This window comes from Arthrobacter sp. ASL1 (assembly GCF_056680475.1).
In genome coordinates, this window is sequence record NZ_CM155284.1 from 2,988,445 (window position 1) to 3,099,926 (window position 111,482).

The 111,482-nt window shown below is 67.5% G+C and carries 110 protein-coding genes (2 of these 110 only partly in view); 62 read left to right on the top strand and 48 right to left on the bottom strand.

The window, feature by feature from the left end; translation table 11 throughout:
• The 4 genes in view from topA to proC are tightly spaced (at most 33 nt apart) and all read left to right on the top strand, a layout consistent with a single transcriptional unit that may run on beyond the window.
• A protein-coding gene (topA, locus tag AC1MEQ_RS14120) for a type I DNA topoisomerase (RefSeq protein WP_479791603.1) crosses the window boundary here: on the top strand, window positions 1-431 show its end. Its footprint begins 2,308 nt before the window's first position; the window shows 431 of its 2,739 coding nt (coding positions 2,309-2,739); its start codon lies beyond the left edge, outside the window; its stop codon occupies window positions 429-431.
• Window positions 432-448: 17 nt separating this feature from the next.
• Window positions 449-1,468, top strand: coding sequence for a Ppx/GppA family phosphatase (locus AC1MEQ_RS14125; RefSeq protein ID WP_479791604.1), 1,020 nt, complete (start codon window positions 449-451; stop codon window positions 1,466-1,468).
• Window positions 1,469-1,485: 17 nt separating this feature from the next.
• Window positions 1,486-2,313: a sugar phosphate isomerase/epimerase family protein gene (locus AC1MEQ_RS14130; RefSeq protein ID WP_479791605.1), complete on the top strand. Its 828-nt coding sequence runs from the start codon at window positions 1,486-1,488 to the stop codon at window positions 2,311-2,313.
• 33 nt (window positions 2,314-2,346) lie between these two features.
• The gene (gene proC, locus AC1MEQ_RS14135; protein WP_479791606.1) at window positions 2,347-3,216 is read left to right on the top strand and encodes a pyrroline-5-carboxylate reductase; all 870 of its coding nucleotides are present in this window, start codon (window positions 2,347-2,349) and stop codon (window positions 3,214-3,216) included.
• Window positions 3,217-3,254: 38 nt separating this feature from the next.
• Here proC and AC1MEQ_RS14140 read toward each other — a convergent pair whose 3' ends face one another.
• Together AC1MEQ_RS14140 and AC1MEQ_RS14145 are read right to left on the bottom strand one after the other, a co-directional pair.
• Window positions 3,255-3,926 (bottom strand): potassium channel family protein, encoded by a 672-nt coding sequence (locus tag AC1MEQ_RS14140; protein ID WP_479791607.1) that lies wholly within the window; start codon window positions 3,924-3,926, stop codon window positions 3,255-3,257.
• Entirely contained in the window at window positions 3,919-5,313 is a 1,395-nt protein-coding gene (locus AC1MEQ_RS14145) for a TrkH family potassium uptake protein (protein WP_479796140.1), read from the bottom strand. Before AC1MEQ_RS14145 ends, AC1MEQ_RS14140 begins: the two co-directional genes overlap by 8 nt.
• 176 nt (window positions 5,314-5,489) lie before the next feature.
• Between AC1MEQ_RS14145 and AC1MEQ_RS14150 the strand changes: the two genes are divergently transcribed.
• The 7 genes from AC1MEQ_RS14150 to AC1MEQ_RS14180 all read left to right on the top strand — a co-directional run bounded on the left by AC1MEQ_RS14150 (window position 5,490) and on the right by AC1MEQ_RS14180 (window position 11,445).
• A complete protein-coding gene (locus tag AC1MEQ_RS14150; RefSeq protein WP_479796141.1) occupies window positions 5,490-6,686 on the top strand; it encodes an acetoin utilization protein AcuC in 1,197 nt (398 codons plus the stop codon).
• 56 nt (window positions 6,687-6,742) lie between these two features.
• Window positions 6,743-7,354, top strand: a complete 612-nt coding sequence (locus AC1MEQ_RS14155; protein ID WP_479791608.1) for an ArsR/SmtB family transcription factor — start codon at window positions 6,743-6,745, stop codon at window positions 7,352-7,354.
• A 156-nt stretch (window positions 7,355-7,510) separates the two neighbouring features.
• Window positions 7,511-8,851, top strand: a complete 1,341-nt coding sequence (gene gdhA / locus AC1MEQ_RS14160) for an NADP-specific glutamate dehydrogenase (protein ID WP_479791609.1) — start codon at window positions 7,511-7,513, stop codon at window positions 8,849-8,851.
• A gap of 85 nt (window positions 8,852-8,936) precedes the next feature.
• Complete coding sequence (locus AC1MEQ_RS14165; RefSeq protein WP_479791610.1) at window positions 8,937-9,485, top strand: flavin reductase family protein; 549 nt, start codon at window positions 8,937-8,939, stop codon at window positions 9,483-9,485.
• Between the two features lie 298 nt (window positions 9,486-9,783).
• Window positions 9,784-10,869: a 3-deoxy-7-phosphoheptulonate synthase gene (locus AC1MEQ_RS14170; RefSeq protein ID WP_479791611.1), complete on the top strand. Its 1,086-nt coding sequence runs from the start codon at window positions 9,784-9,786 to the stop codon at window positions 10,867-10,869.
• Window positions 10,870-11,006: 137 nt separating this feature from the next.
• Window positions 11,007-11,219 carry a helix-turn-helix domain-containing protein gene (locus AC1MEQ_RS14175; RefSeq protein ID WP_417220006.1) on the top strand — a complete coding sequence of 71 codons (213 nt, stop codon included), beginning with the start codon at window positions 11,007-11,009 and terminating at the stop codon, window positions 11,217-11,219.
• Between the two features lie 127 nt (window positions 11,220-11,346).
• Entirely contained in the window at window positions 11,347-11,445 is a 99-nt protein-coding gene (locus tag AC1MEQ_RS14180) for a 30S ribosomal protein bS22 (protein ID WP_003792170.1), read from the top strand.
• Between the two features lie 111 nt (window positions 11,446-11,556).
• Here the strand turns inward: AC1MEQ_RS14180 and AC1MEQ_RS14185 are convergent, their stop codons facing one another.
• Window positions 11,557-12,375, bottom strand: a complete 819-nt coding sequence (locus AC1MEQ_RS14185; protein WP_479791612.1) for an HAD family hydrolase — start codon at window positions 12,373-12,375, stop codon at window positions 11,557-11,559.
• 168 nt (window positions 12,376-12,543) lie between these two features.
• Here AC1MEQ_RS14185 and AC1MEQ_RS14190 point away from each other — a divergent pair, with 168 nt between their 5' ends.
• Both AC1MEQ_RS14190 and AC1MEQ_RS14195 read left to right on the top strand, forming a co-directional pair.
• On the top strand, window positions 12,544-12,798 hold the full coding sequence (locus tag AC1MEQ_RS14190) for a glutaredoxin family protein (protein ID WP_479791613.1): 255 nt from the start codon (window positions 12,544-12,546) through the stop codon (window positions 12,796-12,798).
• Window positions 12,795-13,445, top strand: coding sequence for a redox-sensing transcriptional repressor Rex (locus AC1MEQ_RS14195; protein WP_479791614.1), 651 nt, complete (start codon window positions 12,795-12,797; stop codon window positions 13,443-13,445). The genes AC1MEQ_RS14190 and AC1MEQ_RS14195 overlap by 4 nt, the downstream gene beginning before the upstream one ends.
• A gap of 24 nt (window positions 13,446-13,469) precedes the next feature.
• On the opposite strand, the gene AC1MEQ_RS14200 is transcribed toward AC1MEQ_RS14195, so the two are convergent.
• Entirely contained in the window at window positions 13,470-14,393 is a 924-nt protein-coding gene (locus AC1MEQ_RS14200; protein WP_479791615.1) for a hypothetical protein, read from the bottom strand.
• 45 nt (window positions 14,394-14,438) lie between these two features.
• Between AC1MEQ_RS14200 and AC1MEQ_RS14205 the strand changes: the two genes are divergently transcribed.
• The 6 genes from AC1MEQ_RS14205 to AC1MEQ_RS14230 all read left to right on the top strand — a co-directional run bounded on the left by AC1MEQ_RS14205 (window position 14,439) and on the right by AC1MEQ_RS14230 (window position 19,675).
• A complete protein-coding gene (locus tag AC1MEQ_RS14205) occupies window positions 14,439-15,101 on the top strand; it encodes a histidine phosphatase family protein (protein WP_479791616.1) in 663 nt (220 codons plus the stop codon).
• A gap of 4 nt (window positions 15,102-15,105) precedes the next feature.
• Complete coding sequence (locus AC1MEQ_RS14210; RefSeq protein WP_479791617.1) at window positions 15,106-15,729, top strand: TlpA family protein disulfide reductase; 624 nt, start codon at window positions 15,106-15,108, stop codon at window positions 15,727-15,729.
• Window positions 15,729-16,520: a cytochrome c biogenesis CcdA family protein gene (locus tag AC1MEQ_RS14215; RefSeq protein WP_479796142.1), complete on the top strand. Its 792-nt coding sequence runs from the start codon at window positions 15,729-15,731 to the stop codon at window positions 16,518-16,520. The genes AC1MEQ_RS14210 and AC1MEQ_RS14215 overlap by 1 nt, the downstream gene beginning before the upstream one ends.
• Window positions 16,520-18,193, top strand: coding sequence for a cytochrome c biogenesis protein ResB (resB, locus tag AC1MEQ_RS14220; RefSeq protein WP_479791618.1), 1,674 nt, complete (start codon window positions 16,520-16,522; stop codon window positions 18,191-18,193). Before AC1MEQ_RS14215 ends, resB begins: the two co-directional genes overlap by 1 nt.
• Window positions 18,194-18,210: 17 nt before the next feature.
• Window positions 18,211-19,251 (top strand): c-type cytochrome biogenesis protein CcsB, encoded by a 1,041-nt coding sequence (gene ccsB / locus AC1MEQ_RS14225; RefSeq protein WP_479791619.1) that lies wholly within the window; start codon window positions 18,211-18,213, stop codon window positions 19,249-19,251.
• Window positions 19,252-19,441: 190 nt separating this feature from the next.
• On the top strand, window positions 19,442-19,675 hold the full coding sequence (locus tag AC1MEQ_RS14230) for a hypothetical protein (protein ID WP_479791620.1): 234 nt from the start codon (window positions 19,442-19,444) through the stop codon (window positions 19,673-19,675).
• A gap of 15 nt (window positions 19,676-19,690) precedes the next feature.
• On the opposite strand, the gene AC1MEQ_RS14235 is transcribed toward AC1MEQ_RS14230, so the two are convergent.
• Window positions 19,691-20,116 carry a PLD nuclease N-terminal domain-containing protein gene (locus AC1MEQ_RS14235; protein ID WP_479791621.1) on the bottom strand — a complete coding sequence of 142 codons (426 nt, stop codon included), beginning with the start codon at window positions 20,114-20,116 and terminating at the stop codon, window positions 19,691-19,693.
• 54 nt (window positions 20,117-20,170) lie between these two features.
• On the opposite strand from AC1MEQ_RS14235, the gene AC1MEQ_RS14240 reads away from it, so the two are divergent.
• On the top strand, window positions 20,171-20,440 hold the full coding sequence (locus AC1MEQ_RS14240) for a DUF4229 domain-containing protein (protein ID WP_479791622.1): 270 nt from the start codon (window positions 20,171-20,173) through the stop codon (window positions 20,438-20,440).
• A gap of 12 nt (window positions 20,441-20,452) precedes the next feature.
• Here the strand turns inward: AC1MEQ_RS14240 and AC1MEQ_RS14245 are convergent, their stop codons facing one another.
• The 4 genes from AC1MEQ_RS14245 to AC1MEQ_RS14260 are packed head-to-tail and all read right to left on the bottom strand — an operon-like array spanning window position 20,453 to window position 23,970.
• Window positions 20,453-21,349: a 1,4-dihydroxy-2-naphthoate polyprenyltransferase gene (locus AC1MEQ_RS14245; protein ID WP_479791623.1), complete on the bottom strand. Its 897-nt coding sequence runs from the start codon at window positions 21,347-21,349 to the stop codon at window positions 20,453-20,455.
• 43 nt (window positions 21,350-21,392) lie between these two features.
• The gene (locus AC1MEQ_RS14250; protein ID WP_479791624.1) at window positions 21,393-22,511 is read right to left on the bottom strand and encodes an AMP-binding protein; all 1,119 of its coding nucleotides are present in this window, start codon (window positions 22,509-22,511) and stop codon (window positions 21,393-21,395) included.
• A gap of 9 nt (window positions 22,512-22,520) precedes the next feature.
• Window positions 22,521-23,474, bottom strand: a complete 954-nt coding sequence (locus AC1MEQ_RS14255; protein ID WP_479791625.1) for a 1,4-dihydroxy-2-naphthoyl-CoA synthase — start codon at window positions 23,472-23,474, stop codon at window positions 22,521-22,523.
• Window positions 23,475-23,526: 52 nt separating this feature from the next.
• Window positions 23,527-23,970, bottom strand: a complete 444-nt coding sequence (locus tag AC1MEQ_RS14260; protein WP_479791626.1) for a VOC family protein — start codon at window positions 23,968-23,970, stop codon at window positions 23,527-23,529.
• Window positions 23,971-24,181: 211 nt separating this feature from the next.
• On the opposite strand from AC1MEQ_RS14260, the gene AC1MEQ_RS14265 reads away from it, so the two are divergent.
• Window positions 24,182-25,633, top strand: coding sequence for an amino acid permease (locus tag AC1MEQ_RS14265; RefSeq protein ID WP_479796143.1), 1,452 nt, complete (start codon window positions 24,182-24,184; stop codon window positions 25,631-25,633).
• On the opposite strand, the gene AC1MEQ_RS14270 is transcribed toward AC1MEQ_RS14265, so the two are convergent.
• Window positions 25,624-26,133: a PaaI family thioesterase gene (locus AC1MEQ_RS14270; protein WP_479791627.1), complete on the bottom strand. Its 510-nt coding sequence runs from the start codon at window positions 26,131-26,133 to the stop codon at window positions 25,624-25,626. The genes AC1MEQ_RS14265 and AC1MEQ_RS14270 overlap by 10 nt on opposite strands.
• Window positions 26,134-26,164: 31 nt before the next feature.
• On the opposite strand from AC1MEQ_RS14270, the gene AC1MEQ_RS14275 reads away from it, so the two are divergent.
• Entirely contained in the window at window positions 26,165-26,698 is a 534-nt protein-coding gene (locus AC1MEQ_RS14275; protein WP_479791628.1) for an SRPBCC family protein, read from the top strand.
• Between the two features lie 74 nt (window positions 26,699-26,772).
• Here AC1MEQ_RS14275 and AC1MEQ_RS14280 read toward each other — a convergent pair whose 3' ends face one another.
• Window positions 26,773-28,197, bottom strand: coding sequence for an MFS transporter (locus AC1MEQ_RS14280; RefSeq protein WP_479791629.1), 1,425 nt, complete (start codon window positions 28,195-28,197; stop codon window positions 26,773-26,775).
• A 295-nt stretch (window positions 28,198-28,492) separates the two neighbouring features.
• On the opposite strand from AC1MEQ_RS14280, the gene AC1MEQ_RS14285 reads away from it, so the two are divergent.
• The 6 genes from AC1MEQ_RS14285 to AC1MEQ_RS14310 all read left to right on the top strand — a co-directional run bounded on the left by AC1MEQ_RS14285 (window position 28,493) and on the right by AC1MEQ_RS14310 (window position 33,845).
• The gene (locus tag AC1MEQ_RS14285; RefSeq protein WP_479791630.1) at window positions 28,493-29,716 is read left to right on the top strand and encodes an acetyl-CoA C-acyltransferase; all 1,224 of its coding nucleotides are present in this window, start codon (window positions 28,493-28,495) and stop codon (window positions 29,714-29,716) included.
• Between the two features lie 2 nt (window positions 29,717-29,718).
• Window positions 29,719-30,528, top strand: a complete 810-nt coding sequence (locus AC1MEQ_RS14290) for an enoyl-CoA hydratase/isomerase family protein (RefSeq protein ID WP_479791631.1) — start codon at window positions 29,719-29,721, stop codon at window positions 30,526-30,528.
• Entirely contained in the window at window positions 30,525-31,400 is an 876-nt protein-coding gene (locus AC1MEQ_RS14295; protein WP_479791632.1) for a 3-hydroxyacyl-CoA dehydrogenase family protein, read from the top strand. The genes AC1MEQ_RS14290 and AC1MEQ_RS14295 overlap by 4 nt, the downstream gene beginning before the upstream one ends.
• A 43-nt stretch (window positions 31,401-31,443) precedes the next feature.
• Window positions 31,444-32,145, top strand: a complete 702-nt coding sequence (locus AC1MEQ_RS14300; protein ID WP_479791633.1) for a tyrosine-protein phosphatase — start codon at window positions 31,444-31,446, stop codon at window positions 32,143-32,145.
• 10 nt (window positions 32,146-32,155) lie between these two features.
• On the top strand, window positions 32,156-32,761 hold the full coding sequence (locus AC1MEQ_RS14305) for a GNAT family N-acetyltransferase (protein ID WP_479791634.1): 606 nt from the start codon (window positions 32,156-32,158) through the stop codon (window positions 32,759-32,761).
• 82 nt (window positions 32,762-32,843) lie between these two features.
• Window positions 32,844-33,845: an NAD-dependent epimerase/dehydratase family protein gene (locus AC1MEQ_RS14310; RefSeq protein WP_479791635.1), complete on the top strand. Its 1,002-nt coding sequence runs from the start codon at window positions 32,844-32,846 to the stop codon at window positions 33,843-33,845.
• Window positions 33,846-33,852: 7 nt separating this feature from the next.
• On the opposite strand, the gene AC1MEQ_RS14315 is transcribed toward AC1MEQ_RS14310, so the two are convergent.
• From AC1MEQ_RS14315 to AC1MEQ_RS14325, 3 genes are read right to left on the bottom strand one after another with little or no spacing between them, the layout of a single operon-like run.
• Complete coding sequence (locus AC1MEQ_RS14315) at window positions 33,853-36,261, bottom strand: GNAT family N-acetyltransferase (protein WP_479791636.1); 2,409 nt, start codon at window positions 36,259-36,261, stop codon at window positions 33,853-33,855.
• Window positions 36,258-37,628 carry a lysine N(6)-hydroxylase/L-ornithine N(5)-oxygenase family protein gene (locus AC1MEQ_RS14320; protein WP_479791637.1) on the bottom strand — a complete coding sequence of 457 codons (1,371 nt, stop codon included), beginning with the start codon at window positions 37,626-37,628 and terminating at the stop codon, window positions 36,258-36,260. Before AC1MEQ_RS14320 ends, AC1MEQ_RS14315 begins: the two co-directional genes overlap by 4 nt.
• Window positions 37,628-39,187, bottom strand: a complete 1,560-nt coding sequence (locus AC1MEQ_RS14325) for a pyridoxal phosphate-dependent decarboxylase family protein (RefSeq protein ID WP_479791638.1) — start codon at window positions 39,185-39,187, stop codon at window positions 37,628-37,630. The genes AC1MEQ_RS14320 and AC1MEQ_RS14325 overlap by 1 nt, the downstream gene beginning before the upstream one ends.
• 308 nt (window positions 39,188-39,495) lie before the next feature.
• Between AC1MEQ_RS14325 and AC1MEQ_RS14330 the strand changes: the two genes are divergently transcribed.
• A complete protein-coding gene (locus AC1MEQ_RS14330) occupies window positions 39,496-41,193 on the top strand; it encodes an ATP-binding cassette domain-containing protein (protein WP_479791639.1) in 1,698 nt (565 codons plus the stop codon).
• A 54-nt stretch (window positions 41,194-41,247) separates the two neighbouring features.
• Here the strand turns inward: AC1MEQ_RS14330 and AC1MEQ_RS14335 are convergent, their stop codons facing one another.
• Together AC1MEQ_RS14335 and AC1MEQ_RS14340 are read right to left on the bottom strand one after the other, a co-directional pair.
• The gene (locus tag AC1MEQ_RS14335) at window positions 41,248-41,673 is read right to left on the bottom strand and encodes a hypothetical protein (RefSeq protein WP_479791640.1); all 426 of its coding nucleotides are present in this window, start codon (window positions 41,671-41,673) and stop codon (window positions 41,248-41,250) included.
• Window positions 41,674-41,907: 234 nt separating this feature from the next.
• A complete protein-coding gene (locus tag AC1MEQ_RS14340) occupies window positions 41,908-42,801 on the bottom strand; it encodes a serine protein kinase RIO (protein WP_479791641.1) in 894 nt (297 codons plus the stop codon).
• Window positions 42,802-43,020: 219 nt separating this feature from the next.
• Here AC1MEQ_RS14340 and paaZ point away from each other — a divergent pair, with 219 nt between their 5' ends.
• On the top strand, window positions 43,021-45,147 hold the full coding sequence (gene paaZ, locus AC1MEQ_RS14345) for a phenylacetic acid degradation bifunctional protein PaaZ (protein WP_479791642.1): 2,127 nt from the start codon (window positions 43,021-43,023) through the stop codon (window positions 45,145-45,147).
• An 87-nt stretch (window positions 45,148-45,234) separates the two neighbouring features.
• On the opposite strand, the gene AC1MEQ_RS14350 is transcribed toward paaZ, so the two are convergent.
• Complete coding sequence (locus AC1MEQ_RS14350; protein WP_479796144.1) at window positions 45,235-46,839, bottom strand: thiamine pyrophosphate-dependent enzyme; 1,605 nt, start codon at window positions 46,837-46,839, stop codon at window positions 45,235-45,237.
• A 301-nt stretch (window positions 46,840-47,140) separates the two neighbouring features.
• Here AC1MEQ_RS14350 and AC1MEQ_RS14355 point away from each other — a divergent pair, with 301 nt between their 5' ends.
• Window positions 47,141-47,743: a GNAT family N-acetyltransferase gene (locus tag AC1MEQ_RS14355; protein ID WP_479791643.1), complete on the top strand. Its 603-nt coding sequence runs from the start codon at window positions 47,141-47,143 to the stop codon at window positions 47,741-47,743.
• Between the two features lie 26 nt (window positions 47,744-47,769).
• Here the strand turns inward: AC1MEQ_RS14355 and AC1MEQ_RS14360 are convergent, their stop codons facing one another.
• The 7 genes from AC1MEQ_RS14360 to AC1MEQ_RS14390 all read right to left on the bottom strand — a co-directional run bounded on the left by AC1MEQ_RS14360 (window position 47,770) and on the right by AC1MEQ_RS14390 (window position 54,539).
• Window positions 47,770-48,378, bottom strand: coding sequence for a GrpB family protein (locus tag AC1MEQ_RS14360; protein WP_479791644.1), 609 nt, complete (start codon window positions 48,376-48,378; stop codon window positions 47,770-47,772).
• A 50-nt stretch (window positions 48,379-48,428) separates the two neighbouring features.
• Window positions 48,429-49,121 carry a nicotinamide mononucleotide transporter gene (locus tag AC1MEQ_RS14365; RefSeq protein ID WP_479791645.1) on the bottom strand — a complete coding sequence of 231 codons (693 nt, stop codon included), beginning with the start codon at window positions 49,119-49,121 and terminating at the stop codon, window positions 48,429-48,431.
• Window positions 49,122-49,256: 135 nt separating this feature from the next.
• Window positions 49,257-49,865: a TetR/AcrR family transcriptional regulator gene (locus AC1MEQ_RS14370; protein WP_479791646.1), complete on the bottom strand. Its 609-nt coding sequence runs from the start codon at window positions 49,863-49,865 to the stop codon at window positions 49,257-49,259.
• 9 nt (window positions 49,866-49,874) lie between these two features.
• A complete protein-coding gene (locus AC1MEQ_RS14375; protein ID WP_479791647.1) occupies window positions 49,875-51,194 on the bottom strand; it encodes an AMP-binding protein in 1,320 nt (439 codons plus the stop codon).
• 74 nt (window positions 51,195-51,268) lie between these two features.
• The gene (gene paaI, locus AC1MEQ_RS14380) at window positions 51,269-51,721 is read right to left on the bottom strand and encodes a hydroxyphenylacetyl-CoA thioesterase PaaI (RefSeq protein ID WP_479791648.1); all 453 of its coding nucleotides are present in this window, start codon (window positions 51,719-51,721) and stop codon (window positions 51,269-51,271) included.
• A 161-nt stretch (window positions 51,722-51,882) separates the two neighbouring features.
• Complete coding sequence (locus tag AC1MEQ_RS14385; protein ID WP_479791649.1) at window positions 51,883-52,821, bottom strand: MBL fold metallo-hydrolase; 939 nt, start codon at window positions 52,819-52,821, stop codon at window positions 51,883-51,885.
• A gap of 41 nt (window positions 52,822-52,862) precedes the next feature.
• Window positions 52,863-54,539, bottom strand: coding sequence for an FAD-binding dehydrogenase (locus AC1MEQ_RS14390; RefSeq protein ID WP_479791650.1), 1,677 nt, complete (start codon window positions 54,537-54,539; stop codon window positions 52,863-52,865).
• Between the two features lie 172 nt (window positions 54,540-54,711).
• Here AC1MEQ_RS14390 and AC1MEQ_RS14395 point away from each other — a divergent pair, with 172 nt between their 5' ends.
• The gene (locus AC1MEQ_RS14395; RefSeq protein WP_479791651.1) at window positions 54,712-55,341 is read left to right on the top strand and encodes a TetR/AcrR family transcriptional regulator; all 630 of its coding nucleotides are present in this window, start codon (window positions 54,712-54,714) and stop codon (window positions 55,339-55,341) included.
• A 95-nt stretch (window positions 55,342-55,436) separates the two neighbouring features.
• On the opposite strand, the gene AC1MEQ_RS14400 is transcribed toward AC1MEQ_RS14395, so the two are convergent.
• The 5 genes from AC1MEQ_RS14400 to AC1MEQ_RS14420 all read right to left on the bottom strand — a co-directional run bounded on the left by AC1MEQ_RS14400 (window position 55,437) and on the right by AC1MEQ_RS14420 (window position 60,266).
• Window positions 55,437-56,480 carry an adenosine deaminase gene (locus AC1MEQ_RS14400; RefSeq protein WP_479791652.1) on the bottom strand — a complete coding sequence of 348 codons (1,044 nt, stop codon included), beginning with the start codon at window positions 56,478-56,480 and terminating at the stop codon, window positions 55,437-55,439.
• Between the two features lie 91 nt (window positions 56,481-56,571).
• The gene (locus AC1MEQ_RS14405) at window positions 56,572-58,734 is read right to left on the bottom strand and encodes a S9 family peptidase (protein ID WP_479791653.1); all 2,163 of its coding nucleotides are present in this window, start codon (window positions 58,732-58,734) and stop codon (window positions 56,572-56,574) included.
• Window positions 58,735-58,802: 68 nt separating this feature from the next.
• Window positions 58,803-59,093 (bottom strand): DUF4190 domain-containing protein, encoded by a 291-nt coding sequence (locus AC1MEQ_RS14410; protein WP_479791654.1) that lies wholly within the window; start codon window positions 59,091-59,093, stop codon window positions 58,803-58,805.
• 57 nt (window positions 59,094-59,150) lie between these two features.
• Window positions 59,151-59,930, bottom strand: a complete 780-nt coding sequence (locus tag AC1MEQ_RS14415; protein WP_479791655.1) for an SDR family oxidoreductase — start codon at window positions 59,928-59,930, stop codon at window positions 59,151-59,153.
• Window positions 59,931-60,116: 186 nt separating this feature from the next.
• Window positions 60,117-60,266 carry a hypothetical protein gene (locus AC1MEQ_RS14420; protein ID WP_479791656.1) on the bottom strand — a complete coding sequence of 50 codons (150 nt, stop codon included), beginning with the start codon at window positions 60,264-60,266 and terminating at the stop codon, window positions 60,117-60,119.
• 131 nt (window positions 60,267-60,397) lie between these two features.
• On the opposite strand from AC1MEQ_RS14420, the gene AC1MEQ_RS14425 reads away from it, so the two are divergent.
• Together AC1MEQ_RS14425 and AC1MEQ_RS14430 are read left to right on the top strand one after the other, a co-directional pair.
• Complete coding sequence (locus AC1MEQ_RS14425; RefSeq protein ID WP_479791657.1) at window positions 60,398-61,114, top strand: ASCH domain-containing protein; 717 nt, start codon at window positions 60,398-60,400, stop codon at window positions 61,112-61,114.
• Window positions 61,092-61,802: an HAD family hydrolase gene (locus tag AC1MEQ_RS14430; RefSeq protein WP_479791658.1), complete on the top strand. Its 711-nt coding sequence runs from the start codon at window positions 61,092-61,094 to the stop codon at window positions 61,800-61,802. The genes AC1MEQ_RS14425 and AC1MEQ_RS14430 overlap by 23 nt, the downstream gene beginning before the upstream one ends.
• A gap of 93 nt (window positions 61,803-61,895) precedes the next feature.
• Here the strand turns inward: AC1MEQ_RS14430 and AC1MEQ_RS14435 are convergent, their stop codons facing one another.
• Window positions 61,896-63,527: an alkaline phosphatase D family protein gene (locus AC1MEQ_RS14435; protein ID WP_479791659.1), complete on the bottom strand. Its 1,632-nt coding sequence runs from the start codon at window positions 63,525-63,527 to the stop codon at window positions 61,896-61,898.
• Between the two features lie 86 nt (window positions 63,528-63,613).
• On the opposite strand from AC1MEQ_RS14435, the gene AC1MEQ_RS14440 reads away from it, so the two are divergent.
• From AC1MEQ_RS14440 to AC1MEQ_RS14450, 3 genes are all read left to right on the top strand, one after another.
• Complete coding sequence (locus tag AC1MEQ_RS14440; protein WP_479791660.1) at window positions 63,614-65,065, top strand: serine hydrolase domain-containing protein; 1,452 nt, start codon at window positions 63,614-63,616, stop codon at window positions 65,063-65,065.
• Between the two features lie 192 nt (window positions 65,066-65,257).
• Complete coding sequence (locus tag AC1MEQ_RS14445; RefSeq protein WP_479791661.1) at window positions 65,258-66,688, top strand: amino acid ABC transporter substrate-binding protein/permease; 1,431 nt, start codon at window positions 65,258-65,260, stop codon at window positions 66,686-66,688.
• A gap of 32 nt (window positions 66,689-66,720) precedes the next feature.
• A complete protein-coding gene (locus AC1MEQ_RS14450) occupies window positions 66,721-67,443 on the top strand; it encodes an amino acid ABC transporter ATP-binding protein (RefSeq protein ID WP_479796145.1) in 723 nt (240 codons plus the stop codon).
• Window positions 67,444-67,524: 81 nt separating this feature from the next.
• On the opposite strand, the gene AC1MEQ_RS14455 is transcribed toward AC1MEQ_RS14450, so the two are convergent.
• Window positions 67,525-67,983: an iron chaperone gene (locus AC1MEQ_RS14455; RefSeq protein ID WP_479791662.1), complete on the bottom strand. Its 459-nt coding sequence runs from the start codon at window positions 67,981-67,983 to the stop codon at window positions 67,525-67,527.
• Between the two features lie 231 nt (window positions 67,984-68,214).
• Here AC1MEQ_RS14455 and AC1MEQ_RS14460 point away from each other — a divergent pair, with 231 nt between their 5' ends.
• Both AC1MEQ_RS14460 and AC1MEQ_RS14465 read left to right on the top strand, forming a co-directional pair.
• Window positions 68,215-68,418 (top strand): hypothetical protein, encoded by a 204-nt coding sequence (locus AC1MEQ_RS14460; protein ID WP_479791663.1) that lies wholly within the window; start codon window positions 68,215-68,217, stop codon window positions 68,416-68,418.
• Between the two features lie 128 nt (window positions 68,419-68,546).
• Complete coding sequence (locus AC1MEQ_RS14465; RefSeq protein WP_479791664.1) at window positions 68,547-69,002, top strand: hypothetical protein; 456 nt, start codon at window positions 68,547-68,549, stop codon at window positions 69,000-69,002.
• A 71-nt stretch (window positions 69,003-69,073) separates the two neighbouring features.
• Here the strand turns inward: AC1MEQ_RS14465 and AC1MEQ_RS14470 are convergent, their stop codons facing one another.
• Both AC1MEQ_RS14470 and AC1MEQ_RS14475 read right to left on the bottom strand, forming a co-directional pair.
• Entirely contained in the window at window positions 69,074-69,787 is a 714-nt protein-coding gene (locus AC1MEQ_RS14470; protein ID WP_479791665.1) for a hypothetical protein, read from the bottom strand.
• Window positions 69,784-70,218, bottom strand: coding sequence for a PadR family transcriptional regulator (locus AC1MEQ_RS14475; RefSeq protein WP_479791666.1), 435 nt, complete (start codon window positions 70,216-70,218; stop codon window positions 69,784-69,786). The genes AC1MEQ_RS14470 and AC1MEQ_RS14475 overlap by 4 nt, the downstream gene beginning before the upstream one ends.
• A 153-nt stretch (window positions 70,219-70,371) precedes the next feature.
• On the opposite strand from AC1MEQ_RS14475, the gene paaA reads away from it, so the two are divergent.
• The 7 genes from paaA to AC1MEQ_RS14510 all read left to right on the top strand — a co-directional run bounded on the left by paaA (window position 70,372) and on the right by AC1MEQ_RS14510 (window position 76,435).
• A complete protein-coding gene (paaA, locus tag AC1MEQ_RS14480; RefSeq protein WP_479791667.1) occupies window positions 70,372-71,361 on the top strand; it encodes a 1,2-phenylacetyl-CoA epoxidase subunit PaaA in 990 nt (329 codons plus the stop codon).
• The gene (paaB, locus tag AC1MEQ_RS14485; protein WP_479791668.1) at window positions 71,362-71,685 is read left to right on the top strand and encodes a 1,2-phenylacetyl-CoA epoxidase subunit PaaB; all 324 of its coding nucleotides are present in this window, start codon (window positions 71,362-71,364) and stop codon (window positions 71,683-71,685) included.
• Entirely contained in the window at window positions 71,682-72,539 is an 858-nt protein-coding gene (gene paaC / locus AC1MEQ_RS14490; RefSeq protein ID WP_479791669.1) for a 1,2-phenylacetyl-CoA epoxidase subunit PaaC, read from the top strand. The genes paaB and paaC overlap by 4 nt, the downstream gene beginning before the upstream one ends.
• A 10-nt stretch (window positions 72,540-72,549) precedes the next feature.
• On the top strand, window positions 72,550-73,038 hold the full coding sequence (gene paaD / locus AC1MEQ_RS14495; RefSeq protein ID WP_479791670.1) for a 1,2-phenylacetyl-CoA epoxidase subunit PaaD: 489 nt from the start codon (window positions 72,550-72,552) through the stop codon (window positions 73,036-73,038).
• Window positions 73,035-74,222, top strand: coding sequence for a 1,2-phenylacetyl-CoA epoxidase subunit PaaE (gene paaE / locus AC1MEQ_RS14500; RefSeq protein WP_479791671.1), 1,188 nt, complete (start codon window positions 73,035-73,037; stop codon window positions 74,220-74,222). The genes paaD and paaE overlap by 4 nt, the downstream gene beginning before the upstream one ends.
• A 9-nt stretch (window positions 74,223-74,231) precedes the next feature.
• The gene (locus tag AC1MEQ_RS14505; protein WP_479791672.1) at window positions 74,232-75,011 is read left to right on the top strand and encodes an enoyl-CoA hydratase/isomerase family protein; all 780 of its coding nucleotides are present in this window, start codon (window positions 74,232-74,234) and stop codon (window positions 75,009-75,011) included.
• A 371-nt stretch (window positions 75,012-75,382) separates the two neighbouring features.
• Entirely contained in the window at window positions 75,383-76,435 is a 1,053-nt protein-coding gene (locus AC1MEQ_RS14510) for a Fic family protein (RefSeq protein WP_479791673.1), read from the top strand.
• Window positions 76,436-76,490: 55 nt separating this feature from the next.
• On the opposite strand, the gene AC1MEQ_RS14515 is transcribed toward AC1MEQ_RS14510, so the two are convergent.
• Window positions 76,491-76,901 (bottom strand): ClpX C4-type zinc finger protein, encoded by a 411-nt coding sequence (locus tag AC1MEQ_RS14515; protein WP_479791674.1) that lies wholly within the window; start codon window positions 76,899-76,901, stop codon window positions 76,491-76,493.
• A gap of 201 nt (window positions 76,902-77,102) precedes the next feature.
• Between AC1MEQ_RS14515 and AC1MEQ_RS14520 the strand changes: the two genes are divergently transcribed.
• Complete coding sequence (locus AC1MEQ_RS14520) at window positions 77,103-78,245, top strand: MFS transporter (RefSeq protein ID WP_479791675.1); 1,143 nt, start codon at window positions 77,103-77,105, stop codon at window positions 78,243-78,245.
• Window positions 78,246-78,271: 26 nt separating this feature from the next.
• Here AC1MEQ_RS14520 and AC1MEQ_RS14525 read toward each other — a convergent pair whose 3' ends face one another.
• Complete coding sequence (locus AC1MEQ_RS14525; protein ID WP_479791676.1) at window positions 78,272-78,721, bottom strand: Lrp/AsnC family transcriptional regulator; 450 nt, start codon at window positions 78,719-78,721, stop codon at window positions 78,272-78,274.
• A gap of 221 nt (window positions 78,722-78,942) precedes the next feature.
• On the opposite strand from AC1MEQ_RS14525, the gene pdhA reads away from it, so the two are divergent.
• The 4 genes from pdhA to AC1MEQ_RS14545 all read left to right on the top strand — a co-directional run bounded on the left by pdhA (window position 78,943) and on the right by AC1MEQ_RS14545 (window position 82,961).
• Window positions 78,943-80,130, top strand: a complete 1,188-nt coding sequence (gene pdhA / locus AC1MEQ_RS14530; RefSeq protein WP_479791677.1) for a pyruvate dehydrogenase (acetyl-transferring) E1 component subunit alpha — start codon at window positions 78,943-78,945, stop codon at window positions 80,128-80,130.
• A complete protein-coding gene (locus tag AC1MEQ_RS14535; RefSeq protein WP_479791678.1) occupies window positions 80,127-81,242 on the top strand; it encodes an alpha-ketoacid dehydrogenase subunit beta in 1,116 nt (371 codons plus the stop codon). Before pdhA ends, AC1MEQ_RS14535 begins: the two co-directional genes overlap by 4 nt.
• A gap of 2 nt (window positions 81,243-81,244) precedes the next feature.
• On the top strand, window positions 81,245-82,681 hold the full coding sequence (locus AC1MEQ_RS14540) for a dihydrolipoamide acetyltransferase family protein (protein WP_479791679.1): 1,437 nt from the start codon (window positions 81,245-81,247) through the stop codon (window positions 82,679-82,681).
• Between the two features lie 85 nt (window positions 82,682-82,766).
• Window positions 82,767-82,961, top strand: coding sequence for a hypothetical protein (locus AC1MEQ_RS14545; protein ID WP_479791680.1), 195 nt, complete (start codon window positions 82,767-82,769; stop codon window positions 82,959-82,961).
• Window positions 82,962-83,300: 339 nt separating this feature from the next.
• On the opposite strand, the gene AC1MEQ_RS14550 is transcribed toward AC1MEQ_RS14545, so the two are convergent.
• Window positions 83,301-84,242: an NAD-dependent epimerase/dehydratase family protein gene (locus AC1MEQ_RS14550; RefSeq protein WP_479791681.1), complete on the bottom strand. Its 942-nt coding sequence runs from the start codon at window positions 84,240-84,242 to the stop codon at window positions 83,301-83,303.
• 10 nt (window positions 84,243-84,252) lie between these two features.
• Between AC1MEQ_RS14550 and AC1MEQ_RS14555 the strand changes: the two genes are divergently transcribed.
• The 3 genes from AC1MEQ_RS14555 (at window position 84,253) to AC1MEQ_RS14565 (ending at window position 87,466) form a co-directional block, all read left to right on the top strand.
• Window positions 84,253-85,113 carry a TetR/AcrR family transcriptional regulator gene (locus AC1MEQ_RS14555; protein WP_479791682.1) on the top strand — a complete coding sequence of 287 codons (861 nt, stop codon included), beginning with the start codon at window positions 84,253-84,255 and terminating at the stop codon, window positions 85,111-85,113.
• 237 nt (window positions 85,114-85,350) lie between these two features.
• Window positions 85,351-86,190, top strand: a complete 840-nt coding sequence (locus tag AC1MEQ_RS14560; RefSeq protein WP_479791683.1) for an MBL fold metallo-hydrolase — start codon at window positions 85,351-85,353, stop codon at window positions 86,188-86,190.
• 49 nt (window positions 86,191-86,239) lie between these two features.
• Window positions 86,240-87,466, top strand: a complete 1,227-nt coding sequence (locus tag AC1MEQ_RS14565; protein WP_479791684.1) for an MFS transporter — start codon at window positions 86,240-86,242, stop codon at window positions 87,464-87,466.
• A 4-nt stretch (window positions 87,467-87,470) separates the two neighbouring features.
• Here AC1MEQ_RS14565 and AC1MEQ_RS14570 read toward each other — a convergent pair whose 3' ends face one another.
• Window positions 87,471-88,391: a phosphatase PAP2 family protein gene (locus AC1MEQ_RS14570; protein ID WP_479791685.1), complete on the bottom strand. Its 921-nt coding sequence runs from the start codon at window positions 88,389-88,391 to the stop codon at window positions 87,471-87,473.
• Between the two features lie 195 nt (window positions 88,392-88,586).
• Here AC1MEQ_RS14570 and AC1MEQ_RS14575 point away from each other — a divergent pair, with 195 nt between their 5' ends.
• The gene (locus AC1MEQ_RS14575) at window positions 88,587-89,525 is read left to right on the top strand and encodes an o-succinylbenzoate synthase (RefSeq protein WP_479796146.1); all 939 of its coding nucleotides are present in this window, start codon (window positions 88,587-88,589) and stop codon (window positions 89,523-89,525) included.
• A 1-nt stretch (window position 89,526) separates the two neighbouring features.
• Complete coding sequence (gene menD, locus AC1MEQ_RS14580; RefSeq protein WP_479791686.1) at window positions 89,527-91,341, top strand: 2-succinyl-5-enolpyruvyl-6-hydroxy-3-cyclohexene-1-carboxylate synthase; 1,815 nt, start codon at window positions 89,527-89,529, stop codon at window positions 91,339-91,341.
• A 59-nt stretch (window positions 91,342-91,400) separates the two neighbouring features.
• On the opposite strand, the gene AC1MEQ_RS14585 is transcribed toward menD, so the two are convergent.
• The 4 genes from AC1MEQ_RS14585 to AC1MEQ_RS14600 all read right to left on the bottom strand — a co-directional run bounded on the left by AC1MEQ_RS14585 (window position 91,401) and on the right by AC1MEQ_RS14600 (window position 95,323).
• Complete coding sequence (locus tag AC1MEQ_RS14585) at window positions 91,401-92,156, bottom strand: amino acid ABC transporter ATP-binding protein (RefSeq protein ID WP_479791687.1); 756 nt, start codon at window positions 92,154-92,156, stop codon at window positions 91,401-91,403.
• A 5-nt stretch (window positions 92,157-92,161) separates the two neighbouring features.
• Window positions 92,162-92,950 (bottom strand): amino acid ABC transporter permease, encoded by a 789-nt coding sequence (locus AC1MEQ_RS14590; RefSeq protein WP_479791688.1) that lies wholly within the window; start codon window positions 92,948-92,950, stop codon window positions 92,162-92,164.
• 68 nt (window positions 92,951-93,018) lie between these two features.
• Window positions 93,019-93,828 (bottom strand): basic amino acid ABC transporter substrate-binding protein, encoded by an 810-nt coding sequence (locus tag AC1MEQ_RS14595; RefSeq protein WP_479791689.1) that lies wholly within the window; start codon window positions 93,826-93,828, stop codon window positions 93,019-93,021.
• 139 nt (window positions 93,829-93,967) lie between these two features.
• Window positions 93,968-95,323, bottom strand: a complete 1,356-nt coding sequence (locus AC1MEQ_RS14600) for an isochorismate synthase (protein ID WP_479791690.1) — start codon at window positions 95,321-95,323, stop codon at window positions 93,968-93,970.
• A gap of 71 nt (window positions 95,324-95,394) precedes the next feature.
• Between AC1MEQ_RS14600 and AC1MEQ_RS14605 the strand changes: the two genes are divergently transcribed.
• Genes AC1MEQ_RS14605 through AC1MEQ_RS14615 form a run of 3 tightly spaced genes read left to right on the top strand, consistent with a single transcriptional unit; the run spans window position 95,395 to window position 98,626 of the window.
• Complete coding sequence (locus AC1MEQ_RS14605) at window positions 95,395-96,171, top strand: demethylmenaquinone methyltransferase (RefSeq protein ID WP_479791691.1); 777 nt, start codon at window positions 95,395-95,397, stop codon at window positions 96,169-96,171.
• A gap of 21 nt (window positions 96,172-96,192) precedes the next feature.
• Window positions 96,193-97,536 carry a geranylgeranyl reductase family protein gene (locus tag AC1MEQ_RS14610; protein WP_479791692.1) on the top strand — a complete coding sequence of 448 codons (1,344 nt, stop codon included), beginning with the start codon at window positions 96,193-96,195 and terminating at the stop codon, window positions 97,534-97,536.
• A complete protein-coding gene (locus AC1MEQ_RS14615) occupies window positions 97,529-98,626 on the top strand; it encodes a polyprenyl synthetase family protein (RefSeq protein WP_479791693.1) in 1,098 nt (365 codons plus the stop codon). Before AC1MEQ_RS14610 ends, AC1MEQ_RS14615 begins: the two co-directional genes overlap by 8 nt.
• Window positions 98,627-98,642: 16 nt before the next feature.
• Here the strand turns inward: AC1MEQ_RS14615 and AC1MEQ_RS14620 are convergent, their stop codons facing one another.
• Genes AC1MEQ_RS14620 through AC1MEQ_RS14630 form a run of 3 tightly spaced genes read right to left on the bottom strand, consistent with a single transcriptional unit; the run spans window position 98,643 to window position 101,003 of the window.
• A complete protein-coding gene (locus AC1MEQ_RS14620; protein ID WP_479791694.1) occupies window positions 98,643-99,128 on the bottom strand; it encodes an HIT family protein in 486 nt (161 codons plus the stop codon).
• Between the two features lie 5 nt (window positions 99,129-99,133).
• Window positions 99,134-99,568, bottom strand: coding sequence for a hypothetical protein (locus tag AC1MEQ_RS14625; RefSeq protein WP_479791695.1), 435 nt, complete (start codon window positions 99,566-99,568; stop codon window positions 99,134-99,136).
• A 25-nt stretch (window positions 99,569-99,593) separates the two neighbouring features.
• Entirely contained in the window at window positions 99,594-101,003 is a 1,410-nt protein-coding gene (locus AC1MEQ_RS14630) for a PucR family transcriptional regulator (RefSeq protein WP_479791696.1), read from the bottom strand.
• 122 nt (window positions 101,004-101,125) lie between these two features.
• Here AC1MEQ_RS14630 and AC1MEQ_RS14635 point away from each other — a divergent pair, with 122 nt between their 5' ends.
• From AC1MEQ_RS14635 to gabT, 3 genes are all read left to right on the top strand, one after another.
• Entirely contained in the window at window positions 101,126-102,712 is a 1,587-nt protein-coding gene (locus AC1MEQ_RS14635; protein WP_479791697.1) for a sodium-dependent transporter, read from the top strand.
• Entirely contained in the window at window positions 102,709-102,849 is a 141-nt protein-coding gene (locus AC1MEQ_RS14640) for a methionine/alanine import family NSS transporter small subunit (RefSeq protein WP_479791698.1), read from the top strand. Before AC1MEQ_RS14635 ends, AC1MEQ_RS14640 begins: the two co-directional genes overlap by 4 nt.
• A 177-nt stretch (window positions 102,850-103,026) precedes the next feature.
• Window positions 103,027-104,385: a 4-aminobutyrate--2-oxoglutarate transaminase gene (gene gabT, locus AC1MEQ_RS14645; protein WP_479791699.1), complete on the top strand. Its 1,359-nt coding sequence runs from the start codon at window positions 103,027-103,029 to the stop codon at window positions 104,383-104,385.
• 89 nt (window positions 104,386-104,474) lie between these two features.
• On the opposite strand, the gene rarD is transcribed toward gabT, so the two are convergent.
• The 4 genes in view from rarD to eccD are tightly spaced (at most 28 nt apart) and all read right to left on the bottom strand, a layout consistent with a single transcriptional unit that may run on beyond the window.
• Entirely contained in the window at window positions 104,475-105,476 is a 1,002-nt protein-coding gene (gene rarD / locus AC1MEQ_RS14650) for an EamA family transporter RarD (RefSeq protein ID WP_479791700.1), read from the bottom strand.
• 28 nt (window positions 105,477-105,504) lie between these two features.
• Window positions 105,505-109,488 carry a type VII secretion protein EccCa gene (gene eccCa, locus AC1MEQ_RS14655; protein WP_479791701.1) on the bottom strand — a complete coding sequence of 1,328 codons (3,984 nt, stop codon included), beginning with the start codon at window positions 109,486-109,488 and terminating at the stop codon, window positions 105,505-105,507.
• Window positions 109,489-109,491: 3 nt separating this feature from the next.
• The gene (locus AC1MEQ_RS14660; RefSeq protein ID WP_479791702.1) at window positions 109,492-110,568 is read right to left on the bottom strand and encodes a CpaE/TadZ family protein; all 1,077 of its coding nucleotides are present in this window, start codon (window positions 110,566-110,568) and stop codon (window positions 109,492-109,494) included.
• 15 nt (window positions 110,569-110,583) lie between these two features.
• Window positions 110,584-111,482 carry the 3' portion of a type VII secretion integral membrane protein EccD gene (gene eccD / locus AC1MEQ_RS14665; RefSeq protein ID WP_479791703.1) on the bottom strand. Its footprint extends 448 nt past the window's final position, so only the last 899 of its 1,347 coding nucleotides appear in the window; the start codon falls outside the window, past its right edge; its stop codon occupies window positions 110,584-110,586.

Genomic DNA, 111,482 nt, shown 5'->3' on the forward strand with positions numbered 1-111,482 from the left:
CGCGGGTTCTCGGCGCCGACGCCGAGGGCGTGGAGATCACCGTGCAGAACGGCCGCTTCGGCCCGTACCTGAAGAAGGGGACCGACTCGCGCTCGATCGGCAGCGAGGAGGAGATCTTCACCATCACGCTGGAGCAGGCGCTGGAGATCTACTCGCAGCCCAAGCAGCGCGGCGGCCGGGCCGCGACGCCGCCGTTGGCGGAGTTCGGGCCGGATCCGGTCTCCGAAAAGCCGATCGTGGTCAAGGAGGGGCGCTTCGGTGAATACATCACCGACGGCGTCACCAACATCACGGTCCCGCGGGGAACCAGCATCGAGGAACTCACGCGTGAGCGCGCCGTCGAGTTGCTTGCCGAGAAGCGCGCCAAGGGCCCGGTGAAGCGCGGTGCCCGCAAGGCCCCCGCCAAGCGGCCCGCCGCCAAGAAGAAGTAGCGCGGGCGGAGGCCACGATGCGACTGGGCGTCCTCGACATCGGCTCTAACACGGTGCACCTGCTGCTCATCGATGCCTACCCGGGTGCCCGGCCGACGGCGTTCGCCTCGCACAAGCGGCCGCTGTCGCTGGTGGCCTACCTCGACGAGACGGGGGCGATCACCGACGAGGGACAGCGTGAACTCCTCGACTTCGTCCACGAGGCCTCGCGCTTCGCCATCAGCCACCGGGCAGAGGACCTGCTGGCGTTCTGCACCTCGGCGATCCGCAACGCCAGCAACGGCCCCGAGGTGATCGAGCGCGTCGTGCGGGAAACCGGGATCCGGTTGACCGAGCTCTCCGGCGAGCAGGAAGCGGGCATGACCTATTACGCGGTGCGCCGCTGGTTCGGCTGGAGTTCGGAGCGCATCCTGGACCTGGACATCGGTGGTGGATCGTTCGAAATGGCCTACGGGACGGACGAATTCCCCGAACTGGCGCTCTCCGTGCCGCTGGGTGCCGGCCGGCTGACGCGTGACTGGCTGCCGGGCGACCCGCCCCGTACCGCGGACGTGAAGGCGCTGAAGGCCTATGTGAAGGACACCCTGGCCGAGCCGGCCGCGGTGATCGCCGCCCGTCCGCGACCGACCCTGGTCACCGCCACGTCCAAGACCTTCAGGTCGCTGGCCCGCATCACGGGTGCGGCACCGAGCGACGAGGGCATCCACGTCAAGCGCGTGCTGCGGCTGGAGGACCTGAAGTTGTGGGGCCGTCGGCTGGAGGCCATGACCGCACGGGAACGCAGCGAGCTGCCGGGGGTCTCGGAGATCCGTGCCCAACAGATGCTCGCCGGCGCCATCGTCGCGGCCACGGCGATGAACCTGCTGGGCATCAAATCCGTGCGCATCTGCCCGTGGGCCCTGCGCGAGGGACTCGTCCTGCGCCGTTTTGATCACCTGATCTTTGACGGCCCGTTACCTCTGGGGAGTAGCGTGGGAGTGGGCCAGGTCGAACTGGGTCAGTTGCCGGGGTTGCCCGCCACGGGCGCCATCGAATGAGAAGAGGGGACTAGGCAATGTCGAAGGATTCGATCCAGGTCGGGTTGTCCAGTGCGTCGGTGTTCCCGCTGAACGTCCACGATGCCTTTGCCGTCTCACGGGACATCGGGTACGACGGCGTCGAGGTGCTGGTCACCGGCAACCACCTTTCGCAGGATCCCCGCAAGCTCAACGAGCTCAGCTCCCGCTATGACCAGCCGATCCTGGCGATCCACGCGCCGACCCTGTTGTTGACCCAGCAGGTGTGGGGTGGTGCGTGGTCGAAGATCGAGAAGTCAGCGGCGATGGCCAGGGAGGTGGGGTGCGACGTCGTCGTGGTCCACCCGCCGTTCCGCTGGCAGGGCAGCTACGCCACGGGATTTGCCGACGGTGTCGCCCGCATCATGGACGACTATGGGGTGCGCATCGCCGTCGAGAACATGTATCCGTGGAGGGCCCGCGGCCGCGAGACGAAGATGTACCTGCCGCATTGGGATCCCGTCCCCCAGCCCTACGAGTTCGTGACGTGGGATTTTTCCCACGCGGCGATCGCCAACGTGGATTCGTACCAAGCGGTGAAGGAACTGGGCGATCGTCTCAGCCACGTGCACCTGTGCGACGGCCTGGACAACGGAAAGGACGAGCACCTCGTCCCCGGCCGGGGCACCCAGCCGGTCGTCTCCTCCATGGAGTACCTGCGCGACAGCGCGTGGGACGGCCACGTCGTTGTGGAGGTCTCGACGAGGAAGGCAAAGGGAGCCGGCGAAGGCGAGGAATGGCTGGCCGAAACGCTGCGCTTCGCCCGCCAGCACCTGGCACCCGTCACGGCCGACGCCCCCGCCGACTCGGCAACGCACGCCTCCTAAGCGGACGGGCACCCGGCGTGCGAAAATGGGACCATGTCTTCCACGAGCACACCACGGACGAGCCCCCGTACCGTCCAGCGACTGGCCTTCATCGGCACCGGCAACATGAACGGGGCGATCCTGCGCGGGATACTTGCCGGTGGATTCGACGCCGGGAACATCACCGCCACCGTCCGCGGGACGGAGAAGGCCGCGAAGCTGGCCGATGACACCGGTGTCCAGGCGGTCGCCACCCACGATGATCCCGCCGCGAACACCCGGGCCGTCGCGGGTGCCGACGTCGTTTTCCTCGGCGTCAAGCCGGTCGGCATCCAGGATGCCTGCCGGGAAATCGCCGCTTCCCTGTCCCCGGACACCATCGTCGTCAGCGTCGCCGCCGCCGTGACCACGTCGATGATCGAGGCCGCGCTGACCGCCGGTCAACCCGTCGTGCGCTCGATGCCGAACACGCCCCTGACCGTCGGCAAGGGGGTCGTCGCGCTGGCCGGTGGAACCGCCGCGAGCGAGGCCGACGTCGCCGCCGTCGTGGGGCTCTTCGCCGGGGCGGGCCTGGTCCGGGTGGTCTCCGAGGACCAGCTCGACGCCGTCTCGGCGGTGAGCGGCTCGGGGCCGGCCTATGCGTTTTACCTGGCCGAGGCGATGGCGCACGCAGGGGAGCAGCTGGGGCTCGATGCCGAACTCGCCCGGGACCTGGCCCGGGCCACGGTGGCCGGCGCCGGCGCCATGCTTGATGACCCGGAGGCGGATCCCTCGGCCCTTCGCACGGCCGTCACGAGCCCGAACGGAACCACCCAGGCCGCGCTGGAGGGCTTTGACGCGGCCGGCATCCCCGCGGGCATCGCCGCCGGCGCCCGGGCCGCCGCGGAGCGGGCAGCGGAGATCACGCGGGAACTGGCCGGCTGACCGGCCCCTTGCGGTGGCAGCGCGCCGCCTCGGGAGGTTTACGGGCGGGCGGCGAACCGTTCAAGCAGGTCGACGTGCCCGGACACGATCAGCACGTCGCGCCGGGTGACCTTGGTGTCGGGCTGGGCATAGGTGAAATCCTCGCCCGGTGACTTCACGCCCACGATCGTCACGCCGTACTTGGACCTGACCTGGGATTCGCCCAGCGTGAATCCCTGGGTCTCCTTCGGCGGGTACATCTTCACGATGGCGAACCCGTCGTCGAACTCGATGAAGTCCAGCATGCGACCGCCCACCAGGTGGGCGGCGCGTACTCCCGCATCCGCCTCCGGGTAGACCACATGGTTGGCGCCGATCCGCGAGAGGATTTTTCCGTGCGAGGGCGTGATCGCCTTCACCCAGAGATGCTCCACGCCGAGGTCCACCAGGTTGACGGTGATCAGCACGGAGGACTCGATCGACGTGCCCACGCCGACGACCGCCGAGGTGAAGTCCTGGGCGCCAAGCTGGCGCAGGGCGTCCACGTTCGTGGCGTCGGCCTCCACCACGTGGGTCAGGGTGCCTGCCCACTTCTGCACCAGTTCCTGGTTGCGCTCGATCGCCAGGACCTCGCGGCCCTGGCGCACCAGCTGCTCCGCCACCGCGGCACCGAAGCGGCCGAGTCCGATGACCAGGACGGGGGCATTGTGATCCGACTTGTTCTCAGCCAATGATCGGCCTTTCCTCGGGGTAGTGGTAGAGCTGGTTGCGCTGGCGCAGGCTCAACGCCGTCGCCAGTGTAATCGTGCCCACGCGGCCGGCGAACATGAGGGCCGAGAGCACGTACTTGCCCTCCGGGGGTAGTTCGGCGGCCAGCCCGGTGCTCAACCCCACGGTGGCGAAGGCCGAAATCGAGTCGAAGAGCACGCGGTCCATGGACTCGCCGCTGATGGCCAGCAGCAGGCCTGTGGCGACACTGACCAGGGTCGCGCCGAGCACGACGACGGAAATCGCCACCCGCATGGTGCTTTCCGGGATGCGCCGCCCAAAGGCCCTGATATCCGAATCACCGCGGGCCTCGGCGACGATGGCCAGGAACATGACTGCAATGGTGGTGACCTTGATGCCGCCCGCGGTCGACGCGGAACCGCCACCGGCGAACATGAGCGCATCGGTGAGCAGCATGGTCGGGGCTTCCAGCTGGTTCTGGTCGACGAGGTTGAACCCCGTCGACCGCGTCATCACGGAGGCGAAGAACGAATGGATGAGCTTGTCCCACACGTCCATGCCGCCGATGGTCGCGCGGTTGTTCCACTCCATCGCCCCCCAGCCGAAGCCGCCGAGGACGAGCAGGGCGCCCGAGACGACGATCGTCAGCTTCGTGTGCAGGTTCCATTTGCGGTAGCTGCCGCGGTAGACGATGAGGACCATCAGCACCGGGAAGCCCAGCGAGCCGATGATCGCGCCGACCATCAACGGGACCAGCACCCACAGGTCGGTCTCGTAGGGGACCAGGCCGTCGGAGTGCGGGGTGAAGCCGGCGCTGTTGAAGGCCGAGACGGCGTAGAAGATCCCGTGCCAGATGGCCCGGCCCAGTGGTTCGCCGAGGATGAGGAACCGTGGGGCCAGCGCCAGGGCGAGCAGGGCCTCGATCGTCACCGACGTGGTGATGACGATGCGCAGCAGGGTGCCGACCTCGCCGAGGCGCCCGACGTTCTGGATGTTCATGGCTTCCTGGGCGCGCAGCTTGCCGCGCACGCCCAACCGCTTGCTGACGGCCAGTGAGAGCACCGAGGCCAGCGTCAGGATCCCCAAACCACCCATGAAGACGCCCAGGAGGATGATCACCTGGCCGAACAGCGTCCAGTGCGTCGCGGTGGATACCACCGTCAAACCCGTGACGCAGACAGCCGACGTGGCGGTGAACAGGGCATCGTGCAAGGGGGTGAATTCCCCGCTGGCGGAGGCGGCCGGCAACGACAGGATCGTCGTGAACAAGGCGATGACCAGCGCGAAGACACCGATGGCCAGACGCGCCGGCGACGTCGCGGCGACGGCATCCACGAAGTCGCGGGACCCCTGGAGGAAACGCGGCACGGCGTTCGCCCACGTCAGCATCGTGGGTTGCGGTGGGGACGACATGGTCTGCGGCGGCTCCGGGAACGGTAGATTCCGGGCGTTTCCCGGCACTGTCCACAGTAAAGCACCCGGCGTCGCCTGCGCCTTGAAGCAATCGCCGAAGCGACGCCGATCACAGCTCCGGCCGCCGGATCGCGTAACCTGAGCCGGTGAGCATGAGTACACCGCCGTCACCACCCACCGAGGTCCTCTGGAGCGAGGACCTGATGTCCTACCGCTTCAGTGACAGCCACCCCATGCATCCCTCGCGGCTGGACTTGACCATGCGGATGATCGAGGGGCTGGGGATCCTGGAGCGCCGGAACATCTCACTGCTCCCGCCCCGGGTCGCCAGCGACGACGAGTTGGCTGCCGTCCATGACCGGGACTATATTGCCGCCGTCCGGTACGCGGGCGAACACCCCGGCGAGGTGAACGAGCAACGGGGCCTGGGCACCGAGGACGACCCCGTCTTCCCTGACATCCACGTCGCCAGCGCCCGCTTGGCCGGGGGATCCATCCAAGCGGCGGACGCGATCCTGGCCGAACGCGCCCTCCACGTGGTCAACTTCGCCGGCGGCATGCACCATGCCGCTCGGGGCCGGGCCAGCGGGTTCTGCATCTACAATGACGCCGCCCTGGCCATCCAGCGGTTGCTCGACGGCGGCACCCGGCGGGTGGTCTACATCGACGTGGACGCCCACCATGGCGACGGTACCCAGGCGATCTTCTGGGATGACCCGCGGGTGCTGACCATATCGCTGCACGAATCGGGCATGTCGTTGTTCCCGGGCACCGGATTCGCCAACGAGGCCGGGGGACGGGACGCCCTGGGCAGCGCGGTCAACGTAGCCTTGCCGGCCGGAACCACCGACGCCGGCTGGCTGCGGGCCTTCCACGCCGTGGTCCCCCAACTGGTGGCCGCCTTCGGCCCGGAGGCCATCGTCAGCCAACACGGTTGCGACGGACATCGCGGCGACGATTTGAGCAACCTGCGCCTGAGCGTGGACGGGCAGCGCCAGAACGCGCTGGACATCGCCGACCTGGCCCAGCGCCATTGCCAGGGCCGCTGGATCGCCACCGGCGGTGGCGGATACAACCTCACCGACGTCGTCCCGCGCACCTGGAGCCATCTGGTGGCCATTGCCGGCGGGCAACCGGTCCCCTTGCGCACCGAGGTGCCCGCAGCCTGGTTGGAATATGTCCTGGACCGCTACGGGGTACGGGGGCCGCAGCTGATGAACGACGAGGTGGACCTGTGGTGGCGCTCCTGGGAAGTCGGGTACGACCCGGCAGATGCCATCGACCGCACGATCATGGCCACCCGCAAGGAGATCTTCCCTGTCTACGGGCTGGACCCCTGGTTCGACTGAGCGGACCACCGCGTGGTCGCGATGCCCTGGGCGATATATGCGGATAGGGTGATGAAATGACTTCCGACGATGTCTTCTCCGTCCTGGCCGATCCCACGCGGCGCCGGATCCTCGACGAGCTACGGGAAGGCGAGAACTCGGTGGGCGACCTCGTGCAGGCCCTCGAGGTATCCCAACCGACCGTCTCCAAGCACCTGAAGGTCCTGCGCGAGGCAGGCGTCCTGCGGATGCGGGCCGACGGGCAACGGCGGATCTATGCCGTCGAACCCGGGGCCCTGTACCCGGCGGCGACATGGCTCGCCGGATTCCCGCCACACGCCGCCGTGGACCCCGTCGCAGCGGAAGCCGGGCGCGGAGGATACAACACGCCACCGCCGATGGGCAACACCCAGGGATCGGCGTCCCCTGCCCCGTCGGCCGCGACGGATGCGACCGCCCGCGCCCTGGAGGCAGCGGCGTCGTACCGCGCCACGCAGCAGGCGCAGCAGGAGACGGCCGCGATCACCGTCTCCGGGGCGGACGGCCGGGAAAACCCCGCCGTTCCGGGAAGCACAAACGCCCCACAACAGCTCGGCCGGACCGTCGGACGCACCGTCGAACAGGTGACCGGACGTGCCCAGGACCTGCTGGAACGGCTGCAGAAACCCAAGTTCGGCCGCCGCCGCTAGGTCCACGGAATGGCCTGATCCACGTTACGGGCGGCTCCCGGTATTTTTACGGCCGGTTGTGACCGTCGGCCACCGGCGTGCCATGGTACTTACCGGAGCGCCGACGCTCACCCCATGGGTGCCGTCGCGCCCATCTCAAGTTCAAAGGAGTACCGCTTGGATCAGCATCTGCTCGATATCCGCGAGGACGTTTTCCACCGCAACCAGGGGGAATCCGAATTCCACCAGGCCGTGACCGAGGTCTTCGAGAGCCTCAACGCCGTCATCGACAAGCACCCCGAATACGCCGACGCGGCCATCCTGCAGCGCATGTGCGAACCGGAGCGCCAGATCATCTTCCGTGTCCCGTGGGTCGACGACGCCGGCAAGGTGCAGATCAACCGCGGCTTCCGCGTCGAGTTCAACTCCGCGCTCGGCCCGTACAAGGGCGGATTGCGCTTCCACCCGTCCGTGTACCTGGGCATCGTGAAGTTCCTGGGCTTCGAGCAGGTCTTCAAGAACGCGCTGACCGGCATGCCCATCGGCGGCGGCAAGGGCGGATCCGACTTCGACCCCCGGGGCAGGTCCGACGGCGAGGTCATGCGCTTCTGCCAGTCGTTCATGACCGAGTTGTACCGGCACATTGGCGAGTACACCGACGTCCCCGCCGGTGACATCGGTGTCGGCGGCCGGGAGATCGGCTACCTCTTCGGCCAGTACAAGCGCATCACCAACCGCTACGAATCCGGTGTCCTCACCGGCAAGGGCATGGGCTGGGGCGGCTCGCTGCTGCGCCCGGAGGCCACCGGCTACGGTGCAGTGCTCTTCGCCCAGGAAATGCTGAAGACCCGGGGGGCGAGCTTCGATGGCCAGCGTGTCGTCGTCTCCGGTTCGGGCAATGTGGCCATCAACGCGATCGCCAAGGCCCAGACGCTGGGCGCCAAGGTCGTGGCTGCCTCCGATTCCGGCGGCTACATCGTCGACGAGGCCGGCATCGACGTAGAGCTGCTGCGCGAGATCAAGGAGGTTGAGCGCGGCCGCATCAGCGACTACGCCGACCGCCGCGGCTCCAAGGTCGACTACGTAGAGGGCGGCAGCGTGTGGGATGTCGATGCCACCGTCGCCCTGCCCAGTGCCACGCAGAACGAGCTGGACGCCACCGCCGCCAAGCGGCTGGTGGAATACGGGATCGTGGCCGTCGCCGAAGGCGCGAACATGCCGTGCACCGCCGACGCCACGCAGATCTTCCAGGATGCCGGCGTCCTGTTCGGCCCGGGCAAGGCAGCCAACGCCGGGGGCGTGGCCACCTCCGCCCTGGAGATGCAGCAGAATGCCAGCCGCGATTCGTGGAGCTTCGGGCACACCGAACGCCGCCTCGAGGAGATCATGGTCGGCATCCACACCACCTGCGCGACCACCGCCGACGCCTACGGCAAGCCCGGCAACTACGTTGCCGGCGCCAACATCGCCGCGTTCACCAAGGTCGCCGACGCCATGCTCGCCCTCGGCGTCATCTAGCCGGCACCTGCCGCAGTCGGCAACCACCATCGAGGGACCATCCCGCCAGGCGGGCTGGTCCCTCGATGTCTGCCAGAGTAGTGGCATGGAGAATCCAGAACCGCTATCGGGACACCGGATCGAACCCGCTGCGGTGGACCAGGGCGATATCGACGCCTACCGTACGCTGGCCGGGGACATCGCCTCGGGCACCGCGGTGGTCGCCGCACGCCAGCACGGCCGGGACGTCGCCGCGACGGTGACCGGGTTCCTCGACGTCTCCTACGATCCCCCGACGATGCTCGTGAGCCTCTATGCCGACGGCCGCATCGCCGAGGCGGTCGAGGCTGCCGGGGCGTGGACCCTCTCGCTGCTCTCGGGGGAGCACGAGGGTACCGCGAACTGGCTCGCCAGCCCCGGGAACCCCGTCTACGGACTGCTCAACCAGATCCCCTTCCGGCGTTCCCCGGTGTCCGGGGCAGCCGTCATCGAGGGGGCGATCTCCTGGTTCGAACTGCGCACGACGGCGGTACACCGGGTGGCCACGCACCTGGTCGTGGCCGGCGAGGTGCTGTCCATGGGCGGCGGTGATGACACCCAGGCTGCGAATGACCCGCTCGTGCACTTCTCCCGCGAGTACCGCCACCTGCGCTAGGAGGAGCCTGCGGCAGAGTGGTCGCACCGCGTCATATTCGCGGCCGGGCACACTGCCACGGATGCGGCCGCGCTAGGCTGAAGCGATGACGACCCGTTGGTATGCGTATTTTGCGTCGGCTCTGGAGGAGCCCGCGACACGCTGATTGCGCATGCCCACCTCCAGAGCCGACAGGGCCGGAACACCAGTTCCCGGCCCTTTGCCATTGAAACGGCGGCCCTGGACGGTGTGGTCACACCCCGGTAGGTAACCCGGGGCCGCAGTGGAAGGGCACGACGCCACCACCGAAAGGCCCCCGATGACCACCACCGGCCACGAAACCGCGACAGCCCCGAACACCGATGAACACATCGTCGCCTACGCCCCGCTCGCCACCCCCGCGGAATTGAACATGGAACTGCCCGCCGGCCCGGATGCCCAGTATGCCGTCGCCCGGGCGCGCGAGGAGGTCCGCGCCGTCCTCGCCGGGTTGGACGAACGACTGCTGCTCATCGTCGGCCCCTGCTCCATCCACGATCCGGAGGCAGGGCTGGAATACGCCCGCGCCCTGGCACGCGTCGCCGCCCGCCACCGGGGGGAACTGCTGGTGGTGATGCGCACCTACTTCGAAAAGCCACGGACCACGGTGGGCTGGAAGGGCCTGGTCAACGACCCCGGGCTCGACGGCAGCCACGACATGGACACCGGACTGCGCATGGCCCGGCGCTTCCTGCTCGACGTGACCGCACTGGGCCTGCCCACCGCCACAGAGTTCCTCGAACCGGTCACCCCGCAGTACCTGGGCGATCTGGTGTCCTGGGGTGCCATCGGCGCCCGGACCGCGGAAAGCCAAATCCACCGGCAGCTGGTGTCCGGCCTGTCGATGCCCGTCGGGTTCAAGAACGGCACCGACGGCGGACTGCAGGTCGCCCTCGACGCCTGCGCGGCGGCCTCCGCCGGGCAGGCGTTCCTGGGAATGGATCCCCAAGGACGCGCCAGCATGGTCCGTACCGACGGCAATCCGGATGTTCACCTGGTGCTGCGCGGAGGGGCTTCAGGACCGAACTACTCGGATGCCGACATCGAGGCTGCCGCCAGTGCGGCGTCCGCAGCCGGGGTGAACCCCCACCTCGTCGTCGATGCCAGCCATGCCAATTCCGGGAAGTCCCACGAACGCCAGTCCATCGTGCTCGAGGAGCTGGCCGCCAGCATCGCCGCCGGGCAAGACCAGCTGGCCGGAATCATGGCCGAGAGTTTCCTGGTGCCCGGTGCCCAGAAGATCATCCCGGGGGCACCGCTGACGTACGGGCAATCTGTCACCGACGCGTGCATGGGATGGGAAGCCACCGAGACGGCGCTCGACACACTGGCCGCAGCCGTCAGATCCCGCATGGCGGCAAGATGACGGGAAACGGTTGCCAAGAGTTTCACAATCTTCCCACCAGCCACTAAGGTGGGTTCCTAGATGGTAGTGCGCGCGGATTGATCCGGGCGATGCCTCGCTGGGGGTGTTCCTTTCAGCCAGTTCAGGAGAAAATGCCGATGGCCGACGCTAAGAACTTTTCGAACGCGCGCTTCATGACGGTGGCCGAGGTCGCCGAGATGATGCGCGTCTCGAAAATGACCGTGTACCGTTTGGTGCACGCTGGCGACCTTCCAGCCGTGCGTTTCGGCCGCTCCTATCGTGTGCCGGAAACGGCCGTCGAGGCCTACCTGAACACCGCCCGCGTTGACGGGGCATCGGAGACCGCGTGAGAGCGTGGTCTGCGCCGGCCCCTCGGGCAAGGTAACCTGTTAAGGAACATTTAACGTCCGCGATGGTTGCTGCCTGCTCCCCGCGTGGCCGTCAGCAGTAATCAATCACCAGTCTGTGAGGAACCAAATGGGCTCAGTTATCAAGAAGCGCCGCAAGCGGATGGCCAAGAAGAAGCACCGCAAACTGCTTCGCAAGACGCGTCACCAGCGTCGCAACAAGAAGTAGCCACGCAGCGGGACAAGTTCCTGCGCGAAGGCGAACGATGGCGGGTCCACCCTCGGGTGGCCCCGCCATCGTCATGTCCCGGACCGTCCACCCCGGTGCACAGGGCAGGCATCAGCCGCGGAAACGTCGCTTCATCATCATCAGGCCCCGCCAGAGTCCATACACCGCGCCCGAATAGGTAGCGGCCCGCAGGCCGATGGTCGCCGCGCGTCGGCCGCGCCGGAAATCGTAGACCGGCCAGTGGTGGGCCAGGGCGTGACGGCGCAGCCGGGCATCCGGGTTGATCGCCACGGGATGGCCAACCACTGTCAGCAAGGGCACGTCATTGTAGGAGTCGCTGTAGGCCCAGCTGGCGGACAGGTCCAGCCCGTCACTGGCCGCCAGCTCCGATACGGCTGCTGCCTTGGCCGGACCATGCAGGATCTCGCCCACGAGTCGGCCGGTGTAGACACCCTCGTGCTGGTCGACCACCGTCCCCAACGCGCCCGTCAGGCCGAGTTTCGCGGCGATCACATCGGCGACCTCCAGCGGAGTCGCGGTGACCAGCCAGACCGGACGATCGGCATCGAGATGGGCCTGCGCCAGCGCCCGGGTGCCGGGCCAGATGCGGCTGGCGATAAACTCGTCGTAGATCTCGCCGCCCAGTGCCGACATGTCGTCGACCAGGATGCCCGCGGCCAGCGCCAGCGCCTGGTCCCTGACACGGTGGACCGAAGCGAGGTTCTCCCCACGCAACAGGAAGCTGGCCTGCTGGGCGCCGATCCACAGGGCATGGCGCAGGCTGAACGCACCCCGGCTATACATCTTGCGGGCGACAGCAAACAGGCTGGCCCCGCGCATCATCGTGTTGTCGACGTCGAAGAATGCGCCGGCCTGGCCCACCGGACGCTGCGTATCTATCGCGGCGGCTGACTGGGGCTGCTCTGGCATCCGCCCAGTCTATCCACAAGCCATTTTTCCCGGGACCGCTGGCCGGAGTCCGGTCCGGCGGAACCCTGCATTCGGCCGCCATCCGGCGAACGAATCCGTCGCAGAGGGGTCGTGCCAACAGGCGGTCATGTGTGGGGCCGGGGCGGTGCAGGGCGGTAGGTTTGGATCATGGAATCTTCGGAACGGGAACCGAGAGTGCGGCTGTTGACCAAGTCTGGCTGCCATCTCTGCGCCGCGGCTCGCCAGACCGTCGAATCCGTGACCCTGCGGCATGGGGTGGGATGGGATGAGGTGCTCATCGACGACGATCCGGAATTGGTGCGGCGCTTCGGCGAGGAGGTCCCGGTGCTCCTGGTCGATGGAGTGCAGCGCGACTTCTGGGTCATCGATCCGCTCCGACTCGCAAAGCTGATCGGCGCATGAAACCGGGGGGAAAGCTCCTCCCGGAAGCGACGCTGGGCCGCATGACGCTGTACCTGCGCGCCCTGGAGGCCCTACGTGAAGCCGGACGGGCGACCGTCTCATCGGAGGTACTTTCCGCGGCGGCAGGGGTGAATCCGGCCATCCTGCGAAAAGACCTGTCTCTCGTGGGCACCTTCGGTACGCGTGGCGTTGGCTACCGTGTGGAGGTGCTCGCCGCGCGCATATCCACGACGCTCGGCCTCGAGCGGGAGTGGCGCGTGGCCATCCTCGGTGCCGGCAACCTCGGACGGGCACTGGCCGGCTACTCCGGCTTCCAAGACGGGGGATTCAGCGTCGTGGCCATCTTCGACATCGCCGAATCGGCGGTAGGACGCCAACTCGGCGGGCTCACCGTCCGCCACGTGGACGAACTCGCCGAGGCCGTCGGCGGGCTGGGCATCAACATGGCCGTCCTCGCAGTTCCGGGGGGTGCCGCCCAGGGACTCTGCGCACGGGTGGTTTCCGCCGGCATCACCAACATCCTCAGTTTCGCCCCGGTGGTATTGCAGGTCCCCGAGGGGATCCGCGTGCGGAAGGTGGACATGGCCCGGGAGCTCCAGATCCTTGCCTACCACGCCGCGTTCGGTGCCGACCGGGACGGCACCTGAACCGCCCCGGCCGAACTTTCCGGACTACTTCCGGAAGCCGCCATGCTTGTGCAGGGCCACCGCGCCGATGTACTCCGAAGAAGGCCGAAGCCAGGAGCAGACGATGCCGGCAATCCCCAACCCGATGGCCAGGAAAGCCAGCAAGTCGAACTGGGACAGCAGACCCACGAGGGAAATGACCGCCAGCACCGTTCCGGTGATACGTGCTCCGTTGCTGCCCTTGCGGATGAAGGTGGCGATCAAGGCATAGATACCCGCGCCGATCACCATGATGAACAAGACAGCGATCTTCATCGGGCCGATGATCGAAGCCATGTCGAGGCCTGCGTCCCGAAGCTCCTGGTCCATGGCGGGGTCCTGGGTGGTCATCGCCTGGTTGATGGCATCCAGTATGACGGAGTTCGGCACGAAGAGCAGGATCAGCCCCTGGATGAGGGTGACCAGCCCGGCCGCCATGATCAACCAGAAGGCCGCATTGACCTGAGGCGGCCGTGCGGGCCGTGCCCCGGGAGCAAGGTCGGAGCCCGGTTGCCCGCCCGGGGGCTGCTGGGGATAGCCGTAGTACTGCTGATTCGGGTATGCCTGGCCCGGCGGCGGCAGATTCGGTTGGCCGGGCTGCCCATAGCCCTGTGCGCGCGCGTCGCCCGGTTGGCCATACTGACCGTATGCGGGCGGTTGCCCCGGTGCGGCCTGGCCATAGGGCGGCGATTCCCCTTCGGGAATCCGCTGGCCGAATTTTGGCGGCTCCGGAACCGGCGGGGTTCCGCCTCCCTGCTCGGGACGGGGGTCCTGGTCGGGATCCCGCGGATGGGGGGTGCTCATGATCTGTCCTCCGATGGTCTGGCGTGCGGTCTGCTTGTCTCCAACACTAATGTGCCCATGCCCGGCGGGGGCATCATCCTGTAGGTTGAATCCGCCCGCCCGCGACGTGTCGGTGAGCGGGATCACCGCCGGGCTTTAGGCGTGGACGCAAAGGTTTGAGAGACTGGACGCATGCCTGCTGCCACCGTCCACCTGCTCCGCCATGGAGAGGTCCACAACCCGGACAAGGTGCTCTACGGCAGACTTCCCGAATTCCATTTGTCGGAACTCGGCCGCATCATGGCCGAGCGGGCTGCCGGCTATTTCAGCGCCCAGCGCGAAGCCGGTGCCAAGATCGTGCATCTGGCGGCGTCTCCACTGATCAGGGCCCAGGAAACCGCACGTCCGACGTCAGAGTCCCTGGGCCTGGAGATATCGACCGATGAGCGGATCATCGAGGCAGAAAACCACTTCGAGGGGCTGTCCGGCGTGAAGGGCCATCTGGCCCAGCCGCGCCATTGGCCGTACCTCGTCAATCCATTGCGGCCGTCCTGGGGGGAGCCCTACCGGGCCCAGGTCGACCGCATGATGGCCGCGGTGAAGGACCACCGCGACCGGGCCGTGTCACTCGGCGGCCCCGGTGCCCAAGCCGTGCTGGTCAGCCACCAGCTGCCCATTTGGGTCACGCGCCTGGCCGCCGAAAACAAGCACCTGTGGCATGATCCCCGACGGCGTCAATGCACGCTTGCGTCGATCACCAGCCTGGATTTTGAGGGGGAACGGCTCGTCGCCGTTCGTTACACCGAACCCTGCGCTGACCTTTTGGCCAACGCGGCAAACATCCCCGGAGCCTAGCAACATGCCGTCCCGTCCCGATTCATCTTTTCCCGAGCGCCGCCGAGTGCTGCGTGCTGCTGCCCTCCTCGCAGCGGTCATCCCGTTGGCGGCCTGCTCGGCCGATGACGATCCCCTGGCTGAACAAGCCCGGGCCGGCAACGGCAAGAACTACATTGCCGGGGATGGATCGGTCCAGGAATATGGCCGCGATTCCCGCGGCAAGCCCCTGGACCTGAACGGGACCACGTACGACGGTGAGAAGATCGGCCCCGAGCAGCTGAAGGGCCAGGTCACGGTCCTGAACTTCTGGTACGCAGCCTGCGCACCCTGCCGCCTGGAAGCTCCGCATCTGGCAACGTTGAGCAAGGCCTTCGCCAAGAAGGGCGTGCAGTTCTACGGGGTGAATGTGCGCGACGGGAAGGCGACCGCAGCGGCGTTCGAGCGCACCTTCGATATCCCCTACCCGTCGATGCCGGACGCGGACGGGTCCATCCTGCTCTCGATGACGGAATATGTGCCGCCGCAGGCAGTACCCACCACCCTTGTGCTGGACCGGCAGGGCCGGGTCGCCGCACGACTCCTCGGCGAGGCCGATGAGTCAACGCTGAAGGCCCTGATCTCCGACCTGGTCGCCGAGCCAGCGTGATCGCCGGGCTCGCCACGGTCTTGCCGGCGCTGAGTGCCCAGGCCAATCCGTTCGCCGAAGCCGTCCAGGACGGATCCCTGTTGTTGTCCATACCGGTGGCAGTCCTCGCCGGCCTCGTTTCCTTCTTGTCCCCGTGCGTCCTGCCGCTGGTCCCCGGATTCCTCGGGTACGTCACCGGCCTGACCGGGGCCGACCTGGCCGACCAGAAGCGCGGACGCATGGTCGCCGGTATCGGGCTCTTCGTGTTGGGGTTCAGCATGGTATTCATGCTGGTGGGCGTCGTCTTCACCAAGGTTTCGGTCTGGCTAATACACGGAGGGGATTGGGTCACCCAGGCCCTGGGGCTGGTGGTCATCGTCATGGGGATCGTTTTCATGGGCGGTTTCTCCTGGTTCCAGCGGGACCGGAAGATCCATCACCGTCCACCGGCCGGATTATGGGGAGCGCCTGTGCTCGGCATGACCTTTGGATTGGGCTGGGCGCCCTGCATTGGCCCGACCCTCTCAGCCGTTCTGGCCATGAGCACCGGGCCGGAGGCCAATGTGACACGTGGCGCGCTGCTGACCTTCGCCTACTGCCTGGGTTTGGGCGTCCCCTTTCTGCTCATCGCCTTGGGCTTCCGCCGCGCCGCCGGCACGCTGGCGTTCTTCAGGCGCCACCAACGCGCCGTCATGCGGGCCGGTGGCCTCCTCCTCGTCGTCCTTGGTGTCCTGATGGCCACCGGACTGTGGGGCGACTGGGTGCTGCAATTGCAATCGTGGTTCAAAAACGACGTAAGGATGCCGATCTGATGGCATTGACCAGGAATACAGATCAACCGTCATCGTCCGGTCCGGGCAAAGGAAAGAAGCCCCGGGACGGCGACGTCGCGGTCCCCGCTCTTGGCCCGCTCGGTATGCTCCGGTGGGCATGGACCCAACTCACCAGCATGCGCACCGCGCTGTTCCTGCTCTTGCTGCTGGCGGTGGCCACCGTCCCGGGCTCGCTCTTCCCACAACGTTCGGTGAACCCCACCGAGGTGACCGCTTACCTCGACAACAAGCCGGTGCTGGGCCAGTGGCTGGACGCCTTCCAGCTCTTCGACGTGTTCTCGAGTGTGTGGTTCTCGGCGATCTACCTGTTGCTGTTCATCTCCTTGATCGGGTGCGTCTTCCCGCGCGCCAAGAAGCACCTGCAGGCCCTGCGGACACCGCCTCCGCGCACACCGGCCCGGCTATCGCGGCTGCCGGAAAACGGGACCCTGGAAGTTTCCGCGCTCCCTGCGGATCTTCCCGACAGCCAGGTCCTTGCGCGCTCGGCGACCCTGCTGAAGAAGCGAGGCTACCGCGTCGAGCAGCGACCCGACGGCCAGACCCCGTCGGTGGGCGCCGAACGTGGCTACATCCGCGAGGTCGGCAACCTGATCTTCCACTTCTCGCTCATCGGCGTGCTGTCCGCCGTCGCCATCGGCGGCGTCTTCGGTTACAGCGGCCAACGCATCGTCGTCGAGGGGGAATCCTTCGTCAACACACTGGTCTCCTACGACTCCTTCACTCCCGGGACCGGGTTCAAGGAAGGCTCGCTGAGTCCCTTCTCCGTCACCCTCGATGATTTCAACGTGACCTACGACCGCGAATCCACGACGCACTTCGGCCAGCCCATCGACTTTCACGCCAAGGTCACGACCTCGGAACCGGGAAGCGAGCCGAAGAAACAGGACCTGCGCGTCAACCACCCGCTGCGGATCGGCGGGACGGCCGTCTACCTGGTCGGCAACGGGTACGCACCCGAGATCACCGTCCGCGACGGGAATGGCGACGTGTCCTACTCCGGACCGGTGGTCGCGGTCCCGCAGGACGCTGTCCTCACCTCCCTGCTGGTGCTCAAGGTGCCCGATGCCCGGCCCGACCAGCTCGGCTTCGTCGGGCTCTTCCTTCCCACGGCCGGCGTCAACTCGTCGGGGGTGGGCATCTCCCTGGATCCCAGCCCGGTACTGCCACAGCTGCAGCTGAACTCCTACTACGGGGACCTTGGCCTGGACTCGGGGGACCCGCAGAATGTCTTCGTGCTCGATACCGACAAGCTCACCGAGCTCAACAGCCGCAACCTCGACGCGGGCGGGCTCATCGTCAATGCCGGGCAGACCGTGAAGCTGCCCCAGGACAAGGGGTCCATCACCTTCGACGGCATCAAGCGCTACGCGGCACTGGATATCCACCACGACCCGGGTAAGCTGCCCGTGGCCATCTTCGCCGCGTTGGCCCTGCTTGGCCTGGCCGTCTCCCTGTTCACCCCCCGCCGTCGTGCCTGGATCAAGATCCATCCGGTCGGGGAAGGGCCCCGCGACGGTGACGACCACGGCGGGCGTATCATCGAATACGGGGTGCTGGCCCGTGGGGAAGATCCCCGCGTGCGGCAGGAGGCCCGGGAGCTTCGCACACTTCTTGAGCGCGAATTCACCGGCGCCAGCCGGACCAAAGTTTAGGAGACAGAGGAACACGCATGCCAACGATCAATGAACAGCTCGGCGCCTACAGCGACCTCTTCATGCTGCTGGCGGCCATGGCGTACGCCATCGCCTTCATCGCCTTTGCCTGGGATCTGGCCAAGTCCAACCAGACCATCAGGGAGCTGGAGTCGGGGCTGCTGGCCGAGGAAGCCAAGCAGCTGGCGACCGTTGGCGCCACGTCCGCTACGGATCACCAGGACCGCGGCCCGCACGCGCCCGCCGCCGATGACGGCGTGCTCGTCAACGAATCGATGAACTACATCCACAGAGCCGGCAGGCGCACCGCGGCGCGCGTGGGTGTCTCGATCGCGTGGATCGCCGCGGCCATCCACGTGTTCGCCGTGGTCTCCCGCGCCATCGCCGCCGGCCGTGTGCCATGGGGCAACATGTACGAGTTCCTGACGACCGGTGCCATGATCGTTGCCCTCGTATTCCTGGTCGTTCTGCTCAAGAAGGACCTGCGGTTCATGGGGACCTTTGTCATGGGTCTGGTCACTCTCATGCTGTGCGCCGCGACCATGGGCTTCCCGACCCCTGTCGCCCATCTGGTACCGGCGCTGCAGAGCCCGTGGTTGATCATCCACGTGTCCATCGCCGTGTTGGCCTCCTCCCTGTTCACCATCACCTTCGCCTTGAGCGTGCTGCAGCTCTTCCAGGCGGACCGCCAGTCCAAACTCGCCGCCGGCAAGCCGGACAGGCTCGCCTTCCTCCGCATGGTTCCCAGCGCCGCCGCACTGGAGAGCTTCGCGTACCGGATCAACGCCGTGGCCTTCGTGATGTGGACCTTCACGCTCATGGCCGGCGCCGTCTGGGCCGAAGCAGCCTGGGGCCGGTACTGGGGTTGGGACACCAAGGAAGTCTGGACCTTCGTCATCTGGGTCGTCTTCGCCGGATACCTCCACGCCCGGGCAACCCGCGGCTGGACCGGAACCCGCTCGGCGTGGCTGAGCATCATCGGCTACCTGTGCATCGTCTTCAACTTCACCGTGGTGAACCTGTACTTCAACGGCCTGCACTCCTACGCAGGCGTCTAGGAGCACCGGCGAGGGGCCCGGCACGGAGAGCATCAACGCTCCGGCTGGGCCCTTGCTCATGCGGCGGGGCAGGGGCCTGTCGCCGTCCAGCCGTCGTGGCATTTCGGTGTCGGGTCCGAGTGCGCGCTGCGACGAAGCCGGGAATCTCGGGCTGCACATCGGCCGGGTGCCGGTGCCCTACGCTGGATCAATGACCTCGATGCCAGGGCCCGACCGGCCGCTCCCATACCTGCGCACGGCAGCGCTCCCGTTGGCCCTTGCCGTCCTGGCCATCGTCGCGGCGTTGGTATCAACGTTCCTGGCGGCCGTCGTGGCGAAGCTGGTGCTGTTGGGCCTGGCCCTGGTCCTGATCCTGGCCTGTGGCGTGAGCCTGGGTTTGCTCGTCTACCGCATCCGGAAGTCCGCGTCGACGCCCCAGCGCTGAGGCGAGTGGCGGAAACTAGGACGTGGGGGGATTGGTATCCCGGTCCGAGGGAAGCCCGTCACTGTCGCTCGGCGGTTGCTCGTCCTTCTGGTCCTTGGCCTCCCGGGCCTTCAGCTCCGCTTCTCGACGGCGCAGCTCCTCGTCCTTGGCGCGCTGTCGGCGCTGTGTCTCGAGGCTGCGCAGGAATTCGGGGTTGTCGTCGGGGGCCGAGGGGCCCGTGGTCGGACGCTGCCGGGCCACGGGGCCGGAAGCCGAATCATTGGGCCGCCCCAACCAGAACCACAAGCAGGCGCCGACGAGGGGCAAGAGGATGATGGCCACGATCCATCCCGGCTTGGCGATGCTCCGCACCCGGTGCGCCGGTGTTTGCGCACACTGGATCAACGCATAGATGGTGACGGCGAGGGCCACCAGTGCGCCGAGCAACAAATTCCTGACCATGCTTCCAGTGTAGTGAAGATTCCGCCCACCGGGTGCAGCCGGTAGAATCGGACTGTGCAGTTCCTCAAGTACACCATTATCCGGTTGGTTCTCTTTTTCGCCATATTCGCGGCGTTGTACTGGGGCCTGCGTTTTTCCCTCTGGCTGGCAGCCCTGGTCGCGGCCGTCGTGGCATTCTGCATCGCCTACCTGTTCCTGAACCGGATGCGGTCCGCCAGCGTCCAACAGGTCCAGTCCAGGGTGGCGGACCTGCGTAGCCATCCCGGATCCCACAAGAGTGCCCTCGAACGCGAGGACGAGGAAGCCGAAGACCGCTTCCAGTAGCCCGGCGGCAGGTCAGCCCTGTTGGCGTAGCACCACGGTGACGACCATGCCGATGGCGAACAGGATGCTGTAGGCCAAATTGATGAATCCGGTGTGTTTGAGCACCGGGATCAGGGCCTTCCTGTCGCGGCTCTTGAGCATGACCCACGCAGGCATCAGGCACAGCGGGGCCACCAGCACCACGAGCATGAGCCACGGATACCCGCGCAAGAGCAGCAACGGCAGAAGGATCGGCAGGGCCAGCATCAGGACGTAGGCCACACGCGCCCAGTCGTCGCCGAGCCGGACGGCGAGGGTCCGTTTTCCCACCTCGCGGTCCGTGGGGATGTCGCGCACGTTGTTGGCCATCAAGAGCGCAGTGGCGATCAGTCCCGTCGCGCAGGCACCGATCCAAGCGGTGGCGGGAAGCTGCAGGACCTGCGTGAAGGTGGTGCCCAGGGTTGCCACCAGGCCGAAGAAGAGGAAGACGAACACATCCCCGAGGCCCTGGTAGCCGTAAGGCCGCTCGCCGCCGGTGTACCCCCAGGCAGCGAAGATCGCGGCGACGCCGACCAGCAGCAGCGGCCACGCCTGGGACAGCAGCACCAGGACCAACCCCGCAACCGCGGCGGCCCCGAAGCAGGCGAACGCGGCGGCCTTGACCTGGCCGGGCTTCGCGGCCCCCGATCCTGTCAACCGCAGCGGCCCGACCCGGACGTCGTCGGTCCCGCGGATGCCATCCGAATAGTCGTTGGCGTAGTTCACCCCAATCTGCAGCAACAGGGAGACGAGGGCGGCCAGGATGGCGCGGAACCACCAGATGTGGCCATCCACCCCAAAGGCCGCCGCCGTGCCGATGATGACCGGGGCGATCGCCATCGGGAGGGTGCGCAGCCGGGCGCCTTCGATCCATTGGGCGGGCGTGGCCACGGCGGGGTCCTCTCGGTAGGATGCTGGCGGTTTCTCCAGCGTCCTATTCTCTCCCCAGGTCACCCAACAGGGAAATTGCCGCGCGGCGGTCGGGTTTCCCACCGGGCAGCGTCGGCAGTTCGGGGACCACGAGCAGCCGATGCGGGACGGCTGCCCGGCCCAGAGCCGAGCGCACGGCATCACGGATGGCTTCCGCGGTGACGTCGCCGGTGACCAGCGCGCCGACGACGGAACCCCATTCCGGGTCGGGGACTCCGAGGACCAGTGCGGAGCGGATTCCCGGCAGCGTTTCGATCGCGGCCGCGACGGCACCTGCGGAGACCTTGACTGCCCCGGTGTTAATGACGTCGTCGATGCGTCCGTCGACCCGCAGTGTCCCGTTCTGGTACGCGCCCAGATCGTCGGTGGTGAACCAGCGGGTCCCCTCGCCGTCGACCGAGAAGTGCGCTTCGGTGAGTCCGGGGTTGCCCAGGTAGCCGCCGGCGACGACGTCGCCGCCCAGGTGGATCCTGCCCTCCAGGGTGGAGATGCGCACCCCGGGAAGCGGTTCGCCGTCGTACACGCAGCCGCCGCAGGTCTCGCTCATCCCGTAGGTGCGGATGATCCGCAGCCCATGGGAGCGCGCGGCGGCCCGCAGGGGCTCAGAGGTCGCGCCGCCGCCGAGCAGGATCGCGTTGAAGCGGCGCAGCGCCGAGATGGTGTCCGGTTCCGGATCGTCGAGCAGCCGGGTCAACTGGGTGGGCACCAGCGAGGTGATGCGCACCCGGTCGGTCAGCTCCGCGGCCGCGGCGGTGAAGCCCTCCGGCGTGAAGCGTGCGTCCAGGTCCATCGCCCAGGGGCGGGTCCCGGCGTACAGGCTGCGGGTGAGCACGGCCAGTCCCGCCACGTAGTGCACGGGCAACGCCAGCAGCCACTGGCCCTCGGCGCCCAGGTATTCCGCCGTCGCCATGGAGGAGGCGGCAAGGGAGTCGACGGGCAGCACGGTGCGTTTGGGGGTGCCGGTGGAACCCGAGGTGCGCACGACGGCGCCGCTGCCCCCGGGCGCGTCGGTCGCCTGTTCCAGGCGGTGGCTGCCCGGGCTGTCGCCGGGCAGGACCTCGACGGCCGGACCCTCGTCGTTCAGGGCCGCCGCGAGGGCGGCCAGCAGGGGTTCGATGTCCATGCGGTTCGCCTAGAAGTAGTAGGGGTGCCCGGACCAGTCGGGCTCGCGCTTGCCCAGGAACGCGTCCCGGCCCTCCACGGCCTCGTCCGTCATGTAGGCCAGGCGGGTGGCCTCCCCAGCGAAGACCTGCTGCCCGGCCAGCCCGTCGTCGGCCATATTGAAGGCGAACTTGAGCATGCGGACCGCCTGCGGGGACTGCCGGGCGATGTCGGCCGCGTATTCCAGCGCGACCTCCTCGAGGCGCTCGTGGTCCACGGCCTCGTTGACGGCCCCCATGGCCACCATGTCCTCAGCCGAGTACTCGCGGGCCAGGAAGAACACCGCGCGGGCGTTCTTCTGCCCGATCTGCCGGGCCAGCAGGGTCGAGCCGTAGCCGGCATCGAAGGAACCGACCGTCGCATCGGTCTGCTTGAACTTGCCGTGCTGGCGGGAGGCGATCGTCAGGTCGGAGACGACGTGCAGGGAGTGCCCGCCGCCGGCCGCCCAGCCGTTGACGACGGCGATGACGACCTTGGGCATCGTGCGCATCAGCCGCTGCACCTCCAGGATGTGCAACCGGCCCGCACGCGCCGGGTCCACGGATTCGGCCGTGTCCCCATCGGCGTAGCGGTATCCGTCGCGGCCGCGGATGCGTTGGTCCCCGCCCGAGCAGAAGGAATGGCCGCCATCCTTGGGGGAGGGGCCGTTGCCGGTCAGCAGCACCGCGGCGACGTCGGAGGTCATGCGGGCGTGGTCCATGGCGCGGAAGAGCTCGTCGACGGTCCCGGGGCGGAAGGCGTTGCGCACCTCGGGCCGATCGAAGGCGATGCGCACGGCGGGCAGGTCCCGCAGGATCCTGCCGTCGGCACCGCGTTCCACCTGCCGGTGGTAGGTGATGTCCTCGAAGTCGAAGCCGTCCACGAGCCGCCAACGGGTCGGGTCGAAGAGATCGGATACCTGGTCGGGAAGGGATGCTGTGTTCACCCGCACCAGTCTAGACGCGGGGCCCGCCCCCGGCCGCCGCCCGGGATACAGGTCAACCCAGGCAGAACTCGTTGCCCTCCGGGTCGGCCATGGTGTACCAGGTGAACGGGCCCTGGCTGGCCTGGTAGAGGAACCGGGCGCCGCGCCCCTCCAGGGCGGTCCGCAGGGCGTCCTTGTCCGCATCGGCCTCTGTCAGGTTCATGTCCCAGTGCACCCGGTTCTTCACCGCCTTCGGCTCCGGGACCAGCTGGAAGACAATGCGTTGGCGAGGCGTCGAGCCGAGCTGGCCGCTGGGGCAGATCGCGGCGCCGTCCTTCCAAACCAGTGCGCCGTTGAAGACCCGGGTATCCGCATCGCTGGCGTGTCCCTCGTCGATCATGCGCCGGATGAACGCCTCGTCGGCCGGTTCCACGCTCCAGCCGAGCGTCTCGGCCCACCAGCCAGCCAGAATGTGCGGGTCGTTGCTGTCTGCGGTGATCTGGATCTGCATGCCCATGGCTGCTCCCTGCTCCGGCTGTTGGATGAGGGCCATCCTACGAGCCGGGTCCGCCGGGGTACAGGGCGGCTGGATCTGCTGACAAGCACGATTAACGGCGGCGGAGTCGGGCCGGACTACACTATCTTGTCCCCTCGAACCACACCGGCCACATCGCAGTGCCCGGAACCCGGAAGGAATCGGTGTGTCCCACCCCGACCACAAGACCACCTTGGCACAGCCACCCCAGGGGCACCCGGATCACGCCGAGACGGCGACGGCCGGCATTACCGCCGAGGGCTACAAGAAGACCCTGACCCGGCGGCACGTCCAGATGATCGCCATGGGTGGCGCCATCGGCGTCGGCCTCTTCATGGGTGCCGGGGGTCGCCTGGCATCGACCGGGCCATCGCTGATCTTCTCCTACGCCATCGCCGGGCTCATCGCCTACTTCCTGATGCGCGCCCTCGGCGAGCTGATCATGTACCGCCAGTCCTCCGGCTCCTTCGTCAGCTACGCCGGCGAGCTGTTCGGGTCCAAGGGCGCCTTCCTCGCCGGGTGGATGTACGTCCTGAACTGGATCATGACCGGCATCGCCGAGCTGATCGCCATCGGGTTGTACTTCCAGTTCTTCTTCCCGGGCGTCCCGATCGAGATCTCGGCGGTCTGCGCCCTGGCCCTGCTGGTCGCGGTCAACCTGTTCAGTGCCAAGGCATTCGCCGAGTTCGAGTTCTGGGCCTCGGCACTGAAGGTCACCGCCATCGTGTTGTTCCTCGTCGTCGGCATCGTCATGGTCGTCATGAACACGCAGATCGGCGACGGCCACGCCGCCGTGTCCAACCTGTGGGCCAGCGAGGGCGGGATGTTCCCGCGCGGCTTCTTCGTCTGCATCCTGGTGCTGAACTCCGTGGTCTTCGCCTACAACGCCATCGAGCTGGTGGGCATCACCGCCGGAGAGATGGAAGACGCCGCCCGCGAAGTCCCCCGGGCGATCCGCGCCGTGGTGCTGCGCATCGTGGTCTTCTATGTCGGTTCGGTGACGCTGCTGGCCATGCTGATGCCGTGGGACCAGTACAAGGCCGGCGAAAGCCCCTTTGTCACCGTGTTCGACCAGCTGGGTGCCGCCTGGATCGGGGATGTGATGAACTTCGTGGTCATCACCGCGGCCCTGAGTTCCTGCAATTCCGGGCTGTACTCCATCGGCCGGGTTTTCCGGGCGATGGCCAACAACGGGCATGCCCCGAAGTGGCTGGCCCGGATGAACAGCCGCTACGTCCCGTGGGCGGGCATCATCACCGTCGGCGCCGTGTATCTGGTCGGCATCCTGGCCAACATCTGGCTGGGCGGCTCCCACGCCTTCGACCTCGCGCTGAACACCGCATCCATCGGCGTCATCTTCACCTGGGGGACCATCTTCGCCTGCCAGCTGATGCTGCGCCACCGCAAGGGGAAGGTCTCCAGCCTGCCGATGCCGGGGGCACCCTGGACCAGTTGGGCCGGGATCATCTCCCTGCTGGTCATCACCGTGCTGATTTCCTTCGACAGCATGAGGGACCCGGCGACCGGCGAGGTCTTCCACCTGGGCCTCTACACGATTGCCAGCATCCCGGTGATCGCCGTGGCCCTGTGGGTCGGCTGGCTGCGGGTTCGCAACAACCAGCCCGCCAGCGCGTTCTATTCCTGATGCCGCAGGGCGAAGAACGACGCCGTCGCGCTGGCGAGGATGTGGCCCTCTCCATCGCGGACCTCGCCTGAGGCGATGGCCGTGGAGCGCCCGTAGTGCTCCACCTGGCCGACGGCCGAGACCAGTCCGGAATCGACAGTCATGGGCCTGCGGAACCTCACGTGCAGGTCCGTCGTCGTCCACGTCGTCCCGGCGGGGGAGAGGGACTCCACGCTGAACCCCAGCGCCGTGTCGAGCAAGGTGGACAGGAAGCCGCCGTGGCCGGTTCCGATGGTGTTGAACTGCTGCGAGCGGGGCACGGTCTCGAGGCGGACGGTTCCCTCATCGGCCTGCACGGTGCGCACGCCCACGGCGGTGAGCAGCGGTGACTCCGGCAGATCGCCGGCGATGATGGCCCGCAGGAAATCCAGCCCCTGGCGTGAGCCACTCTCGCGACGCAGCCGTTCCGAAACGGCGGTGATGTCGGTGTCCTCGGGCTGGGCCTCGTGCAATGTCGGCATGCCCACAGCGTAGGCGCGGTAGGCTCCCGGCATGGAATCGTTGCGAAGCCAACAGGATGTCGATGCCACCGCCGACGTGGTTTGGAGCGTGCTCGAGGATGGGGCCCAATACTGCACGTGGGTTCCGGGCGTGGAGGATGTGGAGGGCGACGTCGACGACGGCCAGTCCATCACGCTGGTCTCCGACGGCGGCGAGGAGCGGACGGCCGTGAGGATTGCCGCCACGGCCAACCGCCGCCTGATGTCCTGGCGGACCGGCACCGGTTTCGGGCTCGACAGCACTGAGGTGACGTTCGAGGTGGCCGATACCGGGTTCGGCTGCACGGTGGTGCTCACGCGCACCGACGGCGGCCTGCTCCACGGGGTGCTCGGCAACGACGACGAGGATCCCAAGGCCCGCCTGGACGCCTTGGCCGCCGCCCTCGCGGCTGCCGGGGAGGCCCGCGCCGCCCACCGGGAGACCCGCAGCACCGCGGACGAGGAAGCCGGGGCCGGCGGCCCGGCCGACGCGCCCGGCTCGGCCCTGAACCCCGGTTCCGGCGCCGTGGAATCGGACGAGGGCTGACACCTCGACAAAGACCACGGGCCCGGCACCACCCGTGGGGTGGTTCCGGGCCCGCAGCGTCGTGTCGCGACGGATTAGCTGTTCTCGTCCGCCAGGATCCCCGTGTCGTGCGCGTCAGGGGTCTTGGTGCCGCGGAGCGAGGCGCCGGCGGTCTCGGTCATGAACCGTACTGAGATCACTCCGATAACTGCCGCGATCATCATGTAGACAGCCGGGAAGAGAACGAAGCCACTGGCATTGATGACCGCCTCGTTGACGATTGCGGCCGTACCGCCCAGCAGTGCCGTTGCCACGTTGTAGGTGATGGCGAAACCGGCAAAGCGCACCTGCGAAGGAAACATGGCGGGGAAGGTGGCGGTGATGGTCGCCAATTGCGGGATGTAGAGCAGGCCGAGCACCGCGAAGCCGAGGATGGCCAGTCCGAAGTTCATGCCGATGAGCCAGAACATCGGCACGGCGAAGACGAACAACCCGATCGTCGAGGCGAGCCACATGGGCTTGCGCCCCACCTTGTCGGACAATTTGCCGGCGAAGGGAATGACGGCCATCATGGCCAGCTCGCCGAGGATGATGACGACCAGGGACTTGTTAGCGTCCACGCCGAGTTGGGTTTCCAGATACGTCGGCATGTAGCTCAGCAAGGTGTAGTTCACCATGTTCAGGCAGGCGACCAGGCCGAACATGACAATCATCGGGCGCCAGTGTTCGGCGACGAGCGCTTTCAAGCTGCTTCCCTGCTCCACCTCCCCGCGTTCCTCGAGCTCCAGGAAGACGGGAGTGTCCTCGAGCTTGTTCCGCAGGTACAAGCCGACCAGTCCCATCGGCAGGGCCAGCATGAACGGGATCCGCCAACCCCAGGCGTCCATGGCCGCCTCGGGGAGCACGAGCTGGAAGACCAGCATGACTCCGGCACCGAGCGCGAAGCCGCCCAACGTCCCGAATTCCAGGAACGATCCAAAAAAGCCGCGCTTCTTGTCCGGTGCGTACTCCGCCATGAACGTCGCCGCACCACCGTACTCGCCGCCGGTGGAGAAGCCCTGCACCATGCGCAGGAGGACCAACAAGATGGGGGCCAGGAGCCCCACCATTTGGAAGGTGGGCAGCACGCCGATGAGGAAGGTGGCTCCGGACATCATGAGGATGGTCAGGGTCAACACGGTCTTGCGGCCGAGCTTGTCCCCGAGGGGGCCCCACACCAGCCCGCCCAGAGGGCGAACCACGAAGGAAACCGCAAAGGTGGCCAAGGCGAGGATCGTGCCGTATTCGCCGGGGAAGAAGTGGGCGGTGATGTAGGTGACCGCCACCGCGTACACGCCGTAATCGAACCACTCGGTCAGGTTGCCCATCGCCGAGGCTGCCGTTGCCTTGCGGATCGTCGAGAGGCCCTCGGGTGTTTCCACGTCAGGTGCGGTGTTCGCGCCACGTTCACTGTCATTGTCTGGCCCGTCCTGCGGGACGTCGCCCGCAACGGGGATGTGCTTGCTGTCTTCCGGTGGCACTGCTGCCTCCCAAATTTCTTCAGCTTGCGTCAACCGGACACCCCTCCGTTCCCTGAAGCTGGTCGGAACAGTGCCGGTCCACGATCCGGCAAAAGCACCGGAGTCGGTCAAAGCCCATTATATTACCGGCCGGTGTATTATGGGTCAATTTCGTCATCAACCCCAGTTGAGTTGACCGACGGCGGCGCGAATGGGAATCTTTTAGTGAACGTTTGGTCGGTAATTGTGTCCTGGGACGCACCACCGATCGGTGGCGACGAAGCCTGAACGAGGGCCAACCGAAGAGGAGTTTTGCATGTCCGAAGCATTCCTGGTGGGCGGAGCCCGCACCCCGGTCGGCCGTTACGGCGGGTCCCTGAGTTCCGTACGTCCCGATGACCTGGCGGCCCTGACGGTGAAGGCCGCCGTCGAACGCGCCGGCGTCGACCCGACCCTGGTGGACGAGGTCATCTTCGGCAATGCCAACGGTGCCGGCGAGGAAAACCGCAACGTGGCCCGCATGGCCTGGCTGCTGGCCGGATTCCCGGACACGGTTCCGGGCATCACGGTGAACCGGCTGTGCGCCTCCGGCATGTCAGCCATCACGATGGCCTCGCACATGATCAAGGCCGGGGCCGCGGACATCGTCGTCGCCGGCGGCGTCGAATCCATGTCGCGGGCCCCGTGGGTGATGGAGAAGCCCTCCAAGGCGTTCGCCAAACCCGGAGCGAGCTACGACACCTCCATCGGCTGGCGCTTCCCGAACCCCGAATTCCTCTCCGGGGAGCTCTCCCGCGACGGCAAGGCGACGTTCTCCATGCCCGAAACTGCCGAGGAAGTCGCCCGTGTCTTCGGTACTTCGCGCGAAGACTGCGATGCCTTCGCCGTGCGATCCCACGAACGCGCCCTGGCCGCGATCGCCGCCGGGCGCTTCGCCGAGGAGATCGTTCCCGTCACCGTGAAGGGCCGCAAGGGCGCCGAAACGATCGTCGACACCGACGAGGGGCCCCGCCCGGGCACCACCCTGGAGGTCCTGTCCGGACTGCGCCCGGTCGTGGCGGGCGGAACCGTGGTGACGGCCGGCAACGCCTCGACCCTGAACGACGGCGCCTCGGCCATCATCGTGGCCTCCGAAGCCGCCATCGAGAAATACGGCCTGGTACCCCGCGCCCGCATCCTCGATGGCGCCTCGGCCGGCGTCGCCCAGGAGATCATGGGCATCGGCCCGGTCCCCTCGACCCGCAAGGTCATGGCCCGCACCGGGCGCAGCATCGCCGACCTGGCCGCCGTCGAACTCAACGAGGCCTTCTCCTCGCAATCGCTGGCGTCCATGCGCGAACTCGGCCTGGACCCTGGCATCGTCAACAACGACGGCGGCGCCATTGCACTGGGCCACCCGCTGGGCTCCTCGGGGTCGCGGATCGCGATCACCTTGCTGGGCCGGCTCGAACGCGAGGCCACCTCCGGATCCAAGCTCGGGTTGGCCACCATGTGCGTCGGCGTCGGACAGGGCGCAGCCCTGCTCGTCGAGGGCGTCTAGGCGTGGACGGGCAATCTCCCCGGCACGGCGCTGCCCGGCTGGATCCCCCCGCCTTCACCACCCTGCTGGTTACCGAGGCCGAGGACCGCCTGTCGGTGCGCCTGCACCGCCCGGAGGTCCGCAACGCGATTGACCAGGCGATGGTCGAGGAACTCCACGTCGTCTGCGCGTACCTCGAGGCATCCCCGAAGATCCTCATCCTCTCCGGCACCCCCGGGGACCCGGAAACGGGCGCAAAGGGGATCTTCGCCTCCGGCGCCGACATCGCCCAACTGCGCGAGCGCCGCCGGGAAGACGCCCTGGCAGGAATCAACTCGACGCTGTTCGACCGGATCGCGAAACTGCCGATGCCCGTCATCGCGGCCCTCGACGGGTTCGCCCTGGGTGGCGGAGCCGAACTGGCCTACGCCGCCGACTTCCGGATCGGCACCGAGGCCCTGCGGATGGGCAACCCCGAGACGAACCTGGGGATCATGGCCGCCGCCGGCGCCACGTGGCGGTTGAAGGAACTCGTCGGGGAACCGCTGGCCAAGGAGATCCTGCTGGCCGGGAAGGTCCTGCGCGGGGTTGATTGCCTGCGCGTCGGACTGATCACCGAGCTCGTCGAGGCCGCCGCCCTGGATGCGTCGGCGAACGCCCTGGCGGACAGGATCGGCGCCCAGGACCCGCTGGCGGTCCGCGTCTCCAAGGCCGTGTTCCACACACCCCGCGAAGCCCACCCGGTGATCGACACCCTGGCCCAATCGATGCTCTTCGAATCCCAGGCCAAGTTCGACAGGATGCAGGCGTTCCTCGACAGGAAGAAGAAATGACGACGATGACCACCACGAACACCATCCCCGCCCTGCCTGCACGCGTGGGGGTCCTCGGCGGCGGGCGCATGGGCGCCGGCATCGCCCACGCCTTCCTCGTCAACGGAGCCGACGTCCTCGTCGTCGAACGCGACGAACCCAGTGCCGCGGCGGCACGTGAACGTGTCGCCACCGCGGTCGGCAAGTCCATCGACCGCGGGCTGTCCGGCGCCGCGGGGGACTACTTGTCCCGGCTGACGGTGTCCACCGCATATGCCGATTTCGGTGACCGGGAACTGGTCGTCGAAGCCGTCCCGGAAATCTGGGACCTGAAGGTCTCCTCCCTGCAGGCCGTCGAGGCAGAACTCGCCGAGAACGCCGTGCTGGCCTCGAACACCTCCTCGCTGTCGATGACCGGGCTCGCCGGGCACCTCGTGCGGCCGGAGAACTTCCTGGGCCTGCACTTCTTCAACCCGGTCCCGGCCTCGACGTTGATCGAGGTCGTCATCGCCGAGCAGACCCGCCCGGACCTGGTGGACACCGCCCGCGGGTGGGTCGCCGGGTTGGGGAAGACCGCCGTCGTGGTCAACGACGCCCCCGGTTTCGCCTCGTCCCGGTTGGGGGTGGCGATCGCCTTGGAGGCGATGCGCATGCTCGAGGAAGGGGTCGCCTCGGCGGAGGACATCGACAACGCGATGGTGCTCGGCTACAAGCACCCGACCGGCCCGTTGAAGACGACCGACATCGTGGGGCTGGACGTGCGTCTCGGCATCGCCGAATACCTGCACGAGAACCTGGGGGACCGCTTCGCCCCGCCGGCGATCCTGCGCCGGAAGGTCGAGGCCGGCGACCTGGGCCGCAAGAGCGGCAAGGGCTTCTACGACTGGTCCTGAGCCGGCCTGCCCGCCCGTCCGCTGCGCGTGGCAGGATGGGCGCATGAACGAGGTGGACTGGGAAGGCGCCGTCAACGCCCGTCGCGTGGCGGGCGGGCTCTACCGGATGGGCCGCAGCGAATGGCTGACCGAACGCGGGTGGCGCCAGGCCCATGCCGACGGCATCCGCACCGTGGTGGACCTGCGCAACCATGACGAGCGGCGCCGCCGCCCCACCGATCCCGAAGTGGGGCCCGACGCACTGGCCGGCATCACGGTGCTGCACTGCCCCACGGAGGACCAGTCCCACGAGGGGTTCATGGCGGCCGCCGCGTCGGCTGACACCCCGTACCTGAGCGATCCGCGCTACTACCCGGCGAACCTCGAGCACTTTCCCGATCTCATCGCCGGGGTTTTCCGGGCCCTGGCACATGCCCGGGGCTCCGTCGTCGTGCATTGTTCCGCCGGGCGGGACCGCACCGGCATGATCGTGTCCCTGGCCCTCGCCCTGGCCGGGCAGCGCGATCTGGTGGCCACGCAGTACGACGCCGGGGCGCGCGGCATCAACGAGTGGCACCGGATCAGCCCGGTGAAACACCCCTACGAGCGGCATCTGGCCCCCGACGAGCTGGAGGCTGCCCTGGTCGGGCGCCAGAAGTCGCTGGCCGCGTTCGTCGACGGGGTCGATGTCGAGGCGTTCCTGTTCGGCCACGGGGTGACGGCGGAGGAGATCGCCGCCGTGCGGGGCCTGCTCGCCGGGCCATAGGCTGGATCCCATGAACCAGCTTGAACCGATCACCCTGCACGGCGACTCCGTCACCCTCGAACCGCTGTCCCCCGGGCACCACGACGGCCTGGTCGAGGCGGCCCGCGACGGCGAACTCTGGAACCTCTGGTACACCTCCGTGCCCACCGCTGACGCCATGGCCGCGGAGATCGAGAGGCGCCTGGCCCTGCAGGAAGCCGGCAGCATGCTGCCCTTCGCCACCCGGCGTATCGCCGACGGGCTGCTGCTCGGGATGACGACCTACATGAACATCGACCCGGCACTGCCGCGCGTGGAGATCGGATCCACCTGGAACCGGGCCTCCGCCCAGGGCAGCGGCAGCAACCCGGAGTCGAAACTGCTGCTGCTCACGCACGCCTTCGAAACGCTGGGATGCCCCGCCGTCGAGTTCAGGACCCACTGGATGAACCAGCAGTCGCGGGCGGCCATCGAACGCCTCGGCGCCAAGCTCGACGGCGTGCTGCGCTCCCACCTGCGCATGGCCGACGGGTCATTGCGCGACACGTGCGTCTATTCGATCACCGCCGCCGAATGGCCCCAGGTCCGTTCCGGCCTGCGGTTCCGCCTGTCACGGCGGTCATCGCCGACGGGCTGACCGGTGCCACCGCGTGGAATGGCCGCATGACTTTCCGTATTCGACTTGCCAGAACCCAGCTCGGGGGAGTTGGCTGGTGGGCATGGCAAAAATCCTCATCCTCGGTGGAACCCAGTGGCTTGGCCGGACCATCGCGCAGCAGGCCCTCGGGGATGGGCACGAAGTGGCCTGCCTGGCCCGTGGTACCACCGGAGGATTCCCGGAGGGTGCCACGGCCATCACCGCCGACCGGGACACCGACGGCGCCTACGATGCGGCCACCGGACACTGGGACCTGGTCGTCGAGCTGACCCGCAAGCCGGCCCACGCGAAGGCCGCCGTCGAAGCCCTCTCACCCCACGCGGAGCACTGGGTCTACGTCTCGTCCTGCTCCGCCTACGCGCTGCAATCGAAACCCGGGGCCGCCGAAGCCGCCAAGCTGCTGGCCGCCCTGGACTCCACCGCCGAATACACCGACGAGCAATACGGCGCCGCCAAGGCCGGCTGCGAATGGCTCACGGTCGCCTCGCGCGGCAACGCCGTCCTGCTGGTGCGGCCGGGCCTGATCGGCGGCCCCGGGGACCCCTCCGGGCGCACGACCTACTGGCCCCTGCGCTTCGCCGCGGACCGCAAACCCGTCCTGGTTCCCGACGACGAGGACGACGCCCGCTACGTCCAGATCGTCGACGTCCGCGACCTCGCCACCTTCATCCTGCGCGCCGGCCTGGATGGACGCCACGGCCCCGTCAATGCCGTCGGCGCCGAAATGCCGTTGGGTGACGTCATCGCCAGCGCCCAAAGCGCCGCCGGATACACCGGCGAGGTGGCTGCCTACCCGCTGCACCGCATGCAGGACGACGGCGTGGATCCCTGGGCGGGTCCACGTTCGTTGCCGCTCGTGTTGCCGCCGGGCAACGATTTTGCGGGCTTTGCCCGACGCTCGGACCGCAAGGCGCTGCGCTGGGGTCTGGTCCGGCGGCCGCTGGCCGAGACGTTTGCCGATATCATCGCCAACGACGGCGAAGTCCCGGCTGGGAACGAGGATGGCCCGCGCTCGGGTTTGAGCGCGGACCACGAGGCCCAGCTGATCGGCCAGCTCGCCTGAGCGCGAGCTACCTGCCGGCCCAGGGATTGGCCAGGGTCCCGGCGTAGAGCAGGCCCTCGGACTGGTTGCCGATGTCGAGCATCTGCTGGTTGTTGCGCAACTGCAGGCGGTTCAGGCAGGACAACTCGAAGTCATCGCCGAAGAGGTCCAAGGCGTCGAAGGCGGCCGCCGTTTCCGGGTTCCGGGCCCGGTAGGCGTGCAGGCTACGGGCCGAAGTCTCCCAGAAACCGTCTTCGCCGATCAACGACTCGCGCTCGAGCAACGGGGCCAGGAACCGCAGGAAACAGTCCACGATGTCGGTGAAGACGACCAACCGGCGTTCCGCATCCGGCACGTGCGCCCTGATTCGCTCGACGGCTTCGGGCAGGGCCGTGCGATCCCCCAGCACGGCGACCTCCTCGGCCAGGTCCTTGTGCAGTACACGCTGCGGAACGCCGTCGCGCAGGACCAGGATGACGTTCTCGCCATGGGGCATGAACACCAGGTCATAGGCGACCAGACAATGCACCAGCGGCACCAGATAGGCCTCGAAGTAGCGTCCGAGCCACTCCCCGGCGCCCAGGCCGGACCGGCGGATCATCGCGGCCGCGACCGACCTTCCGTCCGCATCCACGTGCAGCAGGGAGGCCATTGTGGCCAGCGACTCGCCGTCCTGCAACCGGTCCACGGGCGACTCGCGCCAGAGCGCGGCCAACATCTTGCGGTAGGGCGAATGCTGTTCGGTGGCCAAGTGGAACAGCGGGTTGGCGTAGCCGACGGCCGCGACTTCGCGGATGAGCTCCACGCGGCTGCGTCCCAGCTCCCGGTCGCCGTCGACGAGTGACTGCAGCCATTCGTTGATGGCCGGCGTCGCCTTCATGTATTCGGCCGAGAGCCCGCGCATGAACCCCATGTTAACCACGGACAGGGCGGTCTTGACGTAGTGCCGTTGTGGGGCGCTGCGGTTGAAGAACGTGCGGATCGACTGCTGCGGCTGGTAGAGGTCGCCCGAGGATCCCAGGTGCACCAGGTGCCCGGTGGCGATGTCCCCGGCAAAGGTGACCGCCAGCTTCTTCTCCCACTGCCACGGATGGACCGGCAGGTACAGGAAGTCCTCCGGATCCAGCCCGCTGGTCAGGCACGCCTCGTCGAGTCGCTCGGCGAAGGCGGCGCGTTGGTGCGGATCGAGCTCATCGTCCAGCAGGGCATCGACGTCCAACCCGCTGATGGCCGAGAAATGCGCGCGCATGGTGTGGGCCGCGATCCACTCGAGTTCGATCACCGCCCCGGCTTCGGGGGCGTAATCCAGATAATCGGCCGTCCCCAGCCCGGAACGCCCGTTGTTGGCGACGAAACAAGGGTGGCCCTCGGTCATGGACGCCTCGATGCGTTGGAAGTCGGCGACGGCGTTGCCGGTTCCCGCTGCCAGCTCGTCGGCGGTGGCGGTGGAATGGAGTTGCTTGAAGCAGTGCCCCGACAGCGTGCTGCCCAGCTCCTCCAGGTAGAGCGGCAGCTGCGCATCGGCCAGCCCCAGCTCGCCGCGGAAGAGCACCACGAACTCCTGGACGTCGGGGGAACCGGTGCCGGAGGCGGTGCCGTTCGCCGCGGTGGTCCGGACCTCGATCGATTCCGGGTCGACCATCCAGTGGTCCAGGGCGTGCACGGTGGCGGAGAACGCATACTCGACGCCGTGGCCCTGGACGGTCCAACCGCCGGGTGCCGGCTCGGGGTGCAGCAGCCGTTCGTGCGTGAATTCGGCGATGGCCTTGGCCAGGACATGGCGCTGGGCGGCGGCCCAGCGGGCGGGGGAGAGATGGGCGACGGCGGTCGAGGGCTGCCCGGTGGCAGCCGAGAAAGCGGCCCGGGTGCACCAGGAGAGCAACGCCCTTTTCGCCGGTGCTCCCGGAAGTTCCGGCAACTCGATGCGTTGCCAGGGGACGAAGCCCAACCGGGAATTCAGCGAATGGACGGCCGCGTTGCGGGCATCTGGTTCGACGATGACGCGCAGCACGGCAGGGTCCTTGAACAGCTGCTGCAGTGCCGCACGCATCGCGTCCTCGCTGAAGCCACTGCGGGGTACGGTGTCGTTGGCCTCCGGTTCCGGAAGCAGCAGATGCAGGCCGGCATCGCCGGGACGCCAAGGGTAGGCGCCGGCCAGCTGCGAGTGTTCGGGGGCGTAGGTCTCCAGCAGGAACGCCGGCCGGCCCCCTGTTTCGGCGATCAGCGCCTGGTGGTGCGGGTTCGCCGCGATCGAGCGGTGCTCGTCGCGGATCTCGTCGATGGAGGCGTCGGGCATGCCCCAGAAGCGGGCATGCTCGGTGGCGATCCACCGCTGCAGCAATGGGGCGTCGTCCATGGGGTCGACGGGGCGGAAGGTGAACCGGGTCGGTGCGGCGTTGTTGGTGCCAGTGCGGTCGGTCAGGATCTGGGTGGTCATGCGGTGGCCTCCTGAAGGGGCGTGGTGGACGGGGTGGGCGAAGGGTTTCCCGGGGTCCCCGGGGTGCCGAATTCCTGGAAGGCGATGCGTCGTTCGACCGGGTAGTGCTCGACGCCGGTGATCCGGTTGATGATCACCGAATTCCGGTAGGCGCCCATCCCCAGGTCAGGGGCGGTGAACCCGTGGGTGTGCAGTTCTGCGTTCTGGACCAGGATGTCCCCGGCGGTGCCCACCGAGTAGTCCCGGTCGACATTGAACCTGCCGTCCGGGAGCCGCTTGAGCCGGTCGGCGATCCCGGCCAAGAAGGCCGGCTCGCGGTAGGCGTACCCGGTGGCCAGGACGGCGGCGTCGACCCCGATGGTGTGGCTTCCGCCGTCGTCCGTGTTTTTGAGCCCCAGCTGCCAGCCGCCGCGGTCGGGCTCCAGCGATTCCAGGGACGTAGCGGCCAGCAACCGCACCTGGACCGACCCCTCGACGCTGCGGCGGTAGAGCATCTCGTGGATGTCGTTGACCAGGTCGGCGTTGATGCCCTTGAAAAGCGCCTTCTGGGTGGCGTTGAGCCGGTCGCGGCTCTGCTGCGGCAGCCCGTAGAAGTGGTCGGTGTACTCGGGGGATGTCATCTCGAGCGTCAGCTTCGTGTATTCCAGCGGGAAGAAGCGCGGCGAGCGCGTCACCCAGAGAAGTTCCTGGTCATCGTCGAGCCCGCCGAGCAGGTCGGCGAAGACCTCCGCGGCGCTCTGGCCGCTGCCGACGACGGCAATGCGACGCCGGGAGCGCAACCGGTCACGGTCCGCCCGGTAGGTGGAGCTGTGTACCAGCGGGGCGGTGTCGAATTGCCCTGCAGAGGCGAAGGCCCGGCGGGCAGCCGGGGGGACCTCGGGGCTGGTTCCGGTTCCGAGGACCATCCGGCGCGTGCGCACCTGCGACGTGCCGCCGTCGTGCTCCACCTCCAGCATGTAGACACCGGCCTCGAAGGAGGCAGCGACCACGCGCCGGCCGAAGCGGACGGATTCGAGCCGGTCGGCGGCCCAGCGCAGGTAGTTGTTGTATTCGGCGCGCAGTGCGTAGAAGTCCTCGCGGATGTAAAACGGGTAGATCCGACCGGCTTCCTTGAGGTAGTTCAGGAACGAATGCCGGTTGGTTGGGTCGGCCATCGTGACCAGATCGGCCATGAAGGGGACCTGCAGGTGGGTGCCCGCGAGCATCATGCCCGGGTGCCAGGACAGCTCGGGGGAGGCTTCCAGAACAAGGACATCAAGACCGGGCACGTTCTCCGCCAGAGCGGCGAAGCCGAGGTTGAAGGGGCCCGCACCGATGCCGACGGCGTCCAGGATCCGATCGTTTGGCGTGGTGTTGGGGCGTGGCATCAGCGGGTCCCTCCAGCGCTCGTGGGGATGGTGGACGCCGCCAGGGCGTCACCGTGGGCGCGGGCGGCGTGGATGATCGCGGTAATCTGCTCTTCGCTGGTGCGGGGGTTGAGCAATGTCAGCTTCAGGTAGCGGCGTCGATCGAGGGTCGTGGCGGCGACCATGGCCTCGCCGGAGGCATAGAAGCGGGCACGAATGGCGTCGTTCACGCGGTCTGTTACGCCCTCGGAGACGTGGTGCTCCGCCGGCGGGACGTAGCGGAAGACCACCGTGCTCAGTTGCGGGTCCGCGGCCAGCAGCAACCGTTCCGTGCCCCGCACGATGTCCGCGGCGGCAGCTGCGCGGTCCATGACCTCGTCGAACATGGCGCCGATCGGGCGGGCCCCGATGGAACGCAGGGTGATCCACAACTTGAGCGCGTCGAAGCGGCGTGTGGTCTGCATCGATTTCTCTACCTGGTTGGGGGCCTGGCCGGCCTCACGCGAGGGATTGAGGTATTCGGCGTAGTGAGTGATGTGCCCGAAGTCCTTTCCGTCGCGGAGCAGCAGGGCGCTGGAACCGATGGGCTGGAAGAAGGACTTGTGGAAGTCCACCGTCACGGAGTCCGCGGACTCGATACCCGACAGGCGGTCGCGGTGCCGTAGTGACGCCAGCAGGCCGCAACCGTACGCCGCGTCGACGTGGAACCACGTCCCGTGGGCGCTGGCAAGGCCGGCCACATCACGCAGTGGGTCGATGGCCCCGAAATCGGTGGTCCCCGCCGTGGCGACGATGGCCATGGCCTGGTGCCCGGCGGCGCGGCCCTCGGCCAGGAGGCGGGCGAGTTCGCCGGAGTCCATCCGGTGGTCGCCGTCGACGGGAACGGACACGACGGCCTCCTGGCCGAGCCCGAGCGTCGAGGCGGAACGGGAGACACTGAAGTGGCATTCTGCCGACGCATAGATCCGCAAACCCTCGAGCCGTTGGGGCAGGCTGCCCGACCGACTGGCCGTCGCCCGGTTACGGGCAATCAGGAGGGCCTGCAGGTTCGACTGGGTGCCACCGGAAGTGAAGACCCCGTCTGCCTCCGCGCCCAGGCCGGCCAGGCCGGCGGCCCAGTCGATGAGCCTGCGCTCGATCAGGGTCGCCCCTGCGCTCTGGTCCCAGGTGTCCATCGACGTGTTCAGGCTACTCACCAGCGATTCGGCGGCGACTGCGGGGATGGCCACCGGGCAATTCAAGTGGGCGACATAGCCGCTGTGGTGGAAGTAGACGGCGTCGCGGGTATAGAGCCCCGTGGCCTCGGCCAGGGCAGCCTCGGTGTTGCCCAGGGGGCGCTCCAGATCGACCGTGGCCAGCGCATCCTCCAGCTGGCGCGGGAAAGGGCCGGTGCTCGGTCCGGTCGCGGTGGCGATGGCCTGTGCGGCCGCCAACGTTGCCGCGTTGGCCTCGCCCACATATCGATGTGCAGTGTCGCCGCTCAACAGCGACTCGAGGCCGATGGCCAAGTCGGCCGAAGAAGCGCCGACCGGCTGCTGGAGCGTGGCAGTGGAAGCAGCGCGCGGGGTCGAAGAGTTCATGGGGTTCCTTCGAAGTCGAGAGTGGTGCAGGGTAGCCTTACCTAATGCGCAGCCATTAAAGACATAGAACCTATTCTCAATACAATTTATGTAACGATCTTCACGAAATGTCGGATTCGGTCAGGTGGGGCCATGGGCCACCTGTTCTCTGATTGACATCTCCCAATGGGGCGTGCGACGCTGTAACCGTTCTGTCCCCGAGGTGAGGAATCCCGTTGAAGTTCTCGGTCGTCATCGCCTAGTCCGGCGCCGTGACCGTCCGCGAAAACGCGGACATTCCTGGCGCTTTCGCCACCCAGGAGACCGGCATGCAGAACAACCACCCCATTTTTCTTGACCACTTGGCCTTTGCCTGGCCCGATGGGCGACGGGTCTTCGACGACCTCAGCGCAACCTTTGGGATCGGGGCCACGGGGCTCGTCGGATCCAACGGGACAGGGAAAACCGCATTGCTGCGCCTGATCGCCGGGGAGCTGACACCGGATGCGGGCACGCTGAGCGTGTCGTCACCGCCGGCCTACCTTGACCAAAAACCAGGCAGGGATCCCCGGCGAAGTGTCGCGTCCCTGCTGGGCGTAGCCGATCGACTCGCGGCCTTGCGCCGCATTCTGGGTGGGCAGACAGCTCGGCTGGAGGAGGACATGGCCACCGTCGGCGACGACTGGGAGCTCGAGGAACGCACCATCGCCTTGTTGTCTGGTTACGGTATGACGGATGCCGGCCCGGGTTTTCTCGACCGGACCGCGGGGACACTATCCGGAGGTGAGGCGATGGTCATCGCCCTGGCTGGCGTCGAATTGGCGGCGTGCCCGATCACGCTCCTTGACGAGCCCACCAACAACCTGGATCGGGAGGCTCGCGGTTGGTTGTACTCGGTCATCGAGCGATGGCGTGGGACCTTGCTGGTCGCGACCCACGACACGACGCTGCTGGGGCTCGTTGACGGGATTGCCGAAATGCGCCCCGTGGGCGTCCGGGCTGGGCTCCCCGGCTCAGTTGAGCTGCACTTCCATGGTGGCGGGTGGAGGCACTACCAGGAGGTCAAGGCCGCAGGGCGGGAGGCTGCCGAGCGCCGCGTGCGTGACGCCAGTGCCAAAAATGCTGTGGAACGACGTCAGCAGGTCGAAGCCGAGACGAAACTGGCCCGACGTGCCAAGCAAGGGCGCAAGGCGGCCGACAGCATGCCGAAGATCCTGGCTAATGAATTGCGCAAGCGCGCCCAGGAAACGGCCGGCCGGACTCGTCATTCCATGGCGGCCAGCAGTGACGCCGCGCGGGCCGAGCTCGACGCCGCCAAGGACGAGCTGCCACCTGATCTGTCGATCACCATTGACTTGCCTGCCACGAGGGTACCCTCCGGCCGGGAGCTGGTGCGCCATGTCGCGTCAGGGGGCGTGCAGTACGTGGTCACCGAGGAGGGGTTGGAACTGGTGCCCGGGCCAGGGCTGGTTATCCGGGGGCCCGAATGGATCGTCCTCGCCGGGCGCAACGGAGCCGGCAAGACGACCCTGCTTCGCGAGCTGGAACGCTCTGCGGCCGTACCGGTCGGCGTGCTGCGCCAGGATCTCGCCGCGGACGGTGGGGGGTGGCAAGGGCTGGATGCTTCGGCCTCGGTCCTGGAAAACGTGAGGGCGGCGGCACCGCAGACGCCGTTGGAGGAGATCAGGGCGCGGTTGGCCCACTTCCACTTCCGCGGCTCACGCGTCGGGCAGCCGGTGTCCCAGCTATCCGGCGGGGAAGTCTTCCGTGTTGCCTTGGCTCGAATCCTGCTGGCCGATCCGGCGCCGCAGCTGTTGCTCCTTGATGAGCCGACGAACAATCTTGATATCGAGACCGCGGAGCAACTGCTGGGAGCCTTGCGCGCCTACGCGGGTGGTCTGGTGGTTGTCAGCCACGACGAGGAATTCCTGGAACAACTGGGCAGGGAAAGCCCCCGAGCCCGCCGCTGGTGGGAGTTGCGGAGGGCAACTTCCGTCCCCTCCGCCGACTGGGAGGGATCGGGCTGATCGGCCGATGCGCTGAGGCGGCCCGGGTGCCGCTGGGGCACCCGGGCCCCACGGTCAGTGGGCTGCCCGAACCCGTGCCATCCGCGGCTCATGCGCGGGCGCATGGGCAATGGCCCGTGCTCCCACCTCAGCCAGGGCGATGATCCCGAACGCCACCAGCCCGTGCAGAATGCCGAGCGCCGGAGTCGAGAACGCAGCCAGCGCCAAGGCAATCTGGACCACGACGGCCACCACCACCCAGACGGCCCAGCGGATGCCGGCGCGGGCGATGAGCGCAACCACCAGGAGGGCCAGGGCCAGGATCGGGATGACATACATGCCGATCGTGCCATGGATCATGGCCGCAGCCGGTGGGCTGGAGACGTCTCCTCCGGATTCGAGCGTGTTGATGACGGTGAACGTCGTCCACGCGATCAAGGCCGCTTGGATGACGACGGCAGCCGCTATGACGTGGGCAAGGATCTTGTAGGTTTGCCGCATGATGGGTTTCCCTCCAACGGGAAGGGGGCGGATCCTGTGGGACCGTCCGGGAGTGGGCGCTATGCGCCCGGATCAAGTCGTCGGATGTAGGCCGACCACGACAGCTAACGCGGCGGCGGGAGCGGCCGGTGAAGTCACCCTAGACCCGGCCGGGCGGGTAGGCAATGTATTTACAAGAATTCCTTGCCGAATTCTTGTCATCCCCCGTGCCGTGCGCCCGGGATCACCTCGACGTCACGACCAGGCGGCTGCCAGCAGCTCGCCGAGCAACTCGTCGGGGTCCTGGTCGATGCCCCGGCCGGCGAACCAGGAACAGGCATTCCGGCAATCGCGCGCCAGCAGGTCGGCGCCCAGCGGATTCGCCGCCAAGTCGACCAGCTGTGGCAGGTCGATGACGACGAGCCGGGGTCCGGCGGCCAGGAGGTTGTAGGCGGAGAGATCGCCGTGGGCAAAGCCCAGCCGCGCAAAGCCGCGCATGGCCTCGACGAGCTGGTCGAAGTACGACTGCAGCAACACCGGCTCCGGCCGGGCCTGGTGGAGTCGCGGGGCCGCTGCGCCGGGACGCTCGGGATCCACGATGAATTCCATCAGGATCTCCGTCCCGTCGATCTGCACGGGATAGGGGACCGGGATTCCGGCCTCGTAGGCCCGGACCAGGTAGTCCCATTCGGCGTTGGCCCATTGTGCCGCTTCGACCTGGCGTCCGTAAGTGCTGCCATTCTTCATCGCGCGGGCGTCGCGTGTGCGCCGAACCGTGCGTCCTTCGGTGTAGATCGTGGAGCGGTGGAAGGATCGCTGGTCGGGGGTCCGGTAGCGTTTGGCCGCCAGGATGGATCGTCGTTCTGGGGTGGCCCGCTCGACGAGGAAGACGTCGGCTTCCTTGCCGGTCTTCAAGACGCCGAGTTCGGTGTCGATGGCGCCGGCATCCTCGATGACGAATTCAGGGTAGGGCTGCGGCCCGCGCATCAATTTCTCGATGCCGGGCCAGGTGGACCAGCGCTGGTCCGCGGAGAGGGCGTCATCGAGGATGTTCCAGTCGGCGGACCGTTCCTCCTGAGGACGAGGGCGACGGGGGTGGGGTAGTGGGTGGAATGTATCAGGGGCGTCGTGGTCGATGCGTGACGTCATGGTGTGGGGTACTCCCGGGGTGAGGATGCTGCATGGTCGGGGCGTGCGGTGCGATGCGGACCGTCATGATGACCTCCCGGGAGTTGGTGATGGTGGTTAGGCATGTTCATCAAACTACAGTGATCGGCAAAAGTCAATCACTTTCCAGGTAGCCCGCAAGGGCTTCATGTAAGCTGGATCCCAAATACTGACCGATCGTTCAGGAAGGACTTGTCGACGATGACAACGCAGACTGCCGAGCTCGTTCCCAGCTACATCCAGGATGCCTGGTGGACTCCGGAGGGCAGCGACGGTGCGACCGTGGTGCTTGACGCGAACACCGGCGAGGAGCTCGCCCTGGTCAGCGCCGACGGCCTCGACCTCGCCGCTGCCGTAGAGCATGGGCGGACCGTGGGCCACCGCGAACTCGGCCGGATGACCCTGCACGAACGGGCCCTGAGGCTCAAGGAAATGGCCCAATACCTCAACGAGCGCCGAGAGGAGCTCTACGAGATCTCCTACCGCACCGGGGCCACCAAGGTCGACAACATGGTCGACATCGACGGTGGGATCGGCGTCCTGTTCACCTTCTCCTCCAAGGGGAGGCGCGAACTGCCGAACTCCAACGTCATCCAGGACGGGCCAGCCGAGCCGTTGTCGCGAGACGGCTCCTTCCTCGGCGGCCACATCTACACCCGCATCCCCGGCGTTGCCGCCCAGATCAATGCCTTCAACTTCCCGGTGTGGGGCATGCTGGAGAAGTTCGCCCCGGCATTCATCGCCGGGGTCCCGACCATCGCCAAGCCGGCCACCCCCACCGGATACCTGTCCGCGGCCGTCGTGCGAATGCTCGTGGAATCGGGCCTGCTGCCCGCCGGTTCCCTGCAGCTGGTCTCCGGTTCGGCACGCACCCTGCTGGACGCCCTGGACTACCGTGACATGGTGTCCTTCACGGGGTCCGCCTCGACAGCGAACGCCCTGAAGTCGCACCCGAACGTCGTCGCCGGCGGCGTCCGCTTCACCGCCGAGACCGATTCGCTCAACGCGGCGATACTCGGCCCGGACGCCATTCCGGGAACTCCCGAATTCGACGCCTTCATCAAGTCGGTCACCACCGAGATGACCGTCAAGGCCGGCCAGAAGTGCACGGCCATCCGCCGGACCATCGTCCCCGAAGCACTCCGCGACGATGTCGTGGCCGCCGTGGGCGATCGGCTGGCGCGGCGGGTGGTCGTCGGTGATCCCCGTGCCGACGGGGTGACCATGGGAGCGCTCGCGTCGCTGGAACAGCTGCGCGACGTTCGGGGCGCCGTCGAGGCCATGCTGGCCGCCGGCGGGGAACTGGCCTACGGAACACTGGACGCACCCGTCGTTCGCACCGCATCGGGCGAGGAACGCGAGGTCGCGGAAGGCGCCTTCATGTCGCCGGTCCTGCTGACCTGGGCGGACGCGGACGCCGAATCCGTCCATTCACTCGAGGCCTTTGGCCCGGTGACCAGCGTGCTCGGCTATACCGACCTGGATGACGCGATCCGCCTCGCCGCCCGCGGCGCCGGTTCCCTGGTGGCCACCGTCTGCACCAACGACGGCGACACCGCGCGGGAGCTGACCACGGGCATCGCCGGATATCACGGACGCGTGCACATCCTCAACAGGGAAACAGCCCGCACCTCCACAGGACATGGTTCGCCGGTTCCGCACTTGGTCCACGGCGGCCCCGGCCGCGCCGGTGGAGGCGAGGAACTCGGCGGCATCCGCTCGGTCATGCACCACATGCAGCGCACCGCCCTCCAGGGCTCGCCCAACCTGCTCACCGCAGTCACCGGCGTCTGGCACACCGGTGCCGACAGGGTCATCGCCGGTGCCGCCGAATTCGGCGCGGTGGAGGATGCCATCCATCCGTTCCGCAAGTCCCTGGCCGAGCTGCACATCGGCGATGCCTTTGCCTCCCCGCTGCGCGAGGTCACCCTGCAGGACATCACGGACTTCGCGAATACCACCGGCGATACCTTCTATGCCCACACCGACGCAGCGGCGGCAGCGGCGAACCCGTTCTTCCCCGGCATCGTCGCCCACGGCTACCTGCTGGTCTCGTGGGCCGCAGGCTTGTTCGTCCAGCCCGCACCGGGGCCGGTCCTGGCGAACTACGGGTTGGAGAGCCTGCGGTTCATCACCCCGGTTCCCGCGGGGGACAAGATCCGGGTCACCCTCACCGCAAAGAAGATCACACCGCGTGTGACCGACGAGTACGGCGAAGTAGCCTGGGGCGCGATCATCCACAACCAGGACAATGAAATAGTCGCCACCTACGATGTCCTGACCCTGGTGGAGAAGGAAGACGCCACCTACAGGAACTGGACCTCGTAGCGGAACACCACCGACGAGAAATGGAGGACCTGCCCACCGGCAGATCCTCCTTCAAGTTGTGCGCCAAGCGATCCGCTTTCGTGCGGGTCAGTACGCCTTGACGCGCTGCTCGACGATCAGGTGGATCAGTGCGAAGCGTCCCTCGTTGTCGATGGCGGACAGCGCCGCCTCAAGCGCAGCCGGCACATCGGCGTCGTTCTCCACACGGACCCCGAAGCCGCCGAAGGCCTGCGCCATGATCGCGAAGTCGGGGTTCTGCAGCTGCGTGCCGGAGATGCGCTCGGGGTAGTCGCGTTCCTGGTGCGTGCGGATCGTTCCGTATTCCTGGTTGTCCATCACGATGACCAGCGGGGTCGCCCCGTATTGGGTGGCTGTGGCCAGCTCCTGGCCGTTCATGAGGAATTCGCCGTCGCCGGCGATGGTCACCACACGACGCCCTGGCGTGGCCAGCGACGCGGCAACGGCCGAGGGGATCGAGTAGCCCATCGAGCCGTTGCGGGCGCTGATCATCGAGGCGTAGCCGTTGGTCGGGAAATAGCGGTGCGCCCAGTTGGTGTGCTCGCCGGCACCGAAGGTGACCATGGCATCCTCGGGCAGCGATGCGACGAGGTGGGCCATGAGCGTGGCCATCTTGGCCTGGCCGTCACCGGGGGTGGCGTCGGGCAGTGCGGCGAACTTCTCCTGCTCCGCGCGCATGCGCTGGGTCCACTCGTGCCAGGAATCCTTCACGGGGAGGTCCATGCGGACCAGATCGCGGACGAAGACATCCGGCTTGGCGACGATCTGGTGGGAGACGGGCCCGGAACGGCCGCGCAGTGACGGGTCGATGGTGACCAGGAAGTTCTTCTTGTCCCAGTTCTGCCGGATGGCGAACCCGTCGGTGATCACGTCGCCGGGGACCGTGCCGACGAAGACCAGCAGGTCGGTCTCCTCCAGCAGGTCGTAGGTCGGCTTGGGCCGGCCATAGCCGATGGGCCCGACGTAGGAGGGGGAGTTGAACGGCACCGTGCCCTCGCAACGCCACTCGGCGGCGGCCGGGAGGTCATGCTCCTCCAACCAGGTGGTGAACGCACGGGCACCCTCGGCGCTCCAGTCGTTGCCGCCGAAGATGAACAGCGGCTTGTCCGCCTCCTTCAGCGCATCGTGCAGGGACTTCCAGTCGGTGACGGTCATGCCGCCGCTGGCCACCGGGATCCTCGGATGGACCTCGGCCGGGATCTGGCGCTTGATGATGTCCTCGGGCAGGCCCACGACGACGGGGCCAGGGCGGCCGGACATGGCGGCGAACATGGCCTCGGCGACGACCTCGGAAGCGCGTTCGGCGTGATCCAGGATCATCACGCGCTTGGCGTTGGTGCCGAACCAGGCCTTCGGGTCGAACTCCTGGAAGGCCTCCTTTTCGCGGTGCTCGAAGGGGATGAGTCCCACGAAGAGGACCATTGGCGTGGAGTCCTGCCACGCGGTGTGCAGGCCGACGTGGGCGTTGGCGGCGCCCGGGCCGCGGGTGACCATGGCGATGCCCGGCAGCTGGTTCATCTTGCCGTCGGCCTCGGCCATGTAGGCAGCGCCACCCTCGTGGCGGCAGACCACTGTGTCGATGGGGGAGTGGTGCAGGCCATCGAGGACGTCGAGGTAACTCTCGCCCGGGACGACGTAGGTGCGTTCCACCCCGTGTGCCACCAGCGTGTCCACGATGACGTGGCCAGCGGACTTGGTGGTTGGTCCGGCCGCGTCCTGGGCCGGGCTGCTGTCCTGCCCTGCGGGCTCGGTCTGGGTGGTTGTCACGGGGTGACCTCTTTCGCCGTTGAAATGGGTGTCACGGAACGACGCGGGCGCCCTGGAGGGGCCTCGGCATCATTGCCTGCTGAAGGCCAAATTACAGGACGGGCGGCGGCGACCCCAGAACGGGGGACACGTTGCCGTCATGTGTGCGATGCCGGTCACGTTCACTTGACCGGGTCGTGCGGAGCCCCCGCCACCCTAGGATGGTTCGGTGAACGGAAAACGGAAGGACCCGGCGGGCACGCGGCCACGCGCGGTCCTCCGCCCGTGGACCACGGATCGTGCCGACGTGCAGGCCGTGCTCCGCGCGTTCGCGGCACCCGGCATGGCTGGACAGACCCGCGCCTCCATCGCCTCCCTGGATGACGCCCGCGCCTGGCTTGCCCCGGTGGTTCCCGACCCGTCCGATGCGGCACCGCGATCCGTGGCCTTCGCCATCGACCTGGACGGGACGGCGGTGGGCCATGTGATGGTCTCCGCCATCGAACGGCGCCATCTCACCGGGTGGGTCTCGTACTGGGTGGCATCGTCGGCCCGCGGCCGGGGGCTGGCCTCTGCGGGAACCGCAGCGCTCGCCCGGTACTGCTTCGCGGAACGTGGACTCTTTCGGCTGGAACTGGGCCATCGGGTCAACAACCCCGCGTCCGGGCGGGTCGCCGCGGCGGCGGGGTTCACGCAGGAGGGCATCGAGCGGCAGAAGTTGCGCTACCAGGACGACGTCGGCACCTGGCATCGGTTCGACACGGCGCTCTGGGCCCGGCTGGCAACGGACCCCGCTCCCGACATCCTGGCGTTGGACATCCGCCCGGCCTGAACCGATGGGCTGCTCTGGCGCATCCGTCAGGTCGCGTCCCCCAGACCAGCTGCCACGAAGATCCGCCCGTAGATCCCGCGGATGACGTCTTCCTTGCGGGCGTTGTAGTCCATCACGGTTCCGCCCGCATCATTGGTCACCGCTGCGGCCACTTCCTTCTCCGCCCGGTACAGCACCCGGTCTTCCGGATGGCCGCGGAGCCAGTCGCGGAACATCCGGTGCCGGACCGTCTCGGGGCAGCCGGGACCAAAGACATGGAGATTGGCCGCGGGTGCGTCGAACCGGAAACAGCGGTGCTCGTGCCACCCGGGTTCCCGGACGACCAGGACGAACCCGGCGCCCTCCAGGGCGCTGCGGTAGGCGGATTCGTCGGCGGGGTCTGCGACGGTCAGGTCGATGTCGACCACCGGTTTGGCGGCCAGCCCGGGAACGGAGGTGGAACCGACGTGTTCCAGGTCCAGGACCACCGGACCGAGCGCCTTGCGGATCCGCCCCGCCAGCGTCATGAAGCGCCCGGTCCAGGCCGGATCGTGGTCGACGATGACCACCGGGCCAGGCGTGGGGCCTCCGGCAAGCCAGATGGCATCGTCCGGATCGTCGTCGTGGTGTTTCATGATTTCGTCGTCGGCGGGCATGGAGACCATGCTAACCAGTGGCCGCTTCGGCCAAGGATCCGGCCCGAAGCCTACGCCTCCTGGTAGGGGCTCGGCGGGTACTCCGTCGAGCCCTCCTGAGTTGCCTCGGCCGGGAGCTGGCGCCAGGACCACCAGCCGAAGAGGGACGCGCCGAACTGCAGGACCAGGACCGCCAGGGTGGCGAAGGCCGGCTGGTTGCCGAAGTAAACGATGACCTGGGCCACGGCCGAGGCGGCGATGACCAGCCAGGCCCAGCGCAGGCCATTGGCCACACCGACCAGGCCCGCGGGGACCAGCGCCGAGAAGACGAGCGACAGCCAGAAGCTGGCCGGGATGCTCCCCAGGTCCAACCCGCTGAAGATCGTGGGCAGGGCGGAGGAGAAGGCGATGAGCACGGTGATCACGAACCCCCACACCAGGGCCGACGCGGTGAAGGGCTTGACCTCGACGACGCGGCCGAATTTGCCCCGCAGCCGGTACTTGCTGAAGCGCCACAGCCCGTAGGCCGGGACCAGCAGGTAGGGGACCGCCTTGAAAAGGCCATCGAATCCGAACTGCAGGGCGATCACCAGCGGGCCGGCGAAGACGGCCAGGATCTGGATCCACCAGCCGAGGTCGTTGCGGCGGGCCAGCAGCAACAGGGCGATCCCGGTCAGGAGCACACCCAGGGAGTCCAGCGCCACGATCGTCGCGGTGTCGGTGCCCAGGGGCTGGTTGAACAGGGATTGGAAGAGCTGGTCCACGAAAGGCTGCCTATCGAACGGATGCGTGCATGCGTGGGCCACGGGCCACACGGAAGGGAACCCATCGATCGTACCGCCGCGCCGTCGTCGTCCTCGAATCCGCTACCGGCCGGTCGCGGCACAGCGGCCGGGCGGTCAGGCGCGCAGCCCGTCCAGCATCATGGCGATGGCGTTGTCCTCCACCTGCTGCGGGGTGGACGGCCCGTCGGGGCGGTACCACTCGACCAGGGAGTTGATGGTGCCGAACATCAGGCGAGTGGTCGTCCGCGGGTCGATGTCAGCGCGCAGCGAGCCCTCATGCTGGGCGGCGACGACGAGATCGGCGAGTAGGTGGTCGACGGCACGGCGGCGCTCCAGCGCGTGGCGTTCGATCTCCGTATTGCCGCGCAGCCGCAGCAGCAGGGTCACATAGGGCTGGCGGTCGACCAGGACCCGGATGGTGGAGCGCAACACGAATTCCAGGCGGGCAGCGGCCGTGCCGCTGGTCGCGCGGGGGTCCTCGCCGAGGGCTTCCAGCGGCACCAGGGCCTCGTCCAGGGCCTTGTCCAGCAGGTCCCCCTTGGAGGGGACGTGGTGGTAGATCGCCGATTTGCTGATGCCCAGGTTGTCGGCCAGCGTCCCCATGGACGTCGCGTCGTAGCCGTGCTTGTTGAAGACCTGCACGGCGATGGACAGGACGGATTCCTGGTCGTGGCCGGGGCGGCCACGTTTGGCCCCTGCGGGCTTGCTGGCGATGGTGGACATCGAACGATCCTACTTGTCGCGCAGGTCGTAGATGCGCCGCAGCTTGCCGAGGGAGCGCGGCAGGGACTCCGGGTCCACGACGTCGATCCGGCAGCTGGAGCCGACGTTGATCTTGATGGCCTTCTGCAGCTCGGCGGCCGCGGCGATGGCCCGGTCCGACGTGCAGTCCGCGCGCCGTTCGATCTTCACGGCTAGCTCGTCCATACGGCCCGGACGGGTGATCTCCAGCTGGAAGTGCGGGGAGAGGCCGGCGACCTTCAGCGCCAGCTCCTCGATCTGGCTGGGGAACAGATTCACCCCGCGCAGGATGATCATGTCGTCGCTGCGCCCGGTGATGCGTCCCATGCGCCGGTGGCCCGGGCGGGCGGTGCCCGGCAGCAGGCGCGTGAGGTCGTGGGTGCGGTAGCGGATGATCGGCAGCGCCTGCTTGGTCAGCGAGGTGAACACCAGCTCGCCGGGTTCGCCGTCGCGCAGTGCCTTCGACGGGTCGAACGCGTCGATGATCTCCGGGCGGAAATGGTCCTCCCAGATGTGGCTGCCATCCTTGGTCTGGTTGGACTCCCCGGCGACCCCCGGGCCCATGACCTCGCTCAGGCCATAGATGTCGCAGGCGTCGACGTCGAACATGACCTCTAGCTCGTGGCGCATCTCCTCGGTCCACGGCTCGGCCCCGAGCACGGCGACCTTCAGCGAGGTCGAGCGCGGGTCGATGCCGGCCCGCTGCATGGCGTCGCCGATGGTCAGCAGGTAGGTCGGGGTGCACAGGATCGCGTCGGGGGCGAAGTCCTGGATCAGGGTGATCTGCTTCTCGGTCTGGCCACCGGACATCGGGATGACCGTGGTGCCCAGGTGTTCGGCGGCGGCGTGGGCGCCGAGGCCGCCGGTGAACAAGCCATACCCGTAGGCGTTGTGGACCTTCCAACCGGGCTTCACTCCGGACAGGCGTAGGCAGCGCGCCCCCAGCTTCGCCCAGTCGTCCAGGTCGGACTGTGTATAGCCGACCACGGTGGCGCGGCCGGTCGTCCCGGAGGAGGCGTGGATGCGGGCGACCTGCTGCTGGGGGACGGCGAACATGCCAAACGGGTACGTCTTGCGCAGGTCCTCCTTCTCGGTGAAGGGGAACTTCGCCAGGTCGGCAAGTTCCTTCAGGTCGGTGGGGTGCACACCGGCGGCGTCGTACTTCTCCCGGTAGAGGGGGACGCGGTCGTAGGCGTAGGCCACGGTCTCCTGGAGCCGGGTGAGCTGCAGCGACTCGATCTGGTCGCGGCTCATCGTCTCCTCGGGATCCAGGGGGTTGGGGAGTTCGGTTTCGGCGGCTGTCTGCGTCATGGCTGGCCCTTTGGTGATTGCAGGTCTGGGATGGAACGGTACGACGCCGGTGGCTGGTATCCGGCGCCGGCTACCTAGCGCTTGGGGACGGTGCGCGACCGGCCGCGGAACTCGGCGACGATCTCCTCGCCGCCATCCGGAGTGGTCTGGCGGATCTGGATGTCGTAGATGCCGCTACGGCCGGACTGTTGGCGACGGGTGGCCTCCGCCGTGAGGATCCGGCCCGGTATGCCCGGGCGGATGAAGTTGATGTCAACGCCGGAGGCGACGGTGATCGTCTCATCGGAACCCTCGGACGGATTGCAGGCCATGGCGAACGCGGTGTCGCCGAGGGCGAAGATCATGCCACCATGGCCGATCCCGAAGCCGTTGAGCATCTCGGGGCGCAGGGTCATCGTGATGGTGGCCTCGCCGTCCGCGACGTGCTGGACTTCGATGCCCAACCAGGCGGCGGTGTTGTCATTGACCAGGACGGCATGCCGCGGCGGGGTGCCCGCGTTCGCCGTTTCGACGTCGGTGTCGGTCATGCTGGGGCTCCATCCCACGAATTACTGAACGTTCATTAGGTAATCCTGAATTGTGATTCAAGTCAAGCCATGACCGGACTGTGAAGGTGGAAGAAGGCGCTGAAAACGACCTGCCGGGTGCTGTCCGGTGACACGGAGGCGTTGACTAGTGGTGGGGATGCTCAGCGGAGCTGCGGCCAAGGGTCGACGGGCTCAGCGAATCGCGGCATGGCGAATTCGACCCCCGCGCGGCGGGTCCTTTCCTCCAACCAGTCCAGCGACGTCTCGACGTCATCCAGCGGCCGGGGCAAGGGGCGCAGGGGACGGTGGAGGCCCCGGGCGAAGTTGTCCCAGTGCACGGGGACAACGCGTCGGGCGCCGACTGCTTCGACCGTCTCCCGCCAGTAGTCTTCCCGGAAGGGGGCAGACTGTCTTCCGAGCGCTCCGATGCCAAGGTAGACGGTATCGGCTGGGTGGCCTTCGAGGGCGCCGGGGATGAAGCCGGCGCTGGCGTGGATCAACACGGTCCTGCCCCTGTGTTCCACGAAAAGGGAATAGCACTCACCGGTCCGGTAATCCCCGGCTTTGCCCGGCGGAGGCAGCGGCGCGGAGATCGTTCCCGGCATGAGGTCGCCCGGGCTGTGTGCAGAGCGCACAGCCGTGAGCTTGAACTCCCCGAACTGCAGGGGGTGGCCTTCCTGGACGGCCAGGAAACGTTCCTGGGGGAAGTGCTCACCCCGGGAAATCTGCCGGGTCGATTCGGAACCGAGTAGCCAGGCGCCGGTCGCTTGTGCGACCGAGGCGGAGTCGAGTGCATGATCGTAATGGGAGTGGACCACGAAGACGGCGTCGAGTCGGTCGATGCCTGCCAGGCGCAGTGCTGCCTTGATCCGTCGCGGATTTGGGGGAATCCTTCCGACGGCGGCGCGCAGGATGCCGGGTCTCGAGAAGAACCCGTCGGTCAGGATCGATGTATTGCCGTCGCGGAGCAGGACGGTCGACACACCCAGGAACACCGCGCGGACAGCGCCGTCATCCGCCGGTTCGGCGAGGGGTTCTATGGCTCCTGACCAGCGGCTGATATCCGGGGTACGGAGGCCCTCTCGGAGCAGCGTGCGCATGCCGGTGCCCGTGGGGAACGACCGGGGTTCCTTGCCGCGTCTCACAGGTCCCTGACCAGGGAACGGCCCACGGTCCGGCCGGTGAAGATGCAGCCTCCCAGGAACGTGCCCTCGAGCGCGTTGTAGCCGTGGGCGCCACCGCCGCCGAATCCGGCGGCCTCGCCGGCAGCAAAGAGACCGGGGATCGGTTGGCCGTTCATGCCCAGGGCGCGGCCGTCCAGGTCGGTTTGTATCCCCCCGAGCGTCTTCCGGGTGACGATCCACAGCCTCACCGCAATCAGTGGGCCGTGCGTGGAATCGAGGATGCGATGTGGTTTGGCGGTACGCGTCAGCCGGTCGCCGAGATATCGTCGGCTGTTGCGCACGCCCATCGTCTGCGCGTCCTTGGAGAAGTGGTTCACCATCTCGTTGTCCCGGGCCTGGATCTGCCGCCTGATCGCTTCATGGTCGAGCAGCTGGTCGCCCGTGAGGTCGTTCATGCCCTGCACGAGTTCCGGGAGCGTGTCGGCGACGATGAAGTCCTCGCCGTGCTCCTTGAAGGCTTCCACCGGGCCGGGTGCCGAGCGGCCGAGCCGTGAACGCAGCATCAGTCGGATGTCCCTATTGGTGATGTCGGGGTTCTGTTCTGACCCGGAAAGCGCGAATTCCTTCTTGATGATCGTCTGATCGAGAATGAACCAGGAGTAGTCGTATTCGGCGATGTCCGGCGTCGTACGCAGCAGTTTCAGGGTGCCCAGCGTGTCGTAGCCGGGGAGTCCCGGGGCCGGGAGCTGCCGGCCGCGTGCATCGAGCCAGATCGACGAGGGCCCCGGGAGGATGCGGATTGCGTGGTCTGGCCAGACGGGGTTCCAGTTCTGCACGCCCTCCGTGTAGTGCCACATCCGATCCCGGTTCACCAGGCGGACGCCCTGTTCGGTGGCAATGTCGAGCATCCGCCCGTCGACGTGTTCGGGGACCCCGGTGATCATCTTCTGCGGAGGGGTTCCCAGCCGTTCAGGCCACCATTTCCGGACCTGTTCGTGGTTGCCGCCGATCCCGCCGCTGGCGATCACGACCGCTTCGGCGTGCAGCTCGAACTCTCCGGTCGGCTGGCGGTTGGAGGGTGCCCCACGGCGGGCGGTGTCGGCAGCGAGAACCGTGCCGCGGACACCCGTCACGTGGCCGCCCTCGAAAATGAGCTGGTCGACACGGTGCCGGAAGCGGAACGTCACGAGTCCGGTCTCGGCTGCCGCACGGATCTTGTCGGCAAACGGTTCGGAGATACCGGTGCCGGTTCCCCAGGGGACATGGAAGCGCGGGACGGAGTTGCCGTGTCCGCCGAGGGTCAGGTCGCCGCGCTCTGCCCAGCCCACCATTGGTGTGAATTTGACGCCCTGCTCCTCAAGCCAAGGGCGCTTGTCACTGGCGGCGAACTCGACATAGGCACGCCCCCACTGTGTTGCCCATTCGTCCTCTGGATGCTCCCCTTCGGTGCGGTCCCATGCGGCGGAGCCTTGCCAGTCCTGCCAAGCCAGCTCAAAGGAATCCTTGACGCCGAGACGCCGCTGCATCGGCGTATCGACCATGAAGATTCCGCCGAACGACCAAAATGCCTGTCCCCCAAGGTTCGCGGCGTTCTCTTGCTCGACGATGAGAACCCGCTTTCCCGCGTTGACCAGCTCGTTGCTGGCAACGAGCCCAGCGAGCCCTGCACCGATGACGATGACATCCGCGTCCATCTGCTTCCTTTCGCCGACAGTCGGGAACGACCAACTGTCCGATACACGATGTATTCAGTACACTTTGTATCCAACGTCAAGGACTACGAAAAGGCAATGACTACCGGGATGTTGTTTTACGGTAAGGGGGCGCACGTACCCGCGGAGGGCAAGCGAGGCAGAAGGAGCACTCATGGTGGCAGATGTCGGCAGGCGCGATGTCGGTGTTCCGCGACGGCGGAGCGAGACTCGGGCCCGCTTGGTCGCTGCGGGGCGGGCGCTGCTTCTCGAACGGGGGCTTGCCCAGGTGACAGTTGACGCCATCGTGGAGCGTGCTGGATTTACGCGGGGCGCGTTCTACTCCAACTTCCCTTCGATGAACGAGCTGGTCTTTGCGCTCTATGCCGACCATTCCGACTCACTGGTCGGCAGGCTCGAGGAGGGCGGGCACCGAATCGCGGCGGCGCAGGAACCACTGACCGTCCAGCAAGCCGTGGATCGGGTGATGACTTCGCTGCCTTTCGATGTCGAATGGCTCAGGATCCGCGTGGCGTTGGCCGCGCAAGCCAGCCGCGAAGTCGACCTGGGAGAGAGGTTCATTCAACACGAAGCAGATTTTCGCGCCACCCTCCAGCCGGTCCTGCTCCGAGTAGTCGCCCAGGCCGGGCGTCGTCTGACCATCGATGGCGCGACCTTCACACGGGCGATGATCGCCGCCCACGACGGGATACTTGCCAACAGCTTCACCGACCCGGAAGCGCGCCGGCTGCGGGTGATCCTCTGCAGCGCCGTCCTTGACGGCCTGACCGTGGCGGTGGATTGACCGGACCGTGCCGACATCTGCTCGACGTGGTCCTGCCCACGGACCGAGTGCATGGCAGCGAGGTGGATGCCGCTTCCTTGCCCGACCCGCCGTTGTCAGCGTTTCGCGGCAACCACGTGCTGCCACTCCAACCACGCGTCGATCTCTGCGAGCAGCGCATCGCGCCGCGCCTCGGTGAGGAATGCCGAACGGACCGAGTTCGCTGCCAGCCTGGCCAGCGTAGCGGCGTCGAATGCGAAGGTGCTGGTCAGGCGTGCGACGTTGTCGTCCAGGTAACCGCCGAAATATGACGGATCGTCCGAATGCACCGAGATGTTCAGGCCGCGCTTGAGCATTTCCGGCAGCGGGTGGGCGGCGAGATCCGTGACTGCGCGGAGCCTGACATTGGAGAGCGGGCAGACGGTCAGGGGCACCTGGTCGGCGACCAGGCGCTGCACGAGATCATCATCCTCCATGGCCCGGATCCCGTGGTCGATCCGCGCTACCTTGAGGATGTCCAGGGCCTCGATGATGTAGCCGGGTGGGCCTTCCTCACCGGCGTGGGCCACGCATTTCAGGCCGGCCGCGTGAGCCCGCTCGAAGACCGCAGCAAAGTTCGACGGCGGATGCCCTACTTCCGCCGAATCCAGCCCGATGCCGATGATGGGGGCGTCCATGGCCAGCAGCTCGTCGAGGACCTGCAACGCGTCAGCTGCCGGCTGGTCCCGCAGGAACGCGGCGAGCAGCGCCGTGGAGATGCCGAAGTCCGTGGTGCTGGTGGACAACGCCCGGGCCACGCCGCCGATGCTCGTGGCCAGGTCCACTCCGCGCGCCAGATGAGCCTGCGGGTCGATGAAGATCTCCGCGTGACGCACCCCGGCAGCCGCGGCGCGACGCAGATAGGCCCTGGTCATCGTGGCGAAGTCGTCCTCGGTGACCAGTACCGCCATATTGGCGTAGTACAAGTCCAGGAACGATTGCAGGTCGGTGAATTCGTAGCGGGCCCGCAGGTCGGCCAGATCGCGGTACGGCAACTGGACGCCGTTGCGGGCAGCGAGCTCGAAGATCAGCTCCGGCTCCAGCGTGCCTTCGATGTGCAGGTGGAGTTCCGCTACCGGCAGCATCGGAGACGGGGGCGACGGGACGGGCGAGCCGGACATGGGGAAGGGCCTTTCGGAGGGAAAAGTCCTCCCATGATGCCAGATGCCGGCGCGGCTCCCCGAACCCCGCCGGCCTCCAGCCCTGGCACACCTATATCCGTTCGGTGGCCCCCAGCGCGTCGAGGGCGAAGGCGTAGTCCCAGGCCCGGTCCTTCCACGCCTCGTACCGGCCGGAAGCGCCGCCGTGGCCCCCGTCCATCTCGATCTTCAGCAAAATGGGCTCGGATCCGGTGGTGACTTCGCGGAGGCGTTGCACCCATTTGGCCGGCTCAACGTAGAGCACGCGGGTGTCGTTGAGGCTCGTGACGGCGGCGATGCGCGGGTAGGGCACAGCGGAGATGTTCTCGTAGGGGGTGTAGGACTTCATGTACCCGTACACGTCGGCGTCGGTGATCGGGTTGCCCCACTCCTCCCACTCCAGCGCCGACAGGGGCAGGTCCGGGTCCAGGATGCTGGTCAGCGCGTCGACGAACGGGACCTGGGCGATGATCGCGGTGTAGAGCTGCGGGGCCAGGTTGGCTACGGCGCCCATGAGGAGTCCACCTGCCGATCCGCCCATGGCAACGACCCGCGTGGGATCGGCCCACCCGGTGGCCACGACGTGCTCGGTGGCAGTGACGAAGTCGCTGAAGGAGTTCTTCTTGGCCAGCTTCTTGCCGTCGTCGTACCAGTGGCGTCCGAGCTCGCCACCGCCGCGCACGTGGGCGATGACGAAGACGACGCCGCGGTCCAGCAGCGACAGTCGCGGGATCGAGAAGCCCGGGTCCATGCTCATCTCGTAGCTGCCGTACCCGTAGACGAGCGCCGGGTTGGTGCCGTCGCGCTCCACACCGCGGCGGCGGATGACCGAGAGCGGGATGCGGGTCCCGTCCGCAGCGGTGGCCCACTCACGCTCCGCGAGGTAGGCGCCGGCGTCGTACCCGCCCTTGACCGGGGTCTCCTTGCGCAGCGACAGTGCGCCGGTGGCCAGGGTGTAGTCGTAGACGCGCGGGGGCACCAGGAAGCTGGTGTAGGCCAGGCGGATGACGGGGGAGTCGAATTCGGCGCCGGCAAGCGAGCAGGTGTAGAGCTCCTCGTCGAAGGCCGGTTCGACGACGGGCGCCTGTGCGTCGGTGCCCAGGCCGGCCAGCGGGAGGACCTGGATGCGCTCGATGGTGTCCTGGCGGACGGAGACGACCGCGTGGGTGGCGGTGACGGCGGTGCCCTCGATCTTCACGTCCTCGCGGTGGGGGAAGACGGTGGCCCATTGCTGGTCGGCCAGCGGCTTGGTGAACTCGTCGGCACGGACCAGGGAGACCATGTTGTTCACGGCGCCGCGGTTGTGGGTGAGCAGGTAGGCGCGCTCGCCGTCGGCCATGACCGGGTCCATGCCGTGCAGGATGTGTGCCTCGCGGCCGAGCAGGAGCCGGGGTGCGGCCAGCGGGTCGACGAGGTCCAGTGTGTGCGTCTCGGAGAATTCGGAGTTGCCGATGGAGATCATCAGTTCGCGGCGGTCGGGGGAGAGGTCGAAGCCCATCCACATGCCCGGGTCGTCCTCCTGGAGCACGACGGCGTCCTGGGCCGGATCCTGCCCGAGGGTGTGGGACTTGATCTGGTACGGACGCCACGAATCGTCCACGACCGTGTAGAAGATGCGGGTGCCATCCGGGGAGAAGGCCAAACCGTAGAAGACGTTCTCGATGACGTCTGGCAGCAGTTCACCGGTGGTGAGGTCCTTGATGCGCAGCGTGAAGCGCTCGTCGCCGGCGTTATCCACCGCGTAGGCGAGCAGGTTGCCGTCCTCGGTGACGGCCATGCCGCCGATGGAGAAAAAGGGCTGGCCCTCGGCCTCGGCGTTGCCGTCGAGCAACACCTGTTCTCCCTCGAACGGCCGGCCGGGCTCGATGACCGGTGGCGTCCAATCGGCGACGGGATCGCCGGTGTCGGTGGCGGCGACCCGACACTGGACGGCGTACTGCTGGCCTTCGGCGGTCCGGGCGAAGTACCACCAACCCCGTTTGCGGGCCGGCACGGAGAGGTCGGTCTCCTCGGTGCGTTCCTTGATTTCGGCGAAGATCGTCTCCCGGAGCCCCTGCTGGCCGGCGGTCACTGCCTCGGTGAAGGAATTCTCCGTCTCGAGGTGGGCGAGGACCTCCGGGTTCTCCTTCTCGCGCAGCCATTCGTAGTCGTCGACGAACGTGTCTCCGTGGTGGGTGCGCTCCACGGGGCGCTTGGCGGCGACGGGCGGCTGCTGGGATGTGGGGGATTCGCTCATGGGAACCATTCAACGCCATGCGCGGTCCCCGCCGCCGGGTGTTCGCCAGCGGCGTGTTCGGCATGGAGTCAGGTGAGCGTCCGCCGAACCAGGTCGAGGAGTGTGACGAGGACCGATAATGAACCTATGGCGTAGCCGATGGACAGCGCCGCCCGGGCCAGAACACGTCCACGGCCGCCACGCTCACGGATTTGGCCGAGCGCGATGTGCCCTGCACCGACGGCGAAGACGGCCACGAGGGTGACGCCGGTGAAGATCAGCGCCACGAGGCAAACGGCGGCCAGGGCCAACGAGACCACCGACCACTTGTTGATGGCCGTAGTCAGCCGCGACGGTTCCTGCGAGACGTCTGCGATCACGTGGATTCCCCTATCGTCGCGTGTTCCCCGGAGCCTAGCCGAGCCTTCAGGGCATGGCTAGGACGTCTGGAACCCGCCACTGCTGTGCAGGAGCTGGCCGTTGATCCATGAACCTGCGTCGGAGAACAGGAAGCGGACCAGATCGGCGGTGTCCTTCGGCTGGCCCAGCCGGCCGGCCGGGGTGGCCCGGGCCATTTCCTCGCGGAGCCCATCATCCATCCACCCCGTGTCGATCGGCCCAGGATTGATGAGATTGGATCGCACGCCTCGATCCGCAAGCTCGATGGCCGCGGCTACGACGAGGCGGTCCAACGCCCCCTTGCTAGCCCCGTAGGGCAGGTTCTCCGCCGTATGGTCGCTGGTGAGGGCGACAATCCTGCCGTTCACGGTGCCGGCTGGGGCTGTTGCCGGAAGCTGCTCGGCGAACGCCTTGATGAGCAGCCACGAGGCGCGGGCGTTGACGGCGAAATGCAGGTCCCAACTGTCCACGTCGGTGGTCAGGATCGAGCTGTCCACCGATTCGCAGTGGGACAGCACGAGCCCGTCGACCCGCCGGCCCGCCGGGTGGGTGCCGATCAACTGAGCGGGAAGCGCGGGATCACCGAGGTCCCCCGGTGCCAGCGTGACCTCGGCACCCGCGTCCCGGCATGCTGCCGCCACGGCTTGCGGATCGTCGTCACCCCGGTCAAGGTTCAGGCGCTCGTCGTAGGGCTGCCAGAAGTTCAGGACCAGATCCCATCCATCCGCGGCGAGCCCCACGGCAATGGTGGAGGCGATCGAACGACGACGACCGACGCCGGTGACTACCGCAAGCGGCCGCTGCTGGGAAGGTGACATGGGATCGAGACTAGCGAACCGTCGTCGCGCAGTCAGCGTCTCCCGGTGGGAACCGGTCAATGTCAAGGCCTATCGCCGATCCGGCACGGGCGGGGAGGACCGTCAGGAGGCGGCAACCGCGCGCCGGAATGAGGCCAGGTCGCCCCATGCATCCGGTTCATCATGAGGATGCTCCTCATGGACGGTTTAGCTGGCATCCACTTCAGCTGGGCGGTGGCGAGCCAACAAGGCCGTGAGGGCTCGGTCCACGAACACCGAATCCTGGGTCCCGAAGAGCTTGCGGGCGGCCTCGAGGAGGTCCGCGTCAACCGTGGTGCTCAAACGTATGTGTGCCATGCCACGAATATGCCATGTCGGTCGCGCAGGGGGTAGGCGCAGCCGTCCGCCGGTTCCCTGCCATGTTGCGATGCCCGGTAGTCTTCCTCCATGATCGGCACATCGAGCACCACCGGGGATGCGGTGGCGGCATGAGACCGCTGCCATCAGAGGCGCGGGTCATCGCCGCTGCCGAAGCGCTCGCGGGCATGCTGGGCGGGAACCCGAACCACTCCGTCGCGGCGGCCGTGATGGACGCCTCCGGATCCATCCATGAGGCCGTGAACGTCCACCATTTCACCGGTGGTCCCTGCGCCGAAGTCGTCGCGCTCGGGGCGGCCGCAGCTGCCCATGCAGGACCGTTGCTGGCCATCGCCGCGGCCGGCGACGGCGGACGCTGCCTGATTCCGCCATGTGGCCGATGCCGACAGGTCCTACTGGATCTGCACCCGGATATCCTGGTCGCCGTCCCGGACGACAGCGGCCCCAGCATGCAACCGATCCGGAAGCTGCTGCCGTGGGCCTACCGCCATCCGGATGCGGACGCCATCCGGGTCGTGCGGTTCAATCAGCGCTATTTCGACGCGGTCGCAAGTGGCGAAAAGACAACGACGATTCGGTGGGATGACCCGATCGACTTGGGGCCAGCGGTGTTCGTCTTCGAGGACCATCAGGACACCCCGGTGCTGGAGGGAGAGGTGACGTCGGTCGAGCGCCACCCCCTGGCAGCGCTCACGCCCGTACAAGCCAGACTCGGTCCTGACGGTGATCTCGACCGTCTGAAGGCCGGACTTCGCGGGCACTACCCCGAGATGCCGGACGACGCACTCGTCGACGTTGTCTCATTTGAAATCCGGAAGTTCAAGTGATGCGGCAGTATCGGGTGCTTGCCGGATTGGGCAGTCGTGGGGTGTCTTTCCCATGATCGGACGGCTTCCCGCGGGAATTGAAGCCGTTGTATTCGACGTCGGGGAGACGCTGATCGATGAAACACGGGCGTGGACCGAATGCGCCCATGAGGTTGGGGTCACGCCCTTCACCCTCATGGCGGCACTAGGAGCCTTGATCGATCGGCGTCGTGATCATCGTGAGGTATGGCCGATGTTGGGGGTGGCTCCACCCGCGACCGGTTCGCGGATCTGGCCCGAAGACCTCTATCCCGATGCCCTGCCGTGTCTGGCCGCGGCAGCGGCGGCAGGCTACGTCGTCGGCATTGCAGGAAACCAGCCAGGCGGTGCCGAGTGGGTCTTGGCACGTCTGGGCATGGACGTGGAATTTGTCGCCTCGTCGGCCCAGTGGGGCGCGGCGAAACCATCTCCGGCCTTTTTTCAACGCGTCGTCGACGACGCGGGAGTCGCCGCCGGATCGATCGCGTACGTCGGTGATCGGTTGGACAACGACGTGCTGCCTGCGCGGGCTGCCGGCATGTTCACGGTCTTCGTACGCCGGGGCCCTTGGGGTTTGCTGCATGCGGGGTGGCCCGAGGCAGTGGACGCCGATCTCCGTGTTGATGGTCTGAATGAACTCGCGACGTACTTTCGGGGTGGCCATGCATGAGCCGGGGACAACCGGGACGAGCAGGGGTCCATTGGGCTCGAGCGACGACACGACCGCGTATTCGGAACCTGCAGCTGACGGATCGGCACCGTCCTACCGCTGAGGCGTCAGCGTCCGGGTGTACTGCACCTTGCCATTGGCGTTGATGAGCTTGACGGTGAACTCCGAGCCGTCGCCGGCCACGTCGACGTGGCCGAAGTACTGGTGCTCGCCGGAGCGCGGGGATCCCAGGGGAGGCCCGGCCTGCTGGAAGTCGACCCGCGGGCCGAACGTCAGGTCCAGCTCGTTGGGCCCGAACGACCCGGCATTGATCGGCCCGGCCACGAACTCCCAGAACGGGGTGAAGTTGCGGAAGGCCGCCCGCTCGGGGGAGTAGTGGTGGGCGGCGCAATAATGCACGTCCCCGGTCAGGAACACGACGTTCTTGATCCGGTGCTTCTTGATCGCGGAGAGCAGCCGGGCCAGCTCGAGCTCACGCCCCAACGGCTTGCCGTGGTCGGCGTTGGAAATCGACTCCTGCCCCTTGCCGTCGGGCACGATCAGCCCCAGGGGCAGGTCGTTGCCGATGACCTTCCACGTGGCACGCGAGGAGCGCAGCGAGCGGATCAGCCACTGCAGCTGCTCCTCGCCCAGGATCCGGGTCTGCTCCGTTTCCTTGCCGTCGGTGTTCGGTGACTTGTGCGAGCGCATGTCCAGCGCGAACAGGTCCAGGTGCGGACCGCGTTCGACGTGCCGGTAGATGCGGGCCGGTTCGAACCCGGTGCCCGGGCGCAGGGCCCGCCGATCGACAATCGGCATGTACTCCTGCCAGGCGCGGCGTCCGCGGGCGGCGAGGGTGTCGACGTCGCGCACCGTGTACTTCGGATCCTCGAGGATCTCGCCCGGGTACCAGTTGTTGGTGGTCTCGTGATCGTCCCACTGGGCGATCACCGGCACCTCGGAGTACATGGCGCGCAGGTTCGCATCCATCATGTTGTAGCGGTGGCGGCCGCGGTACTCGTTCAGCGTCTCGGCGATCTTGGAGACCTCCTCGGTGACGACGTTGCGCCAGATGGTGCCGTCCGGCTCCTTCATCTGGGCGGCGATCGGCCCGTCGGCATAGATCGTGTCACCCGAGTGCAGGAAGAAGTCCGGTTCCGTGGCGTGCATGGCGGCATACCCACGCATCCCGCCGATCTCCTCGTTGATGCCGTACCCCTGTCCGGCGGTGTCCGCGGTCCACACGAAGCTCTGCGGCCCGGACTCCTGCCACCGCCCGTGGCCGCGCGCCGGTGCCGTATTGAAGGAGCCCTGTCCGATCTCGCTGCGCCGTCCGTGCTCGTCCTCGAAATAGAGTTCGACGGCGAAGCGGGCTCCCGCCGGCAACTTCCTTGCGTCGATCTTGGCGGTGAAGTCCGTGGCGGCACTGGCCTGGGAACCACGGAGGTGCAGGGTGCGGCCGTGGCGTCCAAGCATTCGCCTCCCGTCGGCATCGAGCAGCCGCAGTGCCGCGTGCAGCCGACCCGGTCCCGAAGCCCGCGACCAGAGCACTGCGGAGTCAGTGGACACGTCTCCCATCGAGATTCCGGACGGCAGGGTGAGCCGCCGCGCCGCCAACGGCACGGCTGCCGGGCGCAGGGCGGCCACCGCGGGAGGCGCTGACAACGAGGTGGCGGCCAGCGCCGAGACGGCAGCGGCCCCCTTGAGCAGGGTGCGGCGGGCGGGCTGGGTGCTGTTCGGGTCCATGGGTTCAGCCAAGCGCATACGAACGACGGGCAGGTGGCCCGCAGGTGAACCAGGGCCGAACTCAGCAGGGGTGGCAGGATGGGGACATGGCCACCGACGACGCTGCCCCGACCCGTACCAACCCCGCGATTGCCGCCTGGGAGTCGGTCCTGGCCTATGCACCGCGGTTCCTCGAACACCTGCGCGCCTTCGGCCGCCAGCCCGGTTTCCAGGTCGCGGTCGCCGTCGATGGAAAACTCGTGGGGACCTGCAGCGGGGGATTCGCCGACGTTGCCGCGGCGACCCCGATGGACGATGGCCACCAGTTCCGCATTGCCTCGCACTCCAAGATGTTCACGGCCACCGCCATCCTGCAGTTGGCAGAGGCAAGGAGGCTCACGCTGGAGGACGCGCTCGCCGACCACCTGCCGGAACTGGCCGGCACCGACGCCGGCGGGGTGACCATTGGGGAACTGCTGTCCCATTCCTCGGGGCTGACCCGGGACGGCACCGACTCCGACTTCTGGGCCCTCGGCCGCCCGTTCCCCGACCGCCCCACCCTGCTGGAGACCGCAGCCCATGGCCGGGTCATCGCCCGGCACGAGCACTTCAAGTACACGAACATCGGCTACGGGTTGCTCGGCCTGGTCATCGAGGCGGCCAGCGGGCAGGACTACCGCGGCTACACCCGTGATCACCTGATTGGACCGCTCGAATTGCGCCAGACGGGGCCCGATTTGGACTCCGGTTCCGGGAGGTTGGCCACCGGGTACGGCTCCCTCACCGTGGCCGGCGCGCCCTACACGCTGGAACAGCGCACCGAGATCGAACATATCGACACCGGCGCGCTGAGCTCAGCGACCGGCTTCTACGCCACGGCGAAAGATGTGGTCCGCTTTCTGTCCGCCCTGCTTCCGGAAGGGGCGGGACGATCGGGGACGGGCACAGTGCTGGGCGAACATTCCAAGCGCCGCATGCAACGCAAGGTCGAGCCCTCCGGTGCCGCCGGACGGCACTACGGGCTGGGGCTGATCCTGCAGGACGTGCACGGCCAGCCGACCTTCGGCCACAGCGGCGGCTACCCCGGGCACATCACCCGCAGCTGGGCCCTGCCGGAGACCGGCGCGGCGCTCAGCGTCCTCACCAACGCCATCGACGGCCCGGCAACGTCGTGGGGCGAGCAGCTCATCGCGTTGGCGGCCCTGGCCGCCCGGGAGGCACCGTCGTCTTACTCCGGGATGTCACCGGCGGAGCTGTCCCGGTTCACCGGGCGCTTTGCCGGGCTGTGGGGCGTGCAGGACATCGTCGAGCTGGGTGGGAAGCTCTACAGCCTGGATGTGGGCGGCCCGCCTGACCCGGAGACGATCGAGCCGCTGGAGGTCCTCGACGGCTCGCGGCTGGGCTCGCGGGACCCCAATGGGTTCTCCGGTTACGGTGAGGAGCTCGTCTTCGAGTTCGACGACGCCGGCGCCGCAGCCTTCCGCGGGCCGGGCGGGATGCGCATGGTCCGGCAGGCGGACTACGTGGTGCCGGCCCAGCTGCCCAGCCCGGCAGGCTGACCGGGCGGACCCCCCATCCGTGGAAGGATCTACCACGCGCCGCTGAATACTCCCTGTGAGGCGGCGCACGATGCTCTATTGTCTAAGGAAGTCAAAGTCCCGTGAACACGGGCCGCACCACCAAAGAATGGGGTACCGACCTTGCGTCACCACCAGAGGACGGCCGGGCCCGGCCGACGTCGGAGCGGGGTGGTGGTGGCGGCTTTCCTGGCCGTTGCCGCCCTCCTGTTCGGCGCATCGGGCGCGGCCGCCGACACCACGTCATCCAGTTCGGCCGTCGAGGGCAAGACCTTCGTCATCGGCACCGACACCACGTTTGCACCGTTTGAATTCCGGGACTCCTCGGGCGAGCTGACCGGCATCGACATGGACATCCTGCGGGCCATCGCCAAGGACCAGGGGTTCAAGGTCGAGATCCGCTCGCTCGGCTTCAACGCCGCACTCCAGGCCCTGACCTCCGACCAGGTGGACGGCGTCATCGCCGGCATGTCCATCACGGACGAGCGCAAGCAGGTCTACGACTTCTCCGAACCCTATTTCGAATCCGGCATCCAGATGGCCGTGGCGAAGAACAACAACGACATCAAGGGCTACGAGGACCTCAAGGGCAAGACCGTCACCGCCAAGACCGGTGCCGAGGGCGAGACCTTCGCCAAATCCATCGCCAAGAAGTACGGCTTCACGGTCAAGTCCCTGGACCAGTCGGCCAGCATGTACGAGCTGGTGAAGTCCGGCAACGCCGTCGCCGTCTTTGACGACTACCCGGTGCTGGCCTACGGCATCGCCCAGAACAACGGCCTGAAGACGGTCACCGACAAGGTGCCCGGCGGCTCCTACGGCTTCGCCGTGAACAAGGGCAAGAACGCCGACCTGCTGGCCGCCTTCAACGACGGTCTGGCCAAGATCAAGGCCAATGGCGACTACGACAAGATCGTCAACAGCTACCTGGCCGATCCGACGGCGGCCCAGCCCACCACGTTCTGGCAGCTGCTCGGACAATCACTGCCCGCGCTGCTCAAGGGCCTGCAGAACACCCTGGTCGTCACCGGCATCTCGTTCGTCGTCGCGATGATCATCGGCCTGGCCGCGGGGTTCATGAAGCTCGCCCGCAACATCGTCGTGAGGGGGATCTCCACCACGTACGTGAACATCTTCCGCGGCACCCCGCTGCTGCTGTGGGCGTTCATGTTCTACTTCGGCATCCCCCAGCTGACCGGCCTGCCGATCAATATCTGGGTGGCAGCGGTCCTGACGCTGTCGCTGAACTCGGGCGCCTACGTCGCCGAGATCGTCCGCGGTGGCATCCAGTCCGTCGATCCCGGCCAGATGGAAGCCAGCCGTTCGCTGGGCCTGGGCTACGGCAAGTCGATGCAGAAGGTCGTCGTCCCGCAGGCGTTCAAGATGATGACCCCGTCGCTGATCAACCAGCTGATCATCATGCTCAAGGATTCCTCGCTGCTGCTGGCCATCGGCTTCGCCGAACTGCTCTACCAGGGCCAGCAGATCTACGCGGCGAACTTCCGCGTCACCGAGACGCTGCTGATCGTCGGCGTCATCTACTTCGTCGCCGTGATGCTGCTGACGAAGCTCGCCAACTTCGCCGACCGGAGGTTCAACAAGTGAGCACATCGACAACGGATACGACCCGCAAGCCGATGATCGAGGTCAAGGGCCTGCGCAAGTCCTTCGGGTCCAACGAGGTCCTGCAGGGCATCGACGCGCAGGTCGTCGAGGGTGAAGTCGTCTGCGTCATCGGCCCGTCGGGTTCGGGCAAGTCGACCTTCCTGCGCTGCCTGAACAAGCTCGAGGACATCTCCGGTGGCACGGTGGTGGTCGACGGGTTCGACCTGACCGACCCCAAGGTCGACATCAATGAGGTCCGCCGCCACATCGGCATGGTGTTCCAGCACTTCAACCTCTTCCCCCACATGACCGTGGTGGAAAACGTGATGCTGGCACCGGTCGAGTCGAAGAAGGCCAGCAAGTCGGAGGCCCGCCAGAAGGCCATCGAACTGCTGACCCGGGTGGGGCTGGCAGAGAAGGCCGACGCCCGCCCGGCGGCCCTGTCCGGTGGGCAGAAACAGCGCGTGGCCATCGCCCGCGCGCTGGCCATGAACCCGGGCATCATGCTCTTCGACGAGGCCACCAGCGCCCTGGACCCCGAGATGGTCGGCGAGGTCCTGCAGGTCATCCGTGATCTGGCCCATTCGGGCATGACCCTGGTACTGGTCACCCACGAGATGGGCTTCGCCCGCGAGGTGGGGGACCGGGTGATCTTCATGGCCGACGGAGTCGTCTGCGAGGAGGGGACCCCGGACGAGCTCTTCGGCAACCCGCAGCAGGAACGCACGAAGGAATTTCTCTCCAAGGTCCTGTAGCCGGGGAGGACATTGCACGACGGCGGGAATCGGGCACGTGCCCGATTCCCGCCGTCGTTATTTTTCGGGGAAGATCCGGTATCAGCCGGCGGCCCGTTGGACCAAGGCGCGGATGCGTTCCTCGACCTCGGGCGTCAACTCGGACAGGGCATACGAGCTCGGCCACATGGCCCCGTCATCGAGGGCCGCCTTGTCGCTGAAACCGAGCGTCGAATACCGGGCCTTGAACTTCGCCGCGTCCTGGAAGAACAGGATCACGTCCTTGCCCTTGGCATAGGCGGGCATGCCGTACCAGGTGCGCGGGGTCAACCCGGGTGCACTCTCGGTGACGATCGCGTGGATGCGCTCCGCCATGGCTCGGTCCGGTTCGGCCATCACCGCGATCTTGTCCAGCACGTCTTGCGTGCCGTCGGCGGCAGCTTTGGCCGGACTGCGGCGGGCGTCCTTCTTCAGTTCCTGCGAGCGCTCCTTCATGGCCGCGCGCTCGTCGTCGGTGAAGGCGGGTCCGCTGGAATTTTTAGCGCCGGTCTTCTGCGCCATCGTCGTGCTCCTCGTCGGTAGGTCCGGTGTGATGGATCCACCCTAGGCTCGCGGGCCGGGGATCGGCTTCTTCGATCCTGCTCGATCGGCCACCGCACGCCCCTGGGCGACGCCTACGATTTCCGCAGCCAGGGGGCCGGCCGGCGCGTAGATTGGGAACGTGGCAGCGGACGGCGCGGCCGTGGCATCCGGTGCCACGAAAGATCCCCATCGAACCCGAGGAGCGTGCACATGGAGAACGAGACAACGGGCGACCAGACTCCGTCACCTGACGAATCCACCAACGGCCTGTCTGGGGAGTCCGCCGAGCGCCGGTCGCCCGAATGGGCCGGAGGACACGAGGCGGACGACACTTCCGGACAGGACGCCGATCCGGAGGACCTGCCCGTGCATGAGACGGACGACGAGACGACCGTCTCGCCGGAGAACAGCTAGCGGCAGTCCCCCTTGTCCCCAAAGCCGAAGGGTGCCTACGGTGAGGAAGCAGGCGCCCTCGCCCAGGGGGCACGGCGCCGGCAGGCGACAGCCGTCGTCGTGCGAGGCATCGAGCGAAGGAGCAACGCATGAGTTCCAGTACCCCAGAACGCGACCCCGCCATGGAGGCGGTGCCCGACGCCGACTACGGCCTCGATCCCGAGGAATCCACCGGGGACCCGTTGGAACCGGTGCCGATGGACGGTCGAGACGGCCAGCCCGCCGAAGGCTCTTCCGACAGCGCCGCCACCATGGCCGAAGATGACCCGCTGCGCGATCCCGTCTACGTCGAGGAGGAAGACCCCGCCTACGTCGACGGCGAGGTGGATCTGCTCGAGGACGAGGGGGAGTTGAATGACCCGGAAGCCGACGAATTGGCCAACGAGTCCATCGACGAGGAACGCACAGGCGACCTGGATCGGCGGCTGGCCGCGGACGCAGGGGACGACTTCGGCGGCCTGGCCGACCCCGAAGCCGATGACCCCGGAACGGACGAGGGCCTGGCCGAGGAACTGGGCGACGATCCCGACTCGGCCTCCCGTTAGCCCGACGGGCCCGTTCCCTTCCGGAGTGGGCCCGTTTTCGTGTCCGGCGGTCTCCCAATCCGGGCCGGTGGTCAGCCCAGGACGGCTTCACCGACGATGCAGGCCAGCGCGGCTGCCGGAAGCAGCACGTGGGGTACCACTGTCGCGAATCGACGGCTTCGCGTGGCCGGCTCCGGATCCGAGCCGTTCGGGTCGACGATGACATCGGGCTCGTCCCGCAGGGCAGCCACGACGGAGTAGGTGCTGGCGCCAAGCAGGATGGCACCCGAGATGACGGCGACCCACCACGGATCCCACGAGGCCAACACGGGATATCCGCGCTCCGGCGCGAACAACGCCGCGCCCGTGGCGCTGAGAACCGCGAGGCCGAAGACGACGGCGAAGACCCAGAGATGTCGGACGCCGACAGTGAAATACGCGGGTAGCCCGAGGACGAGGGCCACCGGAACCAAGAAGAGCACCAGCTGTGGCAGGGAAAACTCCCCGCGGGTGCCAGAGAACACCGAGGAGACCGCCGGCGCGAAAGCTAAGAAGGCCAGGAGCGAGACCGCCGGGCCCAGGACGACCGGATCCAGGGCAGTGATGGCCGGCACGGTAGTCACATCGAGCTGTCCAGCATAGGCCCGCGGTTCCCCGAAGGCTTCCGCCGCCGTCTCCCCGGAATCGGCGATATGTCCACGCACGACGGCCACCGCATCGCCAATGGCGTCGCCACGCACATCACGCAAGCGCAGGGTCAGGATGAAATCGTCGATCCAGGCGTCGTTGGTCTGGGTGCTGGTCATCGTTCTGCTCTCTTTCCGGCGGTAGAGGACGTGGAGGGTAACTCGTCGGCGGGCCCGGGGTCCGGTCCGGAACCCCGGAGATGGGCCAGCGTGGTCGAGGTGAAGCGTTCCCACGCGGAGCGCTGGCCGTCCAAGGCGGATCGGCCCGCTGCGGTGAGGGAAAAATACTTGCGGCCGGGGCCCGAGGTGCCGGCCTTCCATTCGGTGGCTACCCACCCCGCCGACTCGTACCGGGTCAGCAAGGGGTACAGCGTTCCCCCCTTGACCGTTCCAAGCCCGGCCCGCTCCAGCTCGGCGATGAGCGCGTACCCGTAGGACGGGCCGGCCTCCAGTGCCCGCAGGGCACACAGCCCCAACACGGCCCGCATCCAATCGGAGGGCCATCCCGCGTCGGGGGCACCGTCGTCGTGCCCTGGTTGCCGTTCCTGCATGTCTAGATTGTCAGTCTAACTAGTTGGCGTGTCAACTACCGACCGGATCCCGGGGTCGCGGAAAAGTCCTGCCAATTGACGGATGGGTCACGGGCCACATATCCTGAACGAACGGTCAGTAATTCGAAACTTGTCACAGTGAGGTGAGCCCCCATGGCTGCACGGAACGACCCGAAAGGGCCTCTGTCCACGGTGCTGACGCCCGAGGAAGAGGCGGCGCAGGAGCATTTCGACGCGGTCATCGCCGACGACTCGCGCATCGAGCCGCGCGACTGGATGCCGGAGGGGTACCGCAAGACCCTCACCCGCCAGATCTCCCAGCACGCGCATTCGGAGATCATCGGCATGCAGCCGGAGGCCAACTGGATCAGCCGCGCCCCGAGCCTGAAGCGCAAGTCGATCCTCATGGCCAAGGTCCAGGACGAGGCCGGCCACGGGCTCTACCTCTACTCCGCCGCCGAGACGCTGGGCACCCCGCGCCACGTGCTCAACGACCAGCTGCTCACCGGCAAGGCGAAGTACTCCTCGATCTTCAACTACCCTGCCCGTTCCTGGGCCGACATGGGGGCCATCGGCTGGCTCGTCGACGGGGCCGCCATCGTGAACCAGGTCCCGCTGTGCCGCGCCTCCTTCGGCCCGTACGGCCGCGCCATGGTCCGCGTGTGCAAGGAGGAGTCGTTCCACCAGCGCCAGGGCTTCGAGATCCTCATGGAACTGGCCGCCGGCACCGAGGCCCAGAAGCAGATGGCCCAGGACGCCATCAACCGCTTCTACGAGCCCTCCCTGATGATGTTCGGCCCGCCGGACGGCGATTCGCCCAACTCGCAGCAGTCGATGAAGTGGAAGATCAAGCGCTTCACGAACGATGATCTGCGCCAGCGCTTCGTCGGCATGATCGCCGAACAGGTCAAGGTCCTGGGACTCACCCTGCCCGACCCCGAACTGCGGTTCGACGAGGAAACCGGGAAGTGGCTCCACAAGGACCTGAACTGGGCCGAGTTCAAGGCGGTGATCTCCGGAAACGGGCCCTGCAACGCCCAACGGCTGGAGCGCCGCCGCGACGCCCACGCCGACGGCGCCTGGGTCCGCGAAGCCGCAGCGGCCTACGCCGAGAAGATGGAACAGAAAGCCGAGGTGGCCTAGGTGGCCCAGGAAACCAACCAGCACGACGCCGGTACCCCCTCCACGCGCGAATGGCCCCTGTGGGAGGTCTTCGTGCGCTCCTCGCGCGGCCTCTCGCACGTGCACGCCGGATCGCTGCACGCCCCCGACGCCGAGATGGCCGTGCGCAACGCCCGCGACCTCTACACCCGCCGCAACGAGGGCGTGTCCCTGTGGGTCGTCGCCTCCGAGGACATCGTCACCTCCGACCCGGATGCCAAGGGCCAGTTCTTCGAGTCGCCGCAGGGCAAGGACTACCGTCACGCCACGTACTACAAGAAGAGCGAAGGCGTGAAGCACCTGTGAGCCACACCGAGACCCACGAAACCGACAGCTACGGCGACTCCACCGCCTCGGCCACGCGCATCACCCCGGGCAACGCCCTGCGCCCGGAGGACATCCAGTTGCAAAAGGACGCCCCCTCCGAGCCGGTCGCCCAGTATGCGCTGCGCCTGGGCGACGACTCGCTGATCCTGGCCCAGCGGTTGTCCCATTGGATCTCCCGCGGACCGGAGATCGAGGAGGACATCGCCCTGGGCAACATCGCCCTGGACGAGCTCGGCCACGCACGCTCCTTCCTCTCCTACGCAGGACTGGCGTGGGGCAAGAGCGAAGACGACCTCGCCTACTGGCGCGAGGAGTCCGAGTTCCGCTCCCTGCACCTCTTCGAACAGCCCAACGGCGACTTCGGCGTCACGATCGTGCGCCAGCTCGCCGTGGCGATCTACCAGCACCTGCTCTACACCGCCCTGCTGGACTCCTCTGATGCGACCATCGCGGCGATCAGCGCCAAGGCGGTCAAGGAGGTCGACTACCACCGCGACCACGCCATCATGTGGACGCGCCGCCTGGGTATCGGCACCGACGAATCCGCAGCCCGGATGCGCCACGCCCTGGAGGTCATCTGGCCCTACGTCGACGAGCTGTTCCTCGACGAGGACCTGCACGACGAGCTCGGCGACGCCGGCGTGCGCCCCTCCACCCTGCGCGAGCCGTGGCTGGCCGAGTTCACCGCCGTCTTGGAATCCGCCGAACTCGAGGTCCCGACCGTGCCCTTCGCGATGTGCAACGGCCGCGGCGGCGAGCATTCGGAGCACCTGGGCTACGTGCTGGCGGAGATGCAGGTGTTGGCCCGCCAACATCCCGGCGCCAGCTGGTAAGGAGCACCCCATGAGCAGCACCATGACCGATCTGCAGGCCATCGCGGCCCGCGTGACCGACCCGGAAATCCCGGTGTTGACCATCGAGGACCTGGGCATCCTGCGCGGTGTCCACCTCGATGACGACGGCGGGGTGCGGGTGGTCATCACCCCCACCTATTCGGGGTGCCCGGCCATGGACGCCATCCGGGAGGACCTGCAGACCGCCTTCCTTGCCGAGGGCTACCAGGACGTCTCCGTGGACCTGGTGCTCTCACCTGCCTGGAGCACCGACTGGATGACCGAGGCCGGCAAGACCAAGCTCGAGGAGTACGGGATCGCCCCGCCCACCGGAACCGGCCACCGCGGCACAGTGACGTTGGGGATGGCGGTCAAGTGCCCGCGCTGCCACAGCCTGAAAACCAAGGAACTTTCCCGCTTCGGGTCCACCTCCTGCAAGGCGCTGTACCAGTGCCGGGAGTGCCTGGAACCCTTCGACTATTTCAAGGTGCTTTCATGACAGAGACGACCCAGACCCCCGATAGCGATGCCACGGGAGTTGCGCCCCGCCGTCGTGCCTCGTTCCACACGCTCACCGTCGGCGAGGTCCGCCGGCTGACCGCCGCGGCCATCGAGGTTACCTTCGTGGTTCCCGCCGAGCTGGTTGACGACTACGACTACCTGCCGGGGCAGTACGTTGCGCTGCGCAAGGAACTGCCCGACGCCGACGGGAACGTCGCGGAGGTGCGGCGCAGCTATTCGATCTGCGCCGAGCCGAAGCCAGGCGAGATCCGGGTCGCCATCAAGCGCGACCTCGGTGGACTCTTCTCCACCTGGGCCAACGAATCGCTGCAGGCCGGCGACACCATGGACGTGATGAGCCCCTCGGGCGCCTTCATTTCCAAGCACAAGATGACCGGGCTGAACGACCCCGACTCCATCGACACCACCACCAGCCACAACTTCGTGGCCGTCGCCGCGGGATCGGGCATCACCCCCGTCATGGCGATCGCCCGGACGGTGCTGGCCGCCAACGACCACGTCCACTTCGACCTGGTCTACGCCAACCGCGCCGCAATGGACGTGATGTTCCTCGAGGAACTGGCTGACCTCAAGGACCGATACCCCTCGCGCTTTGCCCTGCACCATGTGCTCTCGCGCGAACAGCGGATCTCCCCGTTGCTTTCGGGCCGGATCGATGCCGAAAAGCTCACCACCTTGCTCGGCTCGGTGATCCGCACGGACCAGATCGACGAGTGGTTCCTCTGCGGACCCTTCGAACTGGTCCAGCTGGTGCGCGACAACCTCGCCGATCAGGGAGTGCCGGCCGAGAAGGTCCGCTACGAGCTCTTCACCACGGGGCAGCCGACCCGTCCCGAGGGCCATAGTGGACGCCCGGTCATCGAGGACGATTCCGGGGACAACTACGAGATCGAGTTCAAGCTCGACGGCCTGCAGGGTGCGGTCAAGTCGCCCATGTCGGCCCGGGAGACCATCCTCAACGCCGCACTTCGGGTGCGCCCCGATGTCCCGTTCGCCTGTGCGGGCGGGGTCTGCGGCACCTGTCGCGCCAAGCTGCTGACCGGCACGGTGAGCATGGAGGAAAACTACGCGCTGGAGCCCGAGGAGATCGACGCCGGCTACGTGCTGACCTGCCAATCGCACCCGACCTCGGACGCAGTGTCCGTGGACTACGACGCCTAGGAGCCACCGATGATCGACCTGCAGATTGCCGACGGCATCGCCGAAGTCGTCCTGAACGCCCCGCAGAAGATGAACGCGCTGGACGCCGAGGCGCTGGGGGAGCTCTCCCGGGCCTATGAGAACGCGGCCCATGCCGTGTCCACCGGCGAAGTCCGTGCGCTGCTGCTGCGCGGCGAAGGCCGAGGGTTCTGCGCCGGTCGGGACATCTCCGGCGTCGTCCCCGCCGACGACGACGTCCAGGGCTACCTGGGTGGGTTGGTCGAACCGCTGATGCGCCAGATGGCGGAGTTCCCGGCGCCGACGTTTGCCGCCGTGCAGGGCGCGTGCCTCGGGGTCGGCCTCGGCTTGGCGATTGCCACCGACGTGGTCTACGTGGCGGAGAACGCCAAGATCGGGTCTCCGTTCGCCAACCTCGGGGCCACTTTGGATTCGGGCGGGCACTGGTTGTTCACCGAACGCCTTGGCGCCCACCGCACTTTGGACATGGTCTACACGGCCGAGCTGATTTCCGGTGCCGAGGCCGTGCGCTCGGGGCTGTTCAGCCGGGCCATGCCAGCCGAGGACCTGCTGGAGACCACCCGCGGCATCGTCGGGAAAGTCGCCCGGGGGGCCACCCAGGCGTTCGTCGCCTCCAAGCAGCTTGTCGCCGAGGTCCGCGACCAGCGCCTGGGGCTCTGGGAGTCCATGGCCAACGAGAACCGCGCCCAGGACGCACTGTGTGCCACGGACGACTACGCCGAGGGGTTCAAGGCGTTCCAGGAGAAGCGGAAGCCGGACTTCAAGGGCTGAAGCGAGAGGCAGTCACCCACCGGCTCTTCGTTGTGCAGGGGTTCGCTTGAGCAGCTCCGGGCAGGTCCAAACGGCCAGGTCGGCGAGCGGGATCCGAACCTCCCGACCGGGGCCGCGGGGTTGTTACACAGAAGATCCTATTTGAAAATTATGAGTAACTCTTTATGTCATAAATTCGAGATGGGTGCTTTATGGGTAACGAATCGTCCCGTGCGCACGGTGCGGGCCGGTGGCCCGGCATTGCCTGGGAACCACAAACGTGGGTGCCAGCCGCTGCCGGATTTGGAGGCCAGTCCGCGTCCCGGGCTGGGCGCCCTGAGTCGGCACTCCCTGCGCATATTGCGGAGCAAGTTCCGGATCCAGACGGCGAAGTGCTTCAACTGGCCCATGAGGCCTCAAGCGAGCTCACCAGACTCGATGCTGAGATCGGGCACAAAGCCGCACGGTTTGCGCCAGTACTGCTTCGGTCCGAATCTGCCTCTTCGTCGCAGATCGAGAACCTGACGGCTAGCGCCCAGGCCATCTTCAGCGCCGAACTGGGTGTCAAGAAGAGCCGGAATGCCCTGTTGATTGCGGCGAACACGCGGGCAATGTCGGCGGCCTTGCAACTGGCGGAGAACATTTCGGCCACGTCGATTCTGGAGATGCACCGGGTGCTCATGGCCGGACAGCACATTCATCCTGCAGGTCAGTGGCGGGATGAGCCGGTCTGGATCGGTACGCGCGGTGATACTCCCTTTGGCGCCGATTATGTAGCACCGCACCACGAACGGGTTCCTTCCTTGGTCGATGATGTAGTCGCCTTCTCCGTGCGTCTCGACATCCCACCACTCGTCTCGGTCGCCGTGAGCCATGCTCAGTTCGAGACGATTCACCCATTCACCGACGGCAACGGCAGGACAGGGCGCGCTCTGGCCCAGTCGATCCTTCGGTTCCGCGGTGTGACGAGAAATGTGGCTGTTCCCGTCTCTGCGGGACTGCTGGCCGACATCGATGGTTACCATCAGGCGCTCACCGCCTACCGTGCCGGAGACATCACGCCCATCATCAGGGCATTCGCCAACGCCGCCTTGAGAGCTGTGGCGAACACGCGTCAACTGGTCGAGGAACTCGAAGACATCCAGGAATCGTGGACGGAGCGGCTTCGCGTCCGCAAGAGCAGCAATGCGTGGCGGCTTCTGGATCTCGTGGCCCGACGACCGGTGATCGACTCGGCCACGGCGGCAGCCGAACTCGGCGCGAAGCAGCCAAACGTTTATCCCCCGTTGAAAGCCCTGGTTGAAGCAGGCATCTTGCAGTCAAAGGCGGAACACCGGCTCGGGCCGTTCTGGCGTAGCGATGAGATCCTGGATGTCATCGACCGTTTTGCCCAACGTGCCGGCCGCCGGCAGAAGACCTGGGCGGGCATCTTTCATGATCGCTAGGCGGTCTGCACTGCTGTGCAGGCCTGCGGTAGGCCGGCCGGTCTGGTCGGAGCGGCTACCGTGGGGGCTTTTCGTGGCCGTCCTGTTTCGTGGACGTCTCCCTGAACCGTTCCCACGCCGACTGGCGTGACATGCCGAGCGACTCTCCTATGGCCGCCCAGCTGATGCTCCGCCGTCGTGCGGCACTCACCCACGTGCGCAGGTGGTGTTCGACGTCGTCGCGCGCGTGGGCGACCCGGGGGAGCTGGGCCAGCAACTCTCGTTCGTTGAGTCGATCCCAGGGTGCCCCGTGGAAGTCCGCTGGCTCCGGGGGCGCCGACCGGAGAAGCTCGAGGGCCGACTCCGAACATGAACGGCAAATGGACGCCGTGGGTGCGCCCACCAGCCAGCCGGTCTCGGCGCGTGGGCGGAGGCAAAAGGAGCACATGAAGGGGTGGTCGCTGTCGGCCGCGTCTTCAATCTGCATGTTTCCGCCTCTCCATGGGGTCAGCCTACGTTCTCTTGCCATGTCAGGGATAACCTGACAGTCTGTCAGGAATTACCTGACATGACAATGAGGATAATGATGACCGCCAACGACGTGGGCGCCCGCCGGACAACGCACGGCAGGGCTTCTGCCTTTCGCCACCTTCTGGCAACAGGAGCCGCCGAAGACTTTGGCGACACATTGACCCGCACCGTTCTGCCCATCCTCGCGGTGGCGACGCTGGGTGCAGGCGCCGAATTCGTCGGCGTGCTCAACGCCATCGGCCTGGGGGCCTTCTTGCTGTTGGGCATGCCGATCGGACGATTCGTCGACTCGCGTCGGGATCGACGCAAGGTCATGGCTTCGGCGACGTTGGTGCGTTGTTGTGCGGTGACGGCATTGGCCCTGGCCTTTATGGGTGGTTGGATCTCGGCGCCTGTGCTGGCGGGAGGAGCGGTGCTCGTCGGCATCGCCGACGTCGTCTTCACCACCGCCCACGGCACGGTCGTCCCCGCACTGGTCCACCCCGAAGGGCTCAAGGGTGCCTACTCGCGGTTGGCCGTCGTCGGACAATGCACGTCCATTGCGGCGGTAGTGGTTGGAAGCGTGCTCTTGGCCTCGCCCGGGATCCTGGGGGTCCTGGTCGTGGCGGCAAGTGCCTATGCGGTGTCGGTTCTGTTGCAACGGGGGATCGCGATGGTCCCGGACGTCGTCGCCTCTGGCGGAGCAGGGCGGCGACGAGCACGTCTGCTTGACGGATTCCGCGCACTTCGTCGTCGGCCGGTCCTGTGGAGGCTGACGCTTTCCGGGAGTCTGACCAACGCCGGAGCGATGGTCGGCAATACGGTCATGCCGGTCTTCGTCATGCGTGACCTGTCCATCGCCCCGGCGATCTTCGCTGCCTTGGGGATGGTCTCGGCCGTCGGGGCGATTCTCGGGGCGGCGGCCGGACCGCGCCTCACGAAGAAGCTGGGTCTGCGTCGACTGCGGCTGGGGACCGCTGCGCTGTCGATGCCCGTGGTTGCCATGACCGTTTTCTGCCGGCAACTCGCCGGTCCGGATCTCCTCTGGCTGGCTGTCGAATCCCTGGGCTGGGCATTTCTGGTGTCCGCGGCTGCAGTGGCCGGAGCCGATGTCCTGCCGCGCAGCGTCGATTCATCCGAATTGACCTCGGTGGGATCAGCCCAGCGCACGATGACACTCGGCGTCATGCCGATCGCGGCACTGGTGGGCGGGGTAGCCGCGACCCTGGTGGGAAGCGTCCCGGTGCTCTGCTTCTGGGTTCTCCTGGCGGGTGCCGCGGCGATTCCCCTGCTGCGGCGGGACTCCCTGGGTTCATTCTGACGGCGACCGGGCCGGTCCGCCGCCCGTCAGCGGGTGTCGACGTCCTCGAAGATCAGGAACGTCTGGGTATCCAGGACGCCGGGCATCGACTGGATGTTCTCGAACACCACGCGCCGCAGGTCCACGTTGTCCTTGGCCCGGACCAGCAGGATGACGTCGAAGTTCCCGCCGACTAAGCCGATGTGGTGCACCTCGGGCAGCGCGGCCAGGCGGTCGCGCAGTTCGCGCCAAGAGTGCTGGCGAAGCTTGAGCGTGACGTAGGCGGAAGAGCGCAATCCTGCCTTGACCGGGTCGACGACAGCCATGTAACGGGTGATGACGCCCTCGTCCTGAAGGCGGTTGATCCGCGAATAGGCGTGCGCGCGGGAGACATGGACGTTCTGCGCCACCGTCGTGACGGACTGCCGGCCATCACGGGTCAGCTCGGCCAGGATGCGATGGTCGACGTCGTCGAGCTTGACGGGAACCGAGTCCATGGGATCCTCCCAAATCAGGCGTCCACGATTCATCGTGTAACACCGCTCACAGTGACATTATGTCTTCGAGAATACGCTTCTTGTTCTCAATATTCCAAGCATCCCTCGACAAGTGGATACGATCCGGTCCTGCTTCGCATACTTGAGTCACGAAGTGCTTTCGACGAGGCCTGCCTTCAAGCGGCCCGCCGGGCGTCCGGGATTCTACAAAGGAGTACACCATGAGCGCCGTGCCAGGTGAGCAGCATGCCACCGAAGCCGCTGACCTCGACACCGTCTGCCGCCACTTCGGCATCTCCGTCGAGGACTATCTGCTGCCCTCGCGGGGCCAGATCCAGATCGTCGACGAATTGGGCCAGCTGCGCCCGGTCGAGGACCAGGGAACCGAACCGGGCCACGAGTACCCGCTGCCCGACGACGAGACCCTGATGGCAGCCTACGAGCAGTTGGTCGTTGGCCGCCGGGTCAACGACCAGAACTCGGCACTGGTACGCCAGGGCCGGATGGCCGTCTATCCCTCCAGCCATGGCCAGGAAGCCTGCCAGGTCGCCGCAGCCCTGTGCCTGGGAGCGGACGACTGGATGTTCCCGACCTACCGCGACTCGGTGGCCGTGATGGCCAAGGGCGTCGACCCGCTGGAGACCATGATCCTCTTCCGCGGCGACTGGCACGGGGGGTACGACCCGCGAGAGTACAAGGTCGGCATCCAGTCCACCCCGCTGACCACCCAGTTGCTCCACGCCGTCGGCGTTGCCCATGCGGCCAAGCTGCGTGGGGAGGACACTGTCGTGTTGGCCATGTGCGGCGACGGCGCCACCAGTGAAGGCGACTTCCACGAGGCGCTGAACTTCGCCGCGGTGTTCAACCTGCCGGTGATCTTCTTCGTGCAGAACAACCAGTACGCCATCTCGGTGCCTCTGGCCCAGCAGTCGGTGGCACCGTCGCTGGCCCACAAGGCCGTCGGCTACGGCATGGCCGGCGAGCGCGTGGACGGCAACGATCTGGTAGCACTCATGGCAGTTCTCGGCCGCGCCGTCGAGCTGGCCCGCACCGGCTCCGGCCCCCTCCTGGTCGAAGCCCACACCTACCGCATGCAGGCCCACACCAACGCCGATGACGCGACGCGCTACCGCCAGGACACCGAGGTCCAGGCCTGGCAGGCGAAGGATCCGCTGAACCGGATGACTGCCTACCTGCAGGGCAAGGGGCTGCTCGACGACGCCGCCTCCGAACGCATCGCGGCCCATGCCGAGGAGACCGCGAAGGCCCTGCGCGACGGGCTGAACCAGGACCCCGACGTCGATCCGCTGGAACTGTTCCAGCATGTCTACGCCCACCAGACCCCGCAGCTGGCCGAACAGGCCGCCCTGCTGGCGGATGAACTCTCCCGGGAAGGGGAAGCCAAGTGAGCCCGCACATCACCACCTCCTCCGAGGCCAACGGCAACGTCAGCGCGGCCACGGCCCAGGCCACGGTCCGCGCGGCCGAACGCGCCGAGGCCTCCGGGCCGAAGCCGGTCACGTTCGCCAAGGCCCTGAATTCGGCGCTGGCCGACGCCATGGAAGCCGATGCCGCCGTCGTGCTCTTCGGCGAGGACATCGGCACCCTCGGTGGCGTCTTCCGCATCACCGATGGGCTGACCGCCCGCTTCGGCGAGGAGCGCTGCTTCGATACCCCGCTGGCAGAATCCGGAATCGCCGGAATGGCCATCGGCATGGCCATCAACGGGATGCGCCCGGTGATCGAGATGCAGTTCGACGCGTTCGCCTACCCGGCCTTCGAGCAGATCGCCTCCCACCTGGCCAAGATGCGCAACCGCACCCGCGGCGCACTGGACATGCCCGTGGTCATCCGCATCCCGTATGCCGGGGGCATCGGCGGCGTCGAGCACCACTGCGACTCCTCCGAGGCCTACTACGCACACACCCCGGGTTTGAAGGTCATGACCCCCTCGACGGTGGCCGACGCGTACACGATGATGCGCGAGGCCATCGATTCGGACGACCCGGTGGTTTTCCTGGAGCCGAAGAAGCTCTACTTCTCCAAGGACCCGGTGGACCTGGACGCGCTGCGCGCCGAGTACGACGCCGCTGCCTCCTCCGGCGCGCACCTCACCGAAGGGCGGGCCGCCGTCGCCCGCGCCGGCACCGACGCGACGCTGATCGCGTACGGGCCGTCGGTGTCCACCGCGCTGGCCGCCGCCGAGGCAGCCGCGGCCGAGGGCCGATCGCTTGAGGTCATCGACGTGCGGTCCATCGTGCCCTTCGATGACGAGACCGTCTGCGCGTCCGTCCGCAAGACCGGCCGCGCCGTTGTCATCGCCGAGGCCCCCGGGTTCGCCTCGGTCGCCTCCGAGATCACCGCCCGCGTGCAGGAGCGCTGCTTCCACTCACTGGCGGCCCCCGTGCTGCGGGTGACCGGGTTTGATGTCCCGTTCCCGTCGCCGAAGCTGGAGCACTACTTCCTGCCCAGTGTCGACCGCATCCTGGACACCGTCGACCTGTTGCAGTGGGAGGACTAGACATGGCCATCAAGGTATTCCTGCTGCCCGATCTGGGCGAGGGCCTGACCGAGGCCGACCTGGTGAACTGGCTCGTGGCCGAGGGCGATGAGATCGCCGTCGACCAGCCGATCGCCGAGGTCGAGACCGCCAAATCGCTCGTCGAGGTGCCCAGCCCCTTCGCCGGTACCGTGCACCAGCTGCACGGTTCGCCCGGCGACACGATGGACGTGGGCAAGCCGTTGGTCAGCGTCGAGGACGGCACCGCGGCTGCTGGCGCCGCTGCCGCTAACGCGGCGCCGGCCGCGACGGCCTCCTCGGAGGAGCAGGCACAGCCCTACCGCGAGGAAGAACGGGCCGGTGCCTCCGAGGGGTCCGGCAACGTGCTGATCGGCTACGGTACGCCCGGCGGGGCCGGGTCGACCCGGCGCTCGCGCGCCCGGCGCGGTACCGCTGCGCCGGCGTCCGAGTCGTCTGCCGCCGCGGTCCGTGCCGAGACTGCACCCTCCCCGGCCGCGGTCCGGGCCACGGCCCCCGCGGTCATCTCGCCGTTGGTGCGCAAGCTGGCCCGCGACCACGGCATCGACGTCGCCACGCTGTCCGGATCCGGTCCCCGGGGCCTGGTCCTGCGTGCCGATGTCCAGTCCGCCATCGGCGGTTCCTCCGGCACGGCTCCCGCGAGCACGGCCGTCGCGACAGCGGGGCACGCATCGAAGTCTCCGGCGGGGGCCGAGGAGGATGCACGCTCCGGGTTGGGAATCGCAACACGGACTCCGTTGAAGGGAGTGCGCAAGTCGATCGCCCAGGCGATGAGCACCTCGCGCCGGGAAATCCCGGAGGCCACCGTCTGGGTCGACGTCGACGCCACCGAACTGGTGACGATGCGCTCGAAGCTCAAGGCAACCGCCCCGCAGGATACTCCGGGGCTGCTCGCCTTCATCGCCCGTTTCACGGTCGCCGGTCTGGCACGGTACCCCGAGCTGAACACCCGCATCCAGGACGCCGCGGATGGCGGCCAGGAGATCCTCACGTTCGACGGCATCAACCTGGGCATTGCCGCGCAGACCGATCGCGGCCTCATGGTCCCGAGCATCGCCAACGCCCAGGACCTCAGTTCCCGGCAACTCGACGCCGAGGTCCGGCGCCTGGCGGCGGTGGCCCGCGAGGGCAAGTGCACCCCAGCCGAGCTCACGCGGGGCACGTTCACGTTGAACAACTACGGGGTCTTCGGCGTCGACGGTTCGGCCGCGATCATCAACTATCCCGAGGTCGCGATCCTTGGCGTGGGGCGGATCATCGACCGTCCCTGGGTGGTCGATGGGGAACTACAGGTCCGCAAGGTGACCGAGCTGACGCTGACGTTCGACCACCGGGTGTGCGACGGCGGAACGGCGGGCGGGTTCCTGCGCTACGTCGCCGACGCCATCGAAAATCCCGGCTCGGTCCTCGCCGACCTGTAGACGACAACGTGGCCCGAACCGTATCCTTCGCAATGGTTCGGGCCGCGCCCTGTTCGCCGGTCTCCCGGGGATCTATCATGTCGTCATGGAACCACTTCCAGTTGAGTACGAACGCTACCTGGCGACCCTGGATCCGCGGACCGCTGCGGGTCTGAGGTCGGCCTTCCAGGAGTCCGCAGCCGAGCACGAATACGGTGTTCTGGTGCGCGGCGTGGGGTCCCACCATGTGCAGGCACTGGTGGACGAGCATGTTCCGTATGGTCAGGTCCGCGTGGGCTGACATCCCGACGAACGGTCCGATGCCCCGTGTGCGTGGCTACGAACCAGCGCATCAATGCGTGACGTCGATTCGGCGGTCGTCGCTGACCCGTCCTGCGCGTTCGGGGAGTCGTTGCGGGCGATGGCCAAGAACGAGACCATCGCCAGACCCAGTGCAGGAGCCCATGGAGACGACACTCTCCGCCGATGCTGCAATATCAGCGGCGTGGGCCGGCGGCATCCGGGATGCCCTTGGACCGGCTCGAGCCCGAACACCGGCTGGCTCTCGAGGCCGCGGCCCCCGCCCTGCAGGCGCTTGGCGGGTTTCTCCGCCAGCGGGCCTGGTCGCGCCCGCGGATGATCAGGGCCGCTGCGCGGCCCGCGGCCCCGTCCACCAGGCCACCGTGGAGGTGGCGCCGTCATGAAGGGGCGTCGGTGCGAGCCCGACGTCGGCTTCGCTGCGGCTCGAATCCATGACGAACGGGTCGTCGAACTGATAGGCCATTTCGGCCATTTCGCGCATGGCGGTGTTGGCCAGCCCGAGCGTGCGGAGCAGCCGTGTGGGCATCCCGGAAACCTTCGGGGCCGGCAGTCCGGCGGCGGTCGCGTACGCCAAGGCCATCGCGGCCTGCGTCGTCGGTGGGGCCGTCGGGGCGTGTAGGACGCGGTTCCACAACCCCGGTCGTCCGGCCGCTTGGATCATGGCGGCCGCGAGGTCAGGGATGTAGGTGAATGAATGCGGCAACCGCGGATTGCCGAGGGTGAAAAGCCGGTGTCCGGAAAAGACCGCCTCGAGCATCCTGGAGCCTGCGTGCGCGCTCTCCGCCCCGGGGCCATAGAAGTCCGACGCAACGACACTGACGGTCGCGGTGTCCGAGACGGCGCGGGCAGCCAGCAGCTGGGCCCGGAGCCCGCGCTTGCCCCCCTCGGCGGCTCGGGGTGAATCCTCGCGCATGACCTCGTCCGGCCGCGAATACGAGTAGAGGCTCTCCGGGAAGATTGCGGGGATGCCAAGTCGGTTCGCGGCAGCCAGCACCACTTGATCGGCCCGGGGCAATATCGCGCGCCAGGCGGCGGCGGTGTAGGCGGCATGGACGCAGTGGAAGACCGCGGCGGCGCCCTGGATGGCGGATTCGATCGCCGCGGGGTCGGTTGCGTCCGCCCGGACGAGGCGGATGAGCCGGTGGTGTGGACCCGTGCCGGAACGGGTGGCCAACGTGACGGTATGCCCGTCGGCGGCCAGCTGGAGGGCGATCGTCGTGCCGACGGGTCCGGATCCGGTCACGAGGTAGTGCAGGGACATGGCGTGCTCCTTGTTTGGTCCCGAAAACGAGAGCGGCGCTCTCGCAAATTACGATATCCGTGTTCGAATCATTGGTCAAGAGCGGTGCTCTCTAAAGTTGACGGTGCTCGCATTGATGGCCTTTGATAGTGGGATGAGCGAGACATTGACGCCGCGCCAGCGTGCACGGGAGCAAACGATGGCCGACATCCTGCGCATCGGAGGGGAACAACTGGCGAGCCAGGGGGCCGCGGGCCTATCGCTGCGTGCCATCGCACGCGATCTCGGTGTTGTCTCCTCCGCGGTGTACCGATACGTCGCAAGCCGGGACGAACTGCTGACCTTGCTGATCGTCGAGGCGTATACCGACCTCGGGGCCCGTGTAGAAGCCGTCGTAGCCGAGGCGCCGGCTGAAAGCTTCGCCAGATTCGTTGCCCTTGCCGGCGCCGTTCGCGGGTGGGCGCTGGAAGAACCGGCGCGCTATGCGCTGCTCTTCGGCACTCCGGTCCCGGGATACCAAGCGCCCGCCTCTCGAACCAACGACGTCGGAACCCTCGTCGTCGTGGCCCTGATCGGGATCCTCGAGGAAGCCTGGGCCGACGGGGCCATCTCCGACCTGGCAGCCGAAGATTCCGCAGGTCGTGACCTGCCACCCCTGCTGGCGGCGGATCTGGAAAACGTGCGGGCCGAATATGGGCTCCTCCTGCCGGCGGATCTGATCCTCCGGGGCATGGCGTGTTGGTCGAGCCTGTTCGGAGCCGTGAATTTCGAGGTTTTCGGCCACTATGGACCTTCGACATTCACTGATGCCGGCGAGATGTTCAGCCAGACGGTTCGATTGCTGGCCAAGCAGGTGGGTTTGCTGCCGGACGCCGGATCCGCAACCGGCTAGCTCCGCACGCACTTCGTCGCACAAGCCAGAGGCGGGACGCGGCTGGCACCACCACCGGGCTGGCACGACGCCCCCCGGGTGTCCGCTTCGCTTAACATTTCCCCGCCGCCCGGGCTTCGGCTCACGCGTATGCCCCACGTCGTCCACGGGGGATTAGAGTCGGAGCAACACAGCTGACAAGATACGGACGCGGCGGCCCATTGCTGGGAGCGACCGACGCCGGGGCGGGGATGGGCGATGCCAGAAGAGGAAACTCCCGGACGATGGATCCAGGCGGGGATGCGGACGTGGTTCCTGCGGCTTGAGGGGTTCGGGGTCAATGCCGGGTTGGTGGTCGGCGACGAACGCGCCGCGGTCATCGACTCCGGTGCAGGACCCGATGAGGCCGCCCGGCTCTACGCCGCGGTGCGCGAGCTCACCGACCTTCCGTTGGTCCTGGTCAACACCCACGCCCACGGGGACCACTTCTTCGGCAACGCCTTTTTCGCGGCACAGGGGGTGGACGAGATCTGGGCCCACGCCCGCGCGGCACACGCCATCGCGGACAGCGGGAACGGCCAGCGCCCACTCGTTCTGGCGGTCGACACGGCCATGGCCACGGCCGACGGGGAACACACCGCGATCGTCGTGCCCAACCACGTCGTGAACGAACAGCCGGTCGACCTGGACCTGGGCGGGCACTCCATCACCTTGTTCCATCTGGGCCGCGGACACACCGACGGGGACCTGCTGGTCGGCTCCGGCACCGTCCTGTTCGCCGGCGACCTCGTCGAGGAAGGGGCCGATCCGTCCTTCGAGGATTCCTACCCCCGCCAGTGGGGCCAGGTCCTGGGCAAGATCATCGCCATCGACGAGCTCTACCCCTCAATCGTCCCGGGGCACGGCCGGCTGGTCGGCATGGACTTCGTGCGCACCCAACTCCAGCAGCTGCGCCAGGGCATCAGGATGTGTGCGTCGGCGATCAGCGAATCGTCGGCCGACGCGACGAAGGCCATCCCGATCCTTCCCTACAGCCCGCTGCAGTCCCGGCATCTGGTGGTGCGCATGAAGGACACCGCCGGCATACCGGGGGCCTAGCGCCATCGACGCCACAGGGGGACCCAGCGGCCGGGGCGGACTGGGGAAGATGGTCTTCCGCGTCTACGCGCCGTCGCTGCTCTACGCGGTCGGACAGGGCTGCGTCCTACCGGTGATCGCGCTGAGCGCCCGCGATTTCGGCGCCACCGTGGCCCAGGCAGCGCTGGTGATCACACTGATCGGCATCGGCTCGCTGGTCACCAACGTCCCGGCCTCGCTGTTGGTCGCCCGCCTGGGCGAGCGCATCGCGATGATCGGTGCCGCGCTCTGGGCCACCGCCGGCATGGCTGCCTGCCTCGTCGCGGGAAGCCTTTGGGTCTTCGCCGCCGGGGTGCTGATGATCGGCATGGCCGGCTCGGTCTTCAACCTGGCCCGTCAGAGTTACCTGACCGACGCCGTGCCGTTGAGCCACCGTGCCCGCGCGATGTCCGGGCTGGGCGGGACCCTGCGCATCGGGCTGTTCATTGGCCCCTTCGCCGGGGCGGCGGCCATGCATTTCCTGGGACTTCCCGGTGCCTATTGGACCGGGCTGGTCGCCATGTTCGCCGCGACGATGGTCAGCATCGGCATTCCCGAACTCGAGGGACACGGCAGGCCGGCCTCCGGGGCGGCACAGGCGGCGGGGGAGACGGCCGGACAGCGGCACGACGCCGGTGCAGTCACCCTGCGGGGGATCATCGCCGCCCATTGGCACATCTACGCCACGGTGGGACTCGGCATCGTGATGATCTCCGCGGTCCGGGCCACCCGGCAGGCGGTCATCCCGCTGTGGGCCGAGCAGCTGGGCATGGATGCCTCGGCGACATCGCTCATCTACGGCGTCTCCGGGGCCGTCGACATGCTGGTGTTCTACCCCGCCGGCAAGGTGATGGACCGCAAGGGCCGAACCTGGGTGGCCGTGCCGTGCATGCTCGTCATGGGCGTTGCGCTCGCCCTGATGCCGTTGACCGGCGGACCATGGACGCTGCTGTTGGTCGCCATGCTCCTGGGTTTCGGCAACGGCATCGGCTCCGGCATCGTCATGACGCTGGGAGCCGACCACTCACCGGCACTGGGTCGACCGCAGTTCCTGGGCTTCTGGCGGCTGATCTCCGATGCCGGGGTCATGGGGGGACCCGTGCTCCTCTCGGCGGTCACCGCAGCGGCGACCCTGGGGACGGGCGTCGTGGCGGTTGCCGTCGTCTCCTTCGCCGGGGCCGGCCTCTTCGCCTATTTCATCCCCCGGATGGCGACGCCGGGAAGCCTGGACGAGCGACGGCCCGGCGGGGCCGGCTAAACGGTCAGCGCCAGCGGCCTCGTCGACGCGTCTGGTGGGAGAAGATCCCCGAGAGCAACCCGAACAGGCACCCGGCGGCCCCGATGACCAGCAGCGCACCGGAGACCAGGTACCAGTTCTGCTGGGTCGTGCCGGCGGTCGGGCCCAGCTGCGAAACGAAGAAGTAGACGCCGGCAGCGCCGATGAACCCCACGATCCCGGGGAACCACAACAGCGTCGGCCACATCCCCGACGAGGCCCAGAACGCGTCGGGCCCGTCCCAGCAGTTCCATGCCGGCTGACGGCGCAGGATGATGAGCCCGGCCAGCAGGCCCCAAAAACCGGCCACCAGATACGCCGCCACGATGTCCGATGGCCGGTGCCAGCCCAACGCGAACGTCGAGATGCCGGTGACCGCCGCATAGAGGCCACCACAGGTGGCGATCAGCGGCCGCCACCGCGGGGAGGTGACCAGGAATACGGCGATCAGCGCCGACGTCGCCACCGTCGTGTGCCCGGAGGGGAACGAGTTCATCGTCGCCTCGGAGATGCCCATGTCCGGGCGGGAGAGCACGAGGTGCTTCAGCAATTGAGTGCTGCCCGCCGCGACACCGAACGCCAGGGCAGCCACCACCGGGGCGTACAGGCTGCGCCGCACAATGGCCGCCATCACCAGCGACACCAACGCGATGGCGCCGGAGACGAGGGGGAGATCGTTGAGGAAGGACACGGCTGCCGCCCGTGTCCGGCCCTTGTCGACGAAGGAGATGGCCCCGCGCAGGGCGTCGTCGTCGGCCTGCTGACCGGTGGGGGTGAGCACGAAGGCCCAGTAGGCGACGCCGAACAACCCGGCCAGCACCAGCATCGCCAGGATCCAGAGTCCGGGGTTGCGGGCAGCCCGATGGGGGCCGCCTCCGACAACGGGTATTTCCATGGTGTCGTTCATTTGCCTATAGCGTCCCACAATCCGCCTCCGCTCCGGCGGAGCCGACGCCGATACGATGTGTTGATGGTTATCCCGGACAACGCACCCGCCGCCGACGCCGTTCCCGAACCGGACCCCGGCGAGACCAAGGCCACGTCGATCACCTGGCCGGCCTTCGACGAGCTGGCCTCCGCCGCCCACGTGGTCTCGCTGCCGATGCGGGTCCGATTCCGCGGCGTCACCCATCGCGAGGTCCTGCTGTTGCACGGCCCCGCGGGGTGGGCCGAATTCTCTCCCTTCCTCGAATACGACGACCAGGAGTCGGCGCCCTGGCTGCGCTGCGCCATCGAGGCCGGCTGGCAGGGATTCCCCGACCCGGTCCGCACCACGGTCCCGGTCAACGCCACCGTCCCCGCGGTCCCCGCCGCGCAGGTCGAGTCCGTGCTGACCTCCTTCGACGCCGCCCACACCGTGAAGATCAAGGTCGCCGAAACGGGCCAGACCCTGCACGACGACGTGGCCCGGGTCGCGGAGGTCCGTCGCCTGCTGCCCGGTGCGGCGCTGCGGGTGGACGCCAACGCCGGCTGGACACATGACCAGGCCATGGAGGCCCTCGAGGCACTCGCCGGCTTCGACCTGCAGTACGCCGAACAACCGGTGGCCGGCATCGGCGGGCTCGGCCGGCTGCGCGCCGAGGTCATCCGCCGCGGCCTGGGTGTACTGATCGCCGCCGACGAATCCGTCCGCAAGGAATCGGACCCGCTGGCGGTCGCGCGTGCCGGGGCCGCGGACCTGATCATCGTGAAGGCCCAGCCGCTCGGGGGCATCCGCCGCGCCCTGTCCATCGTCGCCGAGGCAGGCCTTCCCGCCGTCGTCTCCTCGGCGCTGGACTCCTCGGTCGGGATCCGCACCGGCGCCGCCCTGGCCGTGGCGCTTCCCGAGCTGCCCTACGCCTGCGGGCTGGGCACCGTCTCCCTGTTCGACGCCGACGTTTCCGCCGATCGCTATGAGGCGCGCGATGGCGTCCTGGACCTGCGGACCGTGGAAGCGGATCCCGACCTGCTGAGCCGCCATGCCGCAACGGACGAGCGGCAGAAATGGTGGATGGAGCGGCTGCGCCGTTGCGCCGCTCTTCTGGAGGCGGACCAGTCCTAGGATGGTGGATATGACCGCGCCCGCTACGCAGCTGACCTCGTTCGATGCCGCACGCTCGGCGGTGCGGACGCTGTCGGACGACGGGGTCCGCGAAGTCGTCCTGTGCCCCGGATCGCGCAGCGCCCCGCTGGCCTACGCGCTCGCCGAAGCCGAACAGCGCGGCACCCTGCGCGTCCACGTGCGCATCGATGAGCGCGACGCGGGATTCACGGCACTGGGCCTGTCCCTGGCAACCAGCCGCCCGGTCGCCATCGTGACCACATCCGGTACCGCCGTGGGGGAGCTGCTGCCCGCCGTCATGGAGGCCAACCACGCAGCGGTTCCGCTCGTGGTCGTCTCCGCCGACCGGCCCGCCGAACTGCGCGGCACCGGAGCCAACCAGACCACCCGGCAGGACGGGCTCTTCGGAACCCACGTGCGCTGCAGCGTCGACGTGCCGGCCGGCATCGATCCGGCAGCAGACATCCGCCGCGCGCTGCTGGCCAGCGAGGGCATGATCCTGACCGGCGGCGACACCGACCTCAACCCCGTGGCCGCAGGCACCAACACGGCCCCGCCGGCGACGCAGCACACCCACCTCCAGCAGTCCGTCCGCGGACCCGTCCAGGTCAACCTCGCCTTCCGCGACCCCCTGGTGCCCGACGACGAGGACGCCGCATCCCCGACGACTGTTGCCGGCCCCGCTACGCCGCAAGCCATACGGCTGGATCCGATGGCGGCGGGCATCGACGGCGAACTGATCGACCTCGTGCGCGCGGCCGACCTGCCCGAACGGCGCACCGTGGTGGTGGCCGGCCATGATGCCACCGCCCTGGCCGAGCGGTTCGCCCGGGCGCTGGGCCTTCCCCTGCTGGCCGAACCGAGCTCCAATGCCCGCTTCGGGCCCCAGTCCATCGGCCCCTACCGCGTCCTGCTGGAGGCGTTCGACGCCCGGATCGACCGCGTGGTCGTCTTCGGCCGTCCAACCTTGAGCCGCCCGGTTGCCCGATTGCTGGCCAACCGCGAACACGCCTCCGCCCTGTACGTTCCCGAACCGGTTGCCTGGTTCGAACCGGGACGCCGGGATGACCGGGTCATCACCGAACTCAATGAGCTCGCCGCATTCGCCGGCCGGGCACCCGGGGGATGGCTCGAAGAGTGGAAGGCCGCCGCGGTTCGCGCGACCTCAATCATCGAGGACACCACGGCATCCGCGGCGCTGAGCGGGCTGGACCTGGCCCGGCTGGTCTGGGAGACTGACACCGGACCGCTGGTCCTGGGGTCCTCGAACTCCATCCGTGATGCCGATCTGGCGGCAGTTCCGGCGGTCTCGGGGCGTCCCGTCTACGCCAACCGTGGCCTGGCCGGGATCGACGGGACGTTGGCGACGGCCACGGGCATCGCCCTGGGCACCGTGCCGGCCCCGGGGGAGCGGACGACGGTCCTGCTCGGCGACGTGACCTTCCTGCACGACGTCGGCGGGCTCTTCATGGGGGCAGGGGAGAGTGTGCCGCCGATGGACCTGGTGGTCCTCAACGACGGGGGCGGTGCGATCTTCTCCACGCTCGAGCACGGGGCCATGGCCGAACAGCCGGCGTATGCCGCGACCGTGGAACGGTATTTCGGGACCCCACATGCCGTGGATCTGCGTGCCCTGGCCGCCGCCTACGGGCTGGACTACGTCCGGGTCGACGGACGACGCGCGCTGGCCGCCGTGCTGGCCGCGGGCCCGACGGCCACCTCGGAGACCCGGCGGCGCATCGTCGACGTGCGGATCGACCGCACCGGATTGCGCGCTTTGCACCAGGGCATCATCGCCAAGGTCGCCGCCGCGTGAAATAGGCGTGGCCCCCGCCGAAGCGGGGACCACTCGGTCGAAGCCAGGCTCCCCGCGGGTCAGAGGACCTTCGAAAGGAACAGCTGGGTGCGTTCGTGCTGCGGGTTCCCCAGCACGTCGTCCGGCTTGCCTTGTTCGACGACGACTCCGCCGTCCATGAACACCACCCGGTCACCGACTTCACGGGCGAAGCCCATCTCGTGGGTCACGACCATCATGGTCATGCCCTCGTCGGCGAGTCGGCGCATGACGGCCAGGACGTCGCCCACGAGTTCGGGGTCCAGGGCTGAGGTCGGCTCGTCGAAGAGCATCATGTCGGGGTCCATCGACAGGGCACGGGCGATGGCGACCCGCTGCTGCTGGCCACCCGAGAGCTGCGCGGGGAAGGCATCCCCGCGGTCGCCGAGCCCGACCTTTTCCAGGTTTCCCTGCGCGATCTTACGTGCCTCTGCCTTGCCGCGCTTCTTGGCACGACGCTGGGCCAGGACCAGGTTGTCCAGGACGTTCAGGTGGGGGAAGAGGTTGAACTGCTGGAAGACCATCCCGATCCGGGTCCGGACCTTGTCCAGGTCAGTCTCCGGATCGGTGATGTCGATTCCCTCGACGAGAATCGTTCCCTGGGTGGGCTCCTCGAGCCGGTTGACGCAACGCAGTAGCGTCGATTTGCCCGACCCGGAGGGGCCGATCACGCAGACCACCTCGCCCTGGCCGACATGGAAGTCGATGCCGGTGAGGACTTCCTTGTCGCCGAAGCTCTTGTGCAGGCCGCGGACCTCGATGGCCGGGCGACCCTGATCAGGAATTACCGCACTCATGATCGTTACCGTCCTCTGTTTTGGTGGCGTTCGAGCTTGGCCACGAGTTGGGTCAGTGGCAGGGTGATGACCAAATACATCAGGCCGGCAATGATCAGCGGCGTCGAGTTGCCCATTTGCGAAAGTGAGTCGCGTGCGAACGTGGTCAGCTCCCGGTCCCCGAGGGCCATGCCCGCGATGAACAGCAGCGACGTGTCCTTGATGATGATCACCAGTTCGTTGGTCAGGGGAGGGGTGATGATGCGGAACGCCTGAGGCAGGACCACGGAGATCATGGTCCAGCCCGGTGCCATGCCCAGAGAGCGGGCGGCTTCGCGTTGCCCTGCCGGAACGGCCTGGATACCTGCGCGGATGGTTTCGGCGATGTAGGCACCGGATACCAGGATCAATCCGATCAAGCCGCCGCCTGCGCTACCTCCTGGCGGGTCCCACGAGGCGAAGGCGAGGGGGACGGCGAAGGCAAAGCCGAAGATGACCAACAACGCGGGCAGCCCGCGAAAGAGCTCGATGTAGCCCGTGGCTAGCCAGCGGTAGGGGGCTACCGGAGACAATTTCATCAGGGCCATCAACAGCCCTAGCAGCAGACCCCCGGCGAATGCGATGGCCGTATAGATGATGGTGTTCTTGGTCGCCGTGATGATGATTTCAGGGAAAAGTTGTTTGGCGATCTCGACGTCGAAGAAATTGAACTTGATGGTCTTCCAGTCCGCAAAGAAGAGCAGGGCCGCGACGGCGACGACAAAGATGACGTAGAGGCTGCCCCGGAAGAGGCGCCTACGAGTGGAGGGTTTCAACGGTGTGGCCTTCCGGACGGTGTCAGGGGTTCGCCCCGGGGAAATTCCCCGGGGCGAACCCGCCTGGACTACTTCGTGGAGAAGTACTTGTCGTAGATTTCCTGGTACTTGCCGTTGTCCTTCAGTTCAGCGAGCTTGGCATCAAGTTCCTTCAACAGGGCCTCGGTGCCCTCCTTCTTGACCGCGAAGCCGTACTGTTCGTCGGTCTTGTACTTCGCGACGATTTCGAACTTGCCACCCTGGGTGTGTTCAAGGTTGACGGGGAGGTCCTGGAGCACCGCGTCCACGCCCCGGGACTGCACCGCCGGGAACAATTCGGCATCCGAGGGATAGGCCTTGACCTTGGTGTCGGACGGGACGTGCTCGCGGGTGTACTTCTCTCCCGTGGTGCCCTGCTGGACTCCCACGGTCTTGCCGGCGAGGTCCTCGATCGACTTGATGTCCGATCCCGCCGGAACCAGCAGCGACTGCTCGGAGTCGTAGTAGCCGTCGGTGAAGCCGAGCTTCTTCTTGCGGTCCTCGGTGATGGTCATGGCGCTCGCGCCCATGTCGCACTGTCCGGCGGCCAAGACGACGCCGGACTGCAATCCGTCGAAGCCCACGTCCTTGACCTGGAGCTTCAGGCCCATCGAATCGGCCATGGCTCCCACCAGGTCCATGTCGAAGCCGGTGTATTTCCCACCTTCCTCGTATTCGAAGGGCTTGTAGGGGATATCCGAGCAGACCGTCAACGTGCCCGCCTGGACAAGGCCCAGGTCGTTGCCGCCAGCGGAACCGGAGCTGGCCGCCCCGCTGTCGGAGCCGCCGCAAGCCGTCAGGGACATCAGGGTGACGGCCGAAACGGCCAGGGCCTTGGTGAAGGTGGAGTGAATCCGCATCAATGTTTCCTTCTCGAGTGATCCGACGGACTTCCGCGTCGGAATTGACATTCTAGACCGGAAAATCCCGGGATGAGATGTTCATCACAGGCTACAGGAGTGTTTTGCAAGTAAACAAGTGCTGCGGGTGACAAAAACTTTACAAGTTGAGGGCCTCGCGCATGGGTCGCATCTTGGCCCAGGATTCGGCCAACTCGGCGGCCGGGTCGGAGGCGGCCACGATTCCGCATCCGGCATACAGGCGCACACGGGTGGGGGATTCGACCACGCCGCCCCGCAACGCAATGCCGAATTCCCCGTTGCCAGAGGTGTCCACCCAGCCGACCGGGCCCGCATACGGGCCCCGGTCCATGCCCTCCAGCTGGAGGATGAGCTCGTCGGCCACCGCCGTCGGGGTGCCGCAAACCGCTGCCGTGGGGTGGAGCACCTCGGCGAGGTCCAGTGCGGAGGGCGAGGTGCCGTCGTCGTGCACGCGCAACTGAGCCTCGACGTCGGAGGCCAGATGCCAGACGTTGGGCAGCTCGAGGACGAACGGCTCCTCGGGGGCGGTCATCCCGCTGACCAGCGGGCCCAGCTCGGCGGTCAGCGAATCGATGGCCAGACGGTGTTCATGGCGTTGCTTTTCGCTGCCCGAGAGCATGCGTGCCGCGTAGCCCTCGTCCCCGGCCGGAGCCGTGGCGCGGTCCAGGGTGCCGGCCAGGACGCGGGCCCGCGCCGTGTCGCCGGTGACCTTGACCAGCATTTCGGGGGTGGACCCGATGAGGCCGTCCACCGAATACGTCCAGCAGTCGGCATAGCGCAGGGCCAGCTCGCGCAGGACCTGGGACACCGCGATATCGGCCCCCAGCTCGGCCACCGCGTCGCGTGCCAGCACGAGTTTGGTCAGGTCGCCGGACTCGATGGACCGGACCCCCGCGCGGACGGAATCCTCATACTGCCGTTCGGAGACCTGCCCCGGGACCAGCCGGTCTTCGCCGGGGACCAGATCGCGTTCGGGGGAGGGGTCCTCGAGGAGATCGGCGAGCAGCCGCTCGGCAGCCGCGGCGCTGAGGTCGGCGTCCGGGTCATCGGTGGTCAGCGTGATCCAGCCGGAGTCGCCCGAGCGGCCGACGACCAGCTGCGGGACGACCAGCCGGGAGGCATAGGAACTGGTGGCCGAGAAGGCGATCGCGGAGAAGGCGATCGGGCCGGTGCCGGGCAGGCCCACGCCGTCGTCCACCGCGGCATCGGCGGCGACGCCGGACCACCAGCGGCGCAGGGTGGCGAAGCGGTCTGGACCCTCGGCGGTGAAGCGTGCCACCTCGCCGAAACCCACGAGACCCTCGCCCCGGCGGCCCCAGACGAGGGCATCGTCGCGCACCAGCAGGTCCAGGAAGCCGCTGTCCTGTAAGGCGGACCGGGAAAAGGTGATGCTCCGCAGCATGGGGACGGGGAAGGCCACCGCCGCCGGCGCACCGCTTTTCGGCACGGTGGAGCCGGGAAGGTCAATGTTCATGATGGCACCAGCCTACCCGCGGCCACGGCGCGGTTTTTCGCCCTCGCGTCGAACTTTGAGACACTGGGTGGGTGAGCCGTGCATCGCTGGAAAAGCGTCCCGAAGAAGTCCAAGCCATGTTTGACGACGTCGCGCCCCGCTACGACCTCGTCAACGACATCCTCTCGATGGGCCAGACGCGCCTCTGGCGCAAGATCGTGGTCGACGCCGTGGGTGCGGAACCCGGCCAGCGGGTGCTCGACCTGGCCGCGGGTACCGGCACGTCGTCCGAGCCCTACGCCGACGCCGGCATCGAGGTCGTGGCCTGCGACTTCTCGCTGGGCATGCTGCGCGTGGGCAAGCGCCGCCGCCCCGACATCGACTTCGTGGCCGGGGATGCCACCAACCTGCCCTTCGCGGACGAGAGCTTCGATGCCACGACCATCAGCTTCGGGCTGCGCAATGTCGGTGACCCCCATCAAGCCCTCGCCGAGATGCTGCGCGTGACGAAGCCGGGCGGCACCGTGGTGGTCTGCGAGTTCTCCCACCCCACCTTCGCCCCGTGGCGCACCGTCTACACCGAGTACCTGATGCGCGCATTGCCGCCCATTGCCCGCAAGGTAGCCTCCAACCCGGCCGCCTACGTCTACCTGGCCGAATCCATCCGCGCCTGGCCGAACCAGGACGGGCTGGCCGGCTGGATCGCGCAGGCCGGCTGGGAGTCGTGCCGGTACCGCAACCTCTCGGGCGGCATCGTCGCGGTCCACCGCGCCACCAAGCCACTGGACGGCGATTCCGCCACGGCCGCGGAGCGCCAGGCGAAGGCCTCCGAGTACCTGCGCCACCGGGCCTCCCGGCCGACGCTCTAGCCGCCACCGACAGGGAATCACGTGTCTGTACTGATCGTCGGGGCCGGTCCCGCCGGCTCGACCGCCGCCAGCTACCTGGCCCGCGCCGGGGTCGAGGTCACCGTCCTGGAGAAGACGGCCTTTCCCCGTGAGAAGGTCTGCGGCGACGCCCTGACGCCGCGCGCCGTCCGAGAACTCGCGCGCCTGGGGGTGGACCATGCCGATACCGGGATCTGGCGCCGCAACCAGGGGTTGCGGCTGGTCGCCGGCGGACGTTCGATGGAGATCCCCTGGCCAGAACTCGGCGACTTCCCGGACTACGGGTTGATCCGCACCCGTGAGGGCTTCGACGAGACCCTGGCCCGGCACGCCCAGTCCGACGGCGCCCGTTTGCTCGAACGACATGCGGTCACCGACGTTGTCCGGGACACCACCGGGCGGGTCGTCGGTGCCCTGGCGAACATCCTGGACGAACGCGGCCGCAAGACCGGGGAGACCCGCGAATTCCGCGCCGACATCGTCCTCGCCGCCGACGGGAACTCGACCCGCACCGCAGTCAGCGCCGGACTGCACAAGCGCGACGACCGCCCGCTCGGCGTGGCCTACCGGACCTATTTCACCTCGCCGCGGCACGACGACGACTGGATGGAAGGCTGGCTGGAGCTCCCCGACAAGGCCGGCCGCCCGCTGCCCGGCTACGGCTGGGTGTTCGGCGTCGGGGACGGGACCTCGAACGTCGGGTTGGGCATCCTGAACTCCACGCGCGAGTTCGGCAAGCTCGACTACCGCCAGGTGCTGCGCGACTGGACGGCCGCCATGCCCGGCGAATGGGGCTTCAGCGAGGAAAACCAGGTCGGCCCCATCCGCGGGGCCGCACTGCCCATGGGCTTCAACCGGACACCGCACTACACCCCCGGGCTCATGCTGCTCGGCGACTCCGGTGGCATGGTTTCGCCCTTCAACGGCGAGGGCATCAGCTATGCCATGGAGTCCGCGCGCATGGCCGCCGAGATCATCCTCGACGCCCGCTCCGGCCTGCACGGCACGACGCCGGGTTCACGGGAGGCGCTGCTGGCCTCCTATCCGGACATGGTGCGTCAGGCGTGGGGCAGCCACTTCACGCTGGGGCGCGTCTTTGCCCGGCTGATCGGCAATCCGCAGGTGATGAAGCTCGCCCTGCGCACCGGCATGAGCACCCCGGTCCTCATGCGGTTCGTCGTGCGGATGCTCGCCAACCTCACGGACGACGGCGGCCGGGGGTTTGAGGATAGAGTGATCCATGTGCTGGAACGGCTGGCACCTCCCACGGATAACCGCCGGCCACCCCGGGCGCGACCCGAGAAACGATCCACCCCGATGACAAGCAGGTCCCAGAACCGTGAATGATTCCCCGACCAACTGGACGACCGCCGGCCACGGCGTGCCGGAATCCGTTGACCTGTTCGCGGAAACCTCGGCCCTCGCCGCCGGCATCAACCTGCCTCCCGGCTTCCGGGCCGTCGCCGAGGACCCCGAATTCGGGCCGGCCATTTCACAGGGCATGGCAAAGGTCGAGAAGGTGTTGCGTGCCGCTGTTGCGAATTCCGATCCACTCATCGACGCCACCAGCCGCCATCTCGTGGAGGCCGGCGGCAAGCGGGTCCGTCCCCTGCTGGTCATCCTCACGGCCCTGCTGGCTGACGGGGTCACCCCCGAGGTCATCAAGGCCGCAGCCATCGTCGAACTGACGCATCTGGCCACGCTCTACCACGACGACGTCATGGATTCGGCTCCCTACCGCCGTGGTGCACCCACGGCGCATGAGGTGTGGGGCAATTCCACGGCGATCCTAACCGGCGACCTGATCTTCGCCCGTGCATCGGTCATCGGTGCCGAACTCGGCGTGGACGCCGTCGAAATCCAAGCCCGCACCTTCGAGCGGCTGTGCCTCGGGCAGCTGCACGAGACCGTCGGGCCCCGGGACGGGGAGGACCCCGTAGCCCATTACCTCAACGTGATCGCCGACAAGACGGCGTCGCTGATTTCCACCTCGGGCGTCTTCGGCGCGCTGTTCGGGGGATCACCCGAACACGTCGACGTGATGCGTGACTACGGCGAAAAGGTGGGGGTGGCGTTCCAGCTGGCCGACGACGTCATCGACGTCACCGGTGCCCAGGTGAGCTCGGGCAAGACCCCGGGAACCGATCTGCGCGAGGGCGTTCCGACGCTCCCGGTCCTGCTGCTGCGCCAGGCTGCGGCGGTAGGCGACACCTCGGCCACCGAGGTGCTGGCTCTGGTGGATGGGGACCTGTCCTCCGATCAGGATCTGGCCCGCACCGTGGCCGCCCTGGCCGATCACCCGGTCACCCAGCAGTCGTGGGCAGTGGCCCGCCAATGGTCCGCCGACGCCATCGAGGCCCTGGCGCCCTTGCCCGAGGGCCCCGTGAAGTCGTCCCTGGCCGCTTTCGCCCACGCCGTCGTCACCCGCGAGAACTAGCCGGGCGGGCAGCTGGTCAGCCCAGCCGTTCCAAGGCCGCAGCCAGCTCGCGGGCCTTGTGCGCCCGGACCTCGACAGGAACGCGGTGCCGCAGCTGGCGGTAGAGGTCGTCGTCCGCATAGCGCGGGAAGACGTGCTGGTGGTAGTGCCAGACGTGCTGATTGCCGGCCGGCTCGTTGTGTTGCCGGGTCGAGGTGCCCTCCGGATCCCAGGCCAACTTCATGGCCAGGGCGACCCTGCGGGTCGTGATCATGATGGCCGCGGCGACCTCGTCATCCAGGTCGTAGAGCGACTCCAGGTGCGCGGTGGGGATCACCATGGCGTGCCCGCCGTAGTTGCCGAAGCCATCACAGGCCATGATGACGGCCACCAGCCGGTCGCGGTGGACGAGGTCGGTCGGAGCGCAGAGGTTCCCGGCGGACAACGGCCCATCCGCCAGGAGCTCGCAGAAGGGGCATTCGTAGCCCGGCGGCTCATGCCTCAGGTAGGGAACGGCCGGCATCTGGGCTAGTCCTCCAGTTCGGGTTCCAGCTCCTCGAAGACCCACTCGAACATGTCGAGTACGTACTCGCTGAAGGTCCCCTCTTCGCTTTCCCAGGTTCCGCGGTCGTTGCGCCGCCGATGGACGATGGGGTCGGGGATGTTCAGCTGATCCTCGCGGATGCCCCAGACGTATTGCTCGTCTTCGTCTTCCATGAACAGCAGGTAGCCGTCTTCGACTTCGAGTTCGTCGGGGTCGAAGAAGAAGTAGTAGGCCTCCATCAGGTCATCGCAGGCGCCGATGGCAAGGTAGAACTCCCCGAGAACCTGCGGGATGTCGACCCGCGCGTCCTCAAGCTGCTCGCGGAGCTCTTGGGGGGTGAGCCCGTCCTCGGAAACCCACTGGTCATCAAGGTATTTGGGGATCAGGGATCGGAACTTCTCCACGAACATTTCAGCCATGCCTAAATACTATCCGTCCCCGGCGTCAGTAAACGTCGCGCGCCGACAGGGCCAGCCACAACTGGACCCGGTCAGGGGTGTTCGAGGGGTCGAACCCGCTCAAATCGGCGATCTGTTGCAGGCGGTAGCGCACCGTGTTGCGGTGTAGCCCGAGATCCTCCGCGACCGTTCCCACGCTGCCGTTGAGTTCCAGGAACCGCCGCAGCGTCACCATGAGTTCGGCGCCGTGCGCCGCGTCGAAGTCCGCCAGTGGCTCCAGGGCCTCTGCCGCCAGCGCCTGCAACGGCACGTCGTGGGCTGCCAACAGCAACGAGGTCAGCGAAATCCTCGACGGGTGGTTGACCAGTCCTCCGTGGCGCAAGGCTTCGACCGCCTCAAAATAACTCCAGCGCAGTCCGGTGACCTGGGAGTAAGAACCCCCGTAGGAGACCCGGGCCGGCACCCCCGCCCCCGAGAGATAGGCCGCGAAGTCGGACGCGGCGGATTCGCCGTCCCCGGCGTCCAGGACCACGGCGAGCCGGTCCTCGACCATGGCCGAAACGCATTTCTCCCGGCCGGGCGGCAGCGGCAGCGTGGGAATCGACCTCGACGTGGGCCCGACCGGGTCAATCAGCAGGATCGTGTGTGCGGCGTTCGGGGAGATCCCCACCGATTGCAGGCGCAATGCCGCGTCCTGCCCCTCGATGACCCCGCGGGTCAGGTCCGTCAGGACCTGGCCGCTGACCGTGCGCCGCGATTCGCGCAGCCGGGCGCGGTTCGCCAATTCGACGCTGATCAGCGACTGGGCATACTCAACCAGCCCGCCTCCGGTGCCGGCCCCCTCCACGAAGAGCGTGCAGCGGTCCTGCAGGCCGGTGGCAATGGGGACGGTCAGCCACCCCTCGGCGGCCGGGGCGGGTCCGTGGATTCGTGCCCCGTACTGGCTCAACGACACCGGACGCTGCAACTGCGCGGCCAGTTCACGCAGCAACCCATGCAAACCCCCGCCGCCCAGCAGGGCCGATGCGAGCCGCTGGTGCCCCTTGAGCAGGCGTTCCATCCGTGCCACGTTGTCCGCGGCGAGCTCTTCGGCCACGATCCGCGTGATGGCCACGAACGGGGTCTCGTAGGGCACCTCAAACAAGGGGAGCCCAACCTCGCCCGCCCGGCGGATGACGGCGGCGGGCACCTTGGCATGCGTCAACCCGGTGCCGTAGCCCAGGGCCAGCACGCCGGCCCGGATGGCATGGTCCACGAATCCGGTCTGGGCGGCCACGGTCTTCTGCCGTACGCCCGTGGTCAGCAGCACCTCGCCACCGGCCAGGAACGGCGTGGGATCGGCCAACTCCGTCACCGCCGCCCACGAGATAGGTGCCTCTCCCGCGTCAGCGGGATCGGTCAGTGCGGTGAGCCGCAGGGAAGGAGTAGCCAGTAGTCCGGCAAGCGTCATCGCCATGGAAGGCATTCTACCTAGCGGCTGTGCATCGGCCCCATGGATGTCGCCAGGGTTGGATGAAGTGACGAACGCGCCGCGAGCGGTCTTTGTGACGTGTTCAACAGCCGTCTACGGTATAGGGCATGACCACTCCACCGCAGGGCGGGGCCGCGACAGCCTCGACCCTTAAACGGGAAACCTTCTCATCCCGAAAATTGTTCATCCTCTCCGCGATCGGATCCGCCGTCGGGCTGGGAAACATCTGGCGTTTCCCCTATGTTGCCTACGACAATGGTGGCGGGGCCTTCCTGATCCCCTACCTCTGCGCCCTGTTGACGGCCGGCATCCCGCTGTTGTTCCTGGACTACTCGGTCGGGCACAAGTTCCGTGGCTCCGCGCCATTGGCCTACCGCCGCATGCACCGTGCAGCCGAGCCCTTGGGCTGGTGGCAGGTCCTGGTCTGCTTCATCATCGCCATCTACTACGCGGTGATCATCGCCTGGGCCGCCATGTACACCTACTTCTCCTTCACGAAGGCCTGGGGCGACAAGCCCGGGGACTTCCTGATGGGTGATTTCCTGCAGGTCGCCGAGACGCCGACACTGGGCTTCGACTACGTCTCGGGCGTCTTCTGGCCCCTCCTGGTGACGTGGATCGTCGTCATCGCCATCATGGTCGCGGGAGTGAACAAGGGCATCTCGCGTGCCAACGCCGTGTTCCTGCCGCTGCTGGTCGTCATGTTCATCCTGCTGGTCGTGGCCTCGCTCTTCCTGCCGGGTGCCGCCGAGGGACTGAACGCGTTCTTCACCCCGAACTGGGAAGCCCTCGGCGACCCGGGCGTCTGGGCGGCCGCGTATGGGCACATCTTCTTCTCGTTGTCCGTGGCGTTCGGCATCATGATCACCTACTCCTCCTACCTCAAGCGCAAGACCGACTTGACCGGATCCGGCATGGTTGTCGGGTTCGCGAACTCGGCCTTCGAGATCCTCGCCGGCATCGGTGTCTTTGCCGCCCTGGGCTTCATGGCCCAGGCTTCCGGTGGGGACATCACCGAAGTGGTTGACGCCGGCATAGGATTGGCCTTCGTGGCCTTCCCGACCATCGTGTCCCAGGCCCCGGTCGGCGCTCTGCTCGGGGTGCTCTTCTTCGGGTCGCTGGTCTTCGCCGGCATCACCTCGCTGATCTCCATCCTGGAAGTCATAGTCGCGGCCATCCAGGACAAGATGGGCTGGCCCCGGGTGAAGTCGGCACTGGCCGTCTCGGTCCCCGTCGGCCTGATCTCGATCGTGCTCTTCCCGACCACCACCGGGCTGTACCTCCTCGATACCTTCGACGCGTTCGTGAACAGCTTCGGCATCATGCTCGGCGCCCTCGTGGCCGTCGTTGTCGTGGCCTGGTTCCTGCGCAAGCTGCCGCTGCTCTCGCGGCACCTGAACCGGTTCGCGAGCATCAAGATGAAGAACGTCTGGATGGTCCTCGTTGCCGTGGTCGCCCCGGTGGCCTTGGGCTACATGTTGATCAACGAATTCATCACCAAGATCCAGACACCCTACGAGGGGTATCCCGTCTGGTTCCTCGGGGTCTTCGGCTGGGGCATGGCCGGAGCCCTGGTGGTGGTGGCCATCATCCTCACGTTCATTCCTTGGAGCCGGAACTCCAAGGCCAACCACGATCCCGAGTACGACGCCGTCAAAGCGGCCGAAGATGCCGAAGAAGGGGCAATCCGATGACACCCGTCGCGATCACCATGATGATCATCGCCATCCTGACCGTCTGGGGCGGCCTGGCCCTGGCCCTGGTCAACCTGTCCCGCCATCCGGAGGAGCCGGAGGACGAACTGCCCGAGGTCGTCACCCAAGACGCCTAGCCCGGGCCAAGGCCCACCACCGCGGCGGCTCCACCTTCGGGTGGGGCCGCCGCAGTGCTGTGCGGATGCATAGCATCCGCGGCAGAAGGCTGTGCCAAGCACCCTAGCGTTCACGACGACGTGAACCGTAGGCTCAAGGCAATGCATGGCGCCCGCATGATCGGCGTCAGAACACCAATGAGGAAGGAAGACGCCGTGGAGATCCAGTACCGGCTCGAACAGAAGCGCAACATCACCGGGGTCTTCCCCGGCCCCGTCTCGCAGGCGTTGGCCGAACGCCGCACCGCCGCCGTGGCCGCAGGCGTCGCCTCATCCGTACCCGTCTTCGCAGCCGACGCTGACGGCGGCGTCATCGTGGATGTCGACGGGAACACGTTCACCGACCTGGGGTCCGGCATCGCCGTGACCACGGTTGGCGCCTCCAATGCGAAGGTCGCCGCCGCCGTCAGTGAGCAGACCGCGCGTTTCAACCACACCTGTTTCATGGTCACCCCGTACGAGGGCTACGTGGAGTTGGCCGAGAAATTGGCCGAGCTCACCCCCGGCGAGCACGCCAAGAAGAGCGTCTTCTTCAACTCCGGGGCCGAGGCGGTCGAGAACGCCGTCAAGGTGGCGCGGGTGGCGACCGGCCGGACCGCCGTCGTCGCGTTCGACCACGCGTACCACGGGCGCACCAACCTCACCATGGGCCTGACCGCCAAGGCCGCACCCTACAAGCGGGGATTCGGCCCGTTGGCCTCGGAGATCTACCGGATGCCGATGAGCTATCCGTTCCGTGAGGAGAACCCGAACATCTCCGGCAAGGAAGCCGCCGAGCGCGCGATCCTGTCCATGGAGAAGCAGATCGGTGGGGACCAGATCGCCGCGATCATCATCGAGCCCATCCAGGGCGAGGGCGGGTTCATCGTCCCGGCCGATGGTTTCCTGCCGCGCATCGCCGAGTGGGCGAAGGAGCAGGGAATCGTCTTCATCGCCGACGAGGTCCAGTCCGGGTTCTGCCGTACCGGTGCCTGGTTCGCCGTCGACCACGAAGGGGTCGTCCCCGATATCATCACCCTGGCCAAGGGCATCGCCGGCGGCTTGCCGCTGTCCGCCATCGTCGGCCGGGCCGAATTGCTCGACGCCGTTCACCCCGGTGGACTGGGCGGAACTTATGGTGGCAACCCGGTGGCCGTAGCTGCCGGTCTCGCTGCCGTGGGCTACATGGCCGAGGCCGACCTCAACTCCCGCGCAAGGGCCATCGAAGAGGCGTTCTATGCGCGTCTTCGGCCACTGCAGCAGGAACTGCCGGCCATCGGGGACCTTCGTGGCCGGGGTGCCATGCTGGCCATCGAGTTCGTCAAGGCCGGCGGCAAGGAACCGGACGCCGAACTGACGAAGAAGATCGCAGCGGCCTGCCTGGCGGCGGGGGTCATCATCCTTACGTGCGGGACCTACGGCAACGTGGTGCGCCTATTGCCGCCACTGGTCATCTCCGATGAGCTGTTGGCCGACGCGTTCGACGTCCTCGAGGACGCCATCCGCACGAACGCCTGATAGCAGGACCAGGAACCACGACGGCGGTGTGCCGGCCCTGATCGGGCCGGGGTGCCGCCGTCGTCGTCTCACAGGCGGCGGACGGGACCCTAGCGGGACGGATCCGAGGCGGTCGCCGCGGACCGGGTGGCGGACTTCGCCGCGGGGATGGTGGCCCGGGTGCGCGGCCTTCGCAGCATGTCGACGGCCAGCAGGACGATGGCGACCCACACGAAGGCGAAACCGGCCAGGCGCTCGGGCGGCATGGCCTCGCGGAAGACGGCCACCGCAATGATGAATTGCATGACCGGGGTCAGGAACTGCAGGGTGCCCACGGTGCTCAACGGCAGGCGCCGGGCGGCAGCGCCGAAGAGCAGCAGCGGGACCGCGGTGACGATGCCACTGGCGGCCATGAGCCAGAAGTGTCCCGCGCCGTGGGTGAGTACGGTCGCCTGCCCGTGCGACATCAGCCAGCCCATGTAGACCAGGGCGGGCACGGTGAGCAGGGCCGTCTCGACGGTCAGGCTTGTCACCGCGGTGGCGGTGCGGCCCACCCGGTTCTTCACGAACCCGTACAGGCCGAACGAGAAGGCCAGGGTCAGCGCAATGACCGGTATGGAACCGTAGGCGAACGTCAACACCAGTACGGCGGCCAGGCCGAACGCCAGGGCGGTCCACTGGAGCCGGGACAGCTTCTCCTTCAGGAAGACCACACCGAGCGCAGCGGATACCAGCGGGTTGATGAAGTAGCCCAGAGATGCCTCCACCGTGTGGCCGTGGAGCACCGCATAAGCGTAGGTGACCCAGTTGACGGTGATGAGCACGGCCGCGAGCGCCAGACGCAACATGGCGGAGCGATCGCGGATCAGCGTCCGCAGATCTCCCCATGCCCGGGTGACGCCGATGAGGATGATGCAGAAGACCAGGCTGAACACGATGCGGTTCGCCACGATCTCGGTCGCCGAAGCGACCGAGATGGTCATGAAGTACAACGGCAGCACCCCCCACAGCCCATAGGCACCGAGCCCCTGCAACAGGCCGGCACGGCTCGGGGCGGGGGCTCCCTGCACGTGGCGTGTCGTGACAGGGGCGGTGGGGGTATCGCGGGGCATACCCTTGCCAACCCGGCGCGTGGCCAGCCTATTCCGTCCCGGGGTTCAAATACGTCTGGATCGTCTGGACGGGTCGACCGGTCTGCACCAGCTGGCCCCGGCCCGGAGGCAGCGGCCTGGCGCGGATGTTGTTGATCAGCCCGCCCTCGGAGCGGTCCCCGCTCATGATCAATGCGGCGGTACCGGCGTCGCGAAGGGTGGAGAAGAACGACTCGTACATGCCACGGCTCGCACTGCGGACCTTGCGGGTGAGGATGACGTGCAAGTCCAGTTCGTCGGCCATTGGCAGGTAGTTCGTGAGGCGGCCCAGGGGGGAGGACCCGCTGGCCGTGAGCACGTCGTAGTCATCGGCGAGGATGACCAGTTTGGCCTTGCTCGGCCGGTGTTCCTCGTCGCCGCCGGTGGTGCGCAGCTGCAATTCCGCGGCCAAGGCCCCCGAGAGTTGCTCGCCAACGATCGCACTGCCGGCATATCCGCCCAGGTAGTCGTCGGGAACGACGTCGTCCAACCCCTTGCGCGGGTCGTACACCCCGAAGAGCAACTCATCGGGGGTGTGCTGCGAGACCAGCGTGGCGATGATGTTGCGGAGGATGTTCGATTTGCCGGTCTCCTCGTCGCCCAGCAGGATCAGGTGCCGGTCCTTGGCCTGCAGGTCCAGCACGTGGTCTCCCAGGTCCGCTTCGCGCAGACCCAGCGGGAAGTGCCCGGGATGACGCGGTACCGGCGCCTGGTCCCAGCCGACACTCGCGGGCAGGACACGGACCTTCATGGCCGTGTCACTGGTGTGTTGGGAGACCTGGGCGACGAGGTCGCGGAGTCCGTCGGACATGTCCTCGGCCTCGGCGATGCCGTCGATGCGGGGGAGGGCGACATGGCCGATCAACTTGCGGTCCGACAGGGCACGTCCCGGCGCCTCGGGGTTGACTCCGGGGGCGATCTTCCGGTCGATCTGCGAGTCGGAGGGTTCTGCCAGTGCCGTCTCGATCTTGTTGCCGAAGAAGCCCTGTTGCGCCATGCGCAGTTCGGCATTGCGGTTCAGGGTCGTCACGACGTGGATGCCGTAGCCGCCGCCGCGCATGATCAATGCGTTGACGCTCTCCCGGATTTCCTCGAAGTCGTCGGCGATCTGCCCATACCCGTCGATCACCAGGAAGATGTCGGCGCTGGGCAGCTCTGCCAGCCGGCTGTCGGCATGCATGCGCCGCATGGTCGCCTGGGAATCGATCTGGTGGTTCTCGAACACCCGTTCACGCACCAGCAGCATGCCCATCAGCTCCTCGACGGTGCGCCGGACGACCTCGCGGTTGGTGCGGATGGCGATACCGCCCACATGTGGCAGCCCGTTGAGCGGAAGCAGTGCTGAACCGAGAAGGTCGATGCAGTAGATGCCGACCTCCTTGGGCGAATGGGTCAATGCCATCGACGTGACCACGGTACGCAGCAGGGTGCTCTTGCCCGATTGCGGACCGCCGGTGATCATGAGGTTCCCCCCGCCCGCTGTGAAGTCGATTTCCCACAGGCCCTGCCATTGCTTGGCCGGGTCATCGAGCAGGCCGATGGGAACGCGCAGCTTGCCGCCGGCTCCGAGTTCCAGCCCGTGTTCGCCGGGGTGCACCCCTCCGGTCGCCGCGTCCAGGGAGATGGCCGCCGGCAGCGGAGGCAACCAGATCTCCTGCACCGAGCGCGGGAAGGAGCGCAGCGTATCCATCAACGTGGACATCACGGTCGGGCCCGTGGTGCGCTTCGCTGCCTTGTCCCTCGGTCCGGAGGAGGCGCCGTCGTCGTTCCCGGTAGCCTCCTCACCCGCGTAGCGGGGGATGGGGACGACGTCGGCCACCTCGAGGGGTGCCTGCTCGTCGGGCTCCTCTTCCTGGACATCCTCCAGGGGGCCCGAGACGTAGCCGGCCTTGAAGCGGGTGTACACGGTGGTGTCGACCTTGAGGTAGCCATACCCGGGGACCGGGGGCAGGTGGAACGCATCGGGGGTGTCCAGGACCGTGCGGGACTCGGACTCCGAGAGGGTGCGCAGCCCGAGGCGGTAGGACAAATAGGTTTCCAGTCCCTTGAGTTTCCCGGACTCGACGCGTTGGCTGCTCAGCAGCAGGTGGACGCCGATTGAGCGGCCGATGCGGCCGATGGACAGGAACAGGTCGATGAAGTCGGGGCGCGCGGTGAGCAGCTCGCCGAACTCGTCGATGATCACCACGAGGTGGGGCAGCGGTTCCATCTCCTCGCCACGGGCGAGCCGCTCCTGGCGATGGACCTGGTAATCGGTGATGTTGGCGATGTTGCCGGCCGCCTTGAGGACTTCCTGGCGGCGCAGGATCTCGCCGTTGAGGCTGGCGTAGACCCGTTCGACCAGGGAGAGGTCATCGGAGAGGTTCGTGATGATGCCGGTGACCTGGGGGGCACCTTCGAACGGGGCAAACGTGGCGCCGCCCTTGAAGTCGACCAGGACCATGGCCAGCATGTCGGGCGAGTGGGTGGCCAGCAGGCCGAAGACGAGTGAGCGCAGCATCTCTGATTTGCCGGAACCGGTCGCCCCCACGCACAGCCCGTGGGGGCCCATGCCGAACTGCGCGGATTCCTTCAGGTCGAGGACCGTGGGCCGGCCTGCCGCGTCGGGTCCCAGCGGGATACGCAGGAACTCCGCGTCGCCGCGCGGTTTCCACGTGCGTTCGATGTCGGCGCGGCTGAGTTCCGGGGTGAGCCCGAGCATGCCGAGAAAACTCTGGGCACCTTCGCTGGAGCCGCCGTGCTCGAGGGAATCGGCAGATAGCCGCAGCGGGGCCATTTCGTGGGCCAGTGCGTCTGCCGTCGCCACGGCGAGGGGATCCAACGTGCCCGTGGACACCTCGGGATGCACGGGGTCCGAGCGGTAGTCCTGGACCTGGAATCCGTCGGCTGTCTGGGTGATGCGCACGGTGACGTCGCTGGGTTCCTCGCTGCGGTCGTGGACCAGATGCAGGATCGTGAGGCCGACATCGGCGGGGGAGAGGAACCGGTCGGCCAACGGAAGTTCCTGGGACTGGGAACCGTGGGAGTCGGAGACCACCACCAGGCGGGCCAGCGGTTGGCCCGCCTTCGAACCGACCTTCTTGGCCTCGACGGCGATCTTGGCACGGCGCTGCAGATCGCCTCCCATGGCCTCGGCCAGCGCGCCCAGATCCGGGGCGATGCGTCGCGTCAGTTCGACGCCCGAACTCTGGGACTGGTCCGCCAGATGCGGCAGCCACGTGGCCCACTGCCAGTCGTCCCGGAAATGCTCGGGCGTGCCGATGCCCAGCCCCAGGTCCTCGGGGGAGTGGAACGCGCAGGCGGAAACGAGCAGGTTCCGGGTGGTTGCCAGGACGAAGTCGCGGTCGCCGATGATGCTGACGTTGCCCACGGAGTCCAGTGGGATCGTCACTGGCATATCCGGGCTCGTGGCGAAACGGCGTTTGAGGATCTCGGCCTCGGCGGCCATGAAGGTGTCGACTTGCTGGGTGGCGCCTGCCGCCTCGCTGACGGCGATGTCGCGGCAGGGTCGTTCGCCGGACCCCAGCCGGACGTCCAGGAAATCCTCGTTCGACCTCCGGCGTTCCCAGAGGCGCATGGGGGTGCGGACGATGTCGAAGAGGGCCTCGGGCGGCGGTGCGCTTTGGCGCGTCACCGCCAGGGCCTCGATCTCGTCGGCACGCATCTTCACGCGGGAGCGCTCCAGATACCGCATGTAGTTGTCGCGGGCCTGGGTGCGCGTGCGGACGGCCTTGCCCCGATTGGAGAACATCATGAAGACGCCGATGACCACGGTCATGATCATCATCAGCGCGCCGATGGCGGCAAAGGGTGAGTTGCGGAACATCATCATGGCCGTCATCGACACTGCGCCGCCCAGCATGGGGATGATCGCCATCAGGTTCAGACCCGGTGCCTCGCCCTCGACCGGGGGCGGCCCATCGAGCTGGAAGGGGCGGAAGGTCCGCAAGGGCGTCGAGGTCCGGGCAGGACGGTGGATGATTCGCTGCGACATCGGCTACCGGGCCCCGTTGGCCTGGGCGAGGACGTGCGCGGCCAACGCCGTGGAGGCCTCGCGGTGGGCCGGGAGCATCAGCGGCAGCGAGATTTCCGCTCCGGCGGCCAGGTGCCGGTCGTACCCGATGGCGTGTGCCTCGAACCCCAGTCGGGACAACCGCCCGGCCTGGTCGAGGGCCTGGAAGGCCGAGGAGCGATCTTGTTGCATGACGAGCACGGTCAGGGGGAGGCTGCCCAGGATGGGGTGCGAGCGCCACGTGGCCAGCGCAGCCAATGCGTTATCCATCCCGGAGAGCGTCGACGGGACCACGAAGACCGCTGCATGGCAGTCCGCCAACGCGGCCTGGGTATCGGCGGCGTCCAGTCCGGTCGGGCAATCAAGCAGGGTCACGGGGAAGTAGCGGGAAACGGTGGTGGTGGCTTGGCGGAGCTCCGGGGCGGTGGATCGTTGCGGGGCCGTCGTCCGCGGGCCGGTCGCATAGAGCCCGTCGGATGCCTGGCCGAGCAGTTCCGCCAGGCGGGCGGCCCCGGGCTGGGAGCCGCCGGTGAGGTCGGGGACGACCGCATCGACGGCCGGGGCCCGCTCGAGCCCCAGGCGCAGGGCAAGGCTGCCATGACCGGGGTCCAGGTCGAGGACGCAGACGCTATCGGGCCGAAGTGCGGAAAACGTGCGGGCCAGCAGCGCTGAGGCGGTGGTTTTCCCCGCACCGCCGCGCGTCGAGACGATGGCGATCCTCCGACCGGTGGTGACGGGTACCTGGACCCCGGCGGCGTGCTCGCTGGCCTGGGTCGCCGCGTGCCTGCCCCCGAAGAGTGCGCCCAGCGTGCGTGCCAGGCTGCCGCCGCTGGACCGTACCCGCGAGAGGCGACGCCTGTCGTTTTCCAGCGGGGATCCTAGGGCATTGGGAGCCCCGGCCGGGGCCGCGGAGGGGGGCCTCGTGGGATCCGGCGACGGCGGGGTGCCGCGGCGGTCGCGGCGCGAGGGCGGGGACGGGGTCCAGGGATCGTTCACGGGCTGGCCCCACGGATCGATTTGCTGGCCGGGGACGGCAGGGCCGTGGTTCTGCGGTGCTGTCATGAGTGCTCCTCCGTGCTAGAACGTGGCCAGCATTTGGGTGTACACGCCGAAGTACCCGACGAGCAGCGGGATGGTGGCGAGAATGGCCAGCATTTCGAGGCGCTCGCAGACCTGTCGTATCCGCGCCTCGATGTGGTCCGGAAGGTCCACCGCCAGCCCCAAGCCGATCAGGATCGCGATGACCAGCAGGGACAGGCCGACGATCCACACGGTGTCCTGGTTCAGCCGGTTGAGCGCCGCGGCCCCGGCGGCCACGCCGACGGCGGTGGCTCCATACAACGCGTAGCGTTCGATGGCCAGCGGGAACGCGCGCGAGCGCAGCAACGTCGCCAAGGCCAGGGCCAACAGCAGCGGAAGCGTCCATTTCGGGTTCCGCGTGTCCGACGCGACGAGCCACATGCCGGCGGCCGTGGATCCGGCGGCGGCCACGGTCGCCAGGGTCAGCCCGGAATGGGCCGAGCGGATGGCGCCGATGGCATCACGACGCCAGATCGAGGACCCGTTCGCCCGGCGGTCGTCCAGGGACGCCAACCCCGACAATGAAAGGGCCAGGGTGGGCAGCAGGCCCAGCGCCAGGACCGAGCAGATCGCCGTGATGGCGCCGACGCCGACGAACAAGTCCGCGTCGGAGGTGCCCGATGCCCACCGCGCCAACGGCAGGGAAACGGCCCAGATGCCGGTGAGTGCGCCGAGCACGCATGCCCCGAGCAGGACGGCCCGCGGATGGCGCAGGACCGTTGCCAGGCACGCGACGAAGACCGCCGTCCCCGCGGCAGCCAGCAGCAGCCGCAAGGGCACGTCCGCCGACCAGTGCAACAGGCCGATCATGCCGGCCCCCCAGCCAGCTCCCATCAGCGCCGTGGCGACCGGCCGGGATGCCGCTGCGACCGAGGCACCGAGGGCCAGCAGGCCGG

Bases quoted from the DNA above. Each gene is read 5' to 3' on its own strand.
- AC1MEQ_RS14210 (WP_479791617.1), top strand. From the start codon at position 15,106: ATGCCGTCCCGTCCCGATTCATCTTTTCCCGAGCGCCGCCGAGTGCTG.
- AC1MEQ_RS14635 (WP_479791697.1), top strand. From the start codon at position 101,126: ATGACCACTCCACCGCAGGGCGGGGCCGCGACAGCCTCGACCCTTAAA.
- AC1MEQ_RS14335 (WP_479791640.1), bottom strand. From the start codon at position 41,673: ATGCGGCAAACCTACAAGATCCTTGCCCACGTCATAGCGGCTGCCGTC.
- AC1MEQ_RS14325 (WP_479791638.1), bottom strand. From the start codon at position 39,187: ATGAACTCTTCGACCCCGCGCGCTGCTTCCACTGCCACGCTCCAGCAG.
- AC1MEQ_RS14315 (WP_479791636.1), bottom strand. From the start codon at position 36,261: ATGACCACCCAGATCCTGACCGACCGCACTGGCACCAACAACGCCGCA.
- AC1MEQ_RS14340 (WP_479791641.1), bottom strand. From the start codon at position 42,801: ATGACGTCACGCATCGACCACGACGCCCCTGATACATTCCACCCACTA.
- AC1MEQ_RS14595 (WP_479791689.1), bottom strand. From the start codon at position 93,828: ATGCGGATTCACTCCACCTTCACCAAGGCCCTGGCCGTTTCGGCCGTC.
- resB (WP_479791618.1), top strand. From the start codon at position 16,520: ATGGCATTGACCAGGAATACAGATCAACCGTCATCGTCCGGTCCGGGC.
- AC1MEQ_RS14585 (WP_479791687.1), bottom strand. From the start codon at position 92,156: ATGAGTGCGGTAATTCCTGATCAGGGTCGCCCGGCCATCGAGGTCCGC.
- AC1MEQ_RS14155 (WP_479791608.1), top strand. From the start codon at position 6,743: ATGACTTCCGACGATGTCTTCTCCGTCCTGGCCGATCCCACGCGGCGC.
- AC1MEQ_RS14455 (WP_479791662.1), bottom strand. From the start codon at position 67,983: ATGGCGCAGAAGACCGGCGCTAAAAATTCCAGCGGACCCGCCTTCACC.
- AC1MEQ_RS14475 (WP_479791666.1), bottom strand. From the start codon at position 70,218: ATGCAGGAACGGCAACCAGGGCACGACGACGGTGCCCCCGACGCGGGA.
- AC1MEQ_RS14435 (WP_479791659.1), bottom strand. From the start codon at position 63,527: ATGGACCCGAACAGCACCCAGCCCGCCCGCCGCACCCTGCTCAAGGGG.
- AC1MEQ_RS14190 (WP_479791613.1), top strand. From the start codon at position 12,544: ATGGAATCTTCGGAACGGGAACCGAGAGTGCGGCTGTTGACCAAGTCT.
- AC1MEQ_RS14395 (WP_479791651.1), top strand. From the start codon at position 54,712: ATGGTGGCAGATGTCGGCAGGCGCGATGTCGGTGTTCCGCGACGGCGG.
- AC1MEQ_RS14660 (WP_479791702.1), bottom strand. From the start codon at position 110,568: ATGACAGCACCGCAGAACCACGGCCCTGCCGTCCCCGGCCAGCAAATC.
- pdhA (WP_479791677.1), top strand. From the start codon at position 78,943: ATGAGCGCCGTGCCAGGTGAGCAGCATGCCACCGAAGCCGCTGACCTC.
- paaZ (WP_479791642.1), top strand. From the start codon at position 43,021: ATGACAACGCAGACTGCCGAGCTCGTTCCCAGCTACATCCAGGATGCC.
- AC1MEQ_RS14360 (WP_479791644.1), bottom strand. From the start codon at position 48,378: ATGCCCGCCGACGACGAAATCATGAAACACCACGACGACGATCCGGAC.
- AC1MEQ_RS14465 (WP_479791664.1), top strand. From the start codon at position 68,547: ATGAGTTCCAGTACCCCAGAACGCGACCCCGCCATGGAGGCGGTGCCC.
- AC1MEQ_RS14625 (WP_479791695.1), bottom strand. From the start codon at position 99,568: ATGGCTGAAATGTTCGTGGAGAAGTTCCGATCCCTGATCCCCAAATAC.
- AC1MEQ_RS14405 (WP_479791653.1), bottom strand. From the start codon at position 58,734: ATGAGCGAATCCCCCACATCCCAGCAGCCGCCCGTCGCCGCCAAGCGC.
- AC1MEQ_RS14425 (WP_479791657.1), top strand. From the start codon at position 60,398: ATGAGACCGCTGCCATCAGAGGCGCGGGTCATCGCCGCTGCCGAAGCG.
- AC1MEQ_RS14390 (WP_479791650.1), bottom strand. From the start codon at position 54,539: ATGGACGCGGATGTCATCGTCATCGGTGCAGGGCTCGCTGGGCTCGTT.
- AC1MEQ_RS14150 (WP_479796141.1), top strand. From the start codon at position 5,490: ATGAGTACACCGCCGTCACCACCCACCGAGGTCCTCTGGAGCGAGGAC.
- paaD (WP_479791670.1), top strand. From the start codon at position 72,550: ATGAGCAGCACCATGACCGATCTGCAGGCCATCGCGGCCCGCGTGACC.
- AC1MEQ_RS14165 (WP_479791610.1), top strand. From the start codon at position 8,937: ATGGAGAATCCAGAACCGCTATCGGGACACCGGATCGAACCCGCTGCG.
- AC1MEQ_RS14275 (WP_479791628.1), top strand. From the start codon at position 26,165: ATGGAATCGTTGCGAAGCCAACAGGATGTCGATGCCACCGCCGACGTG.
- AC1MEQ_RS14235 (WP_479791621.1), bottom strand. From the start codon at position 20,116: ATGGTCAGGAATTTGTTGCTCGGCGCACTGGTGGCCCTCGCCGTCACC.
- AC1MEQ_RS14375 (WP_479791647.1), bottom strand. From the start codon at position 51,194: ATGACGCAGACAGCCGCCGAAACCGAACTCCCCAACCCCCTGGATCCC.
- AC1MEQ_RS14385 (WP_479791649.1), bottom strand. From the start codon at position 52,821: ATGCGCACGCTGCTCCGAGAGGGCCTCCGTACCCCGGATATCAGCCGC.
- AC1MEQ_RS14600 (WP_479791690.1), bottom strand. From the start codon at position 95,323: ATGAACATTGACCTTCCCGGCTCCACCGTGCCGAAAAGCGGTGCGCCG.
- AC1MEQ_RS14295 (WP_479791632.1), top strand. From the start codon at position 30,525: ATGACGACGATGACCACCACGAACACCATCCCCGCCCTGCCTGCACGC.
- AC1MEQ_RS14300 (WP_479791633.1), top strand. From the start codon at position 31,444: ATGAACGAGGTGGACTGGGAAGGCGCCGTCAACGCCCGTCGCGTGGCG.
- AC1MEQ_RS14620 (WP_479791694.1), bottom strand. From the start codon at position 99,128: ATGCCGGCCGTTCCCTACCTGAGGCATGAGCCGCCGGGCTACGAATGC.
- AC1MEQ_RS14230 (WP_479791620.1), top strand. From the start codon at position 19,442: ATGACCTCGATGCCAGGGCCCGACCGGCCGCTCCCATACCTGCGCACG.
- AC1MEQ_RS14640 (WP_479791698.1), top strand. From the start codon at position 102,709: ATGACACCCGTCGCGATCACCATGATGATCATCGCCATCCTGACCGTC.
- AC1MEQ_RS14145 (WP_479796140.1), bottom strand. From the start codon at position 5,313: ATGCTGACGTGGGCGAACGCCGTGCCGCGTTTCCTCCAGGGGTCCCGC.
- AC1MEQ_RS14440 (WP_479791660.1), top strand. From the start codon at position 63,614: ATGGCCACCGACGACGCTGCCCCGACCCGTACCAACCCCGCGATTGCC.
- AC1MEQ_RS14270 (WP_479791627.1), bottom strand. From the start codon at position 26,133: ATGCCGACATTGCACGAGGCCCAGCCCGAGGACACCGACATCACCGCC.
- AC1MEQ_RS14575 (WP_479796146.1), top strand. From the start codon at position 88,587: ATGCGGGTCCGATTCCGCGGCGTCACCCATCGCGAGGTCCTGCTGTTG.
- AC1MEQ_RS14175 (WP_417220006.1), top strand. From the start codon at position 11,007: ATGGCCGACGCTAAGAACTTTTCGAACGCGCGCTTCATGACGGTGGCC.
- AC1MEQ_RS14260 (WP_479791626.1), bottom strand. From the start codon at position 23,970: ATGGGCATGCAGATCCAGATCACCGCAGACAGCAACGACCCGCACATT.
- rarD (WP_479791700.1), bottom strand. From the start codon at position 105,476: ATGCCCCGCGATACCCCCACCGCCCCTGTCACGACACGCCACGTGCAG.
- AC1MEQ_RS14250 (WP_479791624.1), bottom strand. From the start codon at position 22,511: ATGGACATCGAACCCCTGCTGGCCGCCCTCGCGGCGGCCCTGAACGAC.
- AC1MEQ_RS14285 (WP_479791630.1), top strand. From the start codon at position 28,493: ATGTCCGAAGCATTCCTGGTGGGCGGAGCCCGCACCCCGGTCGGCCGT.
- proC (WP_479791606.1), top strand. From the start codon at position 2,347: ATGTCTTCCACGAGCACACCACGGACGAGCCCCCGTACCGTCCAGCGA.
- paaE (WP_479791671.1), top strand. From the start codon at position 73,035: ATGACAGAGACGACCCAGACCCCCGATAGCGATGCCACGGGAGTTGCG.
- AC1MEQ_RS14460 (WP_479791663.1), top strand. From the start codon at position 68,215: ATGGAGAACGAGACAACGGGCGACCAGACTCCGTCACCTGACGAATCC.
- AC1MEQ_RS14450 (WP_479796145.1), top strand. From the start codon at position 66,721: ATGATCGAGGTCAAGGGCCTGCGCAAGTCCTTCGGGTCCAACGAGGTC.
- AC1MEQ_RS14370 (WP_479791646.1), bottom strand. From the start codon at position 49,865: ATGTCCACCATCGCCAGCAAGCCCGCAGGGGCCAAACGTGGCCGCCCC.
- menD (WP_479791686.1), top strand. From the start codon at position 89,527: ATGGTGGATATGACCGCGCCCGCTACGCAGCTGACCTCGTTCGATGCC.
- AC1MEQ_RS14630 (WP_479791696.1), bottom strand. From the start codon at position 101,003: ATGGCGATGACGCTTGCCGGACTACTGGCTACTCCTTCCCTGCGGCTC.
- AC1MEQ_RS14560 (WP_479791683.1), top strand. From the start codon at position 85,351: ATGCCAGAAGAGGAAACTCCCGGACGATGGATCCAGGCGGGGATGCGG.
- paaI (WP_479791648.1), bottom strand. From the start codon at position 51,721: ATGACCGACACCGACGTCGAAACGGCGAACGCGGGCACCCCGCCGCGG.
- AC1MEQ_RS14180 (WP_003792170.1), top strand. From the start codon at position 11,347: ATGGGCTCAGTTATCAAGAAGCGCCGCAAGCGGATGGCCAAGAAGAAG.
- paaA (WP_479791667.1), top strand. From the start codon at position 70,372: ATGGCTGCACGGAACGACCCGAAAGGGCCTCTGTCCACGGTGCTGACG.
- AC1MEQ_RS14550 (WP_479791681.1), bottom strand. From the start codon at position 84,242: ATGTCCCTGCACTACCTCGTGACCGGATCCGGACCCGTCGGCACGACG.
- ccsB (WP_479791619.1), top strand. From the start codon at position 18,211: ATGCCAACGATCAATGAACAGCTCGGCGCCTACAGCGACCTCTTCATG.
- AC1MEQ_RS14540 (WP_479791679.1), top strand. From the start codon at position 81,245: ATGGCCATCAAGGTATTCCTGCTGCCCGATCTGGGCGAGGGCCTGACC.
- AC1MEQ_RS14545 (WP_479791680.1), top strand. From the start codon at position 82,767: ATGGAACCACTTCCAGTTGAGTACGAACGCTACCTGGCGACCCTGGAT.
- eccCa (WP_479791701.1), bottom strand. From the start codon at position 109,488: ATGTCGCAGCGAATCATCCACCGTCCTGCCCGGACCTCGACGCCCTTG.
- AC1MEQ_RS14570 (WP_479791685.1), bottom strand. From the start codon at position 88,391: ATGAACGACACCATGGAAATACCCGTTGTCGGAGGCGGCCCCCATCGG.
- AC1MEQ_RS14310 (WP_479791635.1), top strand. From the start codon at position 32,844: ATGGCAAAAATCCTCATCCTCGGTGGAACCCAGTGGCTTGGCCGGACC.
- AC1MEQ_RS14170 (WP_479791611.1), top strand. From the start codon at position 9,784: ATGACCACCACCGGCCACGAAACCGCGACAGCCCCGAACACCGATGAA.
- AC1MEQ_RS14505 (WP_479791672.1), top strand. From the start codon at position 74,232: ATGATCGACCTGCAGATTGCCGACGGCATCGCCGAAGTCGTCCTGAAC.
- AC1MEQ_RS14565 (WP_479791684.1), top strand. From the start codon at position 86,240: ATGGTCTTCCGCGTCTACGCGCCGTCGCTGCTCTACGCGGTCGGACAG.
- AC1MEQ_RS14515 (WP_479791674.1), bottom strand. From the start codon at position 76,901: ATGCAGATTGAAGACGCGGCCGACAGCGACCACCCCTTCATGTGCTCC.
- AC1MEQ_RS14525 (WP_479791676.1), bottom strand. From the start codon at position 78,721: ATGGACTCGGTTCCCGTCAAGCTCGACGACGTCGACCATCGCATCCTG.
- AC1MEQ_RS14205 (WP_479791616.1), top strand. From the start codon at position 14,439: ATGCCTGCTGCCACCGTCCACCTGCTCCGCCATGGAGAGGTCCACAAC.
- AC1MEQ_RS14420 (WP_479791656.1), bottom strand. From the start codon at position 60,266: ATGGCACACATACGTTTGAGCACCACGGTTGACGCGGACCTCCTCGAG.
- AC1MEQ_RS14470 (WP_479791665.1), bottom strand. From the start codon at position 69,787: ATGACCAGCACCCAGACCAACGACGCCTGGATCGACGATTTCATCCTG.
- AC1MEQ_RS14185 (WP_479791612.1), bottom strand. From the start codon at position 12,375: ATGCCAGAGCAGCCCCAGTCAGCCGCCGCGATAGATACGCAGCGTCCG.
- gabT (WP_479791699.1), top strand. From the start codon at position 103,027: ATGAGGAAGGAAGACGCCGTGGAGATCCAGTACCGGCTCGAACAGAAG.
- AC1MEQ_RS14130 (WP_479791605.1), top strand. From the start codon at position 1,486: ATGTCGAAGGATTCGATCCAGGTCGGGTTGTCCAGTGCGTCGGTGTTC.
- AC1MEQ_RS14195 (WP_479791614.1), top strand. From the start codon at position 12,795: ATGAAACCGGGGGGAAAGCTCCTCCCGGAAGCGACGCTGGGCCGCATG.
- AC1MEQ_RS14320 (WP_479791637.1), bottom strand. From the start codon at position 37,628: ATGCCACGCCCCAACACCACGCCAAACGATCGGATCCTGGACGCCGTC.
- AC1MEQ_RS14415 (WP_479791655.1), bottom strand. From the start codon at position 59,930: ATGTCACCTTCCCAGCAGCGGCCGCTTGCGGTAGTCACCGGCGTCGGT.
- AC1MEQ_RS14305 (WP_479791634.1), top strand. From the start codon at position 32,156: ATGAACCAGCTTGAACCGATCACCCTGCACGGCGACTCCGTCACCCTC.
- AC1MEQ_RS14125 (WP_479791604.1), top strand. From the start codon at position 449: ATGCGACTGGGCGTCCTCGACATCGGCTCTAACACGGTGCACCTGCTG.
- AC1MEQ_RS14330 (WP_479791639.1), top strand. From the start codon at position 39,496: ATGCAGAACAACCACCCCATTTTTCTTGACCACTTGGCCTTTGCCTGG.
- AC1MEQ_RS14400 (WP_479791652.1), bottom strand. From the start codon at position 56,480: ATGTCCGGCTCGCCCGTCCCGTCGCCCCCGTCTCCGATGCTGCCGGTA.